At 72.6% G+C, this 112,617-nt stretch carries 94 protein-coding genes, 1 tRNA gene and 4 pseudogenes (2 of these 99 only partly in view); 42 read left to right on the top strand and 57 right to left on the bottom strand.

The annotated features are described in order from the left end of the window. The 3 genes from ACLJPL_RS03810 to ACLJPL_RS03800 form a co-directional block, all read right to left on the bottom strand. Positions 1-1,537: the 5' portion of a protein kinase domain-containing protein gene (locus ACLJPL_RS03810; RefSeq protein WP_411079203.1), read on the bottom strand. The gene continues 515 nt to the left of window position 1, outside the view; the window shows 1,537 of its 2,052 coding nt (coding positions 1-1,537); the start codon lies at positions 1,535-1,537; the stop codon falls past the left edge of the window. 122 nt (positions 1,538-1,659) lie between these two features. Further along, positions 1,660-3,891, bottom strand: a complete 2,232-nt coding sequence (locus ACLJPL_RS03805) for an acyltransferase family protein (RefSeq protein ID WP_411079202.1) — start codon at positions 3,889-3,891, stop codon at positions 1,660-1,662. Positions 3,892-3,904: 13 nt separating this feature from the next. Beyond that, complete coding sequence (locus ACLJPL_RS03800; RefSeq protein WP_411079201.1) at positions 3,905-5,647, bottom strand: glycosyltransferase family 2 protein; 1,743 nt, start codon at positions 5,645-5,647, stop codon at positions 3,905-3,907. 495 nt (positions 5,648-6,142) lie between these two features. Between ACLJPL_RS03800 and ACLJPL_RS03795 the strand changes: the two genes are divergently transcribed. Both ACLJPL_RS03795 and ACLJPL_RS03790 read left to right on the top strand, forming a co-directional pair. Beyond that, entirely contained in the window at positions 6,143-6,964 is an 822-nt protein-coding gene (locus ACLJPL_RS03795) for a phosphatase (protein ID WP_411079200.1), read from the top strand. A gap of 46 nt (positions 6,965-7,010) precedes the next feature. Then, positions 7,011-7,121: pseudogene (locus ACLJPL_RS03790) on the top strand (YdeI/OmpD-associated family protein); the annotation flags it as partial. 79 nt (positions 7,122-7,200) lie between these two features. On the opposite strand, the gene ACLJPL_RS03785 reads toward ACLJPL_RS03790, so the two are convergent. The 4 genes from ACLJPL_RS03785 to ACLJPL_RS03770 form a co-directional block, all read right to left on the bottom strand. Further along, the gene (locus tag ACLJPL_RS03785) at positions 7,201-8,199 is read right to left on the bottom strand and encodes a cation diffusion facilitator family transporter (RefSeq protein WP_411079199.1); all 999 of its coding nucleotides are present in this window, start codon (positions 8,197-8,199) and stop codon (positions 7,201-7,203) included. Positions 8,200-8,226: 27 nt separating this feature from the next. After that, complete coding sequence (locus tag ACLJPL_RS03780) at positions 8,227-9,120, bottom strand: acyl-CoA thioesterase (protein ID WP_411079198.1); 894 nt, start codon at positions 9,118-9,120, stop codon at positions 8,227-8,229. A 51-nt stretch (positions 9,121-9,171) separates the two neighbouring features. Next, positions 9,172-10,329 (bottom strand): acyl-CoA dehydrogenase family protein, encoded by a 1,158-nt coding sequence (locus ACLJPL_RS03775; RefSeq protein ID WP_411079197.1) that lies wholly within the window; start codon positions 10,327-10,329, stop codon positions 9,172-9,174. A gap of 239 nt (positions 10,330-10,568) precedes the next feature. Beyond that, entirely contained in the window at positions 10,569-11,243 is a 675-nt protein-coding gene (locus ACLJPL_RS03770; RefSeq protein WP_411079196.1) for a MarR family winged helix-turn-helix transcriptional regulator, read from the bottom strand. A gap of 514 nt (positions 11,244-11,757) precedes the next feature. On the opposite strand from ACLJPL_RS03770, the gene ACLJPL_RS03765 reads away from it, so the two are divergent. Further along, positions 11,758-12,111, top strand: a complete 354-nt coding sequence (locus ACLJPL_RS03765; RefSeq protein ID WP_411079195.1) for a PRC-barrel domain-containing protein — start codon at positions 11,758-11,760, stop codon at positions 12,109-12,111. A 217-nt stretch (positions 12,112-12,328) separates the two neighbouring features. Here ACLJPL_RS03765 and ACLJPL_RS03760 read toward each other — a convergent pair whose 3' ends face one another. From ACLJPL_RS03760 to ACLJPL_RS03750, 3 genes are all read right to left on the bottom strand, one after another. Further along, the gene (locus tag ACLJPL_RS03760; RefSeq protein ID WP_411079194.1) at positions 12,329-12,832 is read right to left on the bottom strand and encodes an N-acetyltransferase; all 504 of its coding nucleotides are present in this window, start codon (positions 12,830-12,832) and stop codon (positions 12,329-12,331) included. A 161-nt stretch (positions 12,833-12,993) separates the two neighbouring features. Continuing rightward, a complete protein-coding gene (locus ACLJPL_RS03755) occupies positions 12,994-13,215 on the bottom strand; it encodes a DUF397 domain-containing protein (protein WP_411079193.1) in 222 nt (73 codons plus the stop codon). Then, positions 13,166-14,008, bottom strand: coding sequence for a helix-turn-helix domain-containing protein (locus ACLJPL_RS03750; RefSeq protein ID WP_411079192.1), 843 nt, complete (start codon positions 14,006-14,008; stop codon positions 13,166-13,168). Before ACLJPL_RS03750 ends, ACLJPL_RS03755 begins: the two co-directional genes overlap by 50 nt. Positions 14,009-14,141: 133 nt before the next feature. On the opposite strand from ACLJPL_RS03750, the gene ACLJPL_RS03745 reads away from it, so the two are divergent. Beyond that, the gene (locus ACLJPL_RS03745; protein WP_411079191.1) at positions 14,142-14,486 is read left to right on the top strand and encodes a hypothetical protein; all 345 of its coding nucleotides are present in this window, start codon (positions 14,142-14,144) and stop codon (positions 14,484-14,486) included. A gap of 83 nt (positions 14,487-14,569) precedes the next feature. Here ACLJPL_RS03745 and ACLJPL_RS03740 read toward each other — a convergent pair whose 3' ends face one another. After that, complete coding sequence (locus ACLJPL_RS03740; protein ID WP_411079190.1) at positions 14,570-15,049, bottom strand: hypothetical protein; 480 nt, start codon at positions 15,047-15,049, stop codon at positions 14,570-14,572. A gap of 340 nt (positions 15,050-15,389) precedes the next feature. Further along, positions 15,390-15,965, bottom strand: coding sequence for a TetR/AcrR family transcriptional regulator (locus tag ACLJPL_RS03735; protein WP_411079189.1), 576 nt, complete (start codon positions 15,963-15,965; stop codon positions 15,390-15,392). Between the two features lie 245 nt (positions 15,966-16,210). Here ACLJPL_RS03735 and ACLJPL_RS03730 point away from each other — a divergent pair, with 245 nt between their 5' ends. Beyond that, positions 16,211-17,152, top strand: coding sequence for an alpha/beta fold hydrolase (locus tag ACLJPL_RS03730; protein ID WP_411079188.1), 942 nt, complete (start codon positions 16,211-16,213; stop codon positions 17,150-17,152). 146 nt (positions 17,153-17,298) lie between these two features. On the opposite strand, the gene ACLJPL_RS03725 is transcribed toward ACLJPL_RS03730, so the two are convergent. Continuing rightward, positions 17,299-17,862 carry a DUF1062 domain-containing protein gene (locus tag ACLJPL_RS03725; RefSeq protein WP_411079187.1) on the bottom strand — a complete coding sequence of 188 codons (564 nt, stop codon included), beginning with the start codon at positions 17,860-17,862 and terminating at the stop codon, positions 17,299-17,301. A gap of 305 nt (positions 17,863-18,167) precedes the next feature. On the opposite strand from ACLJPL_RS03725, the gene ACLJPL_RS03720 reads away from it, so the two are divergent. Beyond that, positions 18,168-18,710 (top strand): GNAT family N-acetyltransferase, encoded by a 543-nt coding sequence (locus ACLJPL_RS03720; protein ID WP_411079186.1) that lies wholly within the window; start codon positions 18,168-18,170, stop codon positions 18,708-18,710. Between the two features lie 242 nt (positions 18,711-18,952). On the opposite strand, the gene ACLJPL_RS03715 is transcribed toward ACLJPL_RS03720, so the two are convergent. Then, on the bottom strand, positions 18,953-19,414 hold the full coding sequence (locus ACLJPL_RS03715; protein WP_411079185.1) for a MarR family winged helix-turn-helix transcriptional regulator: 462 nt from the start codon (positions 19,412-19,414) through the stop codon (positions 18,953-18,955). An 80-nt stretch (positions 19,415-19,494) separates the two neighbouring features. On the opposite strand from ACLJPL_RS03715, the gene ACLJPL_RS03710 reads away from it, so the two are divergent. Continuing rightward, a complete protein-coding gene (locus tag ACLJPL_RS03710; RefSeq protein WP_411079184.1) occupies positions 19,495-19,914 on the top strand; it encodes a nuclear transport factor 2 family protein in 420 nt (139 codons plus the stop codon). A 77-nt stretch (positions 19,915-19,991) separates the two neighbouring features. Here the strand turns inward: ACLJPL_RS03710 and ACLJPL_RS03705 are convergent, their stop codons facing one another. The 5 genes from ACLJPL_RS03705 to ACLJPL_RS03685 form a co-directional block, all read right to left on the bottom strand. Continuing rightward, the gene (locus ACLJPL_RS03705; RefSeq protein WP_411079183.1) at positions 19,992-20,441 is read right to left on the bottom strand and encodes a hypothetical protein; all 450 of its coding nucleotides are present in this window, start codon (positions 20,439-20,441) and stop codon (positions 19,992-19,994) included. Positions 20,442-20,589: 148 nt separating this feature from the next. Next, positions 20,590-21,393 carry a GNAT family N-acetyltransferase gene (locus ACLJPL_RS03700; protein ID WP_411079182.1) on the bottom strand — a complete coding sequence of 268 codons (804 nt, stop codon included), beginning with the start codon at positions 21,391-21,393 and terminating at the stop codon, positions 20,590-20,592. A 244-nt stretch (positions 21,394-21,637) separates the two neighbouring features. Beyond that, the gene (locus tag ACLJPL_RS03695) at positions 21,638-21,991 is read right to left on the bottom strand and encodes an ArsR/SmtB family transcription factor (protein ID WP_411079181.1); all 354 of its coding nucleotides are present in this window, start codon (positions 21,989-21,991) and stop codon (positions 21,638-21,640) included. After that, positions 21,988-22,431, bottom strand: a complete 444-nt coding sequence (locus ACLJPL_RS03690) for an SRPBCC domain-containing protein (RefSeq protein WP_411079453.1) — start codon at positions 22,429-22,431, stop codon at positions 21,988-21,990. The genes ACLJPL_RS03695 and ACLJPL_RS03690 overlap by 4 nt, the downstream gene beginning before the upstream one ends. A 142-nt stretch (positions 22,432-22,573) precedes the next feature. Next, positions 22,574-24,505 (bottom strand): PucR family transcriptional regulator ligand-binding domain-containing protein, encoded by a 1,932-nt coding sequence (locus ACLJPL_RS03685; protein ID WP_411079180.1) that lies wholly within the window; start codon positions 24,503-24,505, stop codon positions 22,574-22,576. Positions 24,506-24,619: 114 nt separating this feature from the next. On the opposite strand from ACLJPL_RS03685, the gene speB reads away from it, so the two are divergent. Together speB and ACLJPL_RS03675 are read left to right on the top strand one after the other, a co-directional pair. After that, on the top strand, positions 24,620-25,591 hold the full coding sequence (speB, locus tag ACLJPL_RS03680) for an agmatinase (protein WP_411079179.1): 972 nt from the start codon (positions 24,620-24,622) through the stop codon (positions 25,589-25,591). Continuing rightward, positions 25,588-27,279, top strand: coding sequence for a thiamine pyrophosphate-binding protein (locus ACLJPL_RS03675; RefSeq protein ID WP_411079178.1), 1,692 nt, complete (start codon positions 25,588-25,590; stop codon positions 27,277-27,279). Before speB ends, ACLJPL_RS03675 begins: the two co-directional genes overlap by 4 nt. Positions 27,280-27,304: 25 nt before the next feature. Here the strand turns inward: ACLJPL_RS03675 and ACLJPL_RS03670 are convergent, their stop codons facing one another. Further along, positions 27,305-27,763 carry a helix-turn-helix domain-containing protein gene (locus tag ACLJPL_RS03670; RefSeq protein WP_411079177.1) on the bottom strand — a complete coding sequence of 153 codons (459 nt, stop codon included), beginning with the start codon at positions 27,761-27,763 and terminating at the stop codon, positions 27,305-27,307. A gap of 27 nt (positions 27,764-27,790) precedes the next feature. After that, positions 27,791-28,159, bottom strand: coding sequence for a type II toxin-antitoxin system RelE/ParE family toxin (locus tag ACLJPL_RS03665; protein ID WP_411079176.1), 369 nt, complete (start codon positions 28,157-28,159; stop codon positions 27,791-27,793). A gap of 242 nt (positions 28,160-28,401) precedes the next feature. Between ACLJPL_RS03665 and ACLJPL_RS03660 the strand changes: the two genes are divergently transcribed. The 3 genes from ACLJPL_RS03660 (at position 28,402) to ACLJPL_RS03650 (ending at position 34,631) form a co-directional block, all read left to right on the top strand. Beyond that, positions 28,402-32,226, top strand: coding sequence for an ABC transporter ATP-binding protein (locus ACLJPL_RS03660; protein WP_411079175.1), 3,825 nt, complete (start codon positions 28,402-28,404; stop codon positions 32,224-32,226). Between the two features lie 297 nt (positions 32,227-32,523). After that, complete coding sequence (locus ACLJPL_RS03655) at positions 32,524-32,886, top strand: hypothetical protein (protein ID WP_411079174.1); 363 nt, start codon at positions 32,524-32,526, stop codon at positions 32,884-32,886. A gap of 236 nt (positions 32,887-33,122) precedes the next feature. Then, positions 33,123-34,631 carry a S28 family serine protease gene (locus ACLJPL_RS03650; RefSeq protein WP_411079173.1) on the top strand — a complete coding sequence of 503 codons (1,509 nt, stop codon included), beginning with the start codon at positions 33,123-33,125 and terminating at the stop codon, positions 34,629-34,631. Between the two features lie 114 nt (positions 34,632-34,745). On the opposite strand, the gene ACLJPL_RS03645 is transcribed toward ACLJPL_RS03650, so the two are convergent. Further along, a complete protein-coding gene (locus tag ACLJPL_RS03645; protein ID WP_411079172.1) occupies positions 34,746-36,581 on the bottom strand; it encodes a glycoside hydrolase family 3 protein in 1,836 nt (611 codons plus the stop codon). 299 nt (positions 36,582-36,880) lie between these two features. Next, complete coding sequence (locus ACLJPL_RS03640; protein ID WP_411079171.1) at positions 36,881-37,789, bottom strand: LysR family transcriptional regulator; 909 nt, start codon at positions 37,787-37,789, stop codon at positions 36,881-36,883. Positions 37,790-37,902: 113 nt separating this feature from the next. On the opposite strand from ACLJPL_RS03640, the pseudogene ACLJPL_RS03635 reads away from it, so the two are divergent. Then, a pseudogene (locus tag ACLJPL_RS03635) lies at positions 37,903-38,787 on the top strand (EamA family transporter); the annotation flags it as partial. Here ACLJPL_RS03635 and ACLJPL_RS03630 read toward each other — a convergent pair. The 7 genes from ACLJPL_RS03630 to ACLJPL_RS03600 form a co-directional block, all read right to left on the bottom strand. Then, positions 38,735-39,523 (bottom strand): sugar phosphate isomerase/epimerase family protein, encoded by a 789-nt coding sequence (locus ACLJPL_RS03630; protein ID WP_411079170.1) that lies wholly within the window; start codon positions 39,521-39,523, stop codon positions 38,735-38,737. The pseudogene ACLJPL_RS03635 and the gene ACLJPL_RS03630 overlap by 53 nt on opposite strands. A gap of 252 nt (positions 39,524-39,775) precedes the next feature. Further along, the gene (locus tag ACLJPL_RS03625) at positions 39,776-40,378 is read right to left on the bottom strand and encodes a GAF domain-containing protein (protein ID WP_411079169.1); all 603 of its coding nucleotides are present in this window, start codon (positions 40,376-40,378) and stop codon (positions 39,776-39,778) included. Continuing rightward, on the bottom strand, positions 40,362-41,345 hold the full coding sequence (locus ACLJPL_RS03620; protein ID WP_411079168.1) for a S8 family peptidase: 984 nt from the start codon (positions 41,343-41,345) through the stop codon (positions 40,362-40,364). Before ACLJPL_RS03620 ends, ACLJPL_RS03625 begins: the two co-directional genes overlap by 17 nt. 3 nt (positions 41,346-41,348) lie before the next feature. Beyond that, positions 41,349-44,684: an adenylate/guanylate cyclase domain-containing protein gene (locus ACLJPL_RS03615; RefSeq protein ID WP_411079167.1), complete on the bottom strand. Its 3,336-nt coding sequence runs from the start codon at positions 44,682-44,684 to the stop codon at positions 41,349-41,351. A 141-nt stretch (positions 44,685-44,825) separates the two neighbouring features. After that, complete coding sequence (locus tag ACLJPL_RS03610) at positions 44,826-45,047, bottom strand: aroma-sacti cluster domain-containing protein (RefSeq protein ID WP_411079166.1); 222 nt, start codon at positions 45,045-45,047, stop codon at positions 44,826-44,828. Beyond that, positions 45,044-45,784: an iron-containing redox enzyme family protein gene (locus ACLJPL_RS03605; protein ID WP_411079165.1), complete on the bottom strand. Its 741-nt coding sequence runs from the start codon at positions 45,782-45,784 to the stop codon at positions 45,044-45,046. The genes ACLJPL_RS03610 and ACLJPL_RS03605 overlap by 4 nt, the downstream gene beginning before the upstream one ends. Next, entirely contained in the window at positions 45,781-46,851 is a 1,071-nt protein-coding gene (locus ACLJPL_RS03600) for a radical SAM protein (RefSeq protein ID WP_411079164.1), read from the bottom strand. Before ACLJPL_RS03600 ends, ACLJPL_RS03605 begins: the two co-directional genes overlap by 4 nt. Before the next feature lie 447 nt (positions 46,852-47,298). Here ACLJPL_RS03600 and ACLJPL_RS03595 point away from each other — a divergent pair, with 447 nt between their 5' ends. The 3 genes from ACLJPL_RS03595 (at position 47,299) to lanKC (ending at position 51,675) form a co-directional block, all read left to right on the top strand. Next, the gene (locus ACLJPL_RS03595; protein WP_411079163.1) at positions 47,299-47,460 is read left to right on the top strand and encodes a hypothetical protein; all 162 of its coding nucleotides are present in this window, start codon (positions 47,299-47,301) and stop codon (positions 47,458-47,460) included. A gap of 262 nt (positions 47,461-47,722) precedes the next feature. Then, a complete protein-coding gene (locus ACLJPL_RS03590) occupies positions 47,723-48,973 on the top strand; it encodes an MFS transporter (RefSeq protein WP_411079162.1) in 1,251 nt (416 codons plus the stop codon). Positions 48,974-49,032: 59 nt separating this feature from the next. Beyond that, the gene (gene lanKC, locus ACLJPL_RS03585) at positions 49,033-51,675 is read left to right on the top strand and encodes a class III lanthionine synthetase LanKC (protein ID WP_411079161.1); all 2,643 of its coding nucleotides are present in this window, start codon (positions 49,033-49,035) and stop codon (positions 51,673-51,675) included. 82 nt (positions 51,676-51,757) lie between these two features. On the opposite strand, the gene ACLJPL_RS03580 is transcribed toward lanKC, so the two are convergent. From ACLJPL_RS03580 to ACLJPL_RS03560, 5 genes are all read right to left on the bottom strand, one after another. Beyond that, on the bottom strand, positions 51,758-53,662 hold the full coding sequence (locus ACLJPL_RS03580) for a BTAD domain-containing putative transcriptional regulator (protein WP_411079160.1): 1,905 nt from the start codon (positions 53,660-53,662) through the stop codon (positions 51,758-51,760). Positions 53,663-54,007: 345 nt separating this feature from the next. Next, a complete protein-coding gene (locus ACLJPL_RS03575; protein ID WP_411079159.1) occupies positions 54,008-56,923 on the bottom strand; it encodes an AAA family ATPase in 2,916 nt (971 codons plus the stop codon). Between the two features lie 71 nt (positions 56,924-56,994). After that, the gene (locus ACLJPL_RS03570) at positions 56,995-57,189 is read right to left on the bottom strand and encodes a hypothetical protein (RefSeq protein ID WP_411079158.1); all 195 of its coding nucleotides are present in this window, start codon (positions 57,187-57,189) and stop codon (positions 56,995-56,997) included. A gap of 213 nt (positions 57,190-57,402) precedes the next feature. Further along, positions 57,403-60,516 (bottom strand): type 2 lanthipeptide synthetase LanM family protein, encoded by a 3,114-nt coding sequence (locus tag ACLJPL_RS03565; protein WP_411079157.1) that lies wholly within the window; start codon positions 60,514-60,516, stop codon positions 57,403-57,405. 283 nt (positions 60,517-60,799) lie between these two features. Continuing rightward, positions 60,800-61,918: a LacI family DNA-binding transcriptional regulator gene (locus ACLJPL_RS03560; protein ID WP_411079156.1), complete on the bottom strand. Its 1,119-nt coding sequence runs from the start codon at positions 61,916-61,918 to the stop codon at positions 60,800-60,802. A gap of 133 nt (positions 61,919-62,051) precedes the next feature. On the opposite strand from ACLJPL_RS03560, the gene ACLJPL_RS03555 reads away from it, so the two are divergent. Genes ACLJPL_RS03555 through ACLJPL_RS03545 form a run of 3 tightly spaced genes read left to right on the top strand, consistent with a single transcriptional unit; the run spans position 62,052 to position 65,187 of the window. Next, positions 62,052-63,203 (top strand): Gfo/Idh/MocA family protein, encoded by a 1,152-nt coding sequence (locus tag ACLJPL_RS03555; protein WP_411079155.1) that lies wholly within the window; start codon positions 62,052-62,054, stop codon positions 63,201-63,203. An 11-nt stretch (positions 63,204-63,214) separates the two neighbouring features. After that, entirely contained in the window at positions 63,215-64,357 is a 1,143-nt protein-coding gene (locus ACLJPL_RS03550) for a dihydrodipicolinate synthase family protein (protein ID WP_411079154.1), read from the top strand. Then, a complete protein-coding gene (locus ACLJPL_RS03545) occupies positions 64,354-65,187 on the top strand; it encodes a sugar phosphate isomerase/epimerase family protein (RefSeq protein WP_411079153.1) in 834 nt (277 codons plus the stop codon). Before ACLJPL_RS03550 ends, ACLJPL_RS03545 begins: the two co-directional genes overlap by 4 nt. A 402-nt stretch (positions 65,188-65,589) precedes the next feature. Here the strand turns inward: ACLJPL_RS03545 and ACLJPL_RS03540 are convergent, their stop codons facing one another. Together ACLJPL_RS03540 and ACLJPL_RS03535 are read right to left on the bottom strand one after the other, a co-directional pair. Further along, positions 65,590-66,009 carry an RNHCP domain-containing protein gene (locus ACLJPL_RS03540; protein ID WP_411079152.1) on the bottom strand — a complete coding sequence of 140 codons (420 nt, stop codon included), beginning with the start codon at positions 66,007-66,009 and terminating at the stop codon, positions 65,590-65,592. Between the two features lie 49 nt (positions 66,010-66,058). Continuing rightward, entirely contained in the window at positions 66,059-66,400 is a 342-nt protein-coding gene (locus ACLJPL_RS03535; RefSeq protein WP_411079151.1) for an RNHCP domain-containing protein, read from the bottom strand. 633 nt (positions 66,401-67,033) lie between these two features. On the opposite strand from ACLJPL_RS03535, the gene ACLJPL_RS03530 reads away from it, so the two are divergent. The 3 genes and pseudogenes from ACLJPL_RS03530 (at position 67,034) to ACLJPL_RS03520 (ending at position 68,332) form a co-directional block, all read left to right on the top strand. Then, positions 67,034-67,534 (top strand): TspO/MBR family protein, encoded by a 501-nt coding sequence (locus tag ACLJPL_RS03530; RefSeq protein ID WP_411079150.1) that lies wholly within the window; start codon positions 67,034-67,036, stop codon positions 67,532-67,534. Then, positions 67,531-67,854, top strand: a pseudogene (locus ACLJPL_RS03525) (SAM-dependent methyltransferase); the annotation flags it as partial. The gene ACLJPL_RS03530 and the pseudogene ACLJPL_RS03525, both read left to right, overlap by 4 nt. 211 nt (positions 67,855-68,065) lie before the next feature. Next, positions 68,066-68,332 carry a hypothetical protein gene (locus ACLJPL_RS03520; protein ID WP_411079149.1) on the top strand — a complete coding sequence of 89 codons (267 nt, stop codon included), beginning with the start codon at positions 68,066-68,068 and terminating at the stop codon, positions 68,330-68,332. Between the two features lie 202 nt (positions 68,333-68,534). Here the strand turns inward: ACLJPL_RS03520 and ACLJPL_RS03515 are convergent, their stop codons facing one another. Continuing rightward, a complete protein-coding gene (locus tag ACLJPL_RS03515; RefSeq protein WP_411079148.1) occupies positions 68,535-69,167 on the bottom strand; it encodes a PASTA domain-containing protein in 633 nt (210 codons plus the stop codon). A gap of 1,013 nt (positions 69,168-70,180) precedes the next feature. Between ACLJPL_RS03515 and ACLJPL_RS03510 the strand changes: the two genes are divergently transcribed. Beyond that, positions 70,181-70,543, top strand: coding sequence for a hypothetical protein (locus ACLJPL_RS03510; protein ID WP_411079147.1), 363 nt, complete (start codon positions 70,181-70,183; stop codon positions 70,541-70,543). Positions 70,544-70,643: 100 nt separating this feature from the next. Here the strand turns inward: ACLJPL_RS03510 and ACLJPL_RS03505 are convergent, their stop codons facing one another. The 7 genes from ACLJPL_RS03505 to ACLJPL_RS03475 all read right to left on the bottom strand — a co-directional run bounded on the left by ACLJPL_RS03505 (position 70,644) and on the right by ACLJPL_RS03475 (position 75,029). Further along, the gene (locus ACLJPL_RS03505; protein WP_411079146.1) at positions 70,644-71,360 is read right to left on the bottom strand and encodes a VOC family protein; all 717 of its coding nucleotides are present in this window, start codon (positions 71,358-71,360) and stop codon (positions 70,644-70,646) included. Between the two features lie 146 nt (positions 71,361-71,506). After that, positions 71,507-72,262 carry a hypothetical protein gene (locus ACLJPL_RS03500; RefSeq protein ID WP_411079145.1) on the bottom strand — a complete coding sequence of 252 codons (756 nt, stop codon included), beginning with the start codon at positions 72,260-72,262 and terminating at the stop codon, positions 71,507-71,509. A gap of 25 nt (positions 72,263-72,287) precedes the next feature. Beyond that, on the bottom strand, positions 72,288-72,830 hold the full coding sequence (locus ACLJPL_RS03495; protein WP_411079144.1) for a hypothetical protein: 543 nt from the start codon (positions 72,828-72,830) through the stop codon (positions 72,288-72,290). A 296-nt stretch (positions 72,831-73,126) separates the two neighbouring features. Beyond that, positions 73,127-73,534 (bottom strand): hypothetical protein, encoded by a 408-nt coding sequence (locus ACLJPL_RS03490; RefSeq protein WP_411079143.1) that lies wholly within the window; start codon positions 73,532-73,534, stop codon positions 73,127-73,129. Positions 73,535-73,706: 172 nt separating this feature from the next. Next, complete coding sequence (locus ACLJPL_RS03485) at positions 73,707-73,931, bottom strand: DUF397 domain-containing protein (RefSeq protein WP_411079142.1); 225 nt, start codon at positions 73,929-73,931, stop codon at positions 73,707-73,709. 62 nt (positions 73,932-73,993) lie between these two features. Continuing rightward, the gene (locus ACLJPL_RS03480) at positions 73,994-74,218 is read right to left on the bottom strand and encodes a DUF397 domain-containing protein (protein WP_411079141.1); all 225 of its coding nucleotides are present in this window, start codon (positions 74,216-74,218) and stop codon (positions 73,994-73,996) included. Next, positions 74,205-75,029, bottom strand: a complete 825-nt coding sequence (locus ACLJPL_RS03475) for a helix-turn-helix domain-containing protein (RefSeq protein WP_411079140.1) — start codon at positions 75,027-75,029, stop codon at positions 74,205-74,207. The genes ACLJPL_RS03480 and ACLJPL_RS03475 overlap by 14 nt, the downstream gene beginning before the upstream one ends. 227 nt (positions 75,030-75,256) lie before the next feature. Between ACLJPL_RS03475 and ACLJPL_RS03470 the strand changes: the two genes are divergently transcribed. Beyond that, positions 75,257-75,673 (top strand): hypothetical protein, encoded by a 417-nt coding sequence (locus tag ACLJPL_RS03470; protein ID WP_411079139.1) that lies wholly within the window; start codon positions 75,257-75,259, stop codon positions 75,671-75,673. Here ACLJPL_RS03470 and ACLJPL_RS03465 read toward each other — a convergent pair. Both ACLJPL_RS03465 and ACLJPL_RS03460 read right to left on the bottom strand, forming a co-directional pair. Beyond that, a complete protein-coding gene (locus tag ACLJPL_RS03465; protein WP_411079138.1) occupies positions 75,646-76,158 on the bottom strand; it encodes a DUF6584 family protein in 513 nt (170 codons plus the stop codon). The two genes, ACLJPL_RS03470 and ACLJPL_RS03465, sit on opposite strands and share 28 nt — an antisense overlap. Before the next feature lie 45 nt (positions 76,159-76,203). After that, positions 76,204-77,958, bottom strand: coding sequence for an MFS transporter (locus ACLJPL_RS03460; RefSeq protein WP_411079137.1), 1,755 nt, complete (start codon positions 77,956-77,958; stop codon positions 76,204-76,206). 150 nt (positions 77,959-78,108) lie between these two features. On the opposite strand from ACLJPL_RS03460, the gene ACLJPL_RS03455 reads away from it, so the two are divergent. The 3 genes from ACLJPL_RS03455 to ACLJPL_RS03445 all read left to right on the top strand — a co-directional run bounded on the left by ACLJPL_RS03455 (position 78,109) and on the right by ACLJPL_RS03445 (position 82,437). Beyond that, positions 78,109-78,639, top strand: a complete 531-nt coding sequence (locus ACLJPL_RS03455; protein ID WP_411079136.1) for a MarR family winged helix-turn-helix transcriptional regulator — start codon at positions 78,109-78,111, stop codon at positions 78,637-78,639. Between the two features lie 59 nt (positions 78,640-78,698). Beyond that, positions 78,699-80,924, top strand: coding sequence for an ATP-dependent RecD-like DNA helicase (locus ACLJPL_RS03450; protein ID WP_411079135.1), 2,226 nt, complete (start codon positions 78,699-78,701; stop codon positions 80,922-80,924). A gap of 214 nt (positions 80,925-81,138) precedes the next feature. Next, positions 81,139-82,437 carry a citrate synthase gene (locus ACLJPL_RS03445; RefSeq protein WP_109165615.1) on the top strand — a complete coding sequence of 433 codons (1,299 nt, stop codon included), beginning with the start codon at positions 81,139-81,141 and terminating at the stop codon, positions 82,435-82,437. Between the two features lie 491 nt (positions 82,438-82,928). Here the strand turns inward: ACLJPL_RS03445 and ACLJPL_RS03440 are convergent, their stop codons facing one another. The 3 genes from ACLJPL_RS03440 to ACLJPL_RS03430 all read right to left on the bottom strand — a co-directional run bounded on the left by ACLJPL_RS03440 (position 82,929) and on the right by ACLJPL_RS03430 (position 86,560). Further along, the gene (locus tag ACLJPL_RS03440) at positions 82,929-85,211 is read right to left on the bottom strand and encodes a heavy metal translocating P-type ATPase (RefSeq protein ID WP_411079134.1); all 2,283 of its coding nucleotides are present in this window, start codon (positions 85,209-85,211) and stop codon (positions 82,929-82,931) included. 91 nt (positions 85,212-85,302) lie between these two features. Beyond that, a complete protein-coding gene (locus tag ACLJPL_RS03435) occupies positions 85,303-85,623 on the bottom strand; it encodes a heavy-metal-associated domain-containing protein (RefSeq protein ID WP_411079133.1) in 321 nt (106 codons plus the stop codon). A gap of 199 nt (positions 85,624-85,822) precedes the next feature. Then, positions 85,823-86,560: a TetR family transcriptional regulator gene (locus ACLJPL_RS03430; RefSeq protein ID WP_411079132.1), complete on the bottom strand. Its 738-nt coding sequence runs from the start codon at positions 86,558-86,560 to the stop codon at positions 85,823-85,825. A gap of 157 nt (positions 86,561-86,717) precedes the next feature. On the opposite strand from ACLJPL_RS03430, the gene ACLJPL_RS03425 reads away from it, so the two are divergent. Then, positions 86,718-89,147 carry an MMPL family transporter gene (locus ACLJPL_RS03425; protein WP_411079131.1) on the top strand — a complete coding sequence of 810 codons (2,430 nt, stop codon included), beginning with the start codon at positions 86,718-86,720 and terminating at the stop codon, positions 89,145-89,147. Positions 89,148-89,242: 95 nt separating this feature from the next. Here the strand turns inward: ACLJPL_RS03425 and ACLJPL_RS03420 are convergent, their stop codons facing one another. Next, positions 89,243-89,434, bottom strand: coding sequence for a helix-turn-helix transcriptional regulator (locus ACLJPL_RS03420; RefSeq protein ID WP_084746329.1), 192 nt, complete (start codon positions 89,432-89,434; stop codon positions 89,243-89,245). A 309-nt stretch (positions 89,435-89,743) separates the two neighbouring features. On the opposite strand from ACLJPL_RS03420, the gene ACLJPL_RS03415 reads away from it, so the two are divergent. After that, complete coding sequence (locus ACLJPL_RS03415) at positions 89,744-90,262, top strand: DinB family protein (RefSeq protein WP_411079130.1); 519 nt, start codon at positions 89,744-89,746, stop codon at positions 90,260-90,262. A 176-nt stretch (positions 90,263-90,438) separates the two neighbouring features. Here ACLJPL_RS03415 and ACLJPL_RS03410 read toward each other — a convergent pair whose 3' ends face one another. After that, positions 90,439-91,401 carry a sugar phosphate isomerase/epimerase family protein gene (locus tag ACLJPL_RS03410; RefSeq protein WP_411079129.1) on the bottom strand — a complete coding sequence of 321 codons (963 nt, stop codon included), beginning with the start codon at positions 91,399-91,401 and terminating at the stop codon, positions 90,439-90,441. 132 nt (positions 91,402-91,533) lie between these two features. Here ACLJPL_RS03410 and iolC point away from each other — a divergent pair, with 132 nt between their 5' ends. The 5 genes from iolC to ACLJPL_RS03385 are packed head-to-tail and all read left to right on the top strand — an operon-like array spanning position 91,534 to position 98,318. Continuing rightward, positions 91,534-92,553: a 5-dehydro-2-deoxygluconokinase gene (iolC, locus tag ACLJPL_RS03405; RefSeq protein WP_411079128.1), complete on the top strand. Its 1,020-nt coding sequence runs from the start codon at positions 91,534-91,536 to the stop codon at positions 92,551-92,553. Then, a complete protein-coding gene (locus tag ACLJPL_RS03400; RefSeq protein WP_411079127.1) occupies positions 92,550-93,542 on the top strand; it encodes a deoxyribose-phosphate aldolase in 993 nt (330 codons plus the stop codon). Before iolC ends, ACLJPL_RS03400 begins: the two co-directional genes overlap by 4 nt. A gap of 36 nt (positions 93,543-93,578) precedes the next feature. Continuing rightward, a complete protein-coding gene (gene iolB / locus ACLJPL_RS03395) occupies positions 93,579-94,721 on the top strand; it encodes a 5-deoxy-glucuronate isomerase (RefSeq protein WP_411079126.1) in 1,143 nt (380 codons plus the stop codon). Beyond that, positions 94,718-96,775, top strand: coding sequence for a 3D-(3,5/4)-trihydroxycyclohexane-1,2-dione acylhydrolase (decyclizing) (locus tag ACLJPL_RS03390; RefSeq protein WP_411079125.1), 2,058 nt, complete (start codon positions 94,718-94,720; stop codon positions 96,773-96,775). The genes iolB and ACLJPL_RS03390 overlap by 4 nt, the downstream gene beginning before the upstream one ends. Before the next feature lie 40 nt (positions 96,776-96,815). Continuing rightward, positions 96,816-98,318 carry a CoA-acylating methylmalonate-semialdehyde dehydrogenase gene (locus tag ACLJPL_RS03385; RefSeq protein ID WP_411079124.1) on the top strand — a complete coding sequence of 501 codons (1,503 nt, stop codon included), beginning with the start codon at positions 96,816-96,818 and terminating at the stop codon, positions 98,316-98,318. 77 nt (positions 98,319-98,395) lie between these two features. Here the strand turns inward: ACLJPL_RS03385 and ACLJPL_RS03380 are convergent, their stop codons facing one another. Beyond that, positions 98,396-98,899: an NUDIX hydrolase gene (locus ACLJPL_RS03380; protein ID WP_411079123.1), complete on the bottom strand. Its 504-nt coding sequence runs from the start codon at positions 98,897-98,899 to the stop codon at positions 98,396-98,398. A gap of 294 nt (positions 98,900-99,193) precedes the next feature. Between ACLJPL_RS03380 and ACLJPL_RS03375 the strand changes: the two genes are divergently transcribed. Together ACLJPL_RS03375 and ACLJPL_RS03370 are read left to right on the top strand one after the other, a co-directional pair. Further along, positions 99,194-100,720: a sensor histidine kinase gene (locus tag ACLJPL_RS03375; protein WP_411079452.1), complete on the top strand. Its 1,527-nt coding sequence runs from the start codon at positions 99,194-99,196 to the stop codon at positions 100,718-100,720. 7 nt (positions 100,721-100,727) lie between these two features. Then, the gene (locus ACLJPL_RS03370) at positions 100,728-101,441 is read left to right on the top strand and encodes a response regulator (RefSeq protein WP_411079122.1); all 714 of its coding nucleotides are present in this window, start codon (positions 100,728-100,730) and stop codon (positions 101,439-101,441) included. Positions 101,442-101,483: 42 nt separating this feature from the next. Here ACLJPL_RS03370 and ACLJPL_RS03365 read toward each other — a convergent pair. Together ACLJPL_RS03365 and ACLJPL_RS03360 are read right to left on the bottom strand one after the other, a co-directional pair. Beyond that, a pseudogene (locus ACLJPL_RS03365) lies at positions 101,484-102,119 on the bottom strand (phosphatase PAP2 family protein); the annotation flags it as partial. 70 nt (positions 102,120-102,189) lie between these two features. Beyond that, a complete protein-coding gene (locus ACLJPL_RS03360; RefSeq protein WP_411079121.1) occupies positions 102,190-102,636 on the bottom strand; it encodes a GNAT family N-acetyltransferase in 447 nt (148 codons plus the stop codon). A 133-nt stretch (positions 102,637-102,769) separates the two neighbouring features. Between ACLJPL_RS03360 and ACLJPL_RS03355 the strand changes: the two genes are divergently transcribed. From ACLJPL_RS03355 to ACLJPL_RS03340, 4 genes are all read left to right on the top strand, one after another. Next, complete coding sequence (locus ACLJPL_RS03355; protein ID WP_411079120.1) at positions 102,770-105,424, top strand: alpha/beta fold hydrolase; 2,655 nt, start codon at positions 102,770-102,772, stop codon at positions 105,422-105,424. Further along, positions 105,421-106,332, top strand: coding sequence for an ABC transporter permease (locus ACLJPL_RS03350; protein WP_411079119.1), 912 nt, complete (start codon positions 105,421-105,423; stop codon positions 106,330-106,332). The genes ACLJPL_RS03355 and ACLJPL_RS03350 overlap by 4 nt, the downstream gene beginning before the upstream one ends. 227 nt (positions 106,333-106,559) lie before the next feature. Continuing rightward, a complete protein-coding gene (locus ACLJPL_RS03345; RefSeq protein WP_411079451.1) occupies positions 106,560-108,242 on the top strand; it encodes a YfbK domain-containing protein in 1,683 nt (560 codons plus the stop codon). 88 nt (positions 108,243-108,330) lie between these two features. After that, complete coding sequence (locus ACLJPL_RS03340) at positions 108,331-108,786, top strand: DUF1772 domain-containing protein (RefSeq protein ID WP_411079118.1); 456 nt, start codon at positions 108,331-108,333, stop codon at positions 108,784-108,786. A gap of 159 nt (positions 108,787-108,945) precedes the next feature. Here ACLJPL_RS03340 and ACLJPL_RS03335 read toward each other — a convergent pair whose 3' ends face one another. Next, positions 108,946-109,821, bottom strand: coding sequence for a peptidoglycan-binding protein (locus tag ACLJPL_RS03335; RefSeq protein WP_411079117.1), 876 nt, complete (start codon positions 109,819-109,821; stop codon positions 108,946-108,948). A 710-nt stretch (positions 109,822-110,531) separates the two neighbouring features. Between ACLJPL_RS03335 and ACLJPL_RS03330 the strand changes: the two genes are divergently transcribed. Beyond that, a complete protein-coding gene (locus ACLJPL_RS03330; protein ID WP_411079116.1) occupies positions 110,532-110,663 on the top strand; it encodes a hypothetical protein in 132 nt (43 codons plus the stop codon). 94 nt (positions 110,664-110,757) lie between these two features. On the opposite strand, the gene ACLJPL_RS03325 is transcribed toward ACLJPL_RS03330, so the two are convergent. Next, a tRNA-Arg gene (locus ACLJPL_RS03325) sits at positions 110,758-110,830 on the bottom strand. 307 nt (positions 110,831-111,137) lie between these two features. On the opposite strand from ACLJPL_RS03325, the gene ACLJPL_RS03320 reads away from it, so the two are divergent. After that, positions 111,138-112,617, top strand: partial view of a dynamin family protein gene (locus ACLJPL_RS03320; protein ID WP_411079450.1) — the 5' portion only. It continues 164 nt past the right edge of the window; only the first 1,480 of its 1,644 coding nucleotides appear in the window; its start codon is at positions 111,138-111,140; the stop codon falls past the right edge of the window.

Here is a 112,617-nt window from a genome sequence, read left to right as displayed (position 1 = left end):
GCGTGTCCGCCTGCGACACCAGCGCGTCGACATCCACCCACCGGGCGAAGTTCGCCTCCTTCCAGTCGTTGATCTCCGCCGAGAACCCGAGGTGGTACAGGACGGCCACGCACTTGAAGGCGATGTAGACCCCGTAGAGCCAGGCCAGCGCGATGGCCAGACTCTCCGGGGAGCGGACCGCCGCCCGCCCCGCGGACCACGAGGGCGGGGACTGCGGGGACCGAGGGGGTACGGGGGTGGACTGCCCGCGTACGTAATGGGGGCGCTGGGCGGGGACGGGCCGGGAGGGCGCGGGCCGTGCGGCCCCCGGAGGCTCCGGTACGGGCCCGGGCGGGCGCGGGGCCGCCTGCGGGGCGGAGCCGGGGCCCTGGGGTGCGACGAGCGTGGGGACGTACGAGAGGGGCGCGGACGGCGGCGGGGGCGGGAAGGCCGGCGGGCTGTCACCTCGGGCGGGTGTGTCGGGTGAGGCGGGTGTGTCTGGTGAGGTGGGTGAGCCAGGTGTGTCGGGTGAAGCGGGTGTTTCAGGCGAGCCGGGTGTGTCGGGGGAGACGGGCGTGTCGCGGTGGGGTGAGTCGGCCGCCCGCCACTCGCCCTGGGCGGCGGCCCGTCCCGAGATGCGGGCCACCTCGGCGAGGGCGCGGGCGGGCAGCCACGGTTCGGCGTCGAAGGCCCCGGCGTCGGCCCCGGCCTCGGCGCTGTCGTCCAGCACGGCGGCGTACGGCTCCAGCCGCCCGGCCAGGGCCCGGGCGTCGGGGCGGTCGGCGTGCTCCTTGGCCAGGCAGTCCGCGACGACGGCGCGCAGCTCGGCGGGAACGCGGTCCAGGGACGGGTCCTGCTGGACGACGGCGAACATCAGGGCATGCTGGTTGGTGGCGTCGGGCACGGGGAAGGGCAGCGCGCCGGTGGAGGCGAACACCAGCACGCCGCCCACGCCGAAGACGTCACTGGCGGGCGAGAGGGAGTGGCCGAGCACCTGTTCCGGCGACATGTACCCCGGCGACCCCACGGACGTCCCGGTGCGCGTCAGCCCGCCACTGGTCGAGGCGTCGAGGAGCTTGGCCACCCCGAAGTCGATCAACCGGGGCCCCTCGACGGTGAGGAGGATGTTCGACGGCTTCACATCGCGGTGCACCAGCCCCGCCGCGTGCACCGCCTCCAGGGCCCGGGCGAGCCCGACCGCGAGGGCCCCCGCGCTGCGGGCGGGCAGCGGCCCCCGCGTGGCCACCAGCCGCTGGAGGGACAGCCCGGGTACGAACTCGGTGGCGACCCAGGGTCGTTGCCCGTCCGCACCCGGCTCCGCGTCCACGACCTGGGCAACGCCCGGGGTGCGCACCCGGCTTGCCGCCTCGATCTCGCGCGCGAAGCGCAACCGGAAGTCGGGGTCCTCCGCGTATCCGTACCGGATGGACTTCAGGGCGACCCGCTCGCCCCCGCCGCCCTCCGCGAGATACACCGTCCCCATGCCGCCCTCGCCCAGCCGCGCCAACAGCCGGTACGGCCCTATCCGGACGGGATCTGCCTGATCCAGCGGCCACATGCCCGGTCCACCCCCATGACGCGCCGTCAGCCGACGCTGCTCCCGAGATCGTGGAAGCAGCCTGCCCGAGGAGGGACCGTACGCGCCAGTCCGCTTCCGGGGCCGGGGTCTCGGCCGACGGCTCAGCCGGCGGGCGCGCCCGGTGCGTCAGGCGCGCCCGGTGCGGCCGAGGCCGGCGCGGCGGGGGCGGGGGCTTCGGGCAGTGCGCCCGCGTCCCTCAGCAGCCGCTCCAGCCTCGGGGTCAGGACCACGGTCGCCACGTTCGTCAGGTGCGCGTCGTCCCGGTAGAGGAGGATGCGCTCCCGTACCGCCGGGCAGGTCGGGCCGTCGCCCGGGCACAGCACCGGGTTCACGCTGACGGTCCGTACGCCCGGCACCGCCCCCGACGCGATCCGCCGCGCCAGCGGGTCGGCGGGGCTCGCCTTTGCCCGGCCGAACGCGCAGGACGCCCCGGAGTCCGGATCGCCGGAGACGCACGCGGGGATGTCCTCGCCGGGTACGGGGGTGTCCTCGATGTACACGATCGGCGCGCCGATCGCCCGCAGCGGCTTCAGCGTCTTCTCCCAGGCGGCGGCGAGGAGTTCGCGGTCGGCGGTGTAGCGGTTGAGCGAGGCGATCACGATGAGCCGGGGCTTGGGCTGTGTACGCAGACGGTCCAGTGCGTCCGCGCGCCAGGTGTCGCACTCCCGGTAGGCGCGGCCCAGTTGGGGGCTGTCCACCGCCAACTGCGGGAGCGGGCAACCCTGCTTGACCAACTCCTGGAGCGCCCAGCCGCGTTGGGAGGCCAGGGCCAGCATCGGCGAGAACCACTGGCCCGCGTGCGAGTCGCCCAGCAGCACGATCCGGTCCGGGCTGTCCACCGCGCCGAACAGGCACTCAGGGCTGCGCGTCACCTCCGGGGCGACCTGGCACCCGTGGTCCGGCGGGAAGTCCTTGCGCGCCTGGGCGGGGCTCGGGACGACCGGGCCCTCGTCCACGGCCGGGGCCCCGGGGGCCCGGGCGAGCAGGGACGGGCCGGAGGCGGCGCCCGGGGGCAGCCCCGCGACGTCGACCGGGGTGGCGGGGCCCATCAGGTGCAGCGTCGCGGTGCCCACCACCAGCGCGAGCACGACCGGCAGCACGATGGCCGAGACGCCCACCGACAGTCCGCGCCGGGGGAGTTCGGAGACCGTACGGCTGCGGCGGAGCGGCCGCTCGACCCAGCGCAGGGTGGCGAGGGCGGGCAGGACGGCCGCCAGCGTCCAGACGGTCTTCGCGGGCCAGTCCAGCGTGCCGAACCGGGTCTCGGCCAGCACGAGCACCGGCCAGTGCCACAGGTAGAGGTTGTACGAGAGCCGGCCGACCGCGCGCGGCGCACGCCCCGCCAGCAGCCGCCCGACGCCGTAGGGGCCCTGGACGTCGCGCTCGCCCCGGCCCGGTATCGCGGCGAGGATCACGGCGGCGGTGCCCAGGGTCGGGACGAGCGCCGCGTGACCGGGGTACGGAGTCGAGGCGTCGTACGCCACCACGCACCAGCCGATCGCCGCCGCCCCGCCCCAGCCGCACAGCAGCCGCAGCGGACGCGGCCCGCGCAGCAGGTGCCACGGCAGCAGCGCGAGCAGCGCGCCCACGCCGAACTGCCAGACGCGCGAGGGCGTTCCGAGGTACGCGAGCGAGACGGAGTGCTCCGTCCAGTGCAGGGACAGCGCGAACGAGCCGACGACCAGGGCGGCGGTGACCAGCGCCACCACGGAGCGCACGGCCCGGCCCCGGCGGACCGCCCGGGCGGCGCAGAGGATGATCACGGCCAGCAGCGGGGCCCAGAACAGGTAGAACTGCTCCTCCACCGCGAGCGACCAGAAGTGCAGCAGCGGGCTCTGGTCGTGCCCGGCCGCGAGATAGTCGGTGCGCTGCGAGACGAAGCGCCAGTTGGCCAGGGAGAGCGCCCCCGCCAGGACGTCGTACTCCAGGTCGGCGCGGCGCAGCGGCACGGTCAGCCAGGCCCCGGCCACCGCCACCGCCGCGAGCACCACGGCGGCCGACGGCAGCAGCCGGCGGGCCCGCCGGGAGAAGAAGTCGCCGAGCCGGATGCGACCGGTGCTGATCGCCTCCCGGACCAGGAGGCCGGTGATCAGGTAGCCGGAGATGACGAAGAAGACGTCGACGCCGACGAACCCGCCCGCCGTGCCCGGGATTTCGGCGTGGAAGGCGAGGACCGCGAGGACGGCGACCGCGCGCAGCCCCTCGATGTCGGGCCGGAACGTGGACCGGTGCGGACTCGGCCCGGACTCGCCGCCCGAGCGGGCCGGGGGCGGCGCGGGCGGCGGTGGCGTGAGGCGCTTTCGGCGCGGGCCGGGAGCCAGAAGGAAGGGCATGGTGGCAGACCTTTCAGCTCGACCAGGGGAGCATCGGGTTGACCCACCCCGAGGCGAGCAGCCCGGTGAGCAGGAGGAGCGCGGAGGCGGCGAGGGTTTCGGGCCAGCGGCGGGGCAGCATGCCGGTGGGGGAGCGCAGGGCGGTGAACGGGCTCATCGCCCTGATCGCGGAGCGCCGGGCGGCGAGGAAGGCTCTCGCCGTACGCGGCTTCGCCGACGCCGCCTCGCCCTCCCTCGGTCCGAGCTCGGCCGACAGGTCCCGGATCAGCGGCAGGTTGATCTGGAGCTGCACCAGCACATACAGGCCCAGGCCCCAGGTGGGCTCCCATCCGTTACGGGCCACGGCCAGCGCGAGGCCCGCCGCGGCCGCCGCGTTGGACAGCACGAGCCAGACCAGCGAGACGCCCACCACCCGGCGGGCCATCGAGCCCGAACTCCCCTTGTTCTGGGCCCCCGTGGGCACCCAGGCGGCGCTGCGGCCCCGCAGGGTGTGCCAGAACGCGGTCGCGGCGGCCACACTGGTGAGGACGTTCGCCCGGATCACCTCCACCCGCCAGCGGGTCCGGCTGATCCGGGGCAGCAGCACATGCCAGAGCCAGAGCGGGGCGAGCAGGGGCAGCACGTGCCAGGGCCGGATGTGGTCCGGATACCAGAACATCATCACCAGCGGCGGCAGCGGCGCGGCGAAGGTGTTCACGGCCGTGGTCAGGTAGCCGACGACGCCTTCGTAGAAGCAGAGCCGCATCCGCCAGGGCGCGCGCATCCGCTTCAGCACCGGCGTGCCGAGCAGGTGCAGATTGCCCATCGCCCACCGGTACTGCTGGTTGACGAAGGAGGTGACCTCGTCGGGGGAGGTGCCCTTGGCGACCAGCACGGGGACGTACTGGGTGCGGAAGCCCTTCTCGTGCAGCGCGAGCCCGGTGTACAGGTCCTCGCTGTGGGCGAGCCGGGCGAAGCCGCCCGCCAGGTCGATCGCGTCGCGCCGGTAGACGGCGTTGGAGCCGCAGCAGATGGCGGCGTCGCTGGCGTCGCGGGACGGCTGGATCCAGCGGAAGAACCACTCCTGGGCGGAGCCGGCGGCGCGCTGGATCCAGCTCATCGTCTCGTCGGTGTCGAAGCACTGCGGGCTCTGCACGATGCCCACGGCCGGGTCCGCGAGATACGGGACGAGGTGGCGCAGGAAGTCCGGGCGGGGCGCGAAGTCCGCGTCCAGGATCGCGATGAACTCCGAACTGCTCAGCGTGAGCGCGTGGTTGAGGTTGCCCGCCTTCTTCAGGTGGCCCCGGTCGGGGCGGACGACGTAGGTGTATCCGTACGAGGCGGCCAGCGCCGCGACCTCGGGCCGGTCGCCGTCGTCCAGCACCCAGACGGTCAGCGCGCCGGGCCAGTCGACGGCGGCGACGGCGCGGTAGGCGTTGGCGAGGACGGGGAGCGGTTCGCCGCAGGTCGGCAAGTACAGGTCCACGCAGGGCAGTTCGGCGGGTCGCCAGGCGCGGACGAGCACCTCGTGCGACTGCCGGGTCAGCCGGCGCTGGCGCAGGCTGTTGACGGAGGAGAGCAGGAGCGCCACGACGTTGAGCCCGAGGACCGCGAGGAACGCCCACAGGGCCGGGGTCCGCAGCGCGAAGGCGAACATGGTCGCCGCGGTGAAGACGAAGGCCAGCGAACTGCTCACCAGCACCCAGCGGCGTTGCGGCCCGAAGTACCAGTACAGCTCGTCGTCGGACGGAGGTTGCGGAAGATGATGCACAGTCATGAAGCCCCCCACGGCTGCGTATGTGCCCGTTTCAGGTGGCTCACCCTACTGCCAAAGGTATAGACCACTTGCGCGGGAGTGAGGCAACGGACGGAATGAGACAGCGGATTGGCGTGACTCGATTGGTCCAGACCTCTGGGCGGTTCCATTCGACCGGCCGCGCCCGTCCGGCCGGGGAAGGGGCAGGTCACAGGGGGATGAACAGTCCCGGAAGACTTGCCTGCACGGGGGCGGGCGGGTTCGGCGAACGTGTGGGGCCCGGGGCGGGCAGGCCCGGAAGGCTTACGCGGCCTGGGGGGCGGGCAGCCCGCAGAAGGGGTGGGCCCCGGAGCGGGCAGCCCCGGCGACCTCACGCGGCCCGGGGCGGGCAGCCCCGGCGAACTCACGCGGCCTGCGGCGGGGCTGTCGGCGTGAGCGGGCCGGGCGCCGGGGCCCGGCCCGTCCGGCGTGCGGGACACCAGGCGCGCCCCGCACCCCGGGCGGCACAATGGGTTCATGCCGATACCCAGCCGCGCCGCCCTCGTCGATCACCTCGTCCGCTCGCGTATCGCGGGGAACGTCGCCACGCCACGCGACAACAACCTCTCGCACTACCGCAAGCTCGCCAACGGAGACCGTCACTACTGGCTGGGCCTGGAGCTGGGCGACCGCTGGGCCGACGAGCAGGACGTGCTGGCGGTGATGGCCGAGCGGTGCGGCGTGAACGACGACCCCGCGCACCGGATGGGCCAGGACACCATCGACCCCGAGCTGACGGTGGACGCCCTGGAGCGGATGGCGGCCCGGCTGCGCAAGGCGGCGGACGGCCGTGAGCGCGTCCTGTTCGCCACCGGCCACCCGGGCGGCCTGCTGGACGTGCACCGGCAGACGGCGGACGCGCTGCGCCGGGCGGGCTGCGAGATCGTCCGCATCCCCTCCGGGCTGATGGCGGACGAGGGCATGGTCTTCCAGTTCGCGGACGTCGCGGTGCTGGAGCGCGGGGCGACCCTCTGGCACACCCACTCACCGGCCCCGATGGCCGCCATCCTGGACGCCATGGCCCACCTGGGCCGCCCGCTGCCCGACCTCGTCGTCGCGGACCACGGCTGGGCGGGCTGCGCGGGCCAGCGCGGGCTGGACGCGATCGGCTACGCGGACTGCAACGACCCGGCCCTCTTCCTCGGCGAGTCGGAGGGCACCCTCCAGGTCACCGTCCCCCTGGACGACCACGTCACCGACCCGCGCTTCTACGACCCGATGACGGACTACCTGCTGCACGCGGCGGGGCTGCTGGAGGACGAGCCGGCACGGGAGCCGGCCGGGGAGCCCGCGGCGTAGGGAGGCGGGCCGGCGAGGAGTTTCCGGTCCGGCCGAGGCGTTCCGCGCGCTGTCGCCCGGCCGGCAGAAGGCGCACGTCACCTCGATCGAGGGCGCGAAGACGGACGCGGCCCACGAGCGCCGGATCGCGAAGGCGGTGGCGGAGCTGACCCCGTAGGGCTCTCGCAGGAGGCAGGGCTCGGGAGGCGGTGCGCTCGGGAGGCCGGGCTCGGAGGGCCGGACTCGGGAGGCAGGGCTCAGAGGCCGGGGTCCGGTTGCTGCCGCCGCTGTCGCCGCCGCTGCTCGCGCCCCGGCGTCGGGTCCAGATAGACCCGCTGGACCGAGGGGAACCGCTCCCGCAACTGCGCCTCCGCCTCCTCGCACGCCCACTCGACCTCCTCGGCGGTCGCCATGTCCCGGAAGTCGACCTTCGCGGCGATCAGGATCTCGGTCGGCCCCTGGATGAGCGTCGTCAACTCCAGTACGTCCACGATGTGCGGCACGGACCTCAGCTCCTCGCGCACCCCCGCCCGCATCGCCGGGGGCAGCGGCCGCCCGATGAGCAGTTGCGCGTTGGACCGGCCGAGCACCCAGGCCACGTACACGAGCAGCAGGCCGATCAGCAGGGACGCGATCCCGTCCCAGACGCCCGACCCCGTCAGCTGCCCGCCGAGCAGCCCGCCCGCCGCCAGCAGCAGGCCGATCAGGGCCGCCGAGTCCTCCATGACGACGGCCTTCACGGCGGTGTCGGGGGTGTGGCGCAGGTAGTACGTGTCCGGGACCCGCATCCGTGACGCCTCGCGCCGCACCTGTTTGACGCCGGTGCGCAGGGAGTAGCCCTCCAGCAGGAAGGCGACGCCGAGGACGATGTACGAGACGAGGGGGTCGCCCAGCTCCTCGCCCGCGACCAGGGTGTGCACCCCGTCGTAGATCGAGAAGACCGCGCCGCCGACGAAGGTCGCGATGGAGGCGAGCATGGCCCAGATGTAGCGCTCGGGGCCGTAACCGAGGGGGTGGTCCTCGTCGGCCGGCTTCCCGCTCCGCCTGAGCGCGGTGAGGAGCATGACCTCGGTGACGGTGTCGGCGACCGAGTGGGCCGCCTCGGAGAGCATCGCGCTCGATCCGCTGATCAGCCCGGCCACGGCCTTCGCCACGGCGATGCCGAGGTTGGCGACCGCCGCCACGATCACCGTGAACGTGGACTCCCCGGCGTCCCCGCCACCGGCTTCCCCGCCGTCAGCCTTCGTATCGCTCATGGTGGGGAGTATGTCCGAAATGCCACGTCAGGTGGTGCTCATCCCCGGTTCACGCGGAACCCGGACGACGCCCTCCTGGATGACGGTGATCGCGAGGCGTCCGTCAGCGGTGTGGATACGGGCCTGGCCCAGGCCGCGCCCGCCGGAGGCGGACGGCGACTCCTGGTCGTAGAGCAGCCACTCGTCCGCCCGGAAGGGCCGGTGGAACCACATCGCGTGGTCCAGGCTCGCCCCGACCACGTCACCGACCGCCCAGCCGCCCCGCCCGTGCGCCAGGAGCACCGAGTCCAGCAGCGTCATGTCGGAGACGTACGTGGCCATGCAGACATGCAGGAGCGGGTCGTCCGCGAGCTTGCCGTTCGTCCGGAACCACACCTGCGAGCGCGGCTCGCGCGCCTCGCCCACCGTGCCGAACGGCGGCGCGTCCACATACCGCAGGTCGACGGCCGCCCGCGCCTCGATCAGCCGGTCCACCATCCCCGGGTCGCTGAAGCGGTCCGCGTACCGGGGCAGCATCTCGGCGGCCGTGGGCAGGGTCTCCGGGTCGGGCGCGGCGGGCATGTCCGCCTGGTGCTCGAGTCCTTCCTCGTGACTCTGGAAGGACGCGGAGAGGTGGAAGATCGGCTGCCCGTGCTGGACGGCGACGACCCGGCGGGTGGTGAAGGACCTCCCGTCGCGGATGCGGTCGACGCTGTAGACGATGGGCGCGCCCGGGTCGCCGGCCCGCAGGAAGTACGCGTGCAGGGAGTGGGCCGTCCGCTCGGCGGGAACGGTCCGGCCCGCGGCGACGAGCGCCTGGGCGGCGACCTGCCCGCCGAACACCCGGGGCACGACCGCGCTGCGGCTCGTGCCCCGGAAGATGTCCCGCTCGATCTGCTCCAGGTCCAGCAGATCGAGCAGGGAATCGAGTGCTGCGCTCATGAAGGGAACGTAGTCCTTGAACGTAGTCCTTGCCGAACGTCCTGAGGCTGTCTACAGCCCCATGGACTTGGCGATGATCGACTTCATGACCTCGCTGGTGCCGCCGTAGATGCGGTTGACGCGGTTGTCCGCGTACAGGCGGGCGATCGGGTACTCGTTCATGAAGCCGTAGCCGCCGTGGAGCTGGAGGCAGCGGTCGATGACGCGGTGCGCGACCTCGGTGCAGAACAGCTTGGCGGAGGCGGCCTCGGCCGCGGTGAGCTCACCGGCGTCCAGGGCCTCCAGCGCGCGGTCGGCGACGGCCTGGGCCGCGTCCACCTCGGCCTGGCAGGCGGCCAGCTCGAACTTGGTGTTCTGGAACGAGGCGACCGTCTTGCCGAAGACCGTGCGCTCCTGGACGTACTCCTTGGCGAACCGGACGGCCGCCGCGGCCTGCGCGTACGCGCCGAAGGCGATGCCCCAGCGCTCGGAGGCCAGGTTGGTGCCGAGGTAGCCGAAGCCCTTGTTCTCCTCGCCGAGGAGGTCCTCGGCCGGGACCTTGACGTCGACGAACGCGAGCTCGGCGGTGTCGGAGGTCTTCAGGCCGAGCTTGTCGAGCTTGCGGCCGACCGAGTAGCCCTCCGACTTGGTGTCGACGGCGAAGAGGGAGATGCCGAAGCGGCGGTCGTCCTCGCGGGGGGCGGCGGTGCGGGCGCAGACGATCACACGGTCGGCGTGGACGCCGCCGGTGATGAAGGTCTTGGCGCCGTTGAGGACGTAGTGCGTGCCGTCCTCGGAGAGCTTGGCGGTGGTCTTCATGCCCGCGACGTCGGAACCGGTGCCCGGCTCGGTCATCGCGAGGGCCCACATCTCCTCGCCCGTCGCGAACTTCGGCAGCCAGCGCTTCTTCTGCTCGTCGGTGGCGAGCATCTTGACGTACGGGAGGCCGAGCAGCGTGTGCACGCCGGAGCCGCCGAAGGAGACGCCCGCACGGGCGGTCTCCTCGTAGATGACGGCCTCGTACTTGTGCGACTCGATGCCCGCGCCGCCGTACTCCTCGTCCACCTCGATGCCGAAGATGCCCAGCTCGCCGAGCTTGAGGTAGAAGTCGCGCGGCACCTCACCGGCGGCGAACCACTCGTCGTACACCGGCACGACCTCGGCCGCGATGAAGGCGCGGATGGTCTCCCGGAACGCCTCGTGGTCCTCGTTGAATACCGTACGGCGCACGGGGTGCCTCCTTGATCGGCTGAAGTGTTCGTCGGTTGAGGCATCGCTCACCGGGCACGCATGCGGGGCTAAGCGCTTGCTCATTCCCCCTCGAAGTTACCGGTCGGTCACGGAGCTGTCCAGGGTGATGCTGAGCACGCGCGAGCGAGGCTGCGGCCGGGGCGTCGTCAGTGGCGTGGGGCAGGGTCGGTGAGAGCGCGTCGAGGCTGGTGGGGCGGGTGCGGTGGGCCTGCGCGGGGTCAGGCCGAGTAGGCGGTGCTCTCGTCGGGTGGCGGCTCGGAGTCGCGTGGCCGTGAAGGCGGCGGCCCCGGCTCCGCCGCGCGCGGTTCCGACCCGTCGTCAGGGCCGCCGGGTGGGCGCCGCGCCCCGGGGGCCGCCGTATCCGCCGAGTCCGCCGAGTCTGCTGTGTCCGCCGTATCCGCCGAGTCCGCCGTCCCGAGGGTCGGCGTATCAGCCTGTACGGAGGTGAGCGCGGCGCGGAGGGCCTCGACCGCCTCGCGGAGCCGGGCGCGGGACGCCGGTGTCACCCGCGCCAGCACGGCCGCCAGCCGTTCGTCGCGCCGGGCCCGCAGCCGGTCGAGGTGGAGCCGCCCCGCAGCGGTGAGCCGCACCTCGACCTCACGCCGGCTGGTCGGGCTGGAGGACCGGCGTACGAACCCGAGGGCCTCCAGCCGGTCGCACAGCCGGCTCACCGACGAGGGCGCCGCGCCGAGCTCGGCGCCCAGGTGCCGCAGGTTGATGCCCTCGCGGCGTTCGAGCACGTACATCACCCGCAGTTGCGGGGCGGACACCGCGACGGGCGAGGCCCCGTCCGGCGCCCGCGTCCAGTAGACCTCCAGCAGTTCGATGACCCCGCGCATCGCCTCCGCCACATCGCGGAGCCCGTCATCAGGGCCGAAACGCTCTACGCCCATGGTGGGACACCCCTGGTCGAGCTCGGTCGGGCTTTCGAGCCCGCGCCGCGCCGTGCGGGTGGGGTCCCGCGCGCGGCCAACGCCGCTACGGCACAGCTCAGGGCACGTATGCCTCATAGCGTTGACGCTTCAGCCGTTCCGAAACCCATGATTCTTTCCGGGCCCCCCGGAACGGTGCGTCCGGGGAGCTTCCGGAGCCGCGGGAGGGCCTGGTGCGGGGGCGTCGAATTCCCGCTAAATGGATAGGAAAACACGCGAGTTCGCAGACATGGGGCGGGGAGGGCGGGGCACGAGGCTGTCAGCGGTTGCCCAGCAATGGAGCAGCCCGCCGGGATCGCGGTGAGAGCGCGGTTTCGCCTGATGGCAGCCGGTCGGAGCGCATGCGCTCCGGGCTCCTGCTCTCCCGGCACCTGACTTTCGGAATTCTGGAAGTGGGCACGGCGGAATGCACGCCTTTTCGAAGGTGTGCGGGCCGCCGAGGAAATGTCATATACGTGCGATCGAAGGAGTTTTCATGAGTGAGAACCTGTGGGGCTACCAGCCGACCGCCGGCCACACCGCGGGCACCGACCTGATCGGTTACAAGGTCGAGGCGACAGACGGCAGCATCGGCAAGGTCGACAAGCACTCCGACGACGTCACCTCCTCGTACCTGGTGGTCGACACCGGTGTATGGATCTTCGGCAAGCACGTCCTGCTTCCGGCGGGCACGGTGAGCCGGATCGACACCGACGACAAGAAGGTCTACATCGACCTCACCAAGGAGCAGATCAAGGACGCCCCGGAGTTCGACAAGGACAAGCACGTGGGCGACGCGGACTTCCACCGCACGACCGGTGAGTACTACGGCCGCCACCGTCGCGTCTGACTCGACGGCGAGAGCCGGCGGAGCAGCCGGGACAGGCTGTGACAGCGGGCGGGGCGGGACGCGATGACTTGCGCGTCCCGCCCCGCCCGCGTTCGCGCGTACGGGAATCCGTCGTCTTCCCAGGTGTGAGGTTCGGTTCCCGGGTGTGAGCTCCGGGTCGCCGCCGTCGTCGACAGCAGCCCTGCGCAACCGAACCTCTCGGTACGACAAGAGCTGCTTACGCGTCGGGGTGCTCCGGCAGAGTGAGCCAGTCCGACCAGGAGATCCCCCGGCCGAGGAAACGCGGCTGTTCGAACGGCCAGTCGGCGGCGATCCACTGCGGCACCAGCTCATCGAGGGCCTGCTCGACCTCGCTGCCCACCAGCTCGTCCACCACCCACCAGGAGACCTCGCCGTCCGCGCCGGCCCGCTCCGGCGGGTCGATGTAGACGCAGCCGAGCAGCGCTGTCTCCGCCGCGTCGAACAGCGCGTAGTTGAAGGACTGGTGCGCGGCGATCTCCTTCTCGTGCCGCAACAGGTCGGCCTGGTCGGCCTCGTAGGTCATGGTGGCCGCAGGCCAGCCCCAGGCTGGGCCGTAGATGGTCCACAGCCGCTCGCGCGAACCCATCACAGCCGGATAGTCGAGCGGGGTGTCCGCCTCCCGGATCGGCCGCAGGTGATGACCGCTTCCCGGTAGCGGTACCAGGACGGGATGGACGAAACTATCGGGGAGCCAGCTCATAGCGCCCGACCGTAGCAGCGGCGCGGCCTGCGGTCCTTTGGATTTCGCCCGTATACCGCCAGGACCGGCTCTCATGCCGGGCAGGGCCCGCGATCCCCCGATCCAGACGCCCGGTCGACCGACAGACTCCGTGATCGGTGGGGCAACGGCTTCTGAAGGGGTCAGGCGTGCAGGGACCCGTCCCGTACGGCGGTGATGAAGGCGGACCATCCGGCGGCGGGGATGAGGAGGACCGGGCCGCCGGGCACCTTCGAGTCGCGGACGGGGACGTCGGCGGGGTGGTGGTCCTGGACTTCGAGGCAGCTGCCCGACTCGCTGCCGCTGTAGGAAGACTTACGCCAGTAGGCGGGCGAAGGGTGGGTCGGGGTGATCTGCCTGGCCATGTTCTCTGTAGCCCTTCGCTGTTGCCTTCACCGCTGCCAAAGAGTCATTTCGTGACAGGGAGTCGCTCAGGGCAAGAGCGTAACGGCTCTGGAGTGCCTCGACCACGGCGGGCGAATCGTGCAGCTTCCCTACCCGCACTCCTTCGCTGTAGGCGACTGGCGGCTGGTCATCGAACCACATCAGCGTCAGCATGCTCTCCAGAAGTGAGTGGAATCCCACCGACATGGGGAGCACGTGCGTGCGGATGAGCTTCGCTTCGGTGAGCTCAATAATGTGGTCCAGTTGCTCCGTCATGACCTTCGGTCCACCGATCGGACGCCGGAGCGATGCTTCATCCAGGATCGCCCAGACCACGGGCGGCTTGGCCCCTCGAAAGATCCTTGAGCGGTTCAGCCGTGCGACGACGGCCTTGTCACACTCAGTCGGGCTCAACGGCGGGAACGCCATGCCGAGAACGGCACGTGCGTACGCTTCGGTCTGGAGAATGCCCGGCAGAAACGACAGGGCGAACTCACGGATTATCGTCGCCTGTTGTTCGAGGTGCCGCGCTGCGCCGAAGTAGTCCGCAAGGACTCCGTCGTCCTCCGCTCCGGGCCGGAAACTCGCGAGCACATTGCCTGTGCCCAGCACCCCGTCGAGGCGTCGGGCGTCCTCTTCGCTCGGCACGCGGCGTCCGGCTTCGATGTGCGAGATGTGCGACCGCGTCATGAGGGCCAGATCTGCAAGTTGCTGCTGGGTCAGCCCGGCCGCTTCGCGCTGAGCCTTCAACCACGTGCCATAGGTAGTACTCACAGCCAACTCCCGTGCGACGAGCGCGATGTCACCCCGAACTCCCTGGCGAGCCTAATCGGGCCGGTGTCACTGTGTGAGCGAATCGCTACACAGCGACGAATTCACCCCCACATCATCACGGAGTTGACTCCCCATGATCGAAAAAGCGCATAACGCCGCACGCCTGCTTCCCTGGTCCGGCGTGGGCGGCAAGCCCTGCTACGTGGTCGGCAACGGCACGGGCCGGATCTCGCGTGCCGCGGACAAGGTCGAGGCCCAGCAGCTCGGCATGGCGCTCGAACTGCTGGGCCACGCCGATGACATGCTCGACGACGAGCAGACCACCGAGATCCAGCTCCGCCACATCGGCGCGGCCCTCGCCCACTCACTGCGCGATGTGCACCGCGTCGCCCGGAGCCGGGGCCTGCGGCTGGGGATTCCCGACGACTCCGGGGACGAGCATCCCTCGGGGCCGGGACTCGTCCGGCTGCTGCCCTGATACGCGAGGGCGTCCGGGCAGCGGCAGCCGGCCGGTTCGCGGGCGGGCACGGCAAAGTGCCCGCCACTGCCGGACGGGGGCCGCTACCCCTTGATGGTGTAGGTGCAGCCCTTCGGGTTCTTCCCGGCGTCGTTGTCCGCGACCTTCTTGCCGTCGACCTTGATGACACAGGGGGCCTGCTGCAACAAGCCGTCAGCGGCGGTGATCGATCCGGGCACGGCCGTCACGAGGTAGCCCACCTTCTGTTCGGCGGCGGTGAGTTCGACGGTCTCCGTCAGCGTCCACGGGAGCGACTGCTCCTCGAATCCGCTGCTGGCCGCGTTGTACATGACGGAGACCTTGCCGGTGCCGCCGACTTCCAGCGTCACTTCGTGAGTCCCCTTGGTCTTGGCCGCAGCGTCGGACTCGGCCGCCTCCGGCGACGGGCTCTGGGAGGCGGCAGCCTTGTCGCCCGCCCGCTCGGCCCCGCTTCCGTCGCCCTTCGCCCCGTCGTCGCTTCCGCAACCCGTGAGCAGCAGCGCCGCCGCAGCGGCCAGAGCTATCCCCGTAACCGTCTTTCGCATGGGTTCCGTTCCCCGTCTCTCGTGCTCCGCGCTGTACTTTGCCGGTGTTCCTCTTCCCGCCTGCGAAGGGGGAACAGGGACACCGGCAACGATCTCATCACACCGGCGGCGGCTCGTTGACCGGGCACCCCTCCCCGGAGGAAGTACGGCCCGTCCTGTCGAGCCCCACGCCTGTCCGAGTGCACGCGGCGGTGCGTGGCGCTGTGGCAGGGGACCCGCGAGGCGGTGGGGCGGGAACGCTGGGTCGAGTGGATCGTGGGTGGAGGTCCGTGCGGCACAGGAGCGTGTCACCGTCCGGCCCCGCGAACTCTGACGGCAGGCGGACGTCGCGGACGTTCCGTCAGGGATGCGCATCCGTCCCCGGCGCCAGGGCCGTGTCGATCAGGTCGGTGAGCCGGGTGGCGGCGCGCACCGTGTCGAAGGTCGGATCGTGGAGCCCTTCCGAGACGATGGCGTCGATCGCGCCCCCGGTGATGATGGCCAGCGTCCGCGCGTCGACCGCTGCCGCTCCGCGTGCCTGAGCCGCGGCGTCGATGAGCTGCGCCAGGGGGCCCCACCTGGTCTCGGGGTCGTGGCGGAAGCCGTCCCGGTTGGCCGCTTCCACGATCATGCGCGTGTGCTGCGGATGATCGTGGAAGTGCCTGATCATCGAGCGCGTGTAGACGGCTGGGCCGTCAACCGCCTCGGCGGACTGGATCTCTGCCGCGACCTCGTCGGTCAGCACGGTGATGACATGGGTGTATGCGGCATCGATCAGGGAGTCCTTGGACTCGAAGTGATAGAAGACCGCTGCCTTCGTGATGCCGGCCGCCGTGGCGATGCCTGCCAGCGTGGTGCCCGCGTATCCTTTCGCCGCCACCTGCTCGATCGTGACCGCGATCAGCTGAGCTCGCCGCGCCTGCTCCGTCAACGTCAAGCGGTGCCCCTCGGGGCGCTGTCTCGTTGCCATGCCTCGGATTCTACCGTACGGTCGAATTATTGACCGGCCGTAAAGTGGGGAGCTGCGATGTCGGACATGACCGCCGAGGGCGACAGGGAAAGCCTGAGTGGCGACCCGGTTCTCCGGGCCGCCTCGCCTCGCACGCGGACGAGCGCCGGCGCGGCGGGGCGAAGCCTCGGTGGCGTCGTCGGTGAGGGCACGTCGTCGCCCCGGTGGTCGCGGTGACCCTCGCCCTGCCCTTCCGAGCCTCCTCCCCGGTGGGGCACTGGGACAGCGCCCAGGGTCAGGACCGGTTCCGGGCCGCCTACAGGACGGCCTTCCGTGATCTCCCGAAACGCGCGGCGACACTCGACGTCCGAACCGATCACGGCCTGGTACGCGTCTACAGGTTCGCCGGGAAACCCGATACCGGTGCGCCCCTGGTGCTGCTGCCTGGACGGGCCTCCGCCTCCCCGGTGTGGGCGGACAACCTGCCGAGCCTGCTGGCGATCGGAGACGTCTACACGATCGACCTGCTCGGGGAACCGGGCATGAGCATCCAGGACCGGCCCATCACCGGCGATGACGACCAGGCCGCATGGCTGCACCAAGTCCTCGGGGCGCTTCCGGAGGAATCCTTTCATCTCGTCGGGCTCTCCATCGGCGGCTGGACCGCTGCCAACCTGGCCCTGCGCCAGCCGGCCCGCATCGAGACCCTGACCTTGATCGACCCCGTGTACGTCTTCGCCGACATGCCCTTGCGGACGATCGCCCGATCCCTGCCGGCGTCGCTGCCCTGGTTGCCGAAATCGTGGCGCGACAGCTTCAATTCGTACACCGCTGGAGGAGCGCCGGTCGAGGACGTCCCGGTGGCGCAAATGATCGAAGCGGGGATGAAGCACTACTCCCTGAAGCTGCCCCCACCTACGCGAATCAGCGAGGACCGGCTCGCCACGCTGGACATGCCGGTGCTGGCCATCATCGCGGGCCGCTCGGTCATGCACGATGCGCGGACCGCCGCCAGGACGGCTGAACGCGCGCTGCCTGTCGGCACCGTCCGCACCTACGAGGACGCGTCCCACGCGATCAACGGTGAGCATCCCGGGCGAATCGCCAAGGACATCGCGGACTTCACCACCGCGCATCGAGCGAACGGCGAACAGATCGACGTGCCTTGGTGGTAAAGCGCGCATGGACGCAGGTGGCGGGCATGGGCGGGGCGAAGTCCGGCCGGGCTTGATCCGGACGGGCCGGCAGGGCCCGGACCGGACGACGGGGGTGGGGGGCCTGCCCGGCAGACCGTGCAGAACAGGCCCCGCCACGGGAGGACTCAGCGCTTGAGCGTGAAGGTGAAGTCGCTGGTGAGCTTGCCGCTGAGGCGGACTGCCGATACGAGGTTCCCCTCGGCGATCATCCTCATGACCTCGGCTCGCGAAAGGCCGAAGCCCTCAGCGATCAGTCGCGCCGGCCGGACTGGGATCCGCGCCCCGAAGCGGACCGAGACGTCGATCGCCTCGTTCTGCGGTTGCTCCGACTCCAGTTGAGGCGTTCCGCCGGTGTCGAGACGCCAGGCGTCGTCCCAGTCCAGGGCGATGTGATTGCGGTGCTGCACGACGGGGTCCTGGAGCAACTCGGCGGTCAGGCCGAGGTCGTTGCCGTACAGCAGGTTCAGGAGCTCGGGGCGTACGGAGCGTACGTTCACCCGTTCCAGGACGGTGAGCCTGGTGGTCTCCCCGCAACGAACGCAGAGCGCGAGGAGCCAGGCGTCGAGGAGCTTGTGGTGGGCGTTGACGCGGAATTTGCCGTTGGCACGGAAGCGTTCGGAGGCGCACCCGTGGCAACGGCGGAGGACGAGTGGCAGGCGGGTGGGAGCGACCACCCAGGACATGGACACAGAAATACACCGGTTCCAGTGAGAAGACCGCAGCGAAAAGGAGCACGGCGCACACGCAGAGGTGCGACGCGCGACGAATCAGCGCTCGGGGGTTCTCACTTGGTGTACAACGGCACGTCCTCAAGGGGGGCGACAAGGGGCCGGGGGCACGGTAGTGCTGTCCGGGTGTGCGGCTCCACCGGTTTTCGGGTGAGGGGTGGGGGGTGGGGGGTTGGGAGCGACGGATTGCCGGGCGACCGCCGAGACATCCATGCGGTGGTCCTATCGGATTGCCCTCGCCGCGCCCGGTCGGATAGGAAGCTCGCATGCTGAAGGGCGACAAGGTCGGGCTCAGGGCCCGGCACGAGGACGACATCCCGATCCTGCGGACCGAGCTGTACGACGACGTGGCCGGAACGTCGCGGGCCGAGGGCCGGCCCTGGCGGCCGGTCACGCCCGGGGCGAAGGACCCGCGGCTCGTGGTGGACGACACGGAGGACGGGAGCGTCCCGTTCTCCGTGGTGGATCTGGGCGGCGGCACGCTGGTCGGTACTGCGACGCTCTGGGGCATCGACAACCACAACCGGTCCGCGCACATCGGCCTCGGACTGCTGCCGTCCGCCCGCGGCCAGGGATACGGCACCGACGTGGTCGCGGTGCTGTGCCACTACGGGTTCGTCGTGCGCGGCCTGCACCGGCTGCAGATCGAGACGCTGTCGGACAACACCGCGATGCTGCGTTCCGCCGAGCGCAACGGCTTCGTCCGCGAAGGGGTGCTGCGCTCGTCGGCCTGGGTCATGGGCGAGTTCCTGGACGATGTGGTGCTCGGTCTTCTCGCCCCGGAGTGGAAGCCGGACGCGCAGCGCTGAGCGGCGAGGAACGTCACCCTGATATGCGCGGAATTCCGGCCTTGCGGGCGCTCGCGCAGTGCGGAACCGCCCCGGCGCGCAGACGCGCTGAGACCTCCCACCCCACCGTCGTCCTGCCGACGCCGCCCCCCCGGACGAGCAGTGCCTCTGCTGGAGGCCGTGGCCGCGCCCTGCCGCCGACCGGTCGAACCGCGCGAGCTGATGGTGCGCGGCGGGTCAGGGGGACGGGTCAGGGGGACGGGTCAGGACGGGTCCTGACCCCGCTGGTGGTGCGTGAGCAGCCGGGTGAGCAGGTCGGCGAGGGTCTGCCGGTCCTCGGCCGGAAGGGGACTCAACAGGTCGTCCTGCACCTTGTCGAGCGCCCGGTCGAGGTCTCGAAGCCGGAGACGGCCCGCCGGGGTGATGGTCACCCTGTTACGCCGTCGGTCGTCCGGGTCCGGTGTCCGCTCGACGTGACCCGGCTCGGCCAGTTCGTTGATCGCCGCCACGACGTCGCTGCGGTCCATGCTGCACCGGCGTCCGAGCTCGGCCTGGCTGGCCACCCCGAACTCCTCCAGAGCGGCCAGGATCCGGTAGTGGTAACCGCGCGCCCCCGCCTCCCCGAAGCTGGCGGACGCCAACCGATGGGCGTGCGCCGCCGCTTGGGTGAGCAGCCAACTGGGCTTCGCGGCCAGGTGTGCGGGTGTCTCTTCCACGGTGGTCATTCTATGTCGTTGGCGCAGCCAATGAATCTCTGTATGGTTGGCGACGCCAATGTTGGTTGCGCCAACGAAAAGGGGATGTCGTGTCCACGCATGCTGCGGTCGCGGACCGTATCGAGATAGCCGACCTGTTCACCCGCTTCGCGCGTCTGCTCGATGAGAAGCGGTGGGAGGACGCGGACGCCGTCTTCACCGCTGATGTGGTGGTGCACTCGCCGCGCGCGGGCGAGATTCGAGGCATCGACAAGGTCGTCGGCCACATGGGGCAGGCCGAGGTGGAGGGGGAGCACACCCAGCACCTGACCACCGATCTGCTGGTGGACATGGACGCGGACGGCGATCGGGTGGCTGCCTCGGCCAACTCGCTCGTGTACTTCTACCGCGACGACCGCAGGCCCCACATGGTCAGCGGCCTCCGACTGACCTGTGCCCTCGTGCGGACGCCGGCGGGCTGGCGGTTCTGCGAGACGCGGATCGTGCTCGCCTGGACGCGCCAGGAGTGATCCCTTTCCGGTTCCGGCCCGCGCACCTTCCGGCTCGGACCGGAAGATGCGCGGGCCGTCGTGAAGGCGGGTCCTGGTCACGGCGATGGGGCGAGCCGATCGGTGGCCCGGGAGGGGCCGCCGCGTGGGAGGCGTCTGCGCAGAGGGGGCGCTGTCACGAGGACGAACAGCGCGAACGCGGTGAGCCGTTGCAGGCCGGGCTCGGCGGCGAGATCGCTGTGCTGGATGCCGTACACCGCGTACGCATTGGCCGCGAGGTCCGTCACGACGATGGCGCACGTGAGATCGACGCCCCGCCGCCGCCCCCGGAGGAGGAGCAGGGCGGCGAGCGGGTCGAGGACGGACAGCGCGGTCCAGTACAGGTTCAGCCCGCTCGGAGCCCAGGGGTAGGGGCGCAGGCCGTGGCGTACGAGGTCGGTGACGTGAGCGAGGCCGCCCACGAAGAGCAGGACGGCCGCGATCACGCACACCAGGACCACGGCCCAGCGGGGCGCGGTGCGCATCCAGCCGATCATGTCGTGGATCACCGGAATCTCGATGGGTCGGACGGGGCGATCCCCGCCCGCCTCGACGCTCCTGGCCGCTGGTCCCGAGGATACGCAGCGCGACGGCCGACGGGGCGACGGTCGACAGGGCTTCGGGCGCTCTCGGGCGGGCAGAAGCAGCGGCTTTTGGTCACGCTCGCCGGGCACGGGTCCAGTCGTGGTTCTCGCGTACGACGGTGAATCCCGCCGATTGATAGAGCGCCACCGCGGCCTCGTTCGCGGAGGGTGTCAGGACGGCGACCGCACTCGCGCCCCGGCGAGCGAGAGCCGCGCACGCGCCCAGCACCGCATCGCGCCCGTAGCCGTGACCGCGATGGTCCGGGCGGGTGCCGACCGGTTCGAGCAGCCCGCACCTGTCCACGCCGGCGAACCACCCGGTCGCGGCGGCCGCGGGTTCCCCGGCGGGTGTGCGCACGAGCGTCTCCACGGCCAGCGGGCCCGCCGGGGACCGCGTCATCGAGCGGTGGCGCTCGACGGTGAACGTGGACCCCGCGAAGGCGTCCCGGTGCACCAGCACCCGGTCTGCCGCCTCGGCCCCGCCGACCGGTTCGGCGCGGCTCGTCACCGGCCGCGGGGCCCACGACAGGACGAGCCAGGGCTCCTCCCGATCGGGCGCCCACCCGGGCACCGGCAGGCCGTCCGACCAGTCGTTGCCGGGTACGAGCAGCTCCTCGGCATCGGCCGCGAGCGCCCCGAGATCGGCGCCGGGTGCGGCGGTCACCCGCAGTACGGGGCCGTCCAGGAAGCCGACAGCCACCGGCGCCCCCTCGACGGACCAGAGGTGGACGGCCGCGTCGTCGAACCGCAGGAACCAGCCCACGTCCCCGGGGTGAAGGCCGCCCCCCGGAGCATCGGCCGGCGTCCACGCACACAGCGCGCGCAGTGCCGGACCGGCTTCGGCGGGAGAGAGGCCGTGCCGCACGAGTGGGGTCATGGGCGGCAGGTTAGCGAGCGCGGCCACGGCGGTGCGAATGCTTTCACCGGCTCCTGAGCGCCACGGCCGCCGCCTCGGCCGATCCTCGACGCAGCCCGAACCGCAACTCCGCTCCTACGTCCGGACACCTGGGGTGTGTCCGGCGGGTCAGGACCGGACAGGCACCTGGGGTGTGTCCGGCGGGTCAGGACCGGACAGGCCGGGCCAGGCGTCGCGGACCCGGCTCTGATCCGCCGGACATGCCCTAGTGCGAGTCCCGCTCCGCCGCCTCGGCGATGAGCTTGATGCGGGCAAGACGCCGGTCCCAGTCGGCGGCGAGCGCGGCCATCCACCGCGCCGTCGCGTTCAGCGCGTCCGGCCGCACCGCGTACCGCACCTCGCGGCCGACCCGCCGGCTGGAGACGAGGCCGGCCGTGTCCAGCACGGCCAGGTGCTTGACCACGGCCTGCCGTGAGACGGGAAGCCGTCCGGCGAGCGCGGTCGCGGTGGTCTCACCCTGCTCGGCGAGCACATCCAGCAGGTGACGCCGGGTCGGCTCGGCCAGCGCGGCGAGGACATGGTCGACCGCGTCGACGGCGTCGCGGGGTCGGGCCGTCACCCGGACCGCTCGACGCGCCCCTTGAGCGCGTCGAGCACCTGCGGCCAGCCGCCGGTGTTGTCCTGCAACGCCTTGCGCCGCAGCTCCTCGGAGATGGCCAGGGCCGCGAACCCGCTCTCCACGACGCGCAGCCGCGTCTTGTCGCCCTCGGCTGTCAGCGTGAACTCCACCAGCGTGCTGTTGTCCGCGGTGATCTCCTCGCCCGGGAAGGCGCTGGCCCAGCGGTAGGCCACGTACGTCGGCGGCTCGACTTTCTCCACACGCACCGGGAAGTGGCCGTACTCCTCGCTCTTCGCCACCGTCGTCGCGCCCGGCTCGGCCACGGTGCCGGACGCGGCCGCCTGGTCGGAGGCCCAGAAGCCCGGCTCGGCCACCAGGGACCAGACCCGCTCCACGGGAGCCGCGATCAAGGTCTCGCTCTCAATCAGGTCCTCGCTCATGACGAACTCCTCAGTCGATGCCATGTGTGCAACCCAAGGGTTGCACATTCGGCTCCTGACGCGCAACCGCAGGGTTGCGTCAGATGTGATCCGGCCGGATGCCCCGGCGTTGACGTCGGGGTTCGGCCGCTCCCGTCGTCCCTCACCCCCGCCGCAGCGCGAACCACAACTCCGCCCGTACGTCCATGTCGTCCAGGTTCGCCTCCAGCAACTCCCCGCACCGGCCGATACGTTGGCGGACGGTGTTGCGGTGGACGCCCAGGGCCACCGCCGTACGGTCCCAACTGCCGTGCAGCGAGAGCCAGCAGCGCAGGGTGTCGGCCAGCGTCGAGGTGAGCGGGGCGAGGAGCGCGCGGGCGTGCGCTGCTGCCTGGTCGGGCGGGATCAGGGCGGCCAGGCCGGTGACGGGGGCGTCCACCGTCAGCGGGGCGCGGGTCGCCTCCGCGTGGCCCAGGGCGCGGGCGGCCCGGAGGTCGGCGGCGTCGAGGGCGGGGAGCGGGCAGGGGGCCGACGCGCCGAGGGTCCAGCCCGGTTGCGGGGTCGCCTCCCGGCCGGGCGGGAGCAGCACCCGTACCGCGTCCGCGTCCCGGCCCGCGTCGACCAGCGCCGAGCCGAGCGACGCCCCGAGCGCCCCGGCGGTCAGCGGGTCCGCCAGCGTGCCGTCCGTGCGGCGGGCGTGCACCACGGACCACCGGTCACCGTCGTCGCCGGACCGCGCGCCCGCCCGGGCCTGCCCGGCCTCCGCGGCTTCCGCGGCTTCCGGGCGCTCCCCGGTCTGCGCGCTCTCCCCGGCCTCCGCGCGCTCCCCGTCCCGCCCGCCCGCCATGCCCGCCCGGGCCTGCCCGGCCTCCCCGGCTTCCGCGCGCTCCTCGGCCTCCGCGCGCTCCCCGTCCCGCCCGCCCGCCGTGCCCGCCCGGGCCTGCCCGGCCGTCCCGGCCTCCGCGCGCTCCCCGGTCTGCGCGCTCTCCCCGGCCTCCGCGCGCTCCCCAGCCCGCCCCCGCTCCCCAGCCCGCCCCCGCTCCCGGGCCCCCGCGCTCTCCCGGGCCCCCGCGCTCGCCGTGCCCGCGCCGCGCCCGGTCCCCCCGCCCAGCAGCGGGCCCACCTCCGCCGGGGAAGCGCCGAGCAGCAGGCGTACGAGCGCCGCCGAGCGGTCCGCCGCGTCGGCCCCCTGGTGCGGGGCGGCCAGCAGCGACAGCAGGACCACCGCGATCCCGGCCACCGCGTGGTCGCCGGTCTCCCGCCGCCCCGTCGTCGCCAGGGCCAGCACCAGGCCCTCGCCGCCGCCCAGCGCGTACGCGGAGAGGTGCGTGTCGCCGAGGGCGTCGGTGGCCGACGCGGGGGAGCCGGGTCCTTCCTGGGCGACCACGCGAGCCAGACGCGCCAGGGCCGCACCCGCCCCAGGGGCCGCGCCCGCCCTCAGGACCGCGCCTGCCTCCGGGGCAGGGTGGGCCCCCGCCCCCGCCCCCGGGAGGCTCCCCGCCGCATGCAGCTCATCGCCCCGCGCCGTCAGCAGGGCCGCCCGCCCCCGCAGCTGCGCCGCCAGCTGGTGCAGCACCGCCGGTACGGGGTCGGGGCGGGCCGCCGCCGTCGCCAGGGCCTGCTGGGCCCGGGTCACCCGGCGCAGCTCCCGGTGGCGCGCCTGGGCCATCAGCCGCCACACCGCCCGCGCGATCGCCGTGAACGGGGTCTGCGGCGGCACCTCGATCAGCGGCAGCCCGTGCCGGTCGCACGCCTCGACCAGGGCCCGGGGAACGCTCTCGTGCACCGGCCGGACCCCGAATCCGAGCGCCGCCGCCCCCGCCTCCACCAGCCGGGCGACGTAGTGGTCCGGGTCCGTCAGCAGCACCCCGGCGCTCAGCAGCAGCTCCCCGCCGAGGAGGTACGGGTAGGGGTCGGCCATCTCCGAGGTGTGCACCCACAGCAGCTCGGCGCGCTCCGGACCGGCGATCCGGCGCAGGCCCAGCTCCTCGCGGGCGAGCAGGGCGGCGAGCGGGATCGGCGGGGTCAGCGGGGGCTGAAGCGTGGTGGTGGTCGGGGAGTCCGGCATGGATGGTTCGTCCATTCGGTATGCCATCAATAGAGGAAACGTACACTTCACCCCCGGCCCTCGGCGACCTACCGTCTTCCTCGCGCCCGCACGCCCGCACACTGGACACCGTACGAACCCGAAGGAAAGGCACATCACCCCATGAGCAGCAACGAATCGCCGCGCGGCCCCATCGACTCCTCCCGCGTCCCCCGGTACGCAGGACCCGCGACGTTCGCACGGCTGCCCCGGCTCGACGAGGTCGGCCGGGCCGATGTCGCCGTCGTCGGCGTGCCCTTCGACAGCGGGGTCTCCTACCGGCCCGGCGCCCGCTTCGGCGGCAACGCGATCCGTGAGGCGTCCCGGCTGCTGCGCCCGTACAACCCGGCCCAGGACGCCTCCCCGTTCGCCCTCGCGCAGGTCGCGGACGCCGGGGACATCGCGGCGAACCCCTTCAACATCAACGAGGCCGTGGAGACCGTCGAGGCCGCCGCCGACGACCTCCTGAACACCGGCGCCCGCCTCATGACCCTCGGCGGCGACCACACCATCGCCCTGCCGCTCCTGCGCTCCGTCGCCAAGAAGCACGGGCCCGTCGCCCTGCTCCACTTCGACGCGCACCTGGACACCTGGGACACCTACTTCGGCGCGGAGTACACCCACGGCACCCCCTTCCGCCGGGCCGTCGAGGAGAGCATCCTCGACACCTCCGCGCTCTCCCACGTCGGCACCCGGGGCCCGCTCTACGGCAAGCAGGACCTGACCGACGACGAGAAGATGGGCTTCGGCATCGTCACCTCCGCCGACGTCATGCGGCGCGGCGTCGACGAGATCACCGACCAGCTCCGCCAGCGCATCGGGGACCGCCCGCTCTACATCTCCATCGACATCGACGTCCTGGACCCGGCGCACGCCCCCGGCACCGGCACCCCCGAGGCCGGCGGCCTCACCTCCCGCGAGCTGCTGGAGATCCTGCGCGGCCTCGCCTCCTGCCACCTGGTCTCCGCCGACCTGGTGGAGGTGGCCCCCGCGTACGACCACGCCGAGATCACCTCCGTGGCCGCCTCCCACACCGCGTACGAGCTGACGACGATCATGTCCCGCCAGATCGCCGCGCGGAGGGACGCCAAGTGAGCCACGATCACGACGACCGGCCGCAGCTCACCGCCGCGCAGGCCGCCGCCGTACTGACCCCGCCGCCCGGGCGCAACGGCGGCGACCTCGTCGTGGAGTCCCTGCAAGGGCTCGGCGCGACCACCGTCTTCGGGCTGCCCGGCCAGCACGCGCTGGGCATGTTCGACGCGCTGCGGCGGTCCTCCCTGCGGTACGTCGGACTCCGCGTCGAGAACAACGCGGGCTTCGCCGCCGACGCGTACGGCCGGATCACCGGCGAGGTGGCACCGCTGCTCCTGTCCACCGGGCCCGGCGCGCTCACCTCGCTCGCCGCGCTCCAGGAGGCGGCCGCCGCCTCCGCCCCCGTACTCGCGATCGCCAGCCAGATCCCCACGGCGGGGCTCGGCGGCGGGCGTCACGGCTACCTCCACGAGCTGCGCGACCAGCAGGCGTCCGTCCGGGACATCGTGAAGTCCGTGCACACCGTGCGGGCGGCCTCGCAGATCCCGTCCGCGATCGCCGCCGCCTGGGAGTCCGCGCTGACCGCCCCGCACGGGCCGGTCTGGGTGGAGATCCCGCAGGACGTGCTGCTGGCGGAGACGACCCTGCCCGTCGTCAGCGCCATGGACGCCGCCCCGCGCGAGCTCTACCCGCGCCCCGAGCTGACGATCGCCGCCGCCCATCTGCTGTCGAACGCCGAGCGGCCGGTGATCATCGCGGGCGGCGGAGTCGTACGCTCCGACGCCTCCGGCAAGCTGCGCGCGCTGGCCGAGAAGATCGACGCCCCCGTCGTCACCACCTTCGGCGGCAAGGGCGCGTTCCCCTGGGAGCACCCGCTGTCGCTGCGCTCCTGGCTGGAGGACCGGCACACCACCGACTTCCTGGAGGACGCGGACGTCCTGCTCGTCGTCGGCTCGGGGCTCGGCGAACTCTCCTCGAACTACCACACCTTCCGCCCGCGCGGCCGGGTGATCCAGATCGAGGCGGACGCCGGGAAGCTGGAGTCCAACCACCCCGCCCTCGGCATCCACTCCGACGCGCGCGAGGCCCTGGCCGACCTGCTGGACGCCGTCGAGCGGCGCGAGGACGCGGGGGCGGCGGAGCGTGTGCGTACGGTGCTGGAGAAGGTGCGGGTCCGGATCGAGGCCCAGGAACTCACCCTGGAGCAGCAGGTCCTCACCGCCGTCCGCGAGGCGCTGCCCGACGCCTCGCCCAGCTTCTGGGACATGACGATCCTGGCGTACTGGGCGTGGTCCGCGTTCGACGCCCGCCGCCCCAACACCATGCACTCGGCCCAGGGCGCGGGCGGCCTCGGTTACGCCTTCCCGGCGGCCGTCGGGGCTGCCGCCGCCGACCCGACGACTCCGGTGCTGGCGGTCTCCGGCGACGGCGGCGCGATGTACTCGATCGCGGAACTGGCCACCGCGCGGCAGTACGACGCGCCGCTGACCTGGCTGATCGTCGACGACGGCGGCTACGGCATCCTGCGCGAGTACATGACGGACGCCTTCGGCGAGACCTCGGCCGCCGAGGCCACCGAGCTGACCCGCCCGGACTTCGTCGCCCTGGCCGAGTCCTTCGGCGTGCCCGCCGTCCGTACGACCCCGGAGTCGCTCGCCGCGGACCTGGGCAAGGCCCTGGCGGCCCCGGGACCGTCCGTCGTCGTGCTCCCGGTCCTGCTGCGGATGTTCGAGCCGACGCATCTGTAGGCCGCGCCACCTGTGGGCCGGTCCCTCAGCCGGTCGCCGCCGCCCTCTCCGTGCTCGCGTCCGCTTCCGCTTCCGCTTCGGCGGCGGGTGCGGATGCGGTGGAGGGCGGCTCCGCACCGGCCTCCTGCGCCCGGGATTCATGGGGGATGAAGGAGACCCGGACACCCTCGCCCAGCGGTGTCAGGCTGAAGTCGGCGTTCAGCGCGCGCGCGAGCCGGGCCAGCAGGGGCACGGTCGGCATGGAACCCCCGAGCTCCAGCTTGGAGACCTGCGGCTGGCTCATCCGCGCCCGCCGCGCCAGCTCGGTCTGGGCCAGCCCCAGTGCCGTACGGCGGTCGTAGACGGCCTGCCCGAGGTCCCAGGCCAGATCCAGCTCCAGGCGGCGGCGTACGCGCTCCGCGCTCTCGGCGCCGTCCTCGCCCTCCGAGATGCTCTCGGCGACCTTCCGGTCCCGGGCAAGCTTCCACTGTGCGTGACTCACCATGTGGCTCTTCCTTTCCAGACGTCGCGTCTAGACATCGCGGATGAATGTGTCGTGGGCCGGCTCGTGCTCCGTCTCGCAGATCGCCCTGGCGCGCCTGGCACGAGCGATCTCCGCATTCTCGCGCTGCCGCGTCTTGCGGAAGACGGTCAGCAGGACGACCCGGCGCTCCGGGGCCAGCCAGTACGAAATTCGTACGGCCTCGCGATTGCGCCCCAGCTCGAACCTGAGCTCCCGCACTCCGCCCCCGATGAATCGCGAGTGAGGTTCGTCCAAGGTGGTCGCGCTGCGCGCCAACCTGCCCGCCGCGTGTGCCGCCCGCTCGTAGTCACTCGCCGACAGGTTCGTCAGCCACAGTCTGACCTCCGGCTCGATCTCGATGATGAAGGGTTCTTCCATATGGGGGAGCGTATATGTCCACCAGTATATAACTGCGTCTGACGGAGGTGAAGTCCGCCGGACGAGTGACATTGCCCCGGCCTGTTGACCGGCGCTCAAGTCGGCCTCGGGCCCGCCTCTCTTTTGTTGCGGAGGGATGAAATCCGCCCCCCGTGATGTTGGTGCCTTCCGGTAGAGCAGGCCCGCGATCCGGGTAACCGGACACGGGCATGCCGACAGACGGGGCGATAGGGAGGCAACGCGTGACGGGCGCAGAGCAGCAGGGGTGGGGCCGGCGGCTTACCGGGTACGCGTGGCGCTACCGGCGCAACGTCCTGCTCGCCCTCGGCTCCTCGCTCGGCGGGATGGCCGTCATGGCCCTCGTCCCGCTGATCACCAAGGTGATCATCGACGACGTCGTCACCGACCACACCCGCTCGCTCGCCGTCTGGACCGGCCTCCTCGTCGGAGCCGCCGCCCTCGTCTACGTCGCCACCTACATCCGGCGGTACTACGGCGGCCGGCTCGCCCTCGACGTCCAGCACGACCTGCGTACGGACATGTACGCGACGATCACCAAGCTCGACGGCAAGCGCCAGGACGAGCTGTCCACCGGCCAGGTCGTCGGCCGCGCGACCAGCGACCTCCAGCTCATCCAGGGCCTGCTGTTCATGCTCCCGATGACCATCGGGAACGTCCTGCTCTTCCTGCTCTCCCTGGTGATCATGGCGTGGCTGTCCCTGCCGCTCACCCTCGTCGCCCTCGCCGTCGCCCCCGCGCTCTGGGCCATCGCCCGCCGCTCCCGCAAGCGCCTCTTCCCCGCCACCTGGTACGCCCAGGGCCAGGCCGCCGCCGTCGCCGGGGTCGTCGACGGGGCCGTCTCCGGGGTGCGGGTCGTCAAGGGGTTCGGCCAGGAGGACCAGGAGACCGGCAAGCTCCGCGAGGTCAGCCGCCGGCTCTTCGCCGGGCGGCTGCGCACCATCCGGCTCAACTCCCGCTACACCCCCGCCCTCCAGGCCGTGCCCGCGCTCGGCCAGGTCGCCATGCTCGCCCTCGGCGGCTGGCTGGCCACCCGGGGCGAGATCACCCTCGGCACGTTCGTCGCCTTCTCGACCTACCTCGCCCAGCTCGTCGGCCCGGTCCGGATGCTCGCCATGGTCCTCACGGTCGGCCAGCAGGCCCGCGCCGGCGTGGAACGCGTCCTGGAGCTCATCGACACCGAGCCCTCCATGCGGGACGGCACGAAGGAGCTGCCCGCCGACGCCCCGGCCGGGATCGAGTTCGACGACGTCCGGTTCGGTTACGCTCCGCTCCGCTCCGCCTCCGCCGCGGACACGAACCTCGTAAGCGGAGCCGACGAGCGCCCGGTCCTCGACGGCTTCTCGCTCACCGTCGAACCCGGCGAGACCGTCGCCCTCGTCGGAGCCTCCGGCAGCGGCAAGTCCACCGTCTCGCTCCTGGTGCCCCGCTTCTACGACGTCTCCCACGGCGCGGTCCTGATCGGCGGCCACGACGTCCGCGAGCTCACCCAGGCGTCCCTGCGCTCCGCCATCGGGCTCGTCCCCGAGGACAGCTTCCTCTTCTCCGACACCGTCCGCGCCAACATCGCCTACGGCTTCCCCGACGCCACCCAGGAGCAGATCGAGCAGGCCGCCCGCGCCGCCCAGGCCGACCGGTTCATCGCCGAGCTGCCGAAGGGCTACGACACCACGGTCGGCGAGCACGGGCTCACCCTCTCCGGCGGCCAGCGCCAGCGCGTCGCCCTCGCCCGCGCCATCCTCACCGACCCCCGGCTCCTGCTCCTCGACGACGCGACCTCCGCCGTCGACGCCCGCGTCGAGCACGAGATCCACGAGGCGCTGAAGCAGGTGATGGCAGGCCGCACCACCCTCCTCATCGCCCACCGCCGCTCCACCCTCGCCCTCGCGGACCGCATCGCCGTCCTCGACGCGGGCAAGGTCGCCGCCATCGGCACCCACGAGGAGCTGGAGCGCACCTCCCCGCTCTACCGCCGTCTCCTCACCGACCCCGACGAGCTCGGCGGCGCGTCCCCGGGCCACCGCCCGCCGCGCGGCGAACCGGACCCCGAGAGCGACCGGGCCGCCCTCCAGGAGGAGCTGGCCGCCGAGTTCGACGCCGAGCGCGGCATCACGCCCGAGCTGTGGATCCGCAAGGAGGAGGAGGGGGACGCCACGGTCGACGGGATGCCCGCCACGCCCGAGCTGCTCGCCCAGGTCGAGGCGCTGCCGCCCGCCACCGGCACCCCGCAGGTCGACGAGGCGCGCGCCGTGCGGCCCGAGGAGTCCTACGGGCTGCGCCGGCTGCTGCGCGGCTTCGGCGCGGCCCTGCTCATCAGCCTCGGGCTCGTCGCCGTCGACGCCGGGATGGGCCTGCTGCTGCCGATCCTGATCCGGTACGGCATCGACGAGGGCGTCACCCAGGTGTCGATGGGCGCGGTGTGGGCGGCCTCCGCGATCGGCCTGGCCGTCGTGCTCGTCCAGTGGGTGGCCCAGACCGGCGAGATCCGGATGACCGGCCGCACCGGCGAACGGGTCCTCTACTCGCTCCGCCTCAAGATCTTCGCCCAGCTCCAGCGCCTGGGCCTCGACTACTACGAGCGCGAGCTCACCGGCCGGATCATGACCCGGATGACCACGGACGTGGACGCCCTGTCCACGTTCCTCCAGACCGGACTGGTCACCGCGTTCGTCTCCGTCGTCACCTTCTTCGGCATCATGGTCGCCCTGCTCGTCCTGGACGTCCAGCTCGCCCTGGTCGTCTTCGCGACCCTGCCCGTGCTGATCGTCGGGACCTTCTTCTTCCGCCGCAGCAGCGTCAAGGCGTACGAACTGGCCCGTGAGCGCATCAGCGGCGTCAACGCCGACCTCCAGGAGTCCGTCGCCGGCCTCCGTATCGTCCAGGCGTTCGGCCGGGAGCGCGCCGGGGCCGCCCGCTTCAGCGAGCGCAGCGACCACTACCGCCGGGCCCGGGTCCGCGGCCAGTGGCTGATCTCGATCTACTTCCCGTTCGTCCAGCTGCTGGCCTCCGTCGCCGCGGCGGCGGTCATCATCGTCGGCGCGGGCCGGGTCGACAACGGCACGCTTACCACCGGAGCGCTGGTCGCCTACCTCCTGTACATCGAGCTGTTCTTCGCCCCCGTCCAGCAGCTCTCCCAGGTCTTCGACGGCTACCAGCAGGCCACCGTCTCCCTCGGCCGCATCCAGGAACTGCTGCGCGAGCCCACCTCCACCGCCGACTCCGACGAACCGATGGACGTGCTCTCCCTGCGCGGCGAGATCGCGTTCGAGGACGTCTCCTTCGCGTACGGTCCCGAGGACGCGGAGGGCGGCCCGAAGGGCGTCGCAAGCGGCGCGAAGGAAGAGGCCCTCACCGGCATCGACCTGCGCATCCCCGCCGGACAGACGGTCGCCTTCGTCGGGGAGACGGGCGCGGGGAAGTCCACTCTGGTCAAGCTCGTCGCCCGGTTCTACGACCCCACCACCGGCCGGGTCACCGCGGACGGCACCGATCTGCGCCGGCTCGACATGACCGCCTACCGCCACCGCCTCGGGGTCGTGCCCCAGGAGGCGTACCTCTTCGCCGGCACGGTCCGCGACGCCATCGCCTACGGGCTGCCCGACGCCACCGACGCCCGGGTGGAGGCCGCCGCCCGCGCGGTCGGCGCGCACGACATGATCGCCACCCTGGAGGACGGCTACCTCCACGAGGTCGCCGAGCGCGGACGCAACCTCTCCGCCGGGCAGCGCCAGCTCATCGCGCTCGCCCGCGCCGAGCTCGTCGACCCGGACATCCTCCTCCTCGACGAGGCCACCGCGTCCCTGGACCTCGCCACCGAGGCCCTGGTCAACCAGGCCACCGACCGGCTCACCGGCCGCCGCACCACCCTGGTGGTGGCGCACCGCCTGACCACCGCCGCCCGCGCCGACCGGGTCGTGGTGATGGACCAGGGGCGCGTCGTGGAGGACGGCACGCACGACGAGCTGCTGGCCAGGGACGGGCAGTACGCCCGGCTGTGGCGCACGTTCATAGGCGAGGGCATAGGGGAGGACGAGCCGGCGGGCGTCTGAAGCACCCGGGCCCGCGCATTCCCGAAGCCGCGCGCCCCCGGCGTCTGAGGCACCCCCGGGCCCCCGGCCCCCGGGCATCCCCGAAGCCGCGCGCCCCCGGCGACTGAGGCACCCCCGGGCCCCCGGGCCCCACCCCCCCAGGCATCCGAGGCGGCCCCGCGCATGCAACCCCCCAGCCGTCTGGTGCGTCGTAGCCAGGAACGCGCAGATGCGTACAGATGTCAGGTGGGGGCGAAAGTGTTCGACAGGACGGCGGGATCGCGGCGATCGCAGGGGCGGTCCCGGGCCGAGAGGGCGGTGGCACGCCTCCTCGTCCTGCCGCTGCTGGCCGGGCTCGTCGTGTTGCTCGGCTCCCCGGCCACCGCGCAGGCCGCGCCCGCCTGCTCCGGCCGCCCGGCGAAGACCATCGCCTTCGCCACCGGGGAGCTGCGCGTCTACAAGAGCCGCGCCCATGTCTGTGCCGTCACCGTGGCCAAGAAGCCGGGCAAGCGGCGGACGATGAGCGTCTCGCTCCAGCCGCGCGGCGGACGCGTGGTCCGCGACAGCGGATCGTTCACGAAGATGGCCGGGCCGGTGACGGTGAACGCCCTCAACCGCTGCGTCCGGGCCACCGGAGCGGTCGCCGGGCGCACGGCCGCGACCAGCTGGATTCTGTGCTGACGCCCCTCTTCTCCGGAATGGGCCGAACGTCCCGGCAAACGGCGTAAGCGCGGATCGGGAAACAGGACACGCCCAACTGGGTCTGGCGTGGCGTGCGTTGCCCTCGCTAAGTTCACCGCGACTGTTGTGAATGAGACCGACCGGCAGACGGAGGGTGGGAGAAGGAGCGGGACGGGCCGCGTGCCCGGCCCGCGACGCCGCCCTCCATCTGCCGGCCGGTCCGAAGGGGAGGGTGTATGCGCAAGGCGCTCACAGGGGTTCTCTCGCTCGCGGTGCTCATAGGCACAGTGGGAGCGGCGGGAGCCTCGGCCGGTGCGGCCACCGCCGCGGAACCGGACGCGAAGCAGAGCGGCGGCGCCGCCGCGATCAGCCGGGCGGGCGGCGAGGCAGGCAGCGATGCGAGCAACCAGGACGTCAAGGACCGCATCCTGGCCATCCCGGGAATGAGTCTGATCGAGGAGAAGCCCTACGCGGGATACCGCTACTTCGTCCTCAACTACACCCAGCCGGTCGACCACCGGCGTCCGTCCAAGGGAACGTTCCAGCAGCGCATCACCGTGCTGCACAAGGACACCTCCCGTCCCACGGTCTTCTCGACCAGCGGCTACAACGTCTCGACCAACCCCAGCCGCAGCGAGCCGACCCAGATCATCGACGGCAACCAGGTCTCCCTGGAGTACCGCTTCTTCACCCCGTCCCGCCCGGCGCCCGCCGACTGGTCGAAGCTCGACATCTGGCAGGCGGCCAGTGACCAGCACCGGGTGTTCACGGCGCTCAAGAAGATCTACGGGAAGAAGTGGCTGGCCACCGGCGGCTCCAAGGGGGGCATGACCGCCACCTACTTCGAGCGGTTCTACCCGAAGGACATGGACGGCGTCGTCGCCTACGTCGCGCCCAACGACGTGGTGAACGACGAGGACTCCGCGTACGACCGGTTCTTCCGCGACGTCGGCACCAAGGAGTGCCGCGACCGGCTCGCCGGGGTGCAGCGCGAGGCGCTGGTCCGCCGGGGCCCGTTGCAGAAGAAGTACAAGGAGTACGCCGCCGCCAACGGCTACACCTTCAACACGGTCGGCTCCCTCGACCGGGCCTACGAGGCGGTCGTCCTGGACTACGTCTGGGCGTTCTGGCAGTACAGCCTGCTCGCCGACTGCGGCGAGATCCCGGCCGACGCCAAGAAGGCCGGCGACCAGGAGATCTGGGACTCCGTCGACGGCATCTCCGGCTTCTCGTTCTTCGCGGACCAGGGCCTGGAGCCGTACACCCCGTACTTCTACCAGGCGGGCACCCAGCTCGGTTCGCCGACCATCAAGCAGCCCTGGCTCGGCAACCTGAGCCGCTACGGCTACCAGCCCCCGCGCGCCTTCGTGCCCCGCTCCATCCCGATGAAGTTCGACCGGGGCGCGATGCGGGACGTGGACAGCTGGGTCCGGAACAACGCCCGGCGGATGATGTACGTCAACGGGGAGAACGACCCGTGGGGTGCGGAGCCCTTCCGCCTCGGGCGCGGGGCCAAGGACAGCTACGTCTACACCGTGCCCGGCGGCAACCACGGGGCCCGGGTCTCCGGTCTCGTCGCCGACGAGAAGGCGAAGGCCACCGCCGACATCCAGCGCTGGGCCGGGGTCGCTCCGGCGGCCGTCCAGGCGGACCCGGCGAAGGCGAAGCCGCTGGCGAAGTTCGACACCAGGCTGGACCAGCGCAACGGCGAGGTCGAGCGCGACGAGGCCACGCTCCGCCCGTAGCAGAGGTGCTGCGGGCGCTGGGTCCCCCGGCTCAGCGCCCGCAGCCCCTGCCATGAGCCTGGCGCCCGCCGGCTCCCCCGTACGCGTAGGGGAGAGCCGGCGGGCGCCGTGCCGCTACCGGTACGACAGCCCGTGGCCCACCGGGTACAGCACCCGCGCCGGGTCGTCCGCGCGCTGCACCGGGACCGGGAGCCTGCCCTCCGGTCGGGCGCGGCCCGCGATCACCCGGGCGGCGGCGCGGAGTTCGACGTCCGTCCAGGAGTAGGACGCCAGGATCGCGGCGACCCCCCGGCCCGTGAGGTGGGCCGCGTCGTACGGGTTGCGGATCGCCACGACGACCACCGGGACGCCGGTCGCCACGAGGGCGTCGACGAGGGTGCGTTGCGTGCTGCTCGCCGTGACGTTGTACGTGGCCACGATCACCGCGTCCCTGCCCTCTGCGGCGGCGACGGCTTCGGCGGTCTTCGCCTGGTTCGGGGCCGTACCGGTGGACAACGCCGTGGCGGCGAAGCCCAGTTCGGTGAAGGCGTCGGCCAGGACGGTGGTCGGCGGGCCCGTGGTGCCGGACGGGGACGCCGGGTCCGCGCCCACGACCAGCAGCCGGCGGTGGGTGCGGCGGGAGAGCGGCAGCAGCGCGCCGGGGTCGGCCAGCAGCGTCGTCGTGCGCTCGGCGATCCGGTCGGCGTCGGCGCGGTGCTTGCGGATGCCGACCGTGCGGTCCACCCCCCGTTCGCTGACGAACGGGTCGCGGAACAGGCCCAGCCTCGTCTTCAGCCGCAGAATGCGCAGGATCGATTCATCGATACGCGCCTCGCTGATCTCGCCGCCCCGTACCGCCGCCAGCACGGCGTTCCAGGCGACCGACAGGTTCGGCGGGTTCAGCAGTTGGTCCACGCCCGCCAGCAGCGCGAGGACCGGGACGCGGTCGTCGCCGTACTTCGTGCGTACGCCCTCCATGCCCAGCGAGTCCGTGACCACCACCCCGTCGTAGCCCAGCTCCTCACGCAGGATGCCGGTGAGGATCGGCCGGGAGAGCGTGGCCGGGTCCTCGGAGGGGTCGAGCGCAGGGACCACGATGTGCGCAGTCATGATCGAGTCGATACGGGCCCGGATCGCGGCCCGGAACGGCGGCGCGTCCAGCTCCTCCCACTCCTCGCGGGTGTGCTCGATGACCGGCAGCCCGGTGTGGCTGTCGGTGCTGGTGTCGCCGTGCCCGGGGAAGTGCTTGGCGGTCGCCGCGACCCCGGCGTCCTGGTACCCCTTCACCTGCGCCGCGACCAGCTCGGCCACCGACGCGGGGTCGGAGCCGAAGGAGCGTACGCCGATGACCGGGTTGGCCGGGTTGACGTTCACGTCGGCGTCCGGCGCGTAGTTCTGGTTGATGCCGAGCGCGGCCAGTTCGGCCCCCGCGATCCAGGCCGACCGCCGGGTGTCGGAGCGCGAGCCGCCCGCGCCGAGCGCCATCGCGCCCGGCAGCAGGGTGGCGGGTTCGCCGACCCGGCAGACGATGCCGTGCTCCTGGTCGGTGGAGACGATCAGCGGCAGGCCGGAGCCGGTGGAACGGGCGGCGCGCTGGAGGCCGTTGGAGAGGGCGGCGATCTGGTGCGGGTCGCGGGTGTTGCGCGCCCAGGTGAAGTAGATGATGCCGCCGACGTGGTACGTGGCGACCAGCTCGGCGGCGGTACGGACCCCGATCTCCTTGAGGTTCGCGTCGATGTCGGCCTGGTCGGGGTCGGTGGCGTGATGCCCGTACGCCCGCATGACGAAGAGCTGGCCGACCTTCTCCTCCAGGCTCATCCCGGCGATGATCCGCCGCAGCCCGCGGTCGGTGGAGGCGTCGTGGGGGTGCGCGGCGGCGGTGCCGGTGACGGAGAGGACGCCGGTGGCCGCGGCGGCGGTCGCGGCGGCGGAGGCGGTGAGGAGGGTGCGTCGTGAGGTGCGGTGGGGCACGTGAGCTCCTTCCCGGGGGTGAAAGAAACTTCCAAGATGATACGGATATAGGGAAAGTAACTTTCGGTCAAGGGGGCGGGCACGGAACGGGAACGACACGCGCGCGAAGGAGTGGCCGGACCCCGATGCTCCCCGCCGCCCGCTTTCGCCCTGCCCTGCTCTCGGCCCTCCGTGCCTGCTCTCGGGCTTCCCTGCTCTCGGCCCTCTCCGGCCCTCTCCGGCCCTCTCCGGCCCTCTCCGGCCCTCGGCGCTCCTCGCCCCCCGGGGGGCTCCCCGCCCTCACCGTGAACCGGTGGCCGTCACTCCAGCCCCGCCGCCGCGCCATGGGCCTGGAGCGCGGCGACCGCCGCCGTGATCGCCGGTCGCCGGGCCGCCTCCGTACGCCACAGCGCGTACAGCCGCCGTTCCGGTACGGGATCGAGGGGCACCGCCACCACCCCCGGCGGGACGACGCCCCGCCCGAGCCGGGGGATCAGCGCGACGCCCAGTCCGGCGGCCACCAGGGCGAGTTGGGTGTGGTGCTCCTCGGCCCGGTGGCGGATGTCGGGCTCATAGCCCGCCGTGCGCAGGGTCCGGGTGAGCCAGTCGTGGCACACCGTCCCCGGCGGTGGGCAGATCCACCGCTCCCGCGCCAGCTCCTCCCGCCGCACCGCCTTCCGCCCGGCCAGCGGGTGCCCTGCCGGGACCAGCAGGTCGCACCGGTCCAGGCCGATCGCCGCCTGCGCCAGGCCGTCCGGGGCGGGCAGCGGGGCGATGTCCCAGTCGTGGGCCACGGCCAGGTCGATGACGCCCTTGGCCACCAGGTCCACCGACAGATGCGGATCGACCTCGTCCAGCCGCACGTCCAGCGCCGGATGGTCCCGGCCCAGCTCCGCCAGCACCCCCGGCAGCAGCCCGCGCGTCGCCGAGGCGAACGCGCCGATGGTCAGACGGCCGGTCGGCACCCCCCGGCGCTCCTCCAGCGTCGTCTCGGTGCGCTCCACGATGGCCATCAACTGCTGCGCCGCGTCGACCAGATGGAACGCCTCCTCGGTCAGCGAGACACCGCGCCCGCGCCGCTCCAGGAGGGTGGTCCGGGTCTCCCGCTCCAGCTTGGTGATCTGTTGCGAGACGGCGGACGGGGTGTAGCCGAGAGCGGTGGCCGCGCCCGCGACGGAACCGTGGACGGAGACGGCGTGCAGGGCGCGCAGCCGGGACAGATCGAGCACCGTGACCTCACAGGGGGAGGGGGCGAGCCGGGTGATTCGTTAGCAACGCTCCATTCCACCATGAAGAAATCCGTGCTGGTGCTACACAGTGGCCCCGGCCGATGCTCGGGTCCATGCGTCCTCTCCACATCGCCCTGGCCGTGCTGATCGCCGCCGTCTGGGGCGTGAACTTCGTCGTGATCGAGCTGGGGCTCGGTCACTTCCCGCCGCTGCTCTTCTCCGCGCTGCGCTTCCTCGTCGCCGCCCTGCCCGCCGTGTTCCTGGTCGGGCGGCCCACCGTCGCCTGGAAGTGGATCATCGGGGTGGGGCTCGCGCTCGGGGTCGGGAAGTTCGGGCTGCTGTTCATCGGCATGGACCAGGGGATGCCCGCCGGGCTCTCCTCCCTGGTCCTCCAGGTCCAGACCGTCTTCACCGCCTTGTTCGCCGCCCTCGCCCTCTCCGAACGCCCCGGCCGGACGAGGACGTTGGGCATGGCGATCGCGCTCGCCGGCATCGGGGTGGCCGCCGTGGACGAGGGGGCGGGCGGGCCGGTCCTGGCGTTCGTGCTGGTCGTCGCCGCGGCGGCCTGCTGGGGCGTCTCCAACGTGCTGACCCGCCGGGCCGCCCCGCCGGACGCGCTCTCCTTCATGGTCTGGGTCTCGACCGTGCCCGTGCTGCCGCTGCTCGGCCTCTCCCTCCTCTTCGAGGGCTGGGACCGCGACGCGGCGGCCCTGGCCGCGCTGGACTGGAGCGGGGTGGCGATCATCCTGTTCCTCGCCTGGGTCAGCACCGTGTTCGGCTTCGGCGCGTGGGGCTTCCTGCTCCGCCACCACCCGGCCTCGTCCGTCGCCCCGTTCACCCTGCTCGTCCCGGTCTTCGGGATGTCCTCGGCGGCCCTGTTCCTCGGCGAGTCGGTCAGCCCGCTGCGGTGGTGCGCGGCGGCGCTGCTGGTCGGCGGGGTGGGCCTCACATCTTGGGCGCCCCGAGCCGCAGCAGGTGGTCCCGGCCCGCGCTCAGCAGACCCGGCAGTTCCGCCGCCTCCGGGTGCCAGCGCTTCTCGTACTCCCAGCACACCCACGTCTGCGGATCCAGCCCGTCCAGACACTCCGCGAGCGGCAGCACCCCCGCCCCCAGGGGCAGCGGTGTGAGCTCGTCCGCCGACGCGACGTCCTTCACCTGTACGTAGCCGAGGTGCGGGGCGAGCACCGCATGGCTCGCGGCCGGCTCCTCACCGGCCAGCCAGGTGTGCAGGACGTCCCAGATCGCCCCGATCCGGGGGTGGCCGACCGTGCCGACGATCCGGGCCACGTCCGCGCCCGCCCGGTGGCTGTCGTGGGTCTCCAGCAGGATGCCCACGCCCATGTCGGCGGCGGCCGGAGCGGCCGCGCCCAGGCGGCGGGCGGCGGTCGCGTCGGCGTCCGCCGGGTCCTGGTCGCCGCCGCCGGGGAAGACCCGGACATACCGCGCGCCCAGGTCCCGGGCGAGCTTCACCAGCTCGGCCAGCTCGGCGGAGACGGCCTCGTCGTCGCCCTCCGATGCCACCTGGACGTACCCGGCCACGGTCAGGACCTCCACCCCGGCCGCCTTGAACGCCTCGACCACATCGGCCCGCTCCAGCGACGAGAGCCCCACGTGTACGGGCTCATCGGGGTGGGCGCGCAGCTCGACGCCCCGGTAACCGTGTTCGGCGGCGAGCCGCACGACCTCGGCCACCGGCATCCCCGGCACCCCGAGCGTGGAGAAAGCGAGCTTCACGTGCGTGTCCTTCCCTTCGTCACCGCGCGGGAGCATCTCCGGCGCCTTCCCCGGCTCCTGCCCACCGCACCGGCCGCTACGCACGACAGCCGCCGCGCCCGTACCCGTACGTCCGTGCTGCTGCCTGTGCCGGTACGCGTACGCCTGTGCCGGTACGCGTACGCCCGTGCTGGTACGCGTACGTCCGTGCCGGTACGCGTACGTCCGCAGCCCCGCCCGTACCCGTACGCGTATCCGTACGGCGGCACTCTCTCAGCCCGTGCCTCGCAGCACCTGCTCCAGGCTGCCGAGCAGCCGCAGCGCGTCCTCCCGCTGCGCACCCTCCAGCGCCCGCCCGGCCGCCGGGAGGCCCGCCGCGACCGGGACCGGGGTGATCACCCGCAGGGCCGCCGCCGCCTGCCGGGCGAACATCGCCAGCAGGTCCAGCTCCCGCACGCTGGAGCGGGCCTGCGGTGAGGCGTCCAGCACCTCGAGCACGCCCAGGACCCGGGAGTCGCTGATCAGGGGGGCCGCCATCAGGGAGTCCGGGACGTACTCGGTGGACTCCGCCAGCGAACGGTCGAAGGACGGGGTGGCGGCCAGGTCGTCCACCACCATCGGTTCGCCCGAGGTCGCCACCCAGCCGGCGATGCCGCGCCCGGCGGGGAACCGGCGGCCGACCAGGAACTCCTGGCCCTCGCCGGAGACCGCCCGGAACACCAGCTCGTCCGCCTCCTCGTCCAGCAGGAGGACCGAGCTGGCCGCCGCGCCGAAGATGGCCCGGGCCACGTCCACGACCGACTGGAGCAGCTCGTTGCGGGGCGCGTCGGAAGGAGCAGGGGCGGGCACGGGGGCGGATTCAGTTCTCGGAGTCATCGCGGTCATCTCCTGTATCTCCTGCCGCTGTTGAAGGACGTACCGCTGTTGAGGGAGGTACCGCTGTGGAGGGACGTGCCGCCGTGGAGGGGCGTGCGGCTGTCGAAGGGCGCGGGCTGTGGCGCACGTTGGCCGCGGACAGATAGAGGGCGTTCTTGAGCTGGAAGGCCGTCATCCTCGGATGCTCGGACAGGATGCGGGCGCAGAGCCCGGCGACGTACGGCGTGGCGAAGCTGTTCCCCGTGGTGCGGATCGTCCGGCCGCCCAGCCACGGCACGGTCACGTTCTGGCCCGGCCCGAAGAACTCGACGGGCGGGTCCGGGTTGTAGAGGTGGAGATCGGGGTCGTCCTCCTGGTGGCTGCCCACGGAGATCACCGAGGCGAACCGCCAGGGGAAGCTCTCCACCGGGGTGTTGTGGGCCGAGGCGACGATCACCGTACGGGCGAAGTAGGCGCTGTCCGCGAGGCTGTGCAGCTCCTGCGCGAACCGGGTGCGGGTGGTCGACAGGCTGAGGTTGACCACGTCGAAGCGCTGCTCGACCGCCCAGCGCAACCCGGCCATCAGCACGTCCCCCGTGCCCGAGAACCGCTCGCCCAGCACCCGGACGCTGTGGATCTCGCACTCCGGCGCGGTCCGGCGGATGATGCCCGCGCACGCGGTGCCGTGCCCGCAGGTGTCGCCGGTCGTCGTCGGCTCGACCGTGATCCCGCCGCTCTCCCCGTCCTTGACCACCACCCAGGAACCGGCCGGCTCACCGACCAGCGGGTGGTCGCGCTCGACCCCCGAGTCGACCACGCACACCCGGACGCCGCGCCCGGTGGCGGGCCCGGCGGGGTGTCCGCCCGGCGGTCCCGGGTCGCCCAGTACGGGCACGTCCTCGGGGCCGCGTCCGCGCAGGCTCCAGGTCAGGCCCTGCCCCGGGGCGCTCCTCGTTCCGGCCGCCGTGACTTCTCCCGTGGCGCCCATCGGTCAGCTCCCTTCCCTCGTCGTGCTCGTCGTGACCATGGCGGTAGCGGTGGCCGCGCGGGCGGGGCCCGCCCGCGCCGTGAGGAAGGCCGCCGCCCGGCGGGCCCCCGGCAGGTGCCCCTTGCCCGCGAAGTGCTCCCCGGCGCTCCGGGCGGCGGCCTCGGCGGCGGCGCGGCGGCCCAGCGCGGCGAGCGTGCGGGCCCGGTCCAGCTCGGCGGACGCCTGCACCAGCGGGGAGTCGGTGAGCAGGGAGGCGCGTACGGCCCTCTCGGCGTGCTGGACGGCCTCCTCCGGGCGGTCCCGGGCCGCCAGCCGGGCGCGCAGGCCCTCCAGGTCGACGGCGTCCGCGCGGCTCAGCCCCGACGCGTCGCCGATGCCCGCCAGCCATGCCGCCGCCCGCCCCTCGTCGCCCGCGTCCAGCTCCAGCCGGGCCGCGTCCAGCGCGACGGCCGTCCGCATCCCCGCCGCCCCCGTGCGCCGGGCCGCCGCGTCCGCCCGGGCCAGCAGCGCCAGGGCCTCCGCGTCCCGGCCGAGCAGCGCCACCACCGTCGCCCGGAACACCGGCAGGAACACCTCCGCCTCCGCGAACCCGAGCTTCCCGGCCAGCCGTTCCGCCTCCGCCAGAGCGCCGTACGCCTCGCCGCCCCGGTCCTGGAGGGCGTACAGCACGGCCAGCGGGCAGTTGAGGGTGACCCGGACCGTGGGCCGCCCGGTCCCGTGCGCCGCCAGCAGGGCCCGGCAGCGCTCCACCGCCTCGGGCACCGGGAGCGGGCCGCGCCACAGGGAGATCCCGATCGCGCCCAGGGCCCCGGCCCGCTCCGGTTCGGCCCCGGCCGCCACCGCGTGCTCCAGGGCCCGCGCGTGGTCGCGCTCCGCCTCCTCGTGCCGGCCCGAGCGCTGGAGCTGCTGGGCGAGGCGGAGGTGGGCCCGGGCCCGGCCCAGGGCGTCCCCGGCCGCCTCGAAGACCGGGAGCACCGCGCGGGCCGTGGCGGCGGGACCGGGGCCGCCCGCCGGGTCCAGCACCGCCAGGGCCAGCCGGGCGTGCGCCGCCTCCACGGGCTCCGCGCCCAAGTCGCTCACCCTGCGCAGTAGTTCGGCCCCCTCCTCGACCCGGCCGAGCGCCACCCGCACCTCACCGAGCCCCCGCGACGCCGCCGCCCCGTCCGGCCGCAGCTCCACCGCCCGCTCCAGCAGCCCGTGCGCCCAGTGCAGGTCGGACCGGGCGGCGGCCTGCGCCCCGGCCCGGGTGAGCGCCCAGGCGGCGCGGTCCCGCAGCAGCCGGGCCCGGTCGTCCAGGAGCCCGAGCTCGGCGCGGTAGCGGTAGGCGCGCTCCAGATGGCCCCCGACCGCGCCGTCCCCGGTCCGCAGCACGCTCGGCAGCTCGGCCGCCCACGCGTGGCGCTCCGCCTTGGCCCGCTTGGAGAGCGAGGCGTAGGCGACCTCGTGCACCAGCCCACTGCTGAACCGGTACGCCGACGACTCCCCGTCCCCGGCCGGCGCGGGCTCCACCAGCCGCCGCCGGGCCAGCGCGGCGAGGGCCTCGTCGACGCGGTGGAGGTCCTGGGACCCGTACCCGCCCGCCCCGGCGGCGAGCGCCCCGGGCTGCTCCGCCGTCCGTACGGAGAGCTCCAGCCGCACCAGCTCCGCCGCCGCGAACTCCCGGCCGATCACGGCGGCCAGGTCCACCACCGCGCGTTCCGCCCGCGCCAGCGCACCGATCCGCGCGCCCAGCAGGGCCTGGAGGGTGGGCGGCAGCTCGCCCTCCGGTCCCGGGGCGGCGGTCCGGTCGCCGACCAGGAGCTGTTCCAGGTAGAGCGGATTGCCTTCGGAGCGGGCCAGGAGCCGGTCGTCGGCCGGGGCGGGGCGGCCGTCGAGCCGCGCGAGCCCGGCGGCGAGCCGGGCCGCCTCCGCGCGCGGCAGGCCGGCGAGCTGGAGATGCGCCCGCCTCTCGACGGCCGCGCTCACGGTGTCTGTGCCGGCTGCCCCGTCCGCGCCCCCGGTGTCTGTGCCGGCTGTCCCGGCCGCGCCTCCGGCGTCTGCGCCGGCCGTCCCGTCCGCGCCCCCGGTGTCCGTCCCGGCCGTCCCGGCCGGGCCCTCCGTGCCGTCCGGGCGGCCCGCGCAGATCACCAGGACGCGGGCGGGCCCGGTCCCGCTCGTGAGCCGGTCCACCGTGCGGACCAGCAGGGGGGCCGCCGCGTGCCAGTCGTCGAGCACCAGGACCACCGGCCGGGGCGCGGCCGCCTGCCTCAGGACCACGGCCAGCGCGGCGCACATGTCCTCGAAGGGCGCGTTGGGGGTGCCGTCGCGCAGGAGGCCGCCGGAGAGCAGGGCCATCGCGTCGTCGGTCGCCTCGTCCACCGGCGCTTGAGCGTGGGGGAGCAGGGGGCGTACGGCGTCGGCGAGGGGGGCCAGGGTGCCGTGGTCCCCGTAGGTGCGGCAGCGGCCCGCCCCGTACGCGAGCGCCCCCGCGTCCGCGCGCCGGGTGAGCCACTCCCGTACCAGCCGGGTCTTTCCGATGCCCGCCTCCCCGCTCACCCGCAGCAGAACCGGGCGCCGGTCCCGTACGACACCGTCCAACGCGGCCTTCAGGTCAGCCAGTTCGCGTTCGCGGCCGACGAAGGGGGCGTCGAAGCGGCGCAGCAGCTCGGGGTCGTCCGCGCCCAGGGCGAGCAGCCGGTAGGCGGCGACGCTCTCGCGCTTCCCCTTCAGCCGGAGCGGCCCGGTGGGCTCGGCCGTCACCGTGGGGCCGGCGGCCAGGAGGGTCCCCGGGCCGATGAAGATCTCGCCGGGGCCCGCGTTCTGCTCCAGCCGGGCGGCGATGTTGACGACCTCGCCGGACACCAGGGCCTGCCGGGCCGTGGCGTCCGAACCGGCCACCACCTGGCCGGTGTTGACGCCGACCCGGGTGGTCAGCCGGATGCCGAGCGAGGCGTGCAGCTCCTCATTGAGCGCGTCCAGCGCCCGGCGCATCCCGAGCGCCGCCGCCAGCGCCCGGCGGGCGTCGTCCTCGCGGACCACGGGCACCCCGAACACCGCCATGACCGCGTCCCCGATGAACTTCTCCGGGGTGCCGCCGCGCGCCACGATCTGCGCGCTCATCGCCTCGAAGTACCGCAGCGTCACCGTCCGCAGGGTCTCCGGGTCCAGCACGCCCGACAGCGCCGTGGAGCCCACGAGATCGCAGAACAGCACGGTCACCGGCTTGCGTTCGTCCTCGGGCGGCGGCGGTGAAGCCGTCGTGGCGGGGGCCGCCGTCGCCGGACCGGCGCACGGCGTCCCGCACGACGAGCAGAACCGGGCCGTTGCGGGAAGGTCCTGTCGGCACGAGGGGCAGATCATGGCGGGTCCTCAAGGTCGGGTCCAACTCATCTGGTCCGGGCAGGGGTTGGTGCGGCCGGTCGTCCCGCCCCGGCCGCACCGGCCCCGCCCGCGCCGGACCCCCGTCCTGGCGCGGACGCCCGGGCGTCCCGTGGGCGCGGCTCAGAACAGCGCGCCGCCCGCGATCTCGCCGTGGGCCTGGACCTCGGGACCCACCGCGTCCAGCCGGCTCTTGACGTCGAGCAGCAGGGTGAGTTCTTCCGGTGTCAGCTCGCTCAGCACGACGCGCTGCTCCTCGGTGAGGAGGTCCACCGGAAAGCCCGCCTCGTGCAACACCACGTCGATCGGCGGCTGTTCGGGATGGTTCGGTGGCGGTCCTGTCATCGGGTGACTCCCAACGGTGAGGTGGGTCCGGCTCCCCGCAGCGGCGGCGCCGTTGCGGAGCGCCCGAGCCGGACGAACAGCCGGGTGAGCGCGTCGAGGGAGTGCAGCGCGCTGACCGCGACGGCCGTCTCCTGCTCCCGGGTCAGGGGCAGCCGGTCCAGCAGCGCGTACAGCTCGTCCAGGTGGTCCGTGTCGAGCGCCGCGTGCTCCCGTACGGTCCGCAGGGCGGCGGCGGGCAGCCCGGTCAGCGTGCAGATCCGGTCGGTCAGCCCGGGGGCGGGGGCGTACCCCTCCAGCACCGCGATATAGCCGAGCAGGGCCACTGGGTGGTGGTGCTCGATCCAGTAGTACTGGGGGCCGACCAGGGTGGCCACATCGGGCGGCGGCATCGGGCCGAGCGCGTCGGCGGCACTCGCGCCCGCCGCGAACAGGTCCGCCAGCAGCCAGGCGTCGTGTCCCGTCTCCTCCTCGATGTGCTCCGCCAGATACGCGGCCAGCGGCTCGGCCAGCGGATCGCCGGGGCCGTCCTGCGCGCGCCGCCGGGAGCGTGCCAGGGCCAGCTCCATCAGCGGCACGGAGGCCCGGATCACGGCGTGCATGGTGCACAGATACGTCCGGTAGCGCGGCAACAGCCCTTCGGCGCGCCACATATGGGCGGTCGCGTCCCGCAACTCCGGTTCGAGGAGCAGCAGTTTGGTGCGCAGTCGTGCCGAGGCCCCGGCGTCGGCGGGGCTCACCGTGCGCTCCGGGCGTCGACCAGGGGCGCGTACGCCGGGCAGCCGTGCCGCCGGACGACGCCCTCCGGCCCACCCCGCGCGCCCAGTCGGGCGGCGGCCAGGTCGAGCAGCGCGCCCGCCGGTCCCGCCGCCACCGCACGCGCCCCGGCCGCCACCGCCTCGTCGCCGCCGAGCGCCCGGCACCCGTCGCAGTAGGAGCCCGGGTGGGGTGCGCTGCCGGAGCGGGCGGCCAGATGGGCCGGGCCGACCGTACGGATCATCCGCAACACCGGGGATTCCAGGGCTCGTCGGCGTACGGTCTCCCAGTCGTCGGTCCCGATGTGGCCGAGGTCCAGGTGCGCGGGGGCGGGCCGCCGGTCGACGGCGTCCTGGTTGCAGCAGGCCAGCACCGTGCCGTCGAAGGCGACCACCGGCCAGGCGGCCATCGAGCAGGGGGCCGCCGCCGAGGCGTCGGGGCCGGTGCGCGCGGGCCGGGCCCAGGCGGCGGCCCGGCCGAACGGCCGCACCTCGTTGACCAGGGACGGCACCCGGCCGCCGAACTCCTTCTCGATGGCCCGGGTGATGTCGGCGAGATACGGGTCGGCCGCACCGGTCCCGGTGAGGTGGAAGCTGACGGAGACGCCCGAGTCGCGGATGCGGTGCAGGGCGCGGAACACGTCGGCGCGGGGCACCTCTCGCTCGTGGTGGACGTCCAGGCTCGCGGAGAAGTGGTCGACCTGGGCGATCGCACGCGAGATCGCGGGCGGGATCGCCTTCGAGCGGGCGAAGAACATGCCGCTGAGCAGCGCCGTACGCGATCCGGCCCGGCGCGCCAGGAAGCTCAGCTCGCCTGCCAGCGTGGGCAGCAGCAGCGGCTCCCCGCCGGTCAGCATGACGACGTCGGGGCGGTTCGCCTCGGTGAACGAGCCCACGAAGTCCAGGAGTCGGCCGGCGTCCGGCTCCTCGCGCACGGTCATGTCCGACCCGGTGGAGCAGTGGCCGCAGCGCAGGGGACAGCGCCGGGTGAGGCCGAGCAGCAGACCGGCGGCCGGGAAGGGCCGTAGTCCGACGAGTTCGGCGAGTTCCATGCGGGCCGCCTCCTTCGGGGGCTGGGACGCGTCCGGACTTCACGGACCGGACCTCGGGGACCGGGCCTCCAGGACCGGATCGCGGGCCGGCCTTCGAGGACCGGGCCTCGCGGGCCGGGCTTCGGGGCCGATGAGCTCCCCGGCATCGTCGGGCGCCCGCCCAGGCTGTTCCGTACCGGTACACAGACGGTCCACAACCGCTTCGGGACCGGTATGCGCGCAGGTCGGCGCGGTCCGGAGCCCGTGCGGCGGCGGCCGGAGCGCGGGCGGCGGGCCCGGTATCCGGCCGTCCCGGCGGACCGGGCTGGCCCCATACCGGTGCCATACCGACGCCGAAGCGTTTGCCAGGTCGCCGCCCCTAGCTTTCTCGGCAACGGCAGGCACCGGGCCACGGCGGACAGCCACGGACATCCGGACCGGCACAGCGACGAGTGGACGGAGACCACCATGTCCGAGAACACCAAGCCCGCGGCCGACGACACCAACGAGACCGAGACCCCCGAGGTCGAGGCGCACTCCGTGCTGGACCTCCAGGAGACGGCCGCCGTCGACAAGGTCGTCGCCCCGGGCAGCTGCGTCAGCGTGCTCAGCGTCGTCCTGGAGAACTGACCCGGGCGGCACAGTTCCCGTACGTACCGGGGCGGCGTCACGGAGGCTGAGGCAGGCCCTCCCGCCGTGGCGCCCGGCCGGCCGGTGATGTGGGGCGGTTCCGTCGTGACGGAGCCGCCCCACCGCCGCATTCCGCGGGTGAGCGGCCCGCACCGCCCCTCCGGCCGTCCCGGCCCCGACCTCGCCTCCTCCTCCGACCACCCCGGCCCAGACCCGGACCGCCCCTCCGACCACCCCGACCCCCCATCACCGGGAGTGCACGATGACCAAGCCGCTGCGCGAGAACAGGGACTTCCGGCTGCTCTGGCTGAGCGGCCTGTTCGCGGTCCTGGGCGGGCAGATGAGCGCCCTCGCCCTGCCCCTGCTGGTGCTCAAGGAGACCGGTTCCGCCGTGCAGGCCGGCGCGGTCGGGACGGTGTCCATCGGAGCCGTCCTGATCACCATGCTGCCCGGCGGGGTGATGGCGGACCGGATCGAACGGCGTCGGCTGATGCGGCTGTGCGACGTGGGCAGCCTGATCGTCGTCACCGCCCTGGCCATCGCCGTCTTCTACGGGCACGCCCCCATGGCCCTCGTCCTGCTGGTCGCGGCGGCGGGCGCGGTGCTGAGCAGCGTCTACGGGCCGGCCGTCTTCGGCCTGATGCGCGCCGTGGTCCCCGCCGACCAGATGGGCACCGCCACCGCACGGCTCCAGGCGCGCACCCAGACGGCCCGGCTGCTCGGGCCGCTCGTCGGGGGCGCGCTGTTCGGCATCCACCCCGCCCTGCCGTTCGCGGTCGAGGCCCTGGGCCTGCTGCTGTCGACCCTCTGCGTGGCCCTCGTCCGCACCCGCTCCCGGGCCAGGACGGCGGCGGGCTCCGCGTTCAGCAAGCGCGAACTCACGGCGGGCCTGACGTTCCTGTGGAAGGTCCCCTATCTGCGTACGGTCCTGCTCGTCTTCGGCCTCGGCATGAACTTCGCGTTCGGGTCCCTCACCTTCATCGCCCTGACCGCGTTCTCGGACGGGGGCCGCTCCGGCATCGGCGGCGGCTTCGTCATCAGCTGCGTCTCCGCCGGGGCCCTGGCCGGGGCGCTGTTCGCGCCGAGGATCAGCCCGGACCGGCACTCCCGGGCGCTGATCGTCGCCACCTGCTGGACCTGTGTGAGCGCCGCCGGGGTGATGGCCTGGATCAACCGGCCGCTGGTGGCCGGGGTGATGTGCGCGCTGTGCATGTTCCTGTCGACGGTCGCCAGCATCGGGTTCCTCTCGAAGCTGCTGGTCGTGACGCCGGAGGAGCGGGTGGGCCGGGTGCAGAGCGCGGCCGGATTCCTGTCCTCGATGGTCCAGCCGTTCGGGCCGCTGGCCGGCGGCGCGCTGCTGATGGCGTTCGGCGCGCGCTGGGCCTTCACCCTGACCGGCTGCGTGCTGGTGGTGTCCGCGCTCGTGGTCACCTTCGCCTCCTCGGCCCGGGCGGAGCCCTCCCCGCGGCCGGAGGCGGAATCCGCCGGCCCGGCGGAACCCGTCAACCGCTGATCCCGGCCCGTCCCGCCAACTCCCCGCTTCCACCCGGGGCTTCGAGAAGAGAGCCGAGCGTGCCAGGCGTCCAGGAAACCCAGCTCTACTGCCTCGCGGACCGTACGTACTACGACACCCCGGACCGGCTGCCCGACGCGGACTCCCGCTACCGGCTGGACGCCGAGCCGCCCCCGCCGGGCTGGCGTCGCGAGTCCGTGGGCCTGTGGACCTCGCTCGTGCCCGAGGACGCCCGGCTCGCGGAGCAGGGCTGGAAGATCCATGTGTCCACGGTCCCCGATGAGGCGGAGGCCACCCTGCGGGACACCGCCCGCATCTGCCTGAGCCACGGCGTGCCGTTCAAGTTTCTGCGCAGCGAACGGGCGTTGGCGCTGATGGCGGACAAGCACATGAACCGCGGCGGCGCGGGCAAGTTCATCGCCGCCTACCCGCCCGACGACACCGCCTTCCTGGCGCTGATCGACGAACTGCCCCGGGCCCTGGCCGGGCGCAGCGGCCCCTACGTCCTGAGCGACCTGCGGATCGGCGACGCCCCGGTGTACACGCGGTACGGGGCCTACGTGCCCCGCTGGTGCGGCGACGGCGAGGGCCGCCGGGTCCTCGCCCTGCGGGACCCCTCCGGGAAGCTGGTGCCGGACGAACGCGGGGTCGTCTTCCGAACGCCCGCCTGGGTCGAAGCCCCCGCCGTCCTGCGGCCGCACCTCGCGGCGCGCGCCGCCGCCCGCGACGACGACTTCCCCTACACGGTCACCCAGGCCCTCCAGTTCTCCAACGCCGGCGGGATCTACCTGGCCACGGAACAGGGGACGGGCCGGCGCGTGGTGCTGCGGGAGGCCCGTCCGCACTGCGGCCTCGACGGCGCGGGCGACGACGCCGTCGCCCGCCTGCACCGCGAGCACCGGGCGCTGACGGCGCTGGCCGGGCTGGACTGCGTACCCGAGGTGTACGGCGTACGGACCGTCTGGGAGCACCACTTCCTGATCGAGGAGCACATCGAGGGGACCACCCTCCTGGACGAGATCGTCGCCCGCTTCGCCCTCGCGCGCGGGGCGGCCACGGCGGACGAGCTCGCCCCCTACCTCGCCTGGACCGAGGCGATGACGGGCGAGCTCTCCCGGGCCCTGGACGCCGTCCACGCGCGCGGCTTGCGCTTCGGCGACCTGCACCCCTCCAACGTCATCGTCCGGCCGGACGGACGCATCGTCCTCGTCGACTTCGAGTACGCCACCGGGCTCGACGACCCGCACACCCCGCTGGCCGGGGCCCAGGGACTGCAAGCACCGCCCGGCACCCCCGGGGCGGAGGCCGACGCGTACGCGCTCTGGGCGACCTGGCTCACGATGCTGATGCCAGTCATGGAGATGGCGGGGCTGGAGCGGGCGAAGGCCCTCACCCTGGAGCGCTGGGCCCGCCGGAAGTACGGCCTGGCGGCCGACGCCGGACCGCCCAGGCCCGCGCTGCTGGACGGCCTGGACGGGTCACGGCGGCGGGAGGCCGAGGTGGCCGCTCTGTTCGAGGGGCCGGAGGTGGACTGGGCGGGCCTGCGCACCCGTCTGCTGGCCGGGGTGCGCGCCGGAGCCACCCCCGAACGGGAGGACCGGCTCTTCCCGGGCGGGCCGGGCCTCTTCGCCACCGGCGGGAGCGACCTCGCCAACGGCGCGGCCGGGGTCCTGTACGCCCTGCACCGCACGGGCGCGCCGGTCCCCGAGGAGTGGACGGACTGGCTCGCGTCCGCCGCGTACCGCAGGGACCACCGCGAACCGGGCGGGCTCTTCGACGGGCTCCCGGGCACCGCCCTGGTGCTCGCCCTGCTGGGCCGCGCCGAGCAGGGGCGCGAGCTGTGGGACCGTGCGGCGTCCGCCGCGCCGCCGGTGGCGTCGGCCGACCTGCTCACCGGGCGCGCGGGCCTGGCCCTCGCCGCTCTCCGCATGGCCCGGGCCTGCGGCGGCGCGGACCCGGACGCCCGGCTGATCGACAGCGCCCTCGGCACGGCCCGGGACCTGGACCGGCTGGTACGGGGCGAGCCGGTGGACGGCGTGCGGCTGCCGGAGTCGGCGGGGCTGCTGCGCGGGCTGAGCGGGGCTGCGCTGCTGCACCTGGAACTGCACGCGCTGACCGGGGAGGCATGGCTCGTCCCGGCCGCGCGCGCCGCCCTGGAGCGGGAGGCCGGACACCTCGTGACCATGGACGACGGCACCGTCCAGGTGAAGGACGGCCGACGCCATCTGCTCTACCTGAACCAGGGCAGCGCGGGCGTCGCCCTGGTGGCCCAGGCGTACACGGACCGCCATCCGGATCCCGCTCCGAGCGCCCTGGTCCCCGGGGTGCGCCGGGGCTGCGTGCTGGAGTTCGTCCGCGAACCGGGGCTGTTCACCGGCCGGGCGGGACTTCTCGCCACGGCGGGACAACTGTCGCCCGGCGACCGTACGGGGCCCGAAGTCCTGGCCTCCGTACGCAATTTGAGCTGGCACCTGATCGCCGAGGAGGACGGGCTGCTGGTCCCGGGAGCGGGCCTGCGGCGCTGCTCCGCCGACCTGGCCACGGGGTCGGCGGGCCTGCTGCTGGCCCTGCACTTCCTGTCCGGCGGGAGGGACGGGGCCACCGGAGTGGCCGGGGCCACCGCAGGGGTCGGGGCCACTGGAGCGGCCGGAACAGCCGGAGCGGCCGGGACCGGCCTGCTGGACCTGCTCACCCTGGGGTGAGGGGACCGCAGCGAGCCCCTCCCGCCCCCGGCCTCTCCTAGGGTGTGTCCGGCGGACCCGGTCCTGATCCGCCGGCCACACCCTAGGCCCCCTGCCGCTCCCGCGCGTACAGGCAGAGCAGCCGGGGCACTTCGTACAGCGCGGCGTGTGCGGTGACCTCCCCGGCCGGCGAGGTCACCGCGCCCGCGTCGATCAGCGACTCGACGGTGCGGATCGCGGCCCGCTCCCCGCAGCCCAGCGCCGCCATCGCCCCGTCCAGGGTGAAGCCGCCGTCCTGCGCGGTCCCGGCCAGCAGCCCCAGCGCCCGCCGGTCGTCCGCCGCGAGGTCCTGCCACCCGGAAGCCATCCGCCGCCGTACGGAGACGTCCCCGGCGGCCAGTTCGTCCAGGGCCGCCGCCGGGTCCTCCAGCCGGTCCGCGTACTCCGCCAGCGGCAGATGCCGCAGCACCGCCAGCCGCATCCCGCTCACCCCCACCGCCAACGGCAGCGCGCCGCACGCCCGGACGATCCGCAGCGCCGCCGCCGGGTCGGTGCGCAGCCGCCCGGGCCCGACCAGCCTGCCCAGCAGCTCCAGGGCCTCGCCGTCCGTCAGGGAGGCCAGGGCGATCCGGTGCACGGGGGCCAGGCCCGCCAGTTGGCCGCGCGCGGTGAGCAGCACCGACGACGGCCCGGACCGGGGGAGCAGCCCCCGCACGGAAGCCTCGTCCGGTACGTCGTCGAGGACGATCAACGCCCGGTGCAGCGACAGCCACTCCTGCCAGGCGTCCTCCGCCGCCCCGTCCAGCGCGGCCGGGACCCGAGCCCCGCCTCCGCGCTCGTCCCCGTCCCCGCCCCGGGCCGCCGGGACACGCACCCCGCACAACCGGCCCAGCTCGCCCAGCACGTGGGCCGGGGTGCGCGCCGTGCCGTCCTCCCGCCGGACCCGCACGTGGAACCGCCCGTCGGGGAAGTCGCCGCCGAGCAGATGGGCCGCCCGCAGGGCCAGCGCCGAGGCGCCGGACCCCACGGGCCCCGAGACGATGACCACACGGTCGCCGTGGTCGTCCCGCTCCTCGCCCTCACCGCGTTCGCCGTCGCCCCCGCCCAGCACGGTGAGCAACTCCCGTAACTCCTCGCGGCGGCCGGTGAAGTCGCGGGGCACGGCGGGCAGGGTCGCGCCGCGCACGGTGTCGCGGGCGGCCGCAGGACGTCGCGGAGAGCGGCCCCGGCCGAGCATCGCACCGTACAGGGCCGCCATCGCGGGACTCGGCTCAAGGCCCAACTCCCTTGACAGCAACTGCCGGTAGTCGTCGTACACCGCCAGGGCCTCCGCCTGCCGGCCGGACTGGTGCAGCGAGTTCATCCAGGCCGCCCGGAGCCTCTCGCGCAGCGGGTGGCGCTCCACCAGATCGCGCAGGCCGTCCACCGCGACGGCGGCCCGGCCGAGCTCGATCTCCGTCTCCGCCCAGTCCTCGTACACCGTCAGGCATCGGGCCTCCAGCCGGTCGGCCTCCTCCGCCACCCCGATGGAGTCCCGCAGATCGTTCAGCGGCGGCCCCTCCCACAGGTCCAGCGCCTCGCGCAGCAGCCGTGCGGCGGTCCGCAGATCACCGCGCTCGCTCGCCGCTCGTCCGGCGCGGGCCAGGGAGCGGAACCGCAGGGTGTCCAACTCGCCCTCGTCGATGCGCAGTCGGTACCCTCCGCCGCCGTGGACGACCCGGTCGCGGTCCCCTCCGTCCCCGGTGCTGCCGAGGAGGGCGCGGGCGGCGCTGACGTAGACCTGGAGGTTCTTGCGCGCGGTGCGGGGCGGGGTCTGAGGCCAGACCGCGTCGGTCAGGACGTCGACGGGGACCGGGGTGTTGGGGCGGGAGAGCAGGGTGGCGAGGACGAGGCGCTGTTTGCGGGGGCCGAGCGGGAGCGGACGTCCGTCCCGTACGGCGCTGAGCGGGCCGAGCAGCGAGAAGTACACCGCACCGGCGGGGGCGGGGCGGGCGGGAGGTCGGGTCATCGGCGGGCCTCCGGAAGCGAGGACGGGCGGCGGACTGCCGTACGCACCCTCCGATCCTGTGGCCGTACGGTCACACGGCGCATCGGGGAGCCACCCGCATGTTCCGCCCGCACACCCGACCGAAACCGGCACGCGCCCCCATGTTGTGGGGGTGAGCCCGCAGACGTACGCGGGCCTACGCGGGATTCCCGGGCTTACGCGGGTGCCCCAGGTGTACGGGGGTTCCCCGGGCCTACGGGGGTTCCCGGGCCTGCGCGGGTTCCCCAGGTGTACGGGGGCTCCCCGGGCCTGCGCGGGTTCCCCAGGTGTACGGGGGTTCCCCGGGCCTACGGGGGTCCCCCGGCCCTACGCCGGTTCCCCCGCGCACTCCGCCGCGAACTCGCACAGCGCCGAGCGGTCCGCGCGCCCCGTCTTGCTGAGCAGGCTGGCCATGTGCTTCTCCACCGTGCGCGGCGAGATGGACAGCCGGCGGGCGATCTGCTGGTTGCCCGGCCGCTCGGGGAGCAGCACGAACACCTCGTACTCGCGCGGCGTCACCCCGCTGGTCCGCAGCGACAGGGGGATGCGGTCCCAGCCGCCCCGGTGCTGGGTGACGCTGGCCCCCGCCTGCCGCAGCGCCGCCCGGCAGGCGGAGGCGACCGGCTGCGCCCCGACCCCGTAGAAGAACTCCTCGGCCCGGCGCAGCCAGGCCACCGGCTCGCCCCAGCCGTCCGCCCGGGCCGCGTCCGCGACCAGCCGCAGGCCCAGGTGGCGGGCGACCGGGAAGGACGCGGCGCGGGCGTCGAACGAGGCCACCAGACGGGCGGCCCCCGCCCGGTCGCCCTCGCGGCCCAGCAGCACCGCGTCCGCCAGCTCCAGGAACTGCCGGTTCCACGCCAGGCCCGCCCCCGGCGAGGCGCGCACCGCGTCGAACTCCGCCCGGTCCGCCTCGCCCGCCAGGACCCGCAGGAAGGGGCGCAGCCCGTAACTCCCGCTCAGGTAGAAGTAGCTGGGGTGGTCCCGCTCCCAGGCCAGCACCGCGTCCAGGCCCGCCAGGGCCCGCGCGCGGTCCTCCTCCAGCAGCGCCCCGACCGCCCTGCACAGCCCCAACTGGTGCGGCACCAGCAGCGATTGCTCACCGCCCGCCCGCCGGAACGCGGCCAGCGACCGGTCCATGTCCCGCCGCCGGCCTCGGTGCGCGGCCATCGTGGCGGCGGAGAGGAGGAGATAGCGGTGGGCGGAGAGGTTGCCGACCCGGGCACTGGCCTCCAGCGAACGGTCGATGATCTCCTGCGCCTCGTCCCACCGGGCGCACATCACCGCGTTCATCGCGAGCAGCCCGTCCACCGTCTGCGTCAGCAGCAGCGCGCCCAGCTCCGTCGCCGCCGCCCGTGCCGAACGCAGCCGGAAGTCGTCGCCGGTCCGCATGAAGGCGTTCGCGCCCAGCCGGACCAGGGCCTCCACCCGCCACACCGGCAGGGCGTGCTCGGTGGAGAGCGAGAGCATCCGCTCCAGGCAGGCGTCCGCCGCGTCGAACCCCTTCTCGCGCAGCAGCAGCGCCAGCAACTGCCAAGCCTGGCAGGCGACTACGGGCAGCCCCTCGGCCTCGGCGATCTCCGCCGCCTCCCGGGCGGCCCGCTCGGTCTCCTCCGGGTCGCGGTGGTCCTGCCCCGGCAGCAGGGCCAGGTGGCTGTCGACGACGGCGAGCGCCGCCCGCCGGCCAGGGGCGGGCGACTGCCCGAGCAGGGTGCGGGCGGCGTCGATCTGCCGGGCCGCGTCCGCCGCCCGCTCGGCCATCACCGCCACCCAGGCGATCTTGGTGTGGACCTCGCCGCGCCGGTCGGCGGCCTCGCAGCGCGCCGGAACCGGGGGGAGCGTCCGCGTCAGCGCCAGCGCGCCGTCGAGGTCGCCGCCCTCGGCCCGCGCGACCGCCAGGGACTCGGCGATGGCCGCCCGGTCGGCGTCGGCGGCCAGGGGGCAGGCCCGCTCCAGCAGCACCACGGCCGAGCCGTGCGCCCCCGAGGCGAGCATCCGTCGTCCGGCCTCCGCGAACCGCAGCGCGGCCCCCGAGCGGTTGCCCGCGGCCAGGTGGAGGGAGGCGACGAGCTGCTGCCCGTCCTCGTCGAGGGGGTGGCCGGAGTGCTCGATGGCCCCGGCGGCGCGGCGGGCGAGGGAGGCGCGTTCGGCCGGGGCGAGGGAGGAGACCAGCGCCTCGGCGGTCAGCGAGTGCCGGAAGGCGTACCGGTCGGGGGCCGCGCCGTCCGGGGCGATCACGCCCGCCTCCACCGCCGACCGCAGATGCGTGAACAGGGCCCGGTCCTCGAATCCGGTGACCGTCTGGAGCGTGGAGACCGAGAACTGGCCGCCCAGGGTGGCCGCCGCGAGCAGCAGATCCCGCACGGGTTCGTCGAGCCGGTCGAGCCGGCGGGTCCAGCTGCGGACGATGCCCGAGGGGACGGGGCCGCCGGGTTGCCCGGCCGCCTCCCAGCCGTCCCCGGCCTGACGCAACTGCCCGGTGTCGAGCAGATCCGCGAGCAGCACCTCCACCAAGTACGGGTTGCCGCCCGCGCGTTCGGCCAGCCGCTGGTGCACCACAGGGGGTATCTCGTGGGGCGACGCCTCCAGACACGCCCCCGTCAGCGCCCGCACCTGGTCGTCGCCCAGCGGCTTCAACTCCCGTACGACGGCGACCTGACGGCGCTCCGCCGAGCGTACGAGGTCGAGCGCGGGGCCCGCCTCCGGGCGACAGGTGCCCAGCAGCAGGATCGGCAGGTCGGCGAGGTTGTCGATGACGTACTCGACCACCGCGACCGTCTCCGTGTCGCTGTCGTGCAGGTCCTCCAGCAGGATCGTGCAGCCGGACTCCCGGCCCAGCACGGACAGCAGCCGCAGCAGCGCCTCCGCCAGCTCGACCACCGTCTCCGGATAGCCGGGGGACGCCTTCTGCCGCCACTCGGGGACCAGCCTGGCCAGAGCGGGGTGGTAGGGGGCCAGCTCGGGATCGGTCGGCGTGCCGGCGGCCCGGAAGCGGGAGGAGAGCGCTTCCACCAGCGGGCGGAACGGGACGACGAGCCCGGTCGAGGTGGCCCGCCCGCGCAGCACCGGCATCCCCGACCCGTAGGCGCGATAGGCGCATTCGCCCACCAGCCGGGACTTGCCGATCCCCGCTTCACCGAGGAGGAACAGGGCGCGCCCCGAACGCCGTCGCACGGCGTCCAGGGCGCTGCTCAGCAGGCCGATCTCCTCGTCCCGCCCGACGATGACCGGCGAAGTGGCTCGCATGGCCGCAGGCTACTGGAGTCGTAACTCATGCGGCAGTGTCCCAATACGGCACAGGACGGGCGGAGTTGTGGCTAAACGGGAATCATGGTGGTCCACGGGAGATCGATGCTGTAGCCGACGTTGCTCTCCGAGACGCTGAGAAGCCTGCTGCGCATCCCCAGCCCGCCGCTGATGCCGAGGGATATCTGCCCGGCGGGGTGGTCGAACGCGCCCTCCTGGGCGAAGTCGCTGGAACCCTGGAGTGCCGACTCGCTGATATGCGTCATCTCTGCCTCATCCTCTGCTGGTCAATGACTGCTGAACGGAAGGTTTCTGACGGCTGATCGACAACAGTTCGGTGCGGTGCGGTGCGGTGCGGTGCGATTCGGTGTGACGTGTGCGGTGCGAGGTGGCGCGATGCGGTGCGGTGCGGTGCGACGTGGTGTGGTGCGGTCCCGTGGGGGGTGGTCGTGGCGGTCATGGCGGTCGTGGCCGGGGAATCAGAGCGGCCCCCCGGACGGGTTGAGCAGCAGCGCGGAGCCGATCCGGTCGGGGAACCCCGCCCGCAGCAGCCCGTGCCCGATCCCCGAGAGGCCGGTGAGCAGCCCCGGGTGCGGTACGTGGCCGGGGGTCCCGCAGCGCGGGCCTGCCCGGTCGGCGGCGGCCAGCAGCGTCCCGGCGCGGCGGACCCAGGGGGTGCGGTCGCCGTCCAGGGTGCTGTGGCCGAGCAGTTCCAGCAGGCCCAGCTCACCGTGGCAGAGGCTGTCGTCCGCGAGCGGGTCGGAGTCCGCCAGAGCGCCGGACACGGCCGCCGGCCAGCCGGTCAGGTCCGGATCCGCGAGCGCGTCCGGGCTGTCCGCGACCGCGAGGGCCACCCCGGCGGCCCCCTCGCACCAGGCCCGCCCGCCCGTCACGTCGACGGTCGCCCGGCGCAGGGCCCGGAGTCCCGCCGTACGGTACGGCTCGCCGCCCCCCGCCCCGGCGAAGCGCAGTAGCGCCCAGCCGATGCCCGCGGCCCCCTCCGCGAAGCCCCCCGCGGCCGGCAGGGGCGCGACGGCGATCCGTTCGGCGCAGCGCTCGGCTCCCCGCCAGGCTTCGGGCCGTCCGGTGGTCCGGTGCACCGCGAGCAGCGACGCCAGCCCGCCCGCCGCACCGCCGCGCACCCCGAGCCCCTCCTCGGCCGAACTCGCCGCGCAGGCCAGCCGGGTGGCGGGGCCCGCCCACTCCAGGACCGTGCGGTCGCCCAGCAGGGTTCCCACCTCGGCCAGGGCGTACGCGATGCCGCCGAGGCCCGCGAAGGCCCCCGAGCCCAGCACCGCGAGGTCGTCGACCCGCCCGTGCAGCGCGTCCAGCAGGCCGGGCACCGGGGCCAGTGCCTCGCGGGCGGCTTCGGCGTACCGCTCGGCCCCGGTCAGGGCGGCCAGTTGGGCGAGGAAGAGGGCGGGGCCGGTGTAGCCGCTCGCCAGGTCGGCGGCCATCGGGGTGAGCCGCCAGTAGCGTTCCCCGAGGAGCTCCAGGCCGATCCAGTTGGTGCGGTCCTGGTGCCGGTAGGCGAGCGAGACGAGCTGGTCGCCCACCGAGCGTGCGGCGGACAGCAGTCGCTCCGGCTCCGGCGCCGTGGCGGCGGTCCTCGCCCGGGCGGCGCCCGTCACCCGGTGCGGCGGCTCGGGCGAGGTGGATGCCATGGCGGCCCGTATGATCCGTTCCTGGTCCTGCCGGTCCACCGTGTCCATCGCCCGCACCTTCGCCTCGACCCGGGCCAGCCCGGTGGGACCAGGAACGCCCGGCACCCCGCGCCCGGTGCCGCTCCACAGGTCGGTTCGGCCCGGCCGGGTGAGGAAGACCGGCACGTCACCGGCCCACAGCTCCTCCAGCTCCTCGTCCTCCAGACCGGGCAGCGCGGGGACGCCGAGGGCGGGGGTGCGCAGCAGGGACAGGACCCGGTGCCGCTCGGCGGCGTCCCGCATCAGGTCGGGGTGGGTCGACTCGTCGAGCAGGGTGGTGTACGTCCAGGTCGGCCGGGGCACCACCCGCACCTCGTCCTGCGCGAAGGCCGTCAACAGGCCGCCCTTGCCGAGCAGTTCCTCGCGATGGTCGCTGACGGCGGTGTAGCCGGCGCGGAAGCCCTCGCACAGGGCGTCGGTGTACGCGGACGGGTCGGCCGCCACCCCTTCCAGCCGGGGCCGGTTGGCGGATTCGGTGAACCGCGCGGAGCGCCGTACCAGCCGCATCGCGTCCGTCCCCGCTCCCGCCCAGTCGGCCGTCTCGATGGGGGAGGGGGCCGCCAGGCCGCCGCCGATGGCGGAGACGTCGAGCGCGGCGGAGTCCCCGACCAGCAACTGGGGCAGCAGCCCGACCCGGTGGACCGACGCGTGCAGGGCGCGGGCGGCCGGATCGGCGGAACGCGCCTGGGAGAGCGGCGGATGGAACAGGGTCTCCACGTCCACCAGGACCGGGTGCGGCCCGCAGGCGATCAGGTTCTCCTGGTGCAGATCGGTCCCGTCCAGCAGATGCAGCAGGGCCAGCAGCGCACCCTGCCGCCGGTAGAAGAGCCGGGTCTGCGCGGCCGAGGAACAGGGCTGCTCCTCGACGAACTCCACCCACCCGTAGTCGCCCCGGTCCAGCACGCGCAGGGCCCGCAGGGAAGGGGCCTCGGGCAGTGAACCGAACCAGCCGAGCAGGGAGTTGAAGTGTCGGTGCGCCGCGAGCGGGCGGGGCTTGTAGACGAGCCGGGTGCCGTCCGTGAACCGCAGCAGCATCACCGACCGGCCCCCGCGATGGCTGTCGCCCGCACCGGCCTCGACCCCGGTCAGCGCCCCCGGCCCCTGCCAGGCGGCGCGTGCCCCGGCCGAGGCCCCCGGCCCCCGGTCGCCGAGCACGCCGGAGGCCGCCAGCAGCTCCCGGTCGTCGGCCAGCCGGCCCAGCATCTCCGCGAACGCGTCGGCCGTGTCCAGGCTCGCCCGGGCCAGAATGCGCGCCAGCACGGGATAGGCGGCGAGCAGCGCGGCCAGCCCGTCCCGCCCCGCCGTCAGCCGTACGAAGTCCCTGAACCGCTCCTCGGGCCCGTCCCCGGCCAGCCGCCCCGCCCGCCGCGCCTGATGCAGCTCCAGCACCAGCGTCCGCGCCGCGAGCCGGGCCAGCCGCCGCGTCAGATGGGACCGGAAGTCCTCCAGCAGCGGGCAGAGGCCGACCGCCGTCCCGGCCCGTACGGCGTTCTTCGTGGGCGAGGTGAGCAGCCGTGCCACGGCCCGCTCGACGAACGGGGCCACGACGATCGCGAACCCGCTGAGACCGGGATAGGCGCGGTCCGCGACAACCACCTCGCGCGGGGCTTCCGCGACGACCTCCTGGACGAAGACCGCCCAGTCGGGCTCGCCCACGGGCCGGGGCCCGACGACGGCGGGCAGCCACCACAGGCCGGTGCCGGTGCCGGTGCCGATGGCGGGGCGGGCGTCCGGGCCGGTGGTGCGGGCGTCCGTGGCGGTGGTGCGGTCGCGCGGGCCGGTGGCGTGCGCACCGTTGGCGCGCACCGCTGCGGCGGCCCCGTTCGTGTCCGGGAGGGCGCGGCGGGCGGCGGCCCCCGTACCACCGCTGCCGATCAGTTCCTTCTCCACCGCACCTCCCGGGTCGGGAGCGGCCCACCCGGCCGCTCGCGTTCATCCTGGAGGGGGGCGGGGGGCGAGCACATGGGGGAGTCGCCCCCATCTTTCTCCCTCCGGCCCGCAGAGGCGTCCGCGCACGGCCCGCAGAGGCGTTCGTCCACGGCCCCAGAGGCAGATGCCCCCGGCCCGCAGAGGCACTGAAGCGGCGAATTCCTGGGGCGTCACCCATCTGGAACGTCACTCCATCTGGGACGTCACCCCATCCGGGGCGTCACCCACCCGGGGCAGCAGCCCCTCACCCCCGGGGCGGAGCCGTCGACCCCCGGATCATCAGCTCGGCGGCGATCGTCGCGATGCCCCCGGGCGGCGGGTTCTCCTTGCCCATCGCGAGCCGGCCCGCCCTTGCGCCCGCCTCGAAGAGCGGTAGCCGTACGGTCGTCAGGGCGGGTACGGCGTCCACGGAGAACGGCAGGTCGTCGAAGCCCGCCACCGAGATGTCCTGCGGGATGCGCAGCCCCTGGTCCCGTACGGCGGCGCACGCGCCCAGCGCCACGGTGTCGTTGGCGGCGATGATCGCGGTCACGTCCGGGTCCCGGCGCAGAATCTCAAGGGTGGCCTCGTACCCGGAGCGCCGGTCGTAGGGCCCGTGCACGGTGAGCCGCTCCTGGCCGCCGGCCGCCGCGCCGCCGGCCGCCGCGCCCCCGGCCGCCGCGCCCCCGGCCGCCGCGTCGAGCCCCGCACCCCGCAGGGCCTCGCGGTGGCCCTCCAGGCGGTGCCGGGTGGTGGTGCGTTCCGGGGGCCCGGCGACGTAACCGATCCTGCGGTGGCCGAGCGAGATCAGGTGCTCGGTCAGCCGCCGCCCGCCGCCCCGGTTGTCGAAGGCGAGCGCGGCGACGAGCGTGTCCCGGTCGGCGAGCGGGGGCCGCCCGCAGAAGACGATCCGGGTGCCGCCGTCCGCGAGTCTGGCCAGCTTCGCGGACATCGCGGCCTGGTGCTCCGGGTCCTCGACCGCGCCGCCGGTGAGCACGACGGCGGCGGCGCGCTGGCGCTGGAGGAGGGTGAGATAGGTGAGCTCGCGCTCGGGGGAGCCGCCCGTGTTGCAGATGACGGCCAGCTTCTCGCCGCCCGCCCGCCCGGAGCCGTCGCCGGGCCCGCCGATCTGGGTCTGCGCGGCCCCCGCCATGATCCCGAAGAAGGGGTCCGCGATGTCGTTGACCAGGATGCCGACCAGGTCCGACGTGGCGGCGGCGAGCGAGCTGGCGGGCCCGTTGAGGACGTAGTCCAGGTCGTCCACCGCGCGCAGGACCCGCTCCCGGGTCGACGCGGCGACCGGGTAATTGCCGTTCAGCACGCGGGAGACGGTGGCCGGGGACACCCGGGCGCGGGCCGCCACGTCCGCCAGGGTGACTGTCATCGCTGTCCTCCGTGAGGTCACGTGCGACCCCTCTTGTCCGGCCGCTGAGCGACCCCTCTTGTCCGGTCGCTGTCGGCAGGCTAGCGTCACCCCGCATAGAAAGCGCTTACTACGCCTGTATGGAGGGACCTTCGTGACACGCAGGACAGTGCGGATCGCCATGAACGGCGTCACGGGCCGCATGGGACACCGGCAGCATCTGGTGCGTTCGATCCTCGCGATCCGTGAGCAGGGCGGCCTGGACCTCGGTGACGGCGAGGTGCTCTGGCCCGAGCCCGTCCTCGTCGGCCGCCGGGCCCACGCCCTGGAGGAGCTGGCGGTCCGGCACGGTCTGACCGAGTGGTCGACGGACCTGGACGCGGTGCTCGCGGACGACACGATCGACGTCTACTTCGACGCCCAGGTCACCTCGGCCCGGGTGGAGGCGATCAAGAAGGCCATAGCGGCGGGCAAGCACGTCTACACCGAGAAGCCCACGGCCACGGACGTCGAGGGCGCTCTCGACCTGGCCAGGATCGCCCGGGACGCGGGCGTCAAGCACGGCGTGGTCCAGGACAAGATCTTCCTGCCGGGCCTGCTGAAGCTGAAGCGCCTGATCGACGGCGGCTTCTTCGGTGAAATCCTGTCCATCCGAGGCGAGTTCGGCTACTGGGTCTTCGAGGGCGACTGGCAGGAGGCCCAGCGCCCCTCCTGGAACTACCGGGCGGAGGACGGCGGCGGGATCGTCGTCGACATGTTCCCGCACTGGGAGTACGTGCTCCATGAGCTGTTCGGCCGGGTCACCTCCGTAACGGCCCATGTCCAGACGCACGTTCCGCGGCGCTGGGACGAGCACGGCAAGCCGTACGCGGCGACCGCCGACGACGCCGCGTACGGGATCTTCCAACTGGCGGGCGGGGCGGTCGCGCAGATCAACTCCTCCTGGACGGTGCGGGTCAACCGCGACGAGCTGGTGGAGTTCCAGGTCGACGGCACGCACGGTTCGGCCGTGGCGGGCCTGCGCAACTGCCGCGTACAGCACCGGTCATCGACCCCCAAGCCGGTCTGGAACCCGGACCTCCCGGTCACGGAACCCTTCCGCGACCAGTGGCAGGAGATCCCGGACAACCAGGAGTTCGACAACGGGTTCAAGGCGCAGTGGGAGCTGTTCCTGCGCCATGTGGCCCTGGACGAGCCGTACGCATGGGACCTGCTGGCCGGTGCGCGGGGCGTCCAACTGGCCGAACTGGGCCTGAAGTCGTCCGCCGAGGGCCGCCGCTTCGAGGTCCCGGAGCTGACGCTGTGACGGCGGCTCCGATGCCCCTGCCCCAGGGCCCGTACACCCCGCGCGCCACACCGCTCGACCTCGCGCCGGACGCACAACCTCCCACCTCCCGTACGGTCTTCGCGGCGGCCCATGTCGTCGCGGACCCGTACGCGGACATCGGCCCGGACGACCCGGCGGCGATCGACTGGGACGCCACGCTCGCCTTCCGCCGCCACCTCTGGGCGCACGGCCTGGGCGTCGCGGAGGCGATGGACACCGCCCAGCGCGGGATGGGCCTGGACTGGGCGGGCGCGGCCGAACTGATCCGCCGTTCAGCGGCGGAGGCGAAGGCGGCAGGCGGCCGGATCGCGTGCGGCGTGGGCACGGACCAGTTGCCGTCGTCCGGCGAACCGGCCCTCGCCGAGGTCGTATCGGCGTACGAGGAGCAGCTCGCCCACGCCGAGGCGAACGGCGTGCAGCCGATCCTGATGGCCTCCCGCGCGCTGGTCCGCGCGGCACGGGGCCCGGAGGACTACCTCGCCACGTACGCCCACCTCCTGCGCCAGGCGTCGGAGCCGGTGATCCTGCACTGGCTGGGGCCCATGTTCGATCCGGAGCTGGAGGGCTATTGGGGCAATACCGGCCTGGACGAGGCGACGGACACGTTCCTGAAGGTCATCGCCGAGCACCCGGACAAGGTCGACGGCATCAAGATCTCCCTCCTGGACGCGGCCCGCGAGATCGACGTACGCCGTCGCCTCCCGAGCGGGGTGCGCTGCTACACGGGCGACGACTACAACTATCCCGAGCTGATCGCGGGCGACGAACGGGGCTTCAGCCACGCGCTGTTGGGCATCTTCGACCCGCTGGGCCCGCTGGCTGCGCACGCGGTACGGGTGCTGGACACGGGAGACGTGGACGGCTTCCGCGCCCTGCTCGACCCCACGGTCGAACTCTCCCGCCACCTCTTCCAGCCGCCCACGCGCTTCTACAAGACGGGCGTGGTGTTCCTGGCCTGGCTGGCCGGCCACCAGTCCCACTTCACGATGGCGGCCGGCCTCCAGTCGGCCCGCTCGCTGCCGCACCTGGCGAAGGCGTACCAACTGGCGGACGGATTGGGCCTGTTCCCGGACCCGGAGCTGGCGGCGCACCGTATGCGCGCACTGCTGGCGGTCCACGGGGGCACGCGATGAACGACCGGCTCTCCCGGCTGTCGCTCAACCAGGAGACCATCAAGCAGTGGTCGCTGCCCGAGCTGGCGGAGGGCTGCGTCAGGGCGGGCATCGGCAAGGTGGGCCTGTGGCGGGCTCCCGTGCAGGCGTACGGCGTCGAGCGCACGGCGAGGCTCATGGCCGACGCCGGGCTCACCGTCACGAGCCTCTGCCGGGGCGGCTTCCTCACCGCCCTGGACCCGGCCGAGCGGGCCCGCGCCCTGGACGACAACCGCCGGGCGGTGGACGAGGCGGCGGCCCTGTCGACGGACACCCTGGTCCTGGTCTCCGGCGGCCTCCCGCCCGGCAGCCGCGACCTGCACGGCGCGCGGGAACGGGTGGGCGAGGCGCTGGCCGAACTCGCCCCGTACGCGGCCGGACGCGGCGTACGCCTGGCGATCGAACCGCTGCACCCGATGTTCGCGGCGGACCGCTGCGTGGTCTCGACCCTGGCCCAGGCCCTGGACCTCGCGGAACGCTTCCCGGCCGAGCAGGTCGGGGTGGTCGTCGACACGTACCACGTCTGGTGGGACGACCGGGCCCCCGCCCAGATCGCCCGGGCGGGCGCGGGCGGACGCATCCACTCCTTCCAGCTGGCCGACTGGATCACCCCGCTTCCGGCGGGAGTTCTGCTGGGCCGGGGCCAACTGGGCGACGGCAGCGTGGACTTCCGGGCATTCCGTACGGAAGTGGAGGCGGCGGGCTTCGACGGCCCGATCGAGGTGGAGATCTTCAACGAGGCGCTGTGGGCCCGGGACGGGGCGGAAGTCCTGGCCGAGGTGGCGCGGCGCTATGCGCAACATGCCTGCTGAGAGCGGTGATCGACCTCCAAGGTAAAGAGATCGCAAAGGGCTGCAACCTTTGCGTACCCTCCCGGGTCACACATGGCGTCGGGACTTCCGGGGAGGGGTCCGGGGGGAACGGGAAGGCCCGACGGGGGGAAAGCGAGGGGGGTCCGGCCGCGAGGCCGGGCCCCATTCTTGCTTCCCGGCCCCGGCGGGGAACGGCACGGACCACGGCCCGGGGGCCGCCCGGCGAACGCCGATGGCCCCGAACCACGAGCCGGAGCCGAGGACCGCCCGGCGAACACCGGACGGCCCTCCGGCATCACCGACGCATCACCCCGGGGCGCGGCCGCATCACCCCCGAATCGCGGCCGGGGCACCGCCGAATCACCCCGGGTCGCGGCCGAATCGCCGCCGGTTGCGGCCGGATCACAGCGCGAGCATGACCCGCGCGGGGATACCGGCGTCCGCGAGCGGCCGCAGCGCCAGCCGGATCAGCGCCAGGGCGTTGTCGTCGCCCGCGATGCGGTTGGCACTGAGCTCGCCGCAGGTCAGGCAGTGGTGGATGAGCATCCACTCCCCGTCCTGCCGTACCGACAGGCTCAGCGCCGTCATGCGTCCACCGCAGTCCGCCGCCCGGTCGCCCGGCACCCGCCGGTCCACATGCAGGCTGACCAGGCAGGACGGGCAGTGGTTGCGATGGGCGGTGCCCGGCGCGACCACCGACACGTCGAGCCGGCAGCCCACGCACCGGAAGGCGTCGCCGCGCGTCCCGGCCGGCCCGTGGAGCACGTCCTTGGCGCGCTGGGGACGACGCCGCCCGGCCTGCCGGGCCCGACGCCGCGTCACGGCCGCCTCCCCTGTCGTGCCGCGTCATGTCGCGGTCGGCGGGCCCGCATCACAGGTCACCGAACGCTTCGAGCGGGAAGGGCGGCTGTGCGAGCGGGCTTACGGCCATCCGCATCAGGATCAACTGGTTGTCGTCCCCGCAGACCGGGGACGAGGTCAGCTCATCGCACCGGACACAGCGGTGGACGACCATCCACGCCCCGGTGCGCAGCACCGCGATGGAGATGGGGGTCATCCGGCCCTCGCAGTCGGAGGGCCCGCCCTCGACGTGGTCGACGAGGTGCCGGGAGTGCAGGCAGGTGGGGCAGTGGTTGCGCCGGCTGCCGTCCGGCGCGAACGCGGCGACGGTCAGTCCGCAGCGGACGCAGGTGAAGGTGTCCAGGGAGGACATGGCTGAACGGTGCTGGGGGTTGTCGTGTGACACCCGGATACTCCTTGCCGAAGGTGAGGAAAAAGCAGCAGGGAAATACCGAGCACCCCTCGCGCGGGAGCGCCGAAGGGACCGGAGCGCCGAAGGGTCGGAGGGCGTGGAGAAGGGCCGGTCGCCGTGGAACGTCGGCGGATGGTGAACGCTGAACGTCAGCAGACAGTGAACGTACGGCTTTCGCACATGCGGTCAGGCCCGGTCGCCCCGACGCCACAGGCGCGACGAGGGGAGCTCGGAATGAGAGGCCGGGCCATACATCAACTGCTTTCCAGGGCGTGCGCCCAGAGGTCACCTGCGGTCGGCTCCGCGGCGGAGGTGCGAGGACGGTAACAAGAGGTACGGGGGCCGGACCACCGAATTACGCCCGCCCCGGCCCACCGGCGGACGCCGCCTCCGGCTTCCCGGGTGAAGGTCCCAGAGGGGGGTACCCGCCGCTCCGAGAGCACCCCGGCACCATCCGGGAACACCCCGGCACCATCCAAGAGCACTCCGGCCCCACCCGAGAACACCCCCGCACCATCCGAGAGCACCCCGGCCCCCACTCGAGAACACCCCAGTGCCACCCATACACCCCCCCAAGGAACAGGGAGTACGCCCGTGTCGCCCACCCCCACCGCCGGAGCGGCGCCCTCCCGCCGCAGGAGCTGGCCCACGCTCCTGCTGCTGCTCGCCCTCTGCTACGGCGTGGCCGCTGCCGGAGCGCTCGCAACGGGTGACGCGGGCAGCACCTACGCAGCTCTGGACAAGCCAATCTGGGCACCGCCCGGATGGCTCTTCGGCCCGGTGTGGACGGTGCTGTACGGGATGATCGCGGTGGCGGGCTGGCTCGTCGCCCGCCGCCCCGCGCCCGGCCGTCGCCCGGCGCTGGTGGCCTGGGGCACGCAGTTGTCGCTCAACGCGCTGTGGACGCCGCTGTTCTTCGCGGCCGAACGGTATGGCCTGGCCTTCCTCGACATCACCTTGCTGCTGGCCGCCGTAGTGGCCACGGCGCTGCTCTCCGCCCGGGTGGACCGGCGCGCGGCCTGGCTGCTGGTGCCGTACCTGCTGTGGGTCGGCTACGCGGCGGCGCTGAACCTCGCGCTCTGGCTGGCCAACTGATCGAACTGGTCGTCCCGCCCCTCCGATCGCTGCCGCCCGACCAGAGCGCGGTGCCGTTCGACGTGTCCGAGCGGCATCTCGGCTTCGACACCTTCGACCTGGTCGAGCAGATTCTCGTCTCGCACCACTTCACGCGCGACGGCGAGGACGGCCGCTACCGCCGCGCGAACTCCCGGCACCGGTACGCCTGGCCGGCGGAGCTGGACCTGATGGCGAGGATCGCCGGCCTCGACCGGGAACGCCGCGTCGCGGACTGGGACGAAACGCCGTTCACCCAGGATTCCGCGAAACGCATCTCCGTATGGCGCAAGCCGATCTGAGCGATCGCCCCCCGGACCAATCCGAACGACCTCAGGCTCCGAACAACACCCTGAGGGCCCTGGAACCGGCCCTCACCTCCACCGTTCGGGGGGTGCAGCGGCCTCGCGCCCCCCGAACGGCTCCGGCGCACACTCCGGCAAGACGGTCAGGCACTGCGGCCACGACGGTGACGGGGTGACTGGTCGGCCGCCCCCGGGGTATCCGCCGCACATGGCCCTCATGAAGCGTGTAGCTCTCGCCCCTCGCGCTGTACGTCAGTTGCGGCGCGTCCGGTCGGTATACCTCGGCGGCATGGTGCTCTCCCTGCTGGGTCTGGTCCTCCAACTGGACCGCGACGCCAGTGGTCGGCAGACGGAGATCGCGGCGTTCATCCTCGTGGCGTTCACCGCCCTGTTCGGCCTGACGATCGTGCAACTGTGGCGCCACACGAGGACCGCCCACTGCAGCACGTCGAAGAAGCTGACCCGGGCCTTCTGACCCGCGCCGCCCACCCGCCGACCTGCTGCCACCTCCAACTGACGGCTGACGGCTGACGACTGACGACCTACGGCTTCGCGAGCGGCTTCCCGGAGGCCAGACCCGTGGAGGACGCCCTCACCGCCGACCCGGGTGCGGCCGACTCGCCCGCGCCACCGCAGGCGGTGAGCAAGCAGGAGAACATGAGCGGTACGGGTGCGCGTCAGCAGCTTTCCTCGAACTTCACTGCGGTGAACTCGACCGGCTGCCCATTCAGGGTGGCCCCGGGGGACGGTGTCTGGGCGCACACCTGCCAATTGCTCTCCATGAAAACCATGCGGTCCTGGGCCTGGTCGGTGACGGTGATCGACGTGTTGGAGTCGAGTGCGTCACGGGCGACCTTCACGGACTTCCCGACGAAGTTCGGCATCTTCTCGCCCGCCGCCTCAGGCGCCTTCTCGTCGCTGGCGGGGCACTCCTCCTCAAGCTTCACGGTGCCGAAGTCCAGCACCGTGTCGACGGGGACGGTCTTGCCGGCCGCCACGTTCTGCGAGCAGACCTTCCAGTTACGGTCGAGCGCCTGCATCCTCCCCCGCCCGGCACTGTCGTGGGACTTCAGCGCGTAGAACCCTTCCTTCTGCGCGGTGTCCTGTGCGGACTGGAGCCCCATGCCGACGAAGTTCGGGACCGCCTTCGACTCGACCTCCTCCTTGCTCGCCGCCGCAGAAGGAGCCTCAGTGGTGGGCTCGGTCACGGCGGGTGTCGCCGGTGCCGGTTCCGTGGCGTCCGGGCCGCAGCCGACGAGGGCCACGGCGGCGGTACAAGCGAGCGCGACAGCAAGTGTGCGGGTGTTCAAGTTGTCTCCCTTGTACGGTTCGTGAAGGTCCGACCGTAGCCATCGGGTGCACCCCAGGGAGTCGGATGTCCCGGTAGTAACGGGGTTGTGACCAAATGACGGAGGAGGGGTGGGGCACCCTGTTGCTACAACGCGAGACGACTTCGCGAGCCAGCTTCCCCCGACCCGGTCGAGGAGGCTCGCGCCCCGTCACGGCGGTCGTTGAGCGTGCAGGTCAGCGGCGTGGCGAGAGAGGCCCCAGTCTGACCGGAGGCGTCGCGCATACCGAGAGCGTTGAACAGCACCGCCTGGCCCCGCGGAACCCCCCCCCGCCTACGCGGGGACCACCGACGCCATGGCGGCGCTGGCCCTGGCCGGAGCGGAACACCCCCGCCTACGCGGGGACCACGCCCCGACGCCCGAGTGCCCGCCCCTGGTCGATGGAACACCCCCCGCCTGCGCGGGGACCGCAGGCGCCCACACTCGCGGGGCCGTGGACTCAGCGGAACACCCCCGCCTGCGCGGGGACCACGCCTCCAGGGCGAGCATCGCACCCGTCAGCCCCGGAACACCCCCGCCTGCGCGGGGACCACACCCCGTCGTCGACGTGCTCCTGGAGGTACTCCGGAACACCCCCGCCTGCGCGGGGACCACTCTTCCTGACCTGCGGGTCTATGAAGGCTTTGCCAGTTCTTGACTCAAGAGTGTGCAGCTCATCCCTACATGCTGACAGAGCGGAACTGTCGGCACAGCCAAGGGCTTTGCGATGCCGAGTGAGGCGGGCCCCACCGCATATCGCAAGGCACCACGTAGGCAATGGCGTTCGCCCCCCAGGGTGCCCAGCTATACGGGTGAAGGAATGGCCCATCGTATCCATGAGCTGCAACACCCGGTCATACGATGGGCGTCCGCGCCGATCCTGGGAGTCGCCGTGCCGGATCACCCCCCGGACTATCCGCCGAAGACCCCACCCCCTTCGAAGCGCCCCGCCTCCCCGCCCGGAGACGCGCCTTGTTGGTGCGGCACGTGCCCGGATGCTGATTCGGAACCGGCGGGCCGCGAACTGGCCGTTCGAGTCCGCTTCTTGGTCGCCCAGTAAGGCATCGCGCCCGTTGCTCCACCGGCTGCACGAGTGGGGGCACCGGGAAGTGGGCCATTCCTTCGCGGAGTTGACGGAGCTGCTGGTGCGCACGGCGGTCGCGGACGGGGGCCGTCGAGTGTCCGTCCATCTTGCTGACCAGGGACGGCAGGCGTTGAGCGTCGCTCTGTCGCACCGGCCGGAGCGCACGGTCACCGATGACGCGGTCCTGCCGGAACTCACTCGGCTGGGCGCGGTGTCGTGCGGGATGGACACGGCGGAGGACGGTCGGCGGGTGTGGGCGGTGCTCGACCTGTAGACGACCTACCCCGGCGATCACCGAGCGCTACAGGTCACCCCCGTGGCCCCACCCACCCCGACCGGCCTCGGAGCCCAGGCCGGTCGGCCCCGCCCCCGGCTCACCCCCGGAGATCGCTCAGTCGAGCCAGGGCGTCCCCCGCCGTCTCCCGTTCCTCAGCGGTGAGTTGAACTGCTCCCGCCTCCTCCAGCCAACCCCGAGCCCCCTCCACATCCCCCAACCGCTGGGCGATGTCCCCCCGCATGACCAGCAGTTGCACCTTCTGTACGGGGGTCGGCTGCTCGTCCTCCAGGTTCAGCACCCGGTCCAGGATCTTGGCGGCCCTCGGATAGTCCTGCTTGGAGTCCGCGAACATGTCCGCCATGTGCAGCGCCCGGGAGAAGGTCTCCTTCGGCGCGGTGTAGGGGTCCTCCTCGTCGCCTTCGTCGCTGATCGCCTGCCCGACCCGGATGGTGTTGCCGGTCGGGTCGGTCGCCAGGAACTGCCGTACCCCGTACGTCATGTCCTTCAGCGGCCCGATACGCGGCAGCCCGCGCGTCGGGATGCTTCCGTACGCCGCCTTGAGGCCCGACCGGAACGCCGCGTGCAGCCCGTCGACGTCTTCGGTGAGCACGTAGCAGCTTGAGTGCGACGTGCTGGGGTCGTAGTCCTTCATGCCGTAGAACTGGAGCTCGACCGCTCCCCGTTCGACCACGGCGTAGGCGTACGGGCTCTTCTGCACGTGCGTCGTCTCGAAGCCCAGGGCTGTGTAGAAGTCGACCACGGACTGGAGGAGTTCGGTCCGGCAGGGAAGTAACGGGATGGTTTTCTCGGTCATGACCCCGACCCTAGTCAAGTTTGAATAGCTGGGCAATGCTCCATGACAACGGCCCCGTCAGGTCGATGACCGTGACGGGGCCGCTGGGAGGTTGACGTACGTCAGGCGGAGAAATCGCGGCCCTTGGCGGCCGGGGCCCGGGCCGTTCAGACGCGCGTGGTGGGCTGTCTGCGTAGCCGCACGAGCCCGTGGTTCCCACACCCCGCACTCGACATCGCCCAGCCGAGGACTTCGGTCAGCCAGGCCAGTGCCTCGATCGACCACTCGCGGACCGTGCAGTCGACCTGGCCGAGGAACTCCAGCGGTACGTAGGGAGATCCTCGGAATTCGACCGGCCCCGGGGCGGGTCGGTCGCTCACGGCCAGTATGGCTGCGTCACCGAGCCACGGTTGAGCCGTCGCGGCCACGTCGGCCACGTCCGCACTCTCGCCGGCCGACGCGTACAGCTCGATGCCGGTCACTTCCGACCGGTCCGGGTCGGAGAACTCGAACCAGTCGCGGTCGTAGGCGAACTCCATCGGGTCACGGGGGAACCGGCCCAGCGGGATGAGGAAGTCACCCTCATCGATCCGCGGTGTGCCGACCTTCCTGAGAACCCGGTCGAGCACGGCCCCGATCGGTTGCAGCGGAAGTCTGCCCGGTGCCGATTCGGCAGTGTCGACCTGCAGCCAGATCAGTTCGGGTGCGTCGGAGCTTCCGGTCCACGAGTCGCCCGCGTCGTGATGGCTCCAACTGACCCGGGGTGATTCCTTCGACCCGTGGAACTCCGTCAGGCCCTGCATGACGCCCTGTCTGACGATCAGGCTGAACGCGTCGTCGTCCCGGCCGTCCGCGTACAGCCGGGCGGCCCACTCGTGAAGTTCGATCGAGCCCGTGAGGCTGACGATCAGTGTCGAATCCATACCGGTCAAAGGAATCACCTACCGACTAGGCCCGGGGCAGGCAGGGGTACGACTGCGGCGCCGTCACGGCCTGCTCGTTGCTGTCGGCGTGCCCGATGAGGTCAACGTCGATCCGCGTGCGGTACGTCCACTTCGCACCCGGAGCGACTGGGCCCTGGGCGCACACCATGCGTGCCGTCGCCCGTCCCTTGCTGCCACCGCCGGGGTACGCGTTCTTCTTCACGCCCGAGCCGACCACGCGCCAGCCCTTCCCGGACTTCACCTCGAGCCAGATGGAGATGTTGGCCTTGGTGGCTTTGGTCGTCCCCTTGATCCACCAGCCGTGACCGGACATCGCCGCGGGAGACCCCGGCTTCGAGGTCGAGTAGTGAACCTTGTCGCCGGTCGTCACGAAGAGACCGATGGGCGCGGCCGCGGCGGAAGGGGAACCTTCGACGCCCGGTGCGGCCTCGACCGCGGGGCTCGGCTTCGGCGCAGGAAGCTGCTCCGCGCTCGCCGTGGCGAAGGACGATCCGACGAGCGAGGCCGTCGCGAGTAAGCTGACGAGAGCCAACCGAATGACGCGCATATATCCCCCAGATACGAAACGTATCCGCTGGTCGTGCGGACACAGCGCTGACGCTAACACGCCTGCTGAGATCGTGTTACGAGCTCTAAAAGGCCGAATTGCTGCGTCTGCGGCCGCACGCTTTAGCGGTGTGCGGCGGAACTCAATCAGGGTGGTTCTGGCCCTGCCGGGGGCGCATCGCCATCCGTTCGGGGCCGGGACCGAGGCCGAACTGCGCGGTTCTGAGGCATCAGCGCATGCACGAGTACGGTCGGCATTCTGAGCGGTGGCGTTCCAGGGCATGAGAGCTGTGAAGCCTACGAGTACGGCACGACCACGATCTGCACGTCGTCCTCATAGATGACTCGACCCGGATCCGCGGAACGCAGAAGCCGGCATTCCACGCCATGGGCTGCGAGTATCTCCAGATAGCCAGGGACCCGCGTAAGGAGATGCTCGGCTGACGGCTTGAACCATGCTGCCGCGCCAGGGTTGATCTCGTGGTTGTAAATACTGGGATCAAGGGTCGAGGGGTCGGTGTACGCGACGTTGTACCAACTGTTGTTGGTGCGGCGGAAGAGTTCCTGTTCTTCCGACAGTTTCCCTTCCCGCGCCAGCGTGTTGATGAGACCGAAGACGCCGGTGAAGTGGCCCCGCTGGTTCCGGTGCGGCGACTCGAACCGTACGTAGTGGACGGTTTTGCTGTCGCTGTCAGTCAACCTCATGGAGCCATCTTCGCACCACGCTTCTTACGGATCGCCGCTGGCATCCCCGCCTGCCGGCGGCGGTCCCCACAAGTGCTGACACACCCCCACCAGCGGTACCAGGCGCTGCCTGTTCGTGATCCACCGTGATGCTTCGGCGTACGCCGGCGGGACTGCTGGCGTACGCGGTGCGTCAGGTGGGGAACTCGCCGCCCTTGACGGCGGTGACGAACTGGGTCCAGCCGTGAGTGGAGAAGGTCAGCGCGGGGCCGTTCGTCGTCTTGGTGTCGCGTACGGGGACGGTGGCGTGGCCGTCCGCGACTTCGAGGCAATCGCCGTTGGCCCCGCCGCTGTAGCTGGACTTGCGCCACCCGGTCAGTGTTGAGCCGTCAGTGGTGGTGGGCTTTGTGGTGTGCAAGTTCGCGCTCCTTTGTGACGCTGCGACGTACGCAGACGGGGCTAATGGCGGTCTGCTATACGTCAGGTGGGGAACTCGCTGTCCTTGACTGCCGTGATGAACCGCGACCAGCCCTGGGCGGAGAACGTCAGCGCGGGGCCGTTCGTCGCCTTGGTGTCGCGTACGGGAACGGTAGCGTGGCCACGGGCGACTTCAAGGCACTCGCCCTGGTCCCCGCCGCTGTAGGTGGACTTGAACCAGCCCGTGAGGGTGGACGCATCCGCAACGCTCCGCCTACTGCTGACCATGTTCGTGCTCCTCCGCTGCGGCCCGCACGCGGGCCACCGACTCCTGGTGCGACAACGCATCGCTCAGGGCGAGATCGTAGGCCGCACGGCTGGACGTCACCAATCGCGGATCATCCATCAAGTTGCCCGTCTGGAAGCCCTCGACGTACGCGACCGGCGCAGAGTCGGCGAAACTCATCAGCGTCAGCAGACTCTGCTGGAGGGAGTGGGCCCCGGCCCCGAACGGCAGCACGTGCAGCCGCAGGCGTCCCACCTCAGCCATGTTCGCGATTTTCCGTAGCTGCGTGGCCATCACCTGCGGGCCGCCGACCTGCCGCCGCAGCACCGCCTCGTCCAGCAGAGTCCACATCACCGGATTCATCGGGCCATCGAGAAGGCGGGCGCGTTCTGTTCGGATGACAACCTCCTGGTCAATCTCCTCTCGACGGTGGTTGGGCCGGAATGCCTGGAACAGGGCTCGCGCGTAATCGTTCGTCTGCAACAGGCCGGGCACGAGCGTCAGCGCGAACTGCTGGATAAGCACCGCCTGCTGCTCCAACTCCGCCACGGCCGCGAAGTGATCGGTGTACTTCGTCTCCAGGTCCTCCAACCACCGCTCGAAGAACCCGTCCGTCCCCAGCGCCCGGTCGATCCGCCGCGCGTCGTCCGGGCTCGGCAGCCGTCGCCCCGCCTCGTAATGGCTGATGAGCGTCGGTGAGCAGACCACCTGTTCGGCCAGCGCCTCCTGGGTCAGCCCGGCGGCCAGGCGTCGGAGCCGTAATTCCTTGCCGTACTTCTGCCGTGCCGTACGCGGCTTCTCTTCCGACTTCATGGGCGCGCTCAACTCCTCGATCTGACCGGCGTGCTGTCATGCCCGACCCCCTAGAAGCGTAGCGACCCACGACCCCACTCTGTGATGAGTTCGCTACGGAAAGAAGCGACGCCCGCCCGACAGGCAAACAGAAAGCAGGCCCCCATGGAGCACCCCATCACCCGCCCCCCGAACCCGCTGCCGCCATCCCCGGGCCTTCGTCCCGGCCGGGGAATCGAGGCCGGCGCATGAGGGTGATCGGCGGGCGCGACGCCACTGCAGTGCGGCTGTTGCCGTGGACGGGTACGGGCGGGAAGCCCTGCTACGTCGTCGGGAACGGCACCGGTTACGTGTCCCGGAAGGCCGACGAGGTGGAGGACATCCAGCTCGACATGGCCTACGAACTGCTGGGGCACGCAGACGGTCTGCTGACGGAACCCGGTGCCACGGCCCCGCAACTCCACTTCCTCGCCAGCCGGTTGAGCGAGTGCCTGGAGCAGGTCCAGCGGATCGCGGAGAGCAGGGGCTCCCGCTTGGAGGCCCTGCGCCCTCAGTCCGAGCGCCCTCAGTCGGAGCCTCCCCAGCCCCACCCCCCTCACACCGAGCCCCCTCACACCGAGCCCCCTCAGCCTCGGCCTCAGCCGAGCAGCGAGACCAGCCCGTAGACCCATACCCCGAGGAAGGCGAGGGAGAGGAGCAGGCACCCGACGCCCGCCAGGGCACCGGTCAGCCGTCCACATCCGCCTTCCCGCGCCTCTCCCCGTACCTCCGCGAGGCCGTCCCACGTGACCGGCCGGCCGAGAGCGTCCGAGGCGGTCTCCCGTACGGCGGCCAGTCGCGCGGCGGCGAGCGGAGTCGCGGCGTCCGACTCCTTGCCCAGCCAGGCGACGGCCCGCATCCGGCGTACGGGATCGGCGTACCGCTCCTCGAAGGCCGCCGTCTCCTCCGGTGAGCGGTCCTCCTCCAGGTACATCCAGCGGCCGGCCTCCGCCGCATCGTCGTACAGGCGGTAGACCTCGGCCAGGCGGCGGCGGGGCGCGGGCTCGTGCGGGTAGGAGGAGACCAGCCCGCGCAGACGCTGTCTCGCCACCGGTACGCGTCCGGCGGCGAGGTCCGCGTCCACGCGGGCCAGGGTGTCGTTCAGGGCCATGCGCTCATCATGGGGGCGGGGGAGGGCGACGTACGAACGAGTTGTTCACCGGGCCGGTCCGCGCACTCCCTGCCGCTCGCTCGGCTTCTCCTCCTCCCGGGGCTTCCGACCCGTCCCCGGCGACATGAACAGCGTCGCCGCCAGCGCCAGGAGCAGCAGCCCCGCGCAGACGTACCCCGAGACCTGCACACCCACCGCCATCGCCTCGCGCGCCGCCTCCGCGGCCGCGGCCGTACGCGGGTCCTGCGCGAACGCGCCGATCACCGAACCGGCGCTCTCCGTGACGACGTCTCCCAACTGTTCCGCCTCCTCCTTCGCCACCCCGGCGCGCGTGAGGCGGTCGGTCATGCCGGAGGCCAGCGTGCTGAAGAAGAGGGTGGTGAGGAGGGCGATCCCCAGTGCCGAGCCGAGTTCGCGCGCCGCGCTCTGGATGCCGGAGCCCTGCCCGGCGCTCCGGGGCGGGACGTCGACGAGCACGATGTTGGTGACCTGCGCCGTGGCGAAGCCGACGCCGACTCCGTACACGAACAGCGCGATCGCGATCAGCCACCAGGCGCTGTCCGTCGAGGCGATCAGGGCCAGCATCGCCAGTCCGGCCGCCTCCAGCACCAGGCCGATCCGTACCTGGGTGAGGGCCGACACCGTGGCCGCCATCGGGAAGCTGGCCCCGGAGGCCGCGAAGCTGCCCGCGGCGAGGGCGACCAGGGCCAGTCCCGCCTGGAACGCGCTGTAGCCGAGGGCGAACTGGAGCCAGAGCGGCAGCACCGCGATGATGCCGAACTCGCCGAGGCCGACCATCAGCGTCACGAAGTTGCCGTTGCGGAACGAGCGGATGGAGAACAGGCCGACGTCCATCAGCGGCTCGCCGCCCGACCGGTCCAGCGTCGCCTGCCGCCGCCAGAACGCGCCCAGGGCGAGGGCGGAGGCGATGAAGGCGACCAGCACCGGTGAGGGGCCGCCGCTCCAGGAGAGGCCCCCGAGCTCCAGCGGCTTCGTCGTCATCAGCCAGCCGTGCCTGCGGCCCTCGATCAGGGCGTACGCGAGCAGGCCGAGGCCGGCCGCCGACAGTACGGCTCCGACGCCGTCGATACGGCCCCGGGTGCGCGGCGACACGTCCAGGTACAGCAGGCCCCCCGCCACGATCAGGGCGACGAGCGGGATGTTGATGCCGAAGGCCCAGCGCCAGGAGAAGTCCGCGAGCCAGCCGCCGATGAGCGGGCCCACGGCCGCCGCCGCTCCGATGGTCGAGCCCCAGACGGCGAACGCCTGGCCCCGGGCGCGCCCGGAGAACGTGGCGTTCAGCAGGGCCAGGGAGGTGGGCAGGATCATCGCCCCGCCGACGCCCTGGACGAACCGGGCGAGGATCAGCAGCCCGCCGCTGGGCGCGAGGGCGGCCAGCAGGCTCGTCGCGCCGAACACGACGAGGCCCAGCAGGAAGATCCGGCGCGCGCCGTAGAGGTCGCTGAGGCGGCCGGTGACCAGGAGGAGGGCCGCGAAGGTGATCGCGTACGACTCCTGGATCCACTGCGCCTCGGACGAGCCGATGGACAGGTCCTCGATGATCGGCGCGAGGATCACGTTGACGATCGTGATGTCCACGACGATCAGCGCGACGCCCAGGGCGATGGCGAGCAGGCCGAGCCACTGGCGTACGGAGGGAGGGGTTTCCTCGGGTTCGGCGAGCTCGGCGAGCTCGGCGGGCTCGGCGGGTTCGGCGAGTTCGGCGAGTTCGGCGGGCTCGGCGGGTTCGGCGAGTTCGGCGAGTTCGGAAGGTTTGGAAGGTTCAGAAGGTTCGGACATGGCGCTTCGACTCCCCAGGGTTGCTTTGCCGCAAAGGTAGTTAGCTTTGCGGCAAAGGTAAAGTCGGCGCGGTAGGTTGTCAAAACGAGTGAGAGCGCGTGAGATCGCGTGAGCGTGCGTGAGAGCGGCAGAGAGGGTGGGACCGGGACCATGGCCAACGCCGAGGCGGGAGCCGGCAGAAGCGGAACAGACGACGACGGCGGCGACGGGACCCGCGTCGACCACCTCATGGACGGCCTGCGCGCCTTCGGCGCCAACTACACCGAGTTCACCCGCCGCTTCGCGAGCTGGCTCGGGCTGCACTCCACCGACGCCGCCGCCCTGGTGGAGATCCTGTACGCCGAGGACAAGGGCGCACCCCTCTCGCCCGCCCGCCTCAGCGAGCGCGTCTCGCTCTCCTCCGGCGCGACGGCCATCCTCCTCAAGCGTCTCGAACAGGCCGGGCACATCGTCCGCACCCGGGAGAGCACCGACCGCCGGGTGGTCACCCTGCGCAGCAGCCCCGGCATCCGGCCGCGCGCCGAGGCGTTCTTCGGGCCGTACGCCCAGCGGATGGCCGAGGCGATGTCCGCGTACTCGCCGCAGGAGATCCAGCGGTTCGAGGACTTCATCGGCCGGCTGAGCTCGACCATGGACGCCCTGCTCGCGAACGAGTACCGGGGCGGCGGACCGGCGCTGTGAGAAGCGCCGGGGCGCGGGCCGTGAACGGCGTTGTCAGTGGGGCCCGGTAGCGTCGGGTCATGTCCAACACGGCCGTCATCGAAGGGGTCCTGGAGAGGATCACGTACGCCAACGAGGAGAACGGGTACACGGTCGCCCGCGTCGACACCGGGCGCGGGGCCGGCGACCTCCTCACGGTGGTCGGTGCGCTGCTCGGCGCGCAGGTCGGCGAGTCGCTGCGGATGGAGGGCCGTTGGAGCTCCCACTCGCAGTACGGCAAGCAGTTCACCGTCGAGAACTACACCACCGTCCTGCCCGCCACCATCCAGGGCATCCGCCGCTATCTCGGCTCCGGGCTGATCAAGGGCATCGGGCCGGTGATGGCCGACCGGATCACCACCCACTTCGGCGTCGACACCCTCGACATCATCGAGAACCAGCCCAAGCGGCTCGTCGAGGTCCCCGGCCTCGGCCCCAAGCGCACGAAGATGATCGCGGCGGCGTGGGAGGAGCAGAAGGCGATCAAGGAGGTCATGGTCTTCCTCCAGGGCGTCGGCGTCTCCACCTCCATCGCCGTCCGCATCTACAAGAAGTACGAGGACGCCTCGATCTCCGTCGTGAAGAACCAGCCCTACCGGCTGGCCGCCGACGTCTGGGGCATCGGGTTCCTCACCGCCGACAAGATCGCCCAGGCGGTCGGCATACCCCACGACAGCCCCGAGCGGGTCAAGGCGGGCCTCCAGTACGCCCTGTCCCAGTCCTCCGACCAGGGCCACTGCTACCTCCCCGAGGAGCGGCTCATCGCGGACGGGGTCAAGCTGCTCCAGGTCGACACCGGGCTGGTCATCGAGTGCCTGGCCGAGCTGGCCGCCGACCCGGAGGGCGTCGTGCGGGAGAAGGTGCCGTCCCCCGAGGGCGGCGAGCCGGTCACCGCCGTCTACCTCGTCCCCTTCCACCGCGCCGAGCTCTCCCTCGCCGGGCAGGTGCGGCGGCTGCTGCGGACCGAGGAGGACCGGATGCCGGCCTTCCAGGACGTTGACTGGGACAAGGCGCTGGCCTGGCTCGCGACGCGTACGGGGGCCGACCTCGCGCCCGAGCAGGAGGAGGCGGTACGGCTCGCGCTCAGCCGGAAGGTGGCCGTCCTGACCGGTGGCCCCGGCTGCGGGAAGTCGTTCACCGTCCGGTCCATCGTCGAGCTGGCGCGGGCCAAGCGGGCGAAGGTAGTGCTGGCCGCGCCAACGGGGCGGGCCGCCAAGCGGCTGGCCGAGCTGACCGGGGCCGAGGCGTCCACCGTGCACCGGCTGCTGGAGCTGAAGCCGGGCGGGGACGCGGCCTACGACCGGGACCGCCCGCTGGACGCCGATCTGGTCGTGGTCGACGAGGCGTCGATGCTGGACCTGCTCCTCGCCAACAAGCTCGTGAAGGCGGTGGCACCCGGTGCCCACCTCCTCCTCGTGGGCGACGTCGACCAGCTGCCCTCGGTCGGCGCGGGGGAGGTGCTGAGCGACCTGCTCGCGAAGGGCGGCCCGGTCCCCGCCGTCCGGCTCACCCGGATCTTCCGCCAGGCCCAGCAGTCGGGCGTGGTCACCAACGCGCACCGGATCAACGCCGGACAGCCACCGCTCACCGAGGGGCTGAACGACTTCTTCCTCTTCGTGGAGGACGAGACGGAGGACGCGGGCGTGCTCGCCGTGGATGTGGCGGCCCGCCGCATTCCGGCCAAGTTCGGCTTCAACCCCCGCCGTGACGTGCAGGTCCTCGCCCCGATGCACCGCGGCCCGGCCGGTGCGGGCCATCTGAACGGGCTGCTCCAGCAGGCCATCACCCCCGCCCGCCCCGACCTCCCCGAGAAGCGGTTCGGCGGCCGGGTCTTCCGGGTCGGCGACAAGGTCACCCAGATCCGCAACAACTACGACAAGGGCGAGAACGGCGTCTTCAACGGCACGGTCGGCGTCGTCACCGCCCTCGACGTGGACGAGCAGAAGCTCACCGTCCGCACCGACGAGGACGAGGAGATCCCCTACGACTTCGACGAGCTGGACGAGCTGGCCCACGCCTACGCCATGACCATCCACCGCTCCCAGGGCAGCGAGTATCCGGCCGTCGTCATACCCGTCACCAACAGCGCCTGGATGATGCTCCAGCGCAACCTGCTGTACACGGCCGTGACGCGGGCCAAGAAGCTCGTCGTCCTGGTCGGGTCCCGTAAGGCGATCGGCCAGGCAGTCCGCACGGTTTCCGCAGGCAGACGCTGTACGGCGCTGGATTTCCGGCTCCGGGGCGGTTCAGGAGAAGACTTCGCGTGACCCCCGCGAAAAAATGATCGATCAAATCGGTGGGAAACATCACGGAGGTCTTCCGGAACCGCAGTCAAGGGGGCAGGATGAGTAAGTTGGCGGCACTCAGTGCCGCCAGTAGGTCCAATGGACGACCCCGAGTGCACTCTCCTGAGCCGAATGGGGGAGGGTGGAGACAGTCAGGGCACCTCGAAGAAGAGGCACTACGTCGGTGAGGGATGACGTGAGCGAGCACACCAACAACGCTGTAGTACTGCGGTACGGCGACGACGAGTACACCTACCCGGTGATCGACAGCACCGTCGGCGACAAGGGCTTCGACATCGGGAAGCTCCGGGCCAATACCGGCCTGGTCACCCTGGACAGCGGATACGGCAACACTGCCGCCTATAAATCCGCCATCACGTACCTCGACGGTGAGCAGGGCATTCTGCGCTACCGCGGATACCCGATCGAGCAGCTCGCCGAGCGTTCGTCGTTCCTCGAGGTCGCGTACACGCTGATCAACGGCGATCTCCCCAAGGTCGACGAGCTGGCGACCTTCAAGAACGAGATCACCCAGCACACGCTGCTGCACGAGGACGTCAAGCGGTTCTTCGACGGCTTCCCGCGCGACGCCCACCCGATGGCCATGCTGTCCTCGGTCGTCAGCGCGCTGTCCACGTTCTACCAGGACAGCCACAACCCGTTCGACGAGGAGCAGCGCCACCTCTCGACGATCCGCCTGCTGGCGAAGCTGCCGACGATCGCGGCGTACGCGTACAAGAAGTCGATCGGGCACCCCTTCGTCTACCCGCGCAACGACCTCGGGTACGTGGAGAACTTCCTCCGCATGACCTTCTCGGTCCCCGCCCAGGAGTACGAGCTGGACCCGGTCGTCGTCTCGGCGCTGGACAAGCTGCTCATCCTGCACGCGGACCACGAGCAGAACTGTTCGACCTCCACCGTGCGTCTGGTCGGCTCCTCGCAGGCGAACATGTTCGCCTCGATCTCCGCCGGCATCTCGGCGCTGTGGGGCCCCCTGCACGGTGGCGCCAACCAGTCGGTGCTGGAGATGCTCGAAGGCATCCAGGCCAACGGCGGCGATGTCGACTCCTTCATCCGCAAGGTGAAGAACAAGGAGGACGGCGTCCGCCTGATGGGCTTCGGCCACCGGGTGTACAAGTCCTTCGACCCGCGCGCCAAGATCATCAAGGCCGCCGCCCACGACGTGCTGTCCGCGCTCGGCAAGTCCGACGAGCTGCTCGACATCGCGCTCAAGCTGGAGGAGCACGCGCTCTCCGACGACTACTTCGTCTCGCGCAACCTCTACCCCAACGTGGACTTCTACACCGGTCTGATCTACCGGGCCATGGGCTTCCCGACCGAGATGTTCACGGTGCTCTTCGCACTCGGCCGCCTTCCGGGCTGGATCGCCCAGTGGCACGAGATGATCAAGGAGCCGGGTTCCCGCATCGGCCGCCCGCGCCAGATCTACACCGGCGAGGTCCTGCGCGACTTCGTCCCGGTCGAGGGCCGCTGACCCCGGTTCCGTACCGCTGGATCCTCGCTCCGCCCGTAGTGCCCGGCCGCTTCGGCCGACTGCCTTCGCCCCGCGTACCGCGCTTTCGCACAGAGCGCGGTGTCCGGGGCGATTCGGCGTCCGGGGGCGGGTCGGGGGGTGCTCGGCCCCGCTATGAGCGAGAAACGCCCCGCCGCCGATCCCCCCACGGGTCGACGGACGGGGCGCTTCCCATATCCCGGAGCGGATTCCCCCCACGGGATCCGGCCGGGCGTCTGAGGGGAGCCGAAGCTCCCGTTGTCGTACTGCGCGGTCTGCCGGGGAACGTACGCACGGGAGGGCCGCTCAAGCTCCCCGGTGCACGTGCCCCGGCCAACGCTTGCCGCAGGAGCGTCCCCCAAGACACTCCCTTCGGACGTCCCCCAAGACATCCTTGGCATCGCACTCTAAGACTCGCGAACCCACCGGATGGTTACCCTGAAACCAGTGTGATCTAAATCTCTTTGTGGAAGTTACGTGAAGGCACGCAACCGAAGGCTGTTCGTGACGACGAACACGGACGAAAACGCCATGGCGGCTCCCGCGATCATAGGGTTGAGCAGGCCACTTGCAGCCAGGGGCAGTGCCGCGACGTTGTACCCGAAGGCCCAGACGAGGTTGCCCCTGATGGTGGCCAGAGTACGCCTGGAAAGGCGGATTGCGTCAGCAGTCACCTTGAGATCTCCACGAACCAATGTGAGGTCGCTCGCCTCGATCGCCGCATCCGCCCCGGTACCCATCGCCAGCCCCAGGTCTGCCGTGGCCAGAGCCGCGGCGTCGTTGACCCCGTCACCGACCATCGCGACGCTCCGGCCCTCCGCCTGAAGGCGTCTGACGACGTCCACCTTCTCCTCGGGGAGCACCTCGGCGTGGACCTCGTCGATGCCCACCTCGCGGGCCACCGCCTCGGCCACCGCCCGGTTGTCCCCGGTCAGCAGGACGGGGCGCAGCCCCAGGGCCCGCAGCTCCGCCACCGCGTCCGCGCTGCCGTCCTTGACGGCGTCGGCCACCGCGAGCACACCCCGCGCCGCACCGTCCCAGGCGACGACGACCGCCGTACGTCCCTGCTCCCCGGCCTCCGCCAGGGCGGCGGACAGCTCCGGCGGGAGGGAGATCCCGGCGTCGTCCAGCAGCTTCTCCCGGCCGACGAGGAGGGCGTGTCCTTCGACGATGCCTTGGACGCCGAGGCCGGGGATGTTGGTGAAGTCTTCGGGGGTGGGGAGGGGGGTGTTGTTGAGGCGTTCGAGGGCGCCGGTTGCCACTGCTTGGGCGATGGGGTGTTCGGAGGCGTGTTCCAGGGCTCCGGCGAGGCGCAGGACGTCGTTGTCGTCGGTGCCTTCGGCGGTGTGGATGTCGAGGAGGGTCATCTTGCCGGTGGTGATGGTGCCGGTTTTGTCGAGGACGATGGTGTCGGCGCGGCGGGTGGTTTCGAGGACTTCGGGTCCTTTGATGAGGATGCCGAGTTGGGCTCCGCGGCCGGTGCCGACCATGAGGGCGGTGGGGGTGGCGAGGCCGAGGGCGCAGGGGCAGGCGATGATCAGGACGGCGACGGCTGCGGTGAAGGCGGCGGTGAGTCCGTTGCCGGTGCCGAGCCAGAAGCCCAGGGTTGCGAGGGACAGGGCGATGACGAGGGGGACGAAGACGGCGGAGATGCGGTCGGCGAGGCGTTGTGCGGTTGCTTTGCCGTTCTGGGCGTCTTCGACGAGGTGGGCCATGCGGGCGAGTTGGGTGTCGGAGCCGATGCGGGTGGCTTCGATGACGAGTCGTCCGCCGGCGTTGATGGTGGCTCCGGTGACGGGGTCGCCGGTGGCGACTTCCACGGGGACGGACTCGCCGGTGAGCATGGAGGCGTCCACGGCGGAGCTGCCCTCGACGACCAGGCCGTCGGTGGCGATCTTCTCGCCGGGCCGGACCAGGAAACGGTCCCCCACCTGGAGCCGGTCGGCGGGGACGCGTACCTCCGTACCGTCTCTGAGCACGGCGACGTCCTTGGCCCCCAAGTGCATCAGCGCCCGCAGCGCGGCCCCGGACTTCCGCTTGGCGCGGGCCTCCAGGTAGCGGCCGAGCAGGATGAACGTGATGACGCCGGCCGCGACCTCCAGATAGATCGTGGAGCTCGCGTCGGCGCGCGAGACGGTCAGTTCGAACCCGTGCCGCATGCCCGGCATGCCCGCGTCACCGAGGAACAGGGCCCACAGCGACCAGCCGAAGGCGGCGAGGGTGCCCAACGAGACCAGGGTGTCCATCGTCGCCGCGCCGTGCCGGAGGTTGGCCCAGGCGGCGCGGTGGAAGGGCAGGCCGCCCCAGACGACGACGGGCGCGGCGAGGGTCAGGGAGAGCCACTGCCAGTTGTCGAACTGGAGCGCGGGAATCATGGCGAGCAGGACGACGGGGAGGCTGAGGACGGCCGAGACGATGACCCGCTGCCGGAGTGCGGCGAGGGCGGCGGCCTGTTCCGGATTCCGCTCAGGTCCAGGCTCGGGCTTCCGTTCCGGTTTCCGCTCCGGGGGTGCGACGGGCCGGGCCGTGTAGCCGGTCTTCTCGACCGTCGCGACGAGATCCGACAGCGCCAACCCCTCCGTGAACGTGACGCGCGCCTTCTCGGTCGCGTAGTTCACCGTGGCGCTCACGCCGTCCATCCGGTTGAGCTTCTTCTCGACGCGGGCGGCGCACGAGGCGCACGTCATGCCGCCGATCATGAGCTCGGCCTCGGAGGCGTTCGCGGCCGGGGTTCCGGCTGCTGCTGTGCTGGCCATGTCCGAACTCCTGGGTAACGCAGGTCGGGCCGTACCCCACCAGTATCTGCTGGTGGGCGCGGCCCGACCGGGAGAGGTGGTGCGGCGGCGCTCAGGCGGCCCGGCCGACGAGCTCGTAACCGGCCTCGTCGACGGCGGCGCGCACGGCGTCCTCGGTCAGCGGGGCCTTGGAGGAGACGGTGACGCGCCCCGTGGCGGCGACGGCCTCGACGGACGTCACGCCGCCGAGCGCGGAGATCTCCTCCGACACGGCCCCCTCGCAGTGGCCGCAGGTCATGCCCTTGACCTCGTACACCGTGGTGACCGAGTCCGCCGACTCGATCTGCACGTCGCTCGCACCGCCGTGGCAGGAGCCGGCGGGCGAGCAGCAGGAGCCGGTGGACTGGGTGGTGGGCTCGGTCTCGGCGGTCATGGTGGTCTCCTCTTCGGCAGGCACGAAGTTCGTCAGCGCGTCTTGGGGCGACGCGTTCCGGGGGCGTACGCGTGTGACGCAGGGGGCCACAGGGAAGCCCGGGGCGTCTCACTCACCTCATACTATACCCCTAGGGGGTATTGGCCGGAGGGAGGCGCGCCCGGTGGGGCCGACCGGCTGCTTCGGCGCTAAGGGTTCTCTAAGGGGTACGGCCCTGGCGGGCGTGCGGAGCCAGATGGGGTGAGTCGTCGCCGATCAGGGGATCCAGGTAGCGGAACATGAGCACCTTCAGCTCGCGGATGTAGGCGTCCCGCTCCTCGCCCTCGTGGGCCATGATCAGATCGAGCCCGGCCTTGAACGTCATGAAGGTCATGTCGGCGACCCGGTGGACCTGGTCGCCGGGGATCGCCGGGAGGTAGTTGACGAGGATCTCCTCGACCCGGGCCAGCATGGTGGCGTGCACGGTGTCGTGCGCCTCGGTGATCCGCCCGGGGATCTCCGAGCCGTGCATCAGCGCGAAGAACGCCGGGTTCTCGCAGTTGAAGGCGATCAACGGGTCGAGGACGGCGTCCAGCATGCGGTCGAGCGGCAGTTCCATGTGGCTCGGGGTGAAGGCCGCGCCATAGGTGTCGCGCCAGCGGTTGAGGAGCTGGTCGCCCAGCTCGACGGCGATGGCCTCCTTGTTCGGGAAGAACTGGTACAGCGTGCCCGGCGAGACGCCGGCCTCGCGGGCGATGGCGTTGGTGCTGGAGGCGGTGTAGCCGCTGGTGCAGAAGACGCTGGCCGCGGCCTGGAGCAACTGGGCGATACGGGCTTCGCCACGGGCCTGGCGGCGGCGCGGGCGGGTGGCCTCCGCGGTGCCGCCCGCCTCGTCGGCTCCGGGTTTCTTGGTGGCGCCTTCCCCCGTGGCGCCCTTCCTGGCTTTGGACTCCGGCACGGTCTTCCCCAGCTTTCATGATGCGTTTGACAAACGCGAGTGTTCGCTCGCATTCTAAGGAAACGCGAGCGACTACTCGTGTTTGCCAGTGTAAGTGGCAACGACTGACCCATGCTGCCCTGCGCTGCCCGGGTCTCGGTGAAGGGGACACCGCACCATGTCCGAAGTCAACGGTCCACCCGGCTCGTCCGGCCCGCCTGGCTCACCCGGCCGATCCGGCTCACCCGGCCGATCCGGCTCACCCGGCCGATCCGGCTCGCCCGGCCGATCCGGCTCGCCCGGCCGATCCGGCTCGCCCGGCTCGTCCGGTCAGGCCGGCTTGTCGCAGCCGGTCGGGGGCTGGACCCGGTTCGTCACCGCCAGGCCCCGGCTGGCCCTGCTGGCCGCCCTGGTGATCACCGCGCTCGCCGTGTTCGCCGGGAGCGGGGTGGCCGACCGGATGGGCAGCGGCGGCTGGCAGGCCCCCGACGCCGAGTCGACCTACGCCACCGAGGCGCTGGAGCGGGAGTTCCCCGCCTCGCAGCCGAACCTGCTCCTGCTGGTGGACAGCGGCAGCGCCTCCGTCGACGATCCGGCGGTGGCCGCGGAGGCCGCACGGCTCACCGAGCGGCTCACCGCCGAGCCCGGCATATCCGGAGTGACGTCGTACTGGCAGACCGAGGCGCCCGCCCTGCGCGCCGAGGACGGCCGCGAAGCGCTCATCGCGGCCCGGATAGGGGGCGACGAGACAGAGGCGGGCGAGACGCTCGAACGGATCGCTCCCGCCTTCGCCGGGGAGAGCGGCCCGGTGAAGGTCTCGCTGGGCGGGCCCGTCGCCGTCCAGCACGAGATGCAGACGATCATCCAGGAGGACCTGCTGCGGGCCGAGCTCATCGCCCTGCCCGTGACGCTGGTCCTGCTGGTCATGGTCTTCGGCAGTGCGGTCGCCGCCATGCTGCCGCTGCTCGTCGGCATCGTCGCCATCCTCGGCACCAACGCCGTGCTGCGCGGCCTGACCGAGTTCACCGACGTCTCGGTCTTCGCGATGAACCTCACCACGGCCCTCGGCCTCGGACTGGCCATCGACTACGCCCTGTTCATCGTCCGCCGCTTCCGCGAGGAGCTCGACGCCGGGGCCGACACCCGGACGGCGGTCGGCGCCACGCTGCGCACCGCAGGCCGGACGGTGCTCTTCTCCGCGCTGACCGTCGCGGTCTCCCTGTCGGCGATGCTGGTCTTCCCCCAGTACTTCCTGCGGTCCTTCGCCTACGCCGGCATAGCCGTGGTCCTGCTGGCCGCCGCCGCGGCACTGATCCTGCTCCCCGCCGCGTTCATGCTGCTGGGCCCCCGGGTCAACGCGCTCGACCTGCGCCGCCTGCTGCGCCGCAGGAAGGGCCGGGCCACCGCAGAAGCCGCTGCCGAGGAGACCGGCCGGGGATGGGCGCGCTTCGCCGTCCTGGTGATGCGCAGGGCTCCCGTCTTCGCCATCGTCACCACCGTGGGGCTCGTCCTGCTCGGACTGCCCTTCCTCGGGGTCAAGTTCGGTACGGCGGACGACCGCCAGCTCCCCGCCGGGGCCGAGTCCCGGGTGGTCCAGGAGCACATCCGGGACGGCTTCCCCGGCAGCCCCAGCGGCGGCCTGGAGCTGCTAGCCGAGGGAGAGGGGACGCCCGCCGCGTACGCAGCCCTCAAGGACCGGATCGAGAAGGTCCCGGGCGTGCTGCGCGTCGACGGCCCGGTCACGGGGGACTCGGCCGCGTACTTCAGCGTGCTGCCGGACGGCGAGGCGGTCGGGCAGGAGACCCAGCAGCTCGTACGGGACCTGCGCGCGATGCCCGCCGGCTCCTTCGACACCTCGGTCACGGGCACGGCTGCCGTCCTCGTCGACTCCAAGGACGCCATCGCGGACCGGCTGCCCTGGGCGATCGGCATCATCGTCGTGGTGACGCTGCTCCTGGTCTTCCTGCTCACCGGCAGCGTGCTCATCCCGATCCAGGCGGTCGTGCTCAACGCCCTCAGCCTGACGGCGATGTTCGGGGCGGTGGTCTGGGTCTTCCAGGACGGCAATCTCTCGGGGATCCTCGCCTTCACCAGTACGGGGGACATAGAGACGACGCTGCCCGTCCTGATGTTCTGCGTGGCCTTCGGCCTCTCCATGGACTACGGGGTCTTCCTGCTCTCCCGCATCAAGGAGGAGTACGACCGGACCGGCGACCACGAGCACTCGGTCACCTTCGGACTGTCCCGCACGGGCGGCCTGATCACCGCGGCCGCGGTGATCCTGGCGGTCGTGATGGTCGCCATAGGCACCTCACGGGTCACCAACACCAAGATGCTGGGACTCGGCATCGCCCTCGCCGTCCTGATGGACGCCATGGTGATCCGCAGCCTGCTGGTCCCCGCGGTGATGAAGCTGACGGGCCACGCCACTTGGTGGGCCCCCAAGCCACTGCGCGCCTTCCACCAGAGATTCGGCCTCAGCGAGGGCGAGTCGGCCCCGGCCCCTTCCGGCACGAAGGACGGGCCCGGCGGCCCGGGGGAGCCCACGGTCGACGGGGAGATACCCGAGGCGACCCGCGACGGGGAGAAGGTCACCACGGGGGCGTAGCCACGTGGCCTCTGCGGGGGCGGGCCCGGGATCCGGTTCAGCAACGGCCCCCGGGCCCACCCGGAAGAGTTCCTCCGGGGGGAGAGTGTGGCGGGTCAGCGGCCCCGGTTGCGGGGGCGGGAGGCGACCCAGGCTCGGATGGTGTCGCCGTACCAGTAGGGCTTTCCGTTCTTCACCTGGTCGGGCGGGGGGAGGAGGCCGTGTTTGCGGTAGGAGCGGACGGTGTCCGGCTGGACCTGGATGTGCGCGGCAATGTCCTTGTAGGACCAGAGTGTTCTGTCCGTCATCCGTGACACCTCTCTGTGCTGCTGCTCTGTGCTGCTCTGTGCTGCTCGGTTCTGCCCCGCCCCTCAGCGGCGGCGGTGGGGTGCCGGCCGGGGGGAAGTCGCGGGGCGCGGGCTGACGATCACTCAGCCTGCGCTGGGTTGAACGACCCCTGGCGGCAGGCGGGGTGGGGCTGTCGTGCGCCTGTGACGGAAAACCCGCGTAACGGAGATATGTGTGGCGAAACAGTTACTGCTGTGACAGAAGGGATGAACAGCCAGCTGTGGTGCGGAATCCGGACGATGTCAGACCCGGGTGCCACGATGATGACCATGAGCACTTCCGAACGCCCCATGCCCCCGCCGGTCGCCGATGAGCGGACCACGCTGGAGAGCTGGCTCGACTTCTATCGCGCCACCCTCGCCCAGAAGTGCGCGGAGCTGTCCGAGGCGCAGCTCCGTGAGGCGTCCGTGGCTCCTTCCGCGATGACGTTGCTCGGGCTCGTCCAGCACGCGGTGGCCGTCGAGCGGAACTGGTTCCGGAAGGTCCTCGCGCAGGAGGACGTTCCGGCGCTGTTCGCCCCGGTCGACGGGGGTGGGGGCGGTGGGCACGACGGCGGGTTCGAGCTTGCCGAGGACGCCACGTACGGCGACGCGGTGGCGGTGTGGGAGGCCGAGGTCCGCAGGGGGCGGGAGAACTGCGCGGGCCGAGGGCTCGACGACACCAGCCCGTTCATGGGCGGGGAGGTGACGCTGCGGTGGATCTACACGCACATGATCGGTGAGTACGCGCGCCACTGCGGGCACGCCGACCTGATACGCGAGCGCATCGACGGGCGTACGGGAGTCTGACGCGGACACCGAGGCCGAGGCCCGGGGCGGAGGCCGGGGCCCGGCACGGCAGCCGGGGTTGGAGGTCGAAGTCCGATGCCGGGGCCCGGCACGGCAGCCGGGGCCCGAGCCCGGGGTCGGAGGCCGGGGTCCGGGGTCGAGGCCCCAGCTCGGGGTCGGAGGTCGAGGCAGGAGCCTCAGCCGGCGACTCGGGGCGCGCCGGGCGTACCGGGCGCACCCGCTGTGCCGGGGCTCCCGCAGGAGCGGAGGAACTCGCGGGTGCGGCGCGCGATCGGGAGCGGCTTGTCCGGGTCGCACGGGTACATGTCCTGCTCCACGATCGCGAACAGGTCGACGTCCAGGGCCCGGGCCGCGTCCAGGACGGGTTCCAGGGCGGGCACGCCGCCGGGCGGTTCGCACATCACGCCCCGCGCCACGGCCGGGCCGAACGGGACCTCGTCGGCCACCACGGTCGCCAGGACCTCGGGGTCGACCTGCTTGAGGTGGAGGTAGCCGATGCGTTCTCCGTATGTCTCGATGAGCTTGACGCTGTCGCCGCCGCAGTAGGCGTAGTGCCCGGTGTCCAGGCAGAGCGAGACCAGGGCGGGGTCGGTGGCGTCGAGGAAGCGGTTGACGTTCTCCTCGCTGTCGATGTGGGTGTCCGCATGCGGGTGGACGACGATGCGGAGCCCGTAGCGCTCCCGGACCTCCCGGCCGAGCCGTTCGGTCTGGGCGGTGAGGTCCCGCCACTGCGCGGGGGCCAGCGTGCGGTCCTCCAGGACCTCGCCCGTCTTGTCGTCGCGCCAGAAGGAAGGGATGACGACCAGGTGTTCGGCACCCATGGCCCGGGTCAGTTCGGCGATGTCCGCCACATGCGCCCAGGTCCGGTCCCAGACCTCCGGACCGTGGTGCAGGCCGGTGAAGACGGTGCCCGCGGAGACGGTGAGCCCCCGGCTGCGGGTCTCGTCCGTCAGCCGGGCCGGATCGGTGGGCAGATAGCCGTACGGACCGAGCTCGATCCACTCGTAACCGGCCTCGGACACCTCGTCGAGGAAGCGCTGCCAGGGCGCCTGCTGCGGGTCGTCGGGGAACCACACCCCCCACGAGTCGGGTGCCGAGCCGATACGGATGCGGGCCGAAGAGGGTGCGGAGGGGGTCATATCGCCCAGCGTCGCGGCCCGTACGGAAGAGTGTCAAGGGTTCGTCCGAATGTCCGGACAAAATGTTGACAGGGTTCCCGGGCGGGGACTAGACCTGGGATCAGTCGGCCGACGAGGGTCGAAGGGATGCGCATGCCTGAGCCGTACGACGTGATCACCATGGGGCGGATCGGGGTGGACATCTACCCCCTGGAGGTCGGGGTGCCGCTCGCCCGGGTCGAGACGTTCGGCAAGTTCCTCGGCGGCTCCCCGACGAACGTGGCGGTGGCGGCGGCCCGGCTGGGGCGGCGGACCGCCTTGATCACCCGGACCGGCTCGGACGCCTTCGGGGAGTACCTCCACCAGGAGCTCGAAGGTTTCGGCGTGGACGACCGGTGGGTGACGGCGGTCGAGGAGTACCCGACCCCGGTCACGTTCTGCGAGATCTTCCCGCCGGACGACTTCCCCCTCTACTTCTACCGGCAGCCCAAAGCGCCCGACCTGGAGATCCACCCGCCGGAGCTCGACCTCGACGCGGTGCGCGCCGCCCGGATCTTCTGGATGACCGGCACCGGGCTCAGCGCCGAACCGAGTCGGACCGCGACCCTGGCGGCCCTCCGGACCCGCAGCGAGAGCCCGGACCGCGAGCCCCGCACCGCGACCGTGTTCGACCTCGACTGGCGGCCCATGTTCTGGGACGGAGAGGACCACAGCTCCGTGGCCCCCGCCCGCTACCGGGAAGCGCTCGCCCACGCCACCGTCGCCGTGGGCAACGTAGACGAGTGCGAGATCGCGACCGGCGAGCGCGAACCGCACGCCGCCGCCCGCGCCCTGCTCGCGGCCGGGGTGGAGCTTGCCGTCGTCAAGCAGGGGCCGAAGGGCGTCCTGGCCGTGCACCGCGACGGCTCCACCGCCGATGTGCCGCCCCTGCCCGTGGAGGTCGTCAACGGGCTCGGCGCCGGGGACGCGTTCGGGGGCGCGCTCTGCCACGGGCTGCTCGCCGGATGGGACATCGCGCGGATCATGCGGTACGCGAACGCCGCCGGGGCCATCGTCGCCTCCCGCCTCGCCTGCTCCTCCGCCATGCCCTTCCCGGACGAGGTGGAGCGGGCGCTCGCGGAGGGGGCGGTCACCGAGGACATCGCCTCCGGGCCCTCGGGGGCGGGCTCATGACCCCCGCCACCCCCGCCACCCCTGCCACCCCCGCCGCCCGCTCCGTCCACGACCTGGTCCGCCTCCGCGCCGAGCACCCCGAAGCGGTGGCCGAAGCCGCCGCACGACGGAGGCGGAGACCCCTGCTCCGTACGGTCGACACCGACACCGACACCGACACCGACACCGACACCAGCACTCCGACCGACGCCGCCCGCGAAGGCCCGGCGCACCCCGGCCGGTTGATGATCATCGCCGCCGACCACCCCGCACGCGGCGCCCTCGCGGTCGGGGACCGGGCCCTCGCCATGGCCAACCGGTTCGAGCTGCTGGAGCGGCTCCGCCTCGCCCTCTCCCGTCCGGGAGTCGACGGGGTCCTCGCCTCCGCCGACGTCCTGGACGACCTGCTCCTCCTCGGAGCCCTGGAGGACAAGGTCGTCATGGGCTCCATGAACCGGGGCGGGCTCGCGGGCGCTTCCTTCGAGCTCGACGACCGGTTCACCGGCCACCGCCCCGAGGACCTGGTCCGCCAGGGGTTCGACGCGGGGAAGCTCCTGCTGCGCATCGACCACGACGACCCCGGCTCCCTGGACACCCTGCACGCCGCCGCCCGCGCGATCGACGCCATGGCGGCGCACCGGCTGCCCGTCTTCGTCGAGCCGTTCCTCTGCCGGCGCGTCGACGGCCGCCTCCGCAACGACCTCGGCGCGACCGCCGTGGCCACCTCCATCGCCATCGCGTCCGGCCTGGCCGGGACCTCCGCGTACACCTGGCTGAAGGTCCCCGTCACCGAAAAGCCGGCCGACATGGCCCGGGTCATGGAGACCTCCACGCTGCCCGCCGTGCTGCTCGGCGGGGAGGTGGGCGACGACCTGGACGGGGCGTACGGGAAGTGGCGCGAGGCGCTGCGGCTGCCGAGCGTGCGGGGGCTGGTCGTGGGGCGGTCGTTGCTCTATCCGGTCGACGGGGACGTGGCGGGGGCCGTCGACACCGCCGTAGCGCTGCTGTAGCCGGGCAAGGACGGGCAGGACGGGTAAGGAGTGGGCATGGACACGCACCACGAACACCACCACGAGCGCCACACCGAAAGCACCGAGGACACAGAGAACACAGGGCACACAGGGGACACGGCGGAAGCTGGGAACGCCGGGGCTGCCGGGGGCGCTCCGCCCGCCGCGCGCCACCACCTGCCCTCCGGGAGCGCGGGGCGCGGACCCTACGTCCTGGACATCGATCCGAAAATGGCCGGATGGGATCGGTCCAGTCTGCGCGTTCTCGAGCTGGAACCGGGCGGAGTTCATACGCTCGTCACCGGGGAGAGCGAATGGATCGTCCTGCCGTTGACCGGCGGCTGTACGGTGCATACGGCAGGTGGTGACACCTTTGAACTGCTGGGCCGGGAAAGCGTGTTCAGCGGGGTGAGTGATTTCGCCTACGTGCCGCGCGACGACCGGGCGCAGATCGCCTCCGGCGCAGGAGGCCGCTTCGCCCTGGCAGGAGCGAAGTGCGAGCGACGACTCCCCGCTCGCTACGGCCCCGCGCCGGAGGTACCCGTCGAGCTGCGCGGCACCGGCGACTGTTCGCGCCAGGTCAACAACTTCGCCGCCGCCGACACCTTCGCGTGCGACCGCCTGATCGCCGTCGAAGTCCTCACGCCCGGCGGCAACTGGTCCTCCTACCCGCCCCACAAGCACGACGAGCACGTCCCGGGCGAGGAGTGCGAGCTGGAGGAGATCTACTACTTCGAGGTGGAGCGGGGCGGCCTCGGCTACCACCGGGTCTCCCCGTCGCGCGACGGCGGTACGGACGTCCTCGCCGAGGTCGGCAGCGGTGACGCGGTCCTCATCCCCGACGGCTGGCACGGCCCGTCCATCGCCCCGCCCGGCCGGACGCTGTACTACCTGAACGTCATGGCGGGCCCGGGGGAGGAGCGGACCTGGCTGATCCGCGACCATCCGGACCACGGATGGATCCGCGACGTCTGGCCCCAGCAGCCGGTAGACGCCAGACTCCCGCTCTACACGGCACAGCAGCAGCGCACCACGCAACAGCGGCACGCGGGGCAACACCCCACCGCGCAACAGCAGGACGCGGCGCATCAGCACACAGCGCATCCGCACACAGCGCATCCGAAGACCGCCCGCCCGGACACGGACGGGTCGTCGCCCGACCCGGAGGTAGCAGGTTGAGCCCGACGAGTCCCGCGAGCACGCGGTCCGCACGCACCCGCCGCCTGACCACCGCTCAGGCCCTGGTCGCCTTCCTCGCCCGTCAGTACACCGAGCGGGACGGCCGCCGGCACCGCCTCATCAACGCCACCTGGGGCATCTTCGGCCACGGCAACGTCGCCGGCATCGGCCAGGCGCTGGTCGAGGCGGGCAACGGGAACAGGACCGCGCACCGGATGCCGTACCTCCAGGGGCGCAACGAACAGGCCATGGTGCACGCGGCCGTGGGGTACGCGCGCCAGTCCGGGCGGCTCTCCGCGCACGCGGTCACCACCTCCATCGGCCCGGGCGCCACCAACCTCGTCACCGGCGCCGCCCTCGCCACCGTCAACCATCTCCCCGTCCTCCTCCTCCCGGGTGACACCTTCGCGACCCGCCCCGCCGACCCCGTACTGCAACAGCTCGAAGTGCCGTACGCCGGTGACGTGTCGGTCAACGACTGCCTGCGGCCGGTCTCGCGCTACTTCGACCGGGTCACCCGCCCCGAAGCGCTCATCCCGGCGGCCCTCCAGGCGATGCGGGTCCTGGCCGATCCGGCCGAGACGGGCGCGGTCACGCTGGCGCTGCCGCAGGACGTGCAGGCGGAGGCGTACGACTGGCCGGAGGAGTTCTTCGCGGAGCGGGTCTGGCGGGTGCGCAGACCGGCTCCGGACGCGGCCGAACTGGAAGCGGCGGTACGGGCGGTGCGCTCGGCCCGTCGCCCCCTGATCGTCGCGGGCGGCGGGGTCCGCCACAGCGCCGCCGAGGAGACCCTCGCCGCGTTCACCGCCGCCACCCGCATCCCGGTCGCCTCCACCCAGGCCGGGAAGGGGGCCCTGCGCCACGACCACCCGGCGGACGTGGGCGGAATCGGCCATACCGGTACGGCCACCGCCGACGAACTGGCCCGCACCGCCGACCTGGTGATCGGCGTCGGCACCCGGTACACGGACTTCACCACCGCCTCCGGCACGCTCTTCGAGAACCCGGCCGTCCGCTTCCTCAACCTCAACATCACCGGCTTCGACGCCCACAAGCTCGCCGCCCTCCCCCTGGTGGCCGACGCCCGCACCGGCCTGGAGGCGCTCACGGCGGCCCTCGCCGGACGGGGGTACCGGGTCGACCCGGCGTACGAGACGGAGTACACCGGCGCGAAGGAGGCGTGGGAGGAACAGGTCGAAGCGTCCTTCACCACCCCCGACCCCACCGCGCGCCCCACCCAGACCCAGGTCCTCGGCCTGCTCGACGCCCTGGCCACCGAGGACGACATCCTCATCAACGCCGCCGGCTCCCTCCCCGGCGACCTCCACAAGCTCTGGCGCACCCGCTCCCGCGACCAGTACCACGTCGAGTACGGCTACTCCTGCATGGGCTACGAGATCCCGGCCGCGATCGGCGTGCTGCTGGCCACCGAAGCCCCAAGACCGTCAAGCGGCCCAGGCGGCCCGACCGGCACGGAAGCCCCCAGCGGCCCACGCACCACCGCCGCACAGGGCAGCCCGGACCACCCGGGCCACCCGGTCAGCCCACCCCGGCCGCCCCACCGCCCCGTCTGGGCGCTCGTCGGCGACGGCACGTACCTCATGAACCCCACCGAGATCGTCACCGCCGTCCAGGAGGACCTGCCGCTGAAACTGCTGATCCTCCAGAACCACGGATACGCCTCCATCGGCGGTCTCTCCGACGCGGTCGGCGGCGAGCGCCTCGGCACGGCCTACCGCCACCGGGACCCGGACGGCGGCTTCACCGGCCCGCCGCTCCCCGTCGATCTGGCGGCCAACGCGGCCTCCCTCGGTATGCGCGTCCTGCGCGCCACCACCGTCGACGACCTGCGCAAAGCCCTCGCGGAGGCCCGCGACGCACAGGGCCCCACTTGTGTCTACGTCGAGACCGAAACGCCCGACACAGTGTCGGGCCCCCCTCCGGCACAGGCGTGGTGGGATGTTCCTGTGGCCGAAACCGCGAGCCGACCGGCGGCGGTCAAGGCACGGGAAGAGTACGACCGGCAGGTCGCCGCCCGACGCCGCCACCTGTGAAACCACCCCTGCGCCTGCCCGAAGCCTGAAGGAGTACGTCATGACGAAGACCGTCAACCACTGGATCGGCGGCAAGACAGTGGAGGGCACGTCGGGCCAGTACGGTCCCGTCACGGACCCGGCCACCGGCGCGGTCACCACGCGGGTGGCGCTGGCCTCGGTGGAGGAGGTCGACGCGGCGGTGGCGGCGGCGAAGGCGGCGTACGCGACCTGGGGCACGTCCTCCCTCGCCCAGCGCACCGCGGTCCTCTTCCGCTACCGCGCGCTGCTGGACGCCCACCGCGACGACATCGCCGCGCTGATCACCGCCGAGCACGGCAAGGTGCACTCGGACGCGCTGGGCGAGGTGGCCCGAGGGCTGGAGATCGTCGAGCTGGCGTGCGGGATCACCACGCAGCTCAAGGGCGAGCTCTCCACCCAGGTCTCCAACCGGGTCGACGTCTCCTCGATCCGCCAGTCCCTGGGCGTCGTGGCGGGCATCACCCCGTTCAACTTCCCGGCCATGGTGCCGATGTGGATGTTCCCGCTGGCGATCGCGTGCGGCAACGCGTTCGTGCTGAAGCCGAGCGAGAAGGACCCGTCCGCCGCCATGCTGCTGGCCGAGCTGGCGTCGGAGGCGGGCCTGCCGGACGGCGTCCTCAACGTCGTCCACGGCGACAAGGTCGCGGTGGACGCCCTGCTCCACCACCCCGACGTGGCGGCCGTCTCCTTCGTCGGCTCCACCCCCATCGCCCGCTACATCCACGCCACCGCCTCCGCCAACGGCAAGCGCGTGCAGGCCCTCGGCGGCGCGAAGAACCACATGCTCGTCCTCCCGGACGCCGACCTGGACGCGGCCGCCGACGCGGCGGTCTCGGCGGCGTACGGCTCGGCGGGCGAGCGCTGCATGGCCATCTCGGCGGTCGTCGCGGTCGGCGCGATCGGTGACGAGCTGGTCGCCAAGATCCGCGAGCGCGCCGAGAAGATCACGATCGGCCCCGGCAACGACCCCGCCTCCGAGATGGGCCCCCTGATCACCGCCGCCCACCGCGACAAGGTCGCCTCCTACGTCACGGGCGCGGCGGCCCAGGGCGCGGAGGTCGTCCTCGACGGCACGGGCCACACGGTGGAGGGCTTCGAGGACGGCCACTGGATCGGCCTCTCCCTCCTGGACAAGGTCTCCACCGACTCCGACGCGTACAGGGACGAGATCTTCGGCCCGGTGCTGTGCGTGCTCCGCGTGGAGACGTACGAGGACGGCGTCGCCCTCATGAACGCCTCGCCGTTCGGCAACGGCACCGCGATCTTCACCCGCGACGGCGGCGCGGCCCGCCGCTTCCAGCTGGAGGTCGAGGCCGGCATGGTCGGCGTCAACGTGCCGATCCCGGTCCCGGTGGGCTACCACTCCTTCGGCGGCTGGAAGGACTCCCTGTTCGGGGACCACCACATCTACGGCAACGACGGCGTGCACTTCTACACCCGCGGCAAGGTCGTCACGACCCGCTGGCCGGACCCGGCGGACGCCCCGTCCGGCGTCGACCTGGGATTCCCGCGCAACCACTGAGGCCGCACCGAGGTCTCCCGGCGGGCTGCCGGACAGGCCGGCTGCCCGCCTGCCTGCCCGCCTGCCCGCCAGAGAGGTCAGCCGCCTCCCGGGCGGCCCCGGAGAACGCCGGAGATCAGGTCGTGGATCAGGAACTCGCCGGGGCCGCGGTTCTCCTTGAGGCGATGGAGGTCGCCGGGGCCGAACCAGTCGTACGCGGAGTGCTTGGCCCACTCCAGGGCGGGGTGGTCCAGATCCCCGTCCACCTGGACGAGACAGTCGGCCTCATGGCGGAGCCCGCCACCGTCGTCACCGGTCCACGTGGTGGTCCCGAGCAACCGCGCCACCCGCCGGAGCCGCCAGCCGGTCTCTTCCCGTATCTCCCGGGCGAGGGCCCGCAGGAGCGTTTCGCCCGGCTCGACGTGTCCGCCCACGATGTCCCAGGTGCTGGGGAAGAGACGGCGGTCCGCGCTGCGCTTCTGGGCGAAGGCCCTGCCGTCCCGGTCGAGGATGACCGCGCCCACGGTCCAGACCTCGCCGGGAGCGGGTACGGGCCATGCGATGCCGTGGTCCACGGCCTCCGGCCGTCCGGGTGGGTACATGAGGGACAGGGTAGGGCGGAGCCTGTCCCTTCTGTAGGCGGGGGCGTACGCGGCTGAGGGAAACGGGATGCCGGGCCTCGGACCCGTCCCGCGGGTTGGGCCCGTGAACACCCCGCCCCTCCCGTTCGCGGGTATGACTTTCGGCAGTGCCGGACGCCTGTCCGCCTGCGTAACGTCCTGTCTGTGAACAAGACCTCTGGTGGATCCGACCCGGTGTCCGGCCTTCGGCGGGTGGCGTACGGCCTTCGGCGGGCCTTCGCACTACGGCGGGCGTCCGCACTCCGCGGTCGCGGTCTGCCGGCGTGCGCGACGACGGCGTTCGGTGTTCTGTGCCTGGTGAGCTGGTGGTGGGCCCTGCCGGCGGCGGCCGCCGCCTTTCTGCTGGGGCGGCAGCCCGGGCGGGGCGGGCCGTTCGCGCTGTTCCTGGTCGGCGCCCTCGGGGCGGGGGCGGCGGCCGTGTCCGTGGCGCCGTCCCTGCTCGCCCTCGGGACGCGGTTCGTCGCGGTGGTCGTCCTCGTCGTGCTGCCGCCCTGGTTCCTGGGGCGGTTCCGGCGTCAGTACCGGGAGTTGGCGCGGGCCGGGTGGGAGCGGGCCGGGCAGCTGGAGCGGGAGCGGCAGTTGGTCGCCGAGCAGGCGAGGTCGCAGGAGCGATCCCGTATCGCCCAGGACATGCACGACGCGCTGGGTCACGATCTCAGCCTGATCGCCCTGTCGGCGGGGGCGCTGAAGCTGGCTCCCGGACTGGACGAACAGCACCGGCGAACCGCCCAGGACATCCGGGGCAGGGCGGCCGCCGCCGTGGAACGCCTCGGCGAGGTGATCGGCGTCCTGCGCGAGGAGACCGAGCCCCCGCCGGTGCGGCCCGCCGACTCCGACATCGCCCGGCTCGTCGGTGACGCCGCCGCCTCCGGCCTCGCCGTGGAGCTGTCGGTGGACGGGGAGGCCGTGGGACTTCCCGCGTCCGTCGAACGCGCCGCGTACCGCGTCGTGCAGGAAGCCCTGACCAACGCGGTCAAGCACGCGCCCGGTGCGCCCGTGCGCGTCGCCCTCTCGCACACCGCCACCGAGACCCGGGTGGTGGTCGGAAACGCCGACGCCCGTGCACGGCCCGGTCCGCCCCCGAAGCCGGGTCCCGGGGGCCGGGGGCTCATCGGGCTGGACGAGCGCGTCCGGCTCGCCGGTGGCTCCCTCGACCACGGCCCCCGGGACGGCGGCTTCGTCGTCGCCGCCCGACTGCCCCACGACGCTCCTGCGCAACCACTGCCCCGGTCTTCGGAACCCAGGGCCCACGAACCTGAACCCTGGCCCTCCGAATCCCTGCCCCCCGAGCCCCCGCCCTCCGTACAACGGTCCGCCGGGCCCCCGCCCTCCGAACCCCGGCCCTCCGAGCACCAACCCCCGCCCCCCGAGGGCCGCTCAACGCCCCCGCCCGAGCCGGGGAGCGGCGCTCTCTCGGAGTACCGCAGGGCCCGGCTGCGCGTCGGCCGTACCCTGCTCACCGCGCTGGTGGCGCCCCTGGCCGCGGGCGCGGTGCTCAGTGCGGGCCTGGCGGTGTGGGAGACGGTGTCCGCGTCCCGGTCCGTCCTCGACCCGCGCGACTACGCCCGACTGCGGGTGGGGCAGGATCGGTCCGAGGTGCGGAAGGTGCTCCCGGACCGGCAGGCGGTGCATCGGCCGCCGGGTGCTGAACCGGAGGAACGAGGGGTGACGTGCGAGTTCTACGCGATGACGGCCGACCGCTTCGACGACCGGTCCGGGGACGTCTACCGGCTGTGCTTCCGGGGCGGCGCGCTGGCCTCCCGCGACGCCCTGGCCCCGTGAGCGCCCGATGAGCGGCGCGGGTGCGGACCGGGGAGGGACGACGCGCGTGATCGTCGCCGACGACGAGCCGATGATCCGTGCGGGCGTGCGCGCCGTACTGGCCACCGATCCCGGCATCGAGATCGTCGCCGAGGCCGCTGACGGGCGCGAAGCGGTGGCGCTGGTGCACGCGCACCGCCCGCACGTGGCTGTGCTCGACGTACGGATGCCGAACGTCAACGGCATCGACGCCGCGGCCGAGATCCGCCGCACCCGGCCCGCCACGGGAGTCGTCATGCTGACCACGTTCGGCGAGGACGACTACATCCTCCGGGCGCTGGGCTGCGGAGCCGCCGGCTTCCTGATCAAGTCGGGCGAGCCGGAGGAGCTGTTGGCGGGCGTGCGGGCGGTGGCCGAAGGCGCCGCCTACCTCTCACCGAAGGTCGCGGCCCGGGTGGTCGCGCATCTGGCGTCCACCGGAGCCGGGACCCTGGCCGGCCGGCGGGATTCCGCCCGGGAGCGGGTCGCCGGGCTGACGCCCCGGGAGCGCGAGGTGCTGTCCCACCTGGGGAGCGGGCTCTCCAACGGGCAGATCGCCCGGCGGCTGCACCTGGTCGAGGGAACGGTCAAGGCGCACGTCAGTTCCGTCCTGGCCCGGCTCGGCGTCGACAACCGGGCCGCGGCCGCCGTCGTGGCCCACGAGGCCGGCGTCCTTCCCCCGCCGCAGCCCGAACAGCGCTGAGGCCAGACGTTCGGCGGGGCCGCCCAGAGCGAGCAGCACCGCCGCCGCCACCGCGCCGCCCAGCACCGCCCCGGCGACGACGTCATGCGGGTAGTGGACCCCCACCAGGACCCGCAGGAGCGCCGCCGCCACGGCCAACGGCAGCGTCACGAACGCCAGCCGGGGCCTCCGCACGGCCAGCCCCACCGCGAGGGCCGCGGCCAGCGTGGCGTGGTTGCTCGGGAACGACCAGTCGCCCGGAACCGGGCACGCCGCGACCACCTCGACGCCGTCCACCGCCCGGCACGGACGCTCCTGGTCGACGACCAGCTTCAGCGCCTCGCTCACGGCGTACGCCACGACGGTCCCGGCACCGATCAGGGCCACCCCCGCCACCCGGACCGGGTCCCTCCGGCGCAGAGCCGTCCAGCCCAGCCCGAGCAGCAGCAGCCCCAGGACGAGCAGCGTGCCCTCCGAGGCGAGCTCCAGGGCGTGCCCGAGCCACCCCGGCGCGTCGGAGACGGCGCCCGTCAACGACCGGTACGCGGAGACAGAGGCTCCCCGCGTGACCTCGACCGCGCCGGGCCGGCCCAGACCTCCCGGTGACAGCCCGACGATCACGACGGATGCCGTCGCCAGCAGGGCCGCCGATCCGAACAGTCGCAGCGGCAGGGAGCGTTGATGTGTGTGTTTTGCCATGCCGATGAACGTAGGAGCCACCGGCGCCCGGACGCAGGCGACGAACGACAGGGACGGCCCCCGACGAACGTCAGGGTTGACCTCCCTCCACACCCTCCTGCCCGCCGCCCCCGAACTCCCACGTCAGCATCGCGAACCGCCCGTCGTCCCTCGCCCCCGCCGACCGGTAGGCCGCCGACGCCGCCCCGTTGTCGGGCTCCACCCCGACCCACACGTCGTAACAGCCCCGCTTCCGCGCGAGGTCCACGAGCGCGAGGGCCAGGGCCTTGCCGATGCCCCGGCGGCGGTGGGGCCCGTCGACGCCGAGTTCGTACAGGCACATCTCCGTGCCCTTGTCCGGATGCAGCATCTCGATGCCGGTGACGAAGCCCGCCGGGGCCCCGTCCACGTACGCGATCAGCAGCACGTGGCCGGGCGCGGCGAGGAAGCGGGCCGCCCACTCCTCGCGGGGCGGGGCGTCGAAGAGGCGGCCGGCGGCGAGGAGTTCCCCGACGGTCGTTGCGCGGCGTATGTCCACAATGACCTCCGGGAGGGGAAGGCCCCGTACCGCGTCCGGAGTACGAGGAAGGCGCACCGTACCTCTCAAGGAGGCCGCCCGCCTCCCCCTGGCGGCACTTCGGCCGGTGGCATCCTCCGTTTAGGGTCGAGGAATGGAGACCCCTACTGCTCGATGGCGGCGCCTGCTGCCCCGTACACCTGGCCGGTGGGCCGCGGCCGTCGCCGCGCTCGCCGTGCTCGTGGGCGGCGGCGCCTGGACCGCGGTCGCCGACGACGGCCCGCCCGCCGTGCAGCGCGAGGACCGGACGCTGCGGCCGGGCGGGGTGCCGATCGACACCTCGTACTTCACCGCCGGAGGTTCCGGTAAGCGGCCCGCCGTGCTCATCGGCCACGGTTTCGGCGGCAGCAAGAACGACGTACGGGCGCAGGCCGAGAAGCTGGCCGCGGACGGGTACGCGGTGCTGACCTGGTCGGCGCGCGGGTTCGGCGAGTCCGGCGGAGAGATCTCGCTGAACGACCCCGACCGCGAGGTCAAGGACGTCTCCGGGCTCATCGACTGGCTGGCCGAGCGGCCCGAGGTCGAGCTCGACGGGAAGGGCGACCCCCGGGTCGGACTCACCGGGGCCTCCTACGGCGGAGCCGTCTCCCTGCTCGCCGCCGGGCACGACCAGCGGGTCGACGCCATCGCGCCGGTGATCACGTACTGGAACCTGGCCGACGCCCTCTTCCCGGACGGGGTCTTCAAGAAACTCTGGGCGGGAATCTTCATCACCACCGGCGGCGGCTGCGAGCGGTTCGAGAAGCGGCTCTGCGAGATGTACGAGCGGGTCGCCGTCAGCGGCACGCCCGACGAGGCCGCGATCAAGCTGCTCACCGAGCGTTCGCCCTCGGCCGTCGCCGACCGCGTCAAGGTCCCCTCGCTGCTCCTCCAGGGGCAGTCCGACTCCCTCTTCCCGCTCGGCCAGGCCGACGCCATGCAGAAGGCGATCAGCGGCAACGGCGCGCCCGTCTCCGTCGACTGGATCTCCGGCGGACACGACGGCGGCGACAACGAGACCGCGCGCGTCCAGGGGCGGATCGGCTCCTGGTTCGACCGGTATCTCAAGCAGGACACCGGTGCTGACACCGGGCCCGCCTTCCGCGTCACCCGCACCGGAGGCATCGACTCCACGGACGGGGCGGCCCTCAAGCGCGGCGCGAGCGGCGACACCTACCCGGGGTTGCGCAGCGGCGGCCAGGAGATTTCCCTCAAGGGCTCCACGAAGACGTTCCGCAACCCCGCCGGGGCCGCCCCGCCCGCGATCTCGGCCGTACCGGGCGTCGGCGGCGGGCTCTCCCAGCTGTCCTCCCTCGGCGTCGGGCTCTCGCTCGACTTCCCCGGACAGTTCGCCCGCTTCGAGTCGACCCCGCTGGCCGCCCCGGTACGCGTCACCGGCACCCCCACCGTCCGCGTGAACGTCAAGGCGACGGAGGGCCGCGACGCGGTGCTCTTCGGCAAGGTGTACGACGTGTCGCCGGACGGCAGGCAGCAGGTGCTGCCCTCCCAGCTCGTCGCCCCCTACCGGATCACCCCCGACCAGCAGGGCAAGCCGGTCGAACTGGCGCTGCCCGCCGTGGACCACGAGTTCGACGCCGGTCACCGGATGCGGCTGGTGTTCTCCGCGACGGACCTCGGGTACGCGTCCCCGGCCGAGCCCGCCACGTACACCGTGACCCTCGACGGCCCCCTGACCGCCCCCACCGCACCCGCCGTGAAGACCGCGGCGGCCACCCTCCCCTGGTGGACCTGGGGCCTCCCGGCCGCCGCCCTCGTCATCGCCGCCGCCCTCCTGCTCACCGCCCGCCGCCGGACCGCGACGCCCGCGCCGGACCCCGGACTCACCGACGTACCGCTCCAGATCACCGGGCTCTCGAAGAAGTACGCGAAGTCCGTCGACCGGTACGCCGTGCGCGAGCTGTCCTTCCGCGTCGAGAAGGGCCAGGTCCTCGGGCTGCTGGGCCCCAACGGCGCGGGCAAGACGACCACCCTGCGCATGCTCATGGGGCTCATCACCCCCGACGAGGGCGAGATCCGCGTCTTCGGCCAGGCCATCCGGCCCGGCGCCCCGGTCCTCTCCCGGGTCGGCGCCTTCGTCGAGGGCGCGGGCTTCCTGCCGCACCTCTCCGGGCGCGCCAACCTGGACCTGTACTGGCAGGCCACCGGCCGCCCCGCCGAGGACGCCCACATCGACGAGGCCCTGGAGATCGCGGGCCTCGGCGACGCGCTGGCCCGTGCGGTGCGGACGTACTCCCAGGGCATGCGGCAGCGCCTCGCCATCGCGCAGGCCATGCTCGGCATGCCGGACCTGCTGATCCTCGACGAGCCGACCAACGGGCTCGACCCGCCGCAGATCCGCGAGATGCGTGACGTGATGATCCGTTACGCGGCCGGGGGCCGGACCGTCATCGTCTCCAGCCACCTCCTCTCCGAGGTCGAGCAGTCCTGCACCCACCTGGTCGTCATGGACCGGGGCCGGCTCGTGCAGGCCGGTCCGGTCGCCGAGATCACCGGATCCGGCGACATGATCCTGGTGACCACGGACGGGGAGGTGTCCGAACCGCTCGCGGAGAAGGTCGCCGCCCTGCCCGGCATCGGCTCCGCCGTCCGCACCGACGACGGGCGCGGACTCCTCGTCCGCCTCGACGGGGCCACCGTCTCGCGGCTCGTCGCCGACCTGGTCCGGCTCGACGTCCCGGTCACCGGCGTCGGCCCGCACCGCCGCCTGGAGGACGCCTTCCTCACCCTGATCTCCCAAGGAGCAGCATGAGCGCCGCCGTCCAGCCCCCCGAGGCCCGGGTGGAGCCCGAGCACCCGGAAGCCGCCGGCTACCGCGCCGGGCGCACGCTCCCCCTCCGCGTCGAGGCCATGCGGCAACTGCGCCGCCGCCGCACCCTGCTCATGGGCGGGATCCTCACCGCCCTCCCCTTCATCCTGATCATCGCCTTCGCGATCGGCGGCACGCCGGACGGCGAGGACGGCGGCGGAGGGGGCCGGGGCGGCGGCCGGATCAACCTGATGGACGTGGCGACCGAGTCCGCCGCGAACTTCGCCGCCACCTCCCTGTTCGTCTCGGCCGGCTTCCTGTTGGTCATCCCGGTGGCCCTGTTCTGCGGGGACACCGTCGCCTCCGAGGCGAGCTGGTCCTCGCTGCGCTATCTGCTCGCCGCGCCCGTGCCCCGGACCCGGCTGCTGTGGTCCAAGCTCGTCGTCGCGCTCGGCTTCAGCCTGGCCGCGATGGTGCTGCTGCCGCTCGTCGCCCTGGCGGCGGGCACGGCGGCCTACGGCTGGGGGCCGCTGAAACTGCCGACCGGGGGAGCGCTGGCCGCCGGGGACACCGTGCCCCGCCTCGCGCTCGTCGTCGCGTTCATCTTCGTCTCGCAGCTCGTCACCGCCGGACTGGCGTTCTGGCTCTCGACGAAGACGGACGCCCCGCTCGGCGCGGTCGGCGGCGCGGTCGGCCTCACCATCGTCGGCAACGTGCTGGACGCCGTCACGGCGCTCGGCTCCTGGCGCGACTTCCTGCCCGCGCACTGGCAGTTCGCCTGGGCCGACGCGCTCCAGCCGGAACTGGAATGGGGCGGCATGCTCAAGGGAGCGGCGATCTCGGTGACGTACGCCCTGATCCTGTTCGCTCTGGCCTTCCGCGGGTTCAGTCGTAAGGACATCGTGTCCTGAACCTGATGTTCCGCGGTTTCGCCGACCGCGTGGGCGCCCTCTCCGGCCGCTGTTGCCTCATCGAGATGGTTCCGCAACGCTTTCGTCGACTCCGGCCGGGCCCCTCGTACGTCACATTCACAGTGTCGAAGGCGCCGTGATGACGTGGGGGGTTACGGATGAAGCACCGGAACGAGAAGCGGACGGGCGTACGGGGAGGGGGCCGGACGGGGGGCCGGGCCGGGGCGATGGCGCTCCTGCTCGCGGGCGGGATGCTGCTCACCGCGTGCGGCAACGGCGGGATGGACGGCACCGCCGCCGACAAGCGCTCGGGCGCGCGTCCTCCGCAGGGTTCGACCGGCGGCGCACAGCCCGCGCCGGACTCGGCGTCCTCGGCTCCGGACGGGGCGGCGGAGAAGGGCGGGGCGGACGAGAAGGGCGGGGCGGACGGGAGCGGGGACGAGGAGAAGCCGGGCATCGCCCCGCCGGACTACCTCTCCACCTTCGCCCTGGACGTGGACACCGCCAGTTACGGCTACGCGCGACGCACCCTCGGTGAAGGACGGCTGCCCGGCCCGGCGGACGTACGGCCGGAGGAGTTCGTCAACAGCTTCCGCCAGGGGTACGAGCAGCCCGAGGGCAACGGGTTCTCGGTGACGGTCGACGGGGCGCGCATCGACTCCGGCAGCGGCGGCGGGAGCAGCGACGGCGACGGCGGCGAGAAGGAGAAGGCGACCGGGGGCGGCGGCGATCGGGCGACCCCCCGGTCCGCCGCCGGCTGGTCGCTGCTGCGCGTCGGGCTGGCCACCAAGGCCGGTCCGCCGAAGAGTGAACGACCGCCCGCCTCGTTGACGTTCGTCGTCGACATCTCCGGTTCCATGGCCGAAACAGGCCGCCTGGACCTGGTCCGGAAGTCCCTGACGATCCTCACCGGCGAACTGCGCGACGACGACTCCGTCTCCCTGGTCACCTTCAGCGACGAGGCCGAGACCCGGCTGCCGATGACCCGCGTCAAGGGCAACCGGAACACGATCCGGGACGCGGTGGAGGAGATGAGGCCCGCCCAGTCCACCAACGTCGAAGCGGGGATCACGCTCGGCTACGAGGAGTCGGTCAAGGGCCACCGCAAGGGCGTCAACAACCGTGTGGTGCTGCTCTCCGACGCCCTCGCCAACACCGGCGACACCAAGGCGGACAGCATCCTGGAGAAGATCGACACCGCCCGCCGCGAGTACGGCATCACGCTGTTCGGCGTCGGCGTCGGCAGCGACTACGGCGACGCGTTCATGGAGCGGCTCACCAACAGGGGCGACGGGAACACCACGTACGTCGGCGACGAGGAGCAGGCCCGCAAGGTCTTCGTCGACCAACTGCCCGCCCACCTCGAACTCCGGGCGCGGGACGCCAAGGCGCAGGTGGAGTTCGACCGGGGGACCGTGAAGCAGTTCCGGCTGATCGGGTACGAGAACCGCAAGGTTGCCGACGAGGACTTCCGCGACGACAGTGTGGACGGCGGCGAGGTCGGCCCCGGCCACACGGTGACCGCGCTCTACGCCGTACGGCTGCGCGAGGGCGCGTCCGGCAACGTGGCGAATGCCACCGTCCGCTGGCTCGACCCCAAGACCCGCAAGGCGCACGAGCAGAGCGGCTCGGTGGGGACCGGGGCGCTCGACGGCGGTCTGTGGGACGGCGCGTCCGACCGGCTCCAGGTGGCCGCCGTCGCCGCCTACTTCGCCGACACCCTGCGCGGGGGCGACCTGCCGGGCACGCCCGCGCTCGGCGAGCTCGCGTCACGGGCCAGGAAGCTGGCCGACGACACCGAGGACCTTTCCGTACGGAAGCTGGCGACGGCGATCGGGGAGGCGAACCGGCTGAAGGGCGGGGCCGGACCGGACGACGGGGAGGAAACGGGCGAAGGGGAGATCGGCTGACCGGCGGGCACCCGACAGCGGTCGACGTTCGCACAGTCATCCGGAAATATGGCTGTGCGAACGGCCGTCACGGGTCATGCTGTCCGCCATGACCTCCCTGTTCCTGATGCTGTCCGTGATCGTCAACGGCCTCTACGCGGGCTTCCTGCTGACATTCCTGATGGCGATCATGCCCGGCCTCGCCGGCCTGCCGGACGAGCAGTTCACGGCGGCGATGCGCCGTTTCAACGAGAAGGTCCCCGGCCCTCTCTTCCTCGTCCTGTTCCTCGGCGCGGTCGCCCTGCCCGCCGCCGCGCTCTTCACCGGACTCAGGGGACCCGACGCGGAGGAGGTCCCCGTGCTGGTGGCGGCGCTCGGCTGTGCGGTGGCCTCCCACGTGATCACGATCGCCGGGAACATCCCGCTCAACAACGCCCTCGCGCGGTCCGAGGGCGGCGACGACACCGCCGCCCGCAGGGCCTTCGAGCCCCGCTGGAACACCTTCCACCAGATCCGCACGGCGTTGACGCTGGCCGGGTTCGTGCTGCTGGTCATGTCGCTGTAGGGCGTGTCGCTGGTGCTGTCGCTGTGGGCCGCGTTGACCTGCGGGGCTTCACGGGCTGAGGGGCTTCAGGGCCTCCGGGGCTTCACGGCCTCCGGGCCCGGCGCTGTGGGTCTGGCGCTGCGGGCCCGGCGTCGTACGCGGAGGGGCCGCGTACGACCCTCACACGTTGGGGACCTTGAGCCGGTCCCAGCTGGTCTTCCCCGGGACGCCGTCCGCGTCGCCGCCCGCGTAACCCAGCTTGCGCTGCCAGGCCGCGTACGACTGCCGGTCCGCCTCGGACCAGGCCGGCCCCGGGCCCACCGCGTACCGGCCGCAGCCCTCGGCCACCAGGCGCTTGCCCATCGCCGTGACGACCGGGCTGTTGCGGCCCGCCTTGAAGAACGACGCCCCGGGGAACGGCTCGTACGTCGGTTTCGGCGGTGGATCGGCGGGCCCGTCCGGCGCGCCGCTCAGCCGCTTGCCGATCCTGGTGCGCATCGAGTTCATGGTGAAGCCGCGCGGATCGACCTTGCCGGGCTGCCACTCCAGGTGACCGATCACCGACCGCTGCGACCAGCGGTGCGCCCGGCAGACGGCTGCTGCGGCCCGCTCGATCGCCAGCAACTGGGCGGCGGGCCAGGGGTCCTTGCCGTCGCCGAGGTTGACGCACTCGAAGCCGTAGAAGTACCGGTTGCCATCGGTGTTGACCTCGTTGTCGGGCGGCAAAGCCTTCTCCGCGATCACCGCACGCAGCACGTCGTCGTCGCCGAGCCCGGCGTGGTTGGCCCGCCCGTTGCCCACGAGATGGACGGTCCCGTCCTTGGCGATCACCCCGTGGCACAGCGGACCGGGGAGGGCCGAGTGGCCGTTGTAGCAGAGCTCGACCGAGGACGCGGTGCCCGAGGTGACGGTGTGATGGATCATGACCCCGTGCGTGGGACCCCAGGCTCCCTTGTGATTCCGGTTGTTGGTACGCCAGCTCCGGTGCTCGACGACATGGAGTCCTTCGTCGCGGAGGGCTTTGAGCAGCTTGTCGGCGGACAGCGGCGTCGCCATCGTGGCGCTCCTTTCCAGGGGGTGCGTGGGTTCGCGCGGGTGGTTCGACGGGCGGTGAGCAGGGTCGACGGCCGGAGGGCACGACGAAGTCGCGCTCGCCCGAACGGGTTTGCGGAGAAGTGGGGGACGCCCTGCGGCGGGATTCCGCCTAGAGCCCTACAGGAACGATTTGCCCGTTCTTGCGCCATCCTGAACGTCGTTCCGCTCCGAACGTTTCGTCGGCCCGCCACCCTTGCGCCGGGGATTCCGTTTCGCGGGGCGGACGGGGCCGGCGGGGCCGGGGAGGCATGAGAGGCCCGGGGGCCGGGTCATTTCCTCACCCACGGCGAAGGCGGAGGCGGAGACGAAAGCCGGGGCGTGCCGCCGAGCACCGGCCCGGCCGGTCTCTCGGTCGTCTCCCAGCCCCGTTGTCAGTGGTGGCTGCCAAGCTGGATCCCATGATCGCGACACCCTCGTACTCGACTCGGGCCGCGCGTGCGGCCGCTCACGGCCTCGCGTCGAGGTGGTCCGAGGGCGGTGGTGAGGGAGACGTCACGGCGGTGCTCGGTGCTGATGTTGCACGGAGCCCTCGGCGGCTGGGGCGGGCCGATTCGGTGGTGGTCGGTGCCCTCGGCGCTGATCTTTCGGCAAGTGCTGCGAAGCCGCTGACGCCCACGTTGCGGGCACCGCCTCCGAAGCCCAGGTCCGGGACGCGCATCGCCGGGACAGCCGTGCTCGTGCTCGCCGCGCTGACGGCGGTGTTCACCTGGGCGGAGTTGCCCGGGGAGTTCGTCTCTCCCGTGCTGGTCGTGCTGGGCGGAATCGTCACCGTACTGCTGCCGCGAGCCCGCTGGCCGGAGTGAGTCGTGGATCGGACGCCGGGCCCGCGCGAAGGTGCGCCGTCCTGCTGGGCAACAGAAAGCCCCTCACCTGTCGCTGCTGGTGAGAGGCTGTGTGCGCCCCCGGCAGGACTCGAACCTGCGGCCAAGCGCTTAGAAGGCGCCTGCTCTATCCACTGAGCTACGGGGGCCGGGAGCCCTGATCGGGTGGTTCCGTGGCCGTGCCGGGACAAGGATAGGGCTCCGATCGCCTGGACCCGGTTGCTTCACCTGCGTGGCACGATGTGGAGGTTCGGTGAAGCGAACCGATAATCGCAGGTAGGTACGATTCCTGCATCGTTTTTCGCGCCTTGCGCCCCGGGTGTTGTGCACTCGTTATGCCTGCGCCCCACTCGTCCCCTCTGTTCCGAGTCTGTCCGGAGGGTGGAACCGCCGCGCAGAGGGGCCCATACGCTTCAAAAAGGCTCCAAAATTGGGCATTCTTCGCATGTGGCGACCATGGACGTACGGCCCCAGCTCATCGACGCACTTTCCGCCCTGCGCGACCGTGTCGCCGCCGTGCGTCTTCCGCTCCCCCTCCCGGGGGCGGGACGCGCTCGGCAGACCCGGGTCGAACTCCTCGCACAGCTCGACGACTACCTCCTGCCGCGCCTCAAGGATCCCGAGGCGCCGCTGCTCGCGGTGATCGGCGGCTCCACCGGGGCCGGGAAATCCACGCTGGTCAACTCGCTCGTCGGGTGCCGGGTCAGCGAGGCCGGGGTGCTGCGGCCCACCACGCGCACCCCGGTGCTGGTCTGCCACCCCGACGACCACCACTGGTTCGCCGGCGTACGGGTGCTGCCGCAGCTCACCCGCGTCTGGCTGCCGCCGGGGCAGGCCCGGGACCCGGACGGGCTCGACGATCTCGGGCCGGGCGCGGACGACGAGGGGAACGTGCTGCGGGTGGAGACCGCCGTCAGCCTGCCCCGCGGGCTCGCCATCCTCGACGCCCCCGACATCGACTCGCTCGTCGTGCGCAACCGGGTCCTCGCCGCCGAACTCATCTGCGCCGCCGACATCTGGGTGATGGTCACCACCGCGTCCCGGTACGCCGACGCGGTGCCCTGGCATCTGCTGCGTACCGCGAAGGAGTACGACGCGGCCCTGGTCACCGTCCTCGACCGGGTGCCCCACCAGGTGATCGCGGAGGTCTCGCGGCAGTACGCGGCGCTCCTGACCCGCGCCGGACTCGGGGACGTACCCCGGTTCACCATCCCCGAGCTGCCCGAGTCCGCGGGCGGCGGCAGCGGGCTGCTCCCCACCACCGCCGTCGCCCCGCTGCGCGCCTGGCTCACCCACCGGGTCCAGGACCCCGCGGCCCGGCAGCAGGCGGTGGGGCGTACCGCCTCCGGGCTCATCCAGTCGCTCAACGTACGGATGCCCGAACTGGCGTCGGCCGTCGCCGCGCAGTACGCGGCGTCCGTGCGGCTCACCGGGGTCGTCGAGGACGCGTACGGCAAGGAGGCCGCCCGGATCCGGCGCCGGCTCCAGAGCGGGGCGGTCCTCGCCGGGGACGCGCGGACCCGGTGGCGCGGCCACCCCCTCTACAGCTCGCCCGACGAACTCCTCGAAGCGCTGGTGGACAGCCTGATCGCGCTGCTCCAGTGCGCCGTCTCCGCCGCAGACGCGCAGATCCGTACGCAGTGGAGGCGCGAGCCCGCCGCCGGGGTGTTCCGGTTCGACGGCGCGGGGCGGGATGCCGGGGGATGGGGGCCCGTCGAGGACGTGGAGGGCCGGATCGCCGTGGCCGTACGGCGGTGGCGGCGGGTCCTGGAGGAGCTCGCGGAGGAAGAGGTGCGCCAGCTCGAACGCAACGTGGCGCCCGACCCGGAGACCGTCGCCGCCCTGCTCGCGGCGGCCCTCCTCGGGGGGCGGCGGGCCCGCGCGGCGGGGGAGCAGCTCGCCGAACGCATCGGAGCCCAGGGCGCCCTGCGCCTCC

Origin of the sequence: Streptomyces sp. cmx-18-6 (assembly GCF_046548915.1) — a bacterium.
Lineage (GTDB): Bacteria > Actinomycetota > Actinomycetes > Streptomycetales > Streptomycetaceae > Streptomyces.
Note: the sequence above shows the minus strand (reverse complement) of the source record. Positions and strands in the feature narration are given on the sequence as shown.

What these genes read in the sequence shown, in the direction of transcription:
- ACLJPL_RS03380 (WP_411079123.1), bottom strand. Translation starts at nt 98,899, where the DNA reads ATGTACCCACCCGGACGGCCGGAGGCCGTGGACCACGGCATCGCATGG.
- ACLJPL_RS03490 (WP_411079143.1), bottom strand. Translation starts at nt 73,534, where the DNA reads ATGAGGTTGACTGACAGCGACAGCAAAACCGTCCACTACGTACGGTTC.
- ACLJPL_RS03520 (WP_411079149.1), top strand. Translation starts at nt 68,066, where the DNA reads ATGGCCCTCATGAAGCGTGTAGCTCTCGCCCCTCGCGCTGTACGTCAG.
- ACLJPL_RS03545 (WP_411079153.1), top strand. Translation starts at nt 64,354, where the DNA reads ATGAACGACCGGCTCTCCCGGCTGTCGCTCAACCAGGAGACCATCAAG.
- ACLJPL_RS03770 (WP_411079196.1), bottom strand. Translation starts at nt 11,243, where the DNA reads ATGGGCGTAGAGCGTTTCGGCCCTGATGACGGGCTCCGCGATGTGGCG.
- ACLJPL_RS03650 (WP_411079173.1), top strand. Translation starts at nt 33,123, where the DNA reads ATGCGCAAGGCGCTCACAGGGGTTCTCTCGCTCGCGGTGCTCATAGGC.
- ACLJPL_RS03535 (WP_411079151.1), bottom strand. Translation starts at nt 66,400, where the DNA reads ATGTCCTCCCTGGACACCTTCACCTGCGTCCGCTGCGGACTGACCGTC.
- ACLJPL_RS03760 (WP_411079194.1), bottom strand. Translation starts at nt 12,832, where the DNA reads ATGAGCTGGCTCCCCGATAGTTTCGTCCATCCCGTCCTGGTACCGCTA.
- ACLJPL_RS03745 (WP_411079191.1), top strand. Translation starts at nt 14,142, where the DNA reads ATGATCGAAAAAGCGCATAACGCCGCACGCCTGCTTCCCTGGTCCGGC.
- ACLJPL_RS03765 (WP_411079195.1), top strand. Translation starts at nt 11,758, where the DNA reads ATGAGTGAGAACCTGTGGGGCTACCAGCCGACCGCCGGCCACACCGCG.
- ACLJPL_RS03450 (WP_411079135.1), top strand. Translation starts at nt 78,699, where the DNA reads ATGTCCAACACGGCCGTCATCGAAGGGGTCCTGGAGAGGATCACGTAC.
- ACLJPL_RS03560 (WP_411079156.1), bottom strand. Translation starts at nt 61,918, where the DNA reads ATGACAGTCACCCTGGCGGACGTGGCGGCCCGCGCCCGGGTGTCCCCG.
- ACLJPL_RS03615 (WP_411079167.1), bottom strand. Translation starts at nt 44,684, where the DNA reads ATGATCTGCCCCTCGTGCCGACAGGACCTTCCCGCAACGGCCCGGTTC.
- ACLJPL_RS03700 (WP_411079182.1), bottom strand. Translation starts at nt 21,393, where the DNA reads ATGACCCCACTCGTGCGGCACGGCCTCTCTCCCGCCGAAGCCGGTCCG.
- ACLJPL_RS03690 (WP_411079453.1), bottom strand. Translation starts at nt 22,431, where the DNA reads ATGAGCGAGGACCTGATTGAGAGCGAGACCTTGATCGCGGCTCCCGTG.
- ACLJPL_RS03780 (WP_411079198.1), bottom strand. Translation starts at nt 9,120, where the DNA reads ATGAGCGCAGCACTCGATTCCCTGCTCGATCTGCTGGACCTGGAGCAG.
- ACLJPL_RS03670 (WP_411079177.1), bottom strand. Translation starts at nt 27,763, where the DNA reads ATGGTGAGTCACGCACAGTGGAAGCTTGCCCGGGACCGGAAGGTCGCC.
- ACLJPL_RS03800 (WP_411079201.1), bottom strand. Translation starts at nt 5,647, where the DNA reads ATGACTGTGCATCATCTTCCGCAACCTCCGTCCGACGACGAGCTGTAC.
- ACLJPL_RS03460 (WP_411079137.1), bottom strand. Translation starts at nt 77,958, where the DNA reads ATGTCCGAACCTTCTGAACCTTCCAAACCTTCCGAACTCGCCGAACTC.
- speB (WP_411079179.1), top strand. Translation starts at nt 24,620, where the DNA reads ATGAGCAGCAACGAATCGCCGCGCGGCCCCATCGACTCCTCCCGCGTC.
- ACLJPL_RS03785 (WP_411079199.1), bottom strand. Translation starts at nt 8,199, where the DNA reads ATGAGCGATACGAAGGCTGACGGCGGGGAAGCCGGTGGCGGGGACGCC.
- ACLJPL_RS03610 (WP_411079166.1), bottom strand. Translation starts at nt 45,047, where the DNA reads ATGACAGGACCGCCACCGAACCATCCCGAACAGCCGCCGATCGACGTG.
- ACLJPL_RS03795 (WP_411079200.1), top strand. Translation starts at nt 6,143, where the DNA reads ATGCCGATACCCAGCCGCGCCGCCCTCGTCGATCACCTCGTCCGCTCG.
- ACLJPL_RS03755 (WP_411079193.1), bottom strand. Translation starts at nt 13,215, where the DNA reads ATGGCCAGGCAGATCACCCCGACCCACCCTTCGCCCGCCTACTGGCGT.
- ACLJPL_RS03570 (WP_411079158.1), bottom strand. Translation starts at nt 57,189, where the DNA reads ATGACGCATATCAGCGAGTCGGCACTCCAGGGTTCCAGCGACTTCGCC.
- ACLJPL_RS03465 (WP_411079138.1), bottom strand. Translation starts at nt 76,158, where the DNA reads ATGGCCCTGAACGACACCCTGGCCCGCGTGGACGCGGACCTCGCCGCC.
- ACLJPL_RS03420 (WP_084746329.1), bottom strand. Translation starts at nt 89,434, where the DNA reads ATGACGGACAGAACACTCTGGTCCTACAAGGACATTGCCGCGCACATC.
- ACLJPL_RS03440 (WP_411079134.1), bottom strand. Translation starts at nt 85,211, where the DNA reads ATGGCCAGCACAGCAGCAGCCGGAACCCCGGCCGCGAACGCCTCCGAG.
- ACLJPL_RS03625 (WP_411079169.1), bottom strand. Translation starts at nt 40,378, where the DNA reads ATGACTCCGAGAACTGAATCCGCCCCCGTGCCCGCCCCTGCTCCTTCC.
- ACLJPL_RS03495 (WP_411079144.1), bottom strand. Translation starts at nt 72,830, where the DNA reads ATGCGCGTCATTCGGTTGGCTCTCGTCAGCTTACTCGCGACGGCCTCG.
- ACLJPL_RS03620 (WP_411079168.1), bottom strand. Translation starts at nt 41,345, where the DNA reads ATGGGCGCCACGGGAGAAGTCACGGCGGCCGGAACGAGGAGCGCCCCG.
- ACLJPL_RS03665 (WP_411079176.1), bottom strand. Translation starts at nt 28,159, where the DNA reads ATGGAAGAACCCTTCATCATCGAGATCGAGCCGGAGGTCAGACTGTGG.
- ACLJPL_RS03455 (WP_411079136.1), top strand. Translation starts at nt 78,109, where the DNA reads ATGGCCAACGCCGAGGCGGGAGCCGGCAGAAGCGGAACAGACGACGAC.
- ACLJPL_RS03415 (WP_411079130.1), top strand. Translation starts at nt 89,744, where the DNA reads ATGAGCACTTCCGAACGCCCCATGCCCCCGCCGGTCGCCGATGAGCGG.
- ACLJPL_RS03355 (WP_411079120.1), top strand. Translation starts at nt 102,770, where the DNA reads ATGGAGACCCCTACTGCTCGATGGCGGCGCCTGCTGCCCCGTACACCT.
- ACLJPL_RS03595 (WP_411079163.1), top strand. Translation starts at nt 47,299, where the DNA reads ATGTCCGAGAACACCAAGCCCGCGGCCGACGACACCAACGAGACCGAG.
- ACLJPL_RS03410 (WP_411079129.1), bottom strand. Translation starts at nt 91,401, where the DNA reads ATGACCCCCTCCGCACCCTCTTCGGCCCGCATCCGTATCGGCTCGGCA.
- ACLJPL_RS03580 (WP_411079160.1), bottom strand. Translation starts at nt 53,662, where the DNA reads ATGACCCGACCTCCCGCCCGCCCCGCCCCCGCCGGTGCGGTGTACTTC.
- ACLJPL_RS03575 (WP_411079159.1), bottom strand. Translation starts at nt 56,923, where the DNA reads ATGCGAGCCACTTCGCCGGTCATCGTCGGGCGGGACGAGGAGATCGGC.
- ACLJPL_RS03350 (WP_411079119.1), top strand. Translation starts at nt 105,421, where the DNA reads ATGAGCGCCGCCGTCCAGCCCCCCGAGGCCCGGGTGGAGCCCGAGCAC.
- ACLJPL_RS03370 (WP_411079122.1), top strand. Translation starts at nt 100,728, where the DNA reads ATGAGCGGCGCGGGTGCGGACCGGGGAGGGACGACGCGCGTGATCGTC.
- ACLJPL_RS03500 (WP_411079145.1), bottom strand. Translation starts at nt 72,262, where the DNA reads ATGGATTCGACACTGATCGTCAGCCTCACGGGCTCGATCGAACTTCAC.
- ACLJPL_RS03505 (WP_411079146.1), bottom strand. Translation starts at nt 71,360, where the DNA reads ATGACCGAGAAAACCATCCCGTTACTTCCCTGCCGGACCGAACTCCTC.
- ACLJPL_RS03805 (WP_411079202.1), bottom strand. Translation starts at nt 3,891, where the DNA reads ATGCCCTTCCTTCTGGCTCCCGGCCCGCGCCGAAAGCGCCTCACGCCA.
- ACLJPL_RS03685 (WP_411079180.1), bottom strand. Translation starts at nt 24,505, where the DNA reads ATGGCATACCGAATGGACGAACCATCCATGCCGGACTCCCCGACCACC.
- ACLJPL_RS03435 (WP_411079133.1), bottom strand. Translation starts at nt 85,623, where the DNA reads ATGACCGCCGAGACCGAGCCCACCACCCAGTCCACCGGCTCCTGCTGC.
- ACLJPL_RS03335 (WP_411079117.1), bottom strand. Translation starts at nt 109,821, where the DNA reads ATGGCGACGCCGCTGTCCGCCGACAAGCTGCTCAAAGCCCTCCGCGAC.
- iolB (WP_411079126.1), top strand. Translation starts at nt 93,579, where the DNA reads ATGGACACGCACCACGAACACCACCACGAGCGCCACACCGAAAGCACC.
- ACLJPL_RS03470 (WP_411079139.1), top strand. Translation starts at nt 75,257, where the DNA reads ATGAGGGTGATCGGCGGGCGCGACGCCACTGCAGTGCGGCTGTTGCCG.
- ACLJPL_RS03400 (WP_411079127.1), top strand. Translation starts at nt 92,550, where the DNA reads ATGACCCCCGCCACCCCCGCCACCCCTGCCACCCCCGCCGCCCGCTCC.
- ACLJPL_RS03385 (WP_411079124.1), top strand. Translation starts at nt 96,816, where the DNA reads ATGACGAAGACCGTCAACCACTGGATCGGCGGCAAGACAGTGGAGGGC.
- ACLJPL_RS03340 (WP_411079118.1), top strand. Translation starts at nt 108,331, where the DNA reads ATGACCTCCCTGTTCCTGATGCTGTCCGTGATCGTCAACGGCCTCTAC.
- ACLJPL_RS03550 (WP_411079154.1), top strand. Translation starts at nt 63,215, where the DNA reads ATGCCCCTGCCCCAGGGCCCGTACACCCCGCGCGCCACACCGCTCGAC.
- ACLJPL_RS03715 (WP_411079185.1), bottom strand. Translation starts at nt 19,414, where the DNA reads ATGACCACCGTGGAAGAGACACCCGCACACCTGGCCGCGAAGCCCAGT.
- ACLJPL_RS03740 (WP_411079190.1), bottom strand. Translation starts at nt 15,049, where the DNA reads ATGCGAAAGACGGTTACGGGGATAGCTCTGGCCGCTGCGGCGGCGCTG.
- ACLJPL_RS03425 (WP_411079131.1), top strand. Translation starts at nt 86,718, where the DNA reads ATGTCCGAAGTCAACGGTCCACCCGGCTCGTCCGGCCCGCCTGGCTCA.
- ACLJPL_RS03590 (WP_411079162.1), top strand. Translation starts at nt 47,723, where the DNA reads ATGACCAAGCCGCTGCGCGAGAACAGGGACTTCCGGCTGCTCTGGCTG.
- ACLJPL_RS03475 (WP_411079140.1), bottom strand. Translation starts at nt 75,029, where the DNA reads ATGAAGTCGGAAGAGAAGCCGCGTACGGCACGGCAGAAGTACGGCAAG.
- iolC (WP_411079128.1), top strand. Translation starts at nt 91,534, where the DNA reads ATGCCTGAGCCGTACGACGTGATCACCATGGGGCGGATCGGGGTGGAC.
- ACLJPL_RS03510 (WP_411079147.1), top strand. Translation starts at nt 70,181, where the DNA reads ATGCTGATTCGGAACCGGCGGGCCGCGAACTGGCCGTTCGAGTCCGCT.
- ACLJPL_RS03720 (WP_411079186.1), top strand. Translation starts at nt 18,168, where the DNA reads ATGCTGAAGGGCGACAAGGTCGGGCTCAGGGCCCGGCACGAGGACGAC.
- ACLJPL_RS03345 (WP_411079451.1), top strand. Translation starts at nt 106,560, where the DNA reads ATGGCGCTCCTGCTCGCGGGCGGGATGCTGCTCACCGCGTGCGGCAAC.
- ACLJPL_RS03600 (WP_411079164.1), bottom strand. Translation starts at nt 46,851, where the DNA reads ATGGAACTCGCCGAACTCGTCGGACTACGGCCCTTCCCGGCCGCCGGT.
- ACLJPL_RS03480 (WP_411079141.1), bottom strand. Translation starts at nt 74,218, where the DNA reads ATGGTCAGCAGTAGGCGGAGCGTTGCGGATGCGTCCACCCTCACGGGC.